General features: G+C 45.6%; 101 protein-coding genes (2 of these 101 only partly in view). 69 read left to right on the forward strand and 32 right to left on the reverse strand.

Translation table 11 applies throughout. The features are described from left to right. Window positions 1–614, reverse strand: partial view of an S-(hydroxymethyl)glutathione dehydrogenase/class III alcohol dehydrogenase gene (locus tag BZA03_RS05655; protein ID WP_014950490.1) — the 5' portion only. It extends 544 nt beyond the left edge of the window; the window shows 614 of its 1,158 coding nt (coding positions 1–614); its start codon is at window positions 612–614; the stop codon falls past the left edge of the window. Window positions 615–803: 189 nt separating this feature from the next. On the opposite strand from BZA03_RS05655, the gene BZA03_RS05660 reads away from it, so the two are divergent. From BZA03_RS05660 to ung, 5 genes are all read left to right on the forward strand, one after another. Beyond that, window positions 804–1,682, forward strand: coding sequence for a LysR substrate-binding domain-containing protein (locus BZA03_RS05660; RefSeq protein WP_110288208.1), 879 nt, complete (start codon window positions 804–806; stop codon window positions 1,680–1,682). Between the two features lie 293 nt (window positions 1,683–1,975). Further along, window positions 1,976–4,441 (forward strand): bifunctional aspartate kinase/homoserine dehydrogenase I, encoded by a 2,466-nt coding sequence (gene thrA, locus BZA03_RS05665; RefSeq protein WP_110288209.1) that lies wholly within the window; start codon window positions 1,976–1,978, stop codon window positions 4,439–4,441. Between the two features lie 170 nt (window positions 4,442–4,611). Next, window positions 4,612–5,556, forward strand: a complete 945-nt coding sequence (gene thrB / locus BZA03_RS05670; protein ID WP_110288210.1) for a homoserine kinase — start codon at window positions 4,612–4,614, stop codon at window positions 5,554–5,556. Window positions 5,557–5,674: 118 nt separating this feature from the next. Beyond that, entirely contained in the window at window positions 5,675–6,958 is a 1,284-nt protein-coding gene (gene thrC, locus BZA03_RS05675; RefSeq protein WP_110288211.1) for a threonine synthase, read from the forward strand. Next, window positions 6,958–7,629 (forward strand): uracil-DNA glycosylase, encoded by a 672-nt coding sequence (gene ung / locus BZA03_RS05680; protein WP_110288212.1) that lies wholly within the window; start codon window positions 6,958–6,960, stop codon window positions 7,627–7,629. The genes thrC and ung overlap by 1 nt, the downstream gene beginning before the upstream one ends. A gap of 253 nt (window positions 7,630–7,882) precedes the next feature. Here ung and BZA03_RS05685 read toward each other — a convergent pair whose 3' ends face one another. The 3 genes from BZA03_RS05685 to tal all read right to left on the reverse strand — a co-directional run bounded on the left by BZA03_RS05685 (window position 7,883) and on the right by tal (window position 11,045). Beyond that, a complete protein-coding gene (locus tag BZA03_RS05685; protein WP_012519516.1) occupies window positions 7,883–8,059 on the reverse strand; it encodes a DUF3545 family protein in 177 nt (58 codons plus the stop codon). 362 nt (window positions 8,060–8,421) lie between these two features. Next, on the reverse strand, window positions 8,422–10,071 hold the full coding sequence (pgi, locus tag BZA03_RS05690; RefSeq protein ID WP_110288213.1) for a glucose-6-phosphate isomerase: 1,650 nt from the start codon (window positions 10,069–10,071) through the stop codon (window positions 8,422–8,424). Window positions 10,072–10,085: 14 nt separating this feature from the next. Further along, complete coding sequence (gene tal / locus BZA03_RS05695) at window positions 10,086–11,045, reverse strand: transaldolase (RefSeq protein ID WP_039226298.1); 960 nt, start codon at window positions 11,043–11,045, stop codon at window positions 10,086–10,088. Between the two features lie 403 nt (window positions 11,046–11,448). Between tal and BZA03_RS20340 the strand changes: the two genes are divergently transcribed. The 3 genes from BZA03_RS20340 to BZA03_RS05710 are packed head-to-tail and all read left to right on the forward strand — an operon-like array spanning window position 11,449 to window position 12,863. Further along, window positions 11,449–11,673 carry a hypothetical protein gene (locus tag BZA03_RS20340; protein WP_139308981.1) on the forward strand — a complete coding sequence of 75 codons (225 nt, stop codon included), beginning with the start codon at window positions 11,449–11,451 and terminating at the stop codon, window positions 11,671–11,673. 15 nt (window positions 11,674–11,688) lie between these two features. Continuing rightward, window positions 11,689–12,465, forward strand: a complete 777-nt coding sequence (gene yaaA / locus BZA03_RS05705) for a peroxide stress protein YaaA (RefSeq protein ID WP_110288214.1) — start codon at window positions 11,689–11,691, stop codon at window positions 12,463–12,465. A gap of 44 nt (window positions 12,466–12,509) precedes the next feature. Further along, window positions 12,510–12,863 (forward strand): RNA-binding protein, encoded by a 354-nt coding sequence (locus BZA03_RS05710; protein ID WP_110288215.1) that lies wholly within the window; start codon window positions 12,510–12,512, stop codon window positions 12,861–12,863. Window positions 12,864–12,923: 60 nt separating this feature from the next. Here the strand turns inward: BZA03_RS05710 and BZA03_RS05715 are convergent, their stop codons facing one another. Further along, the gene (locus BZA03_RS05715; protein WP_075176879.1) at window positions 12,924–14,183 is read right to left on the reverse strand and encodes an MFS transporter; all 1,260 of its coding nucleotides are present in this window, start codon (window positions 14,181–14,183) and stop codon (window positions 12,924–12,926) included. A 663-nt stretch (window positions 14,184–14,846) separates the two neighbouring features. Between BZA03_RS05715 and BZA03_RS05720 the strand changes: the two genes are divergently transcribed. Genes BZA03_RS05720 through BZA03_RS05730 form a run of 3 tightly spaced genes read left to right on the forward strand, consistent with a single transcriptional unit; the run spans window position 14,847 to window position 16,388 of the window. Further along, the gene (locus BZA03_RS05720; protein WP_080589203.1) at window positions 14,847–15,338 is read left to right on the forward strand and encodes a helix-turn-helix domain-containing protein; all 492 of its coding nucleotides are present in this window, start codon (window positions 14,847–14,849) and stop codon (window positions 15,336–15,338) included. Beyond that, window positions 15,335–16,057, forward strand: a complete 723-nt coding sequence (locus BZA03_RS05725; protein WP_014950477.1) for an AzlC family ABC transporter permease — start codon at window positions 15,335–15,337, stop codon at window positions 16,055–16,057. The genes BZA03_RS05720 and BZA03_RS05725 overlap by 4 nt, the downstream gene beginning before the upstream one ends. After that, entirely contained in the window at window positions 16,047–16,388 is a 342-nt protein-coding gene (locus BZA03_RS05730) for an AzlD domain-containing protein (protein WP_110288216.1), read from the forward strand. Before BZA03_RS05725 ends, BZA03_RS05730 begins: the two co-directional genes overlap by 11 nt. A 28-nt stretch (window positions 16,389–16,416) precedes the next feature. On the opposite strand, the gene msrA is transcribed toward BZA03_RS05730, so the two are convergent. After that, a complete protein-coding gene (msrA, locus tag BZA03_RS05735) occupies window positions 16,417–17,028 on the reverse strand; it encodes a peptide-methionine (S)-S-oxide reductase MsrA (RefSeq protein WP_069944791.1) in 612 nt (203 codons plus the stop codon). Between the two features lie 430 nt (window positions 17,029–17,458). Here msrA and BZA03_RS05740 point away from each other — a divergent pair, with 430 nt between their 5' ends. Continuing rightward, window positions 17,459–17,929 (forward strand): OsmC family protein, encoded by a 471-nt coding sequence (locus BZA03_RS05740; protein WP_110288217.1) that lies wholly within the window; start codon window positions 17,459–17,461, stop codon window positions 17,927–17,929. 120 nt (window positions 17,930–18,049) lie between these two features. Here BZA03_RS05740 and sodC read toward each other — a convergent pair whose 3' ends face one another. Continuing rightward, window positions 18,050–18,595, reverse strand: coding sequence for a superoxide dismutase family protein (gene sodC / locus BZA03_RS05745; protein ID WP_110288218.1), 546 nt, complete (start codon window positions 18,593–18,595; stop codon window positions 18,050–18,052). 419 nt (window positions 18,596–19,014) lie between these two features. On the opposite strand from sodC, the gene BZA03_RS05750 reads away from it, so the two are divergent. From BZA03_RS05750 to BZA03_RS05765, 4 genes are all read left to right on the forward strand, one after another. Then, on the forward strand, window positions 19,015–19,656 hold the full coding sequence (locus BZA03_RS05750) for a glutathione S-transferase family protein (protein ID WP_110288219.1): 642 nt from the start codon (window positions 19,015–19,017) through the stop codon (window positions 19,654–19,656). Between the two features lie 234 nt (window positions 19,657–19,890). Beyond that, complete coding sequence (locus BZA03_RS05755) at window positions 19,891–21,735, forward strand: DUF885 family protein (RefSeq protein WP_039232067.1); 1,845 nt, start codon at window positions 19,891–19,893, stop codon at window positions 21,733–21,735. 209 nt (window positions 21,736–21,944) lie between these two features. Next, the gene (locus BZA03_RS05760; RefSeq protein WP_014950470.1) at window positions 21,945–22,280 is read left to right on the forward strand and encodes a VOC family protein; all 336 of its coding nucleotides are present in this window, start codon (window positions 21,945–21,947) and stop codon (window positions 22,278–22,280) included. A gap of 97 nt (window positions 22,281–22,377) precedes the next feature. Next, on the forward strand, window positions 22,378–23,538 hold the full coding sequence (locus BZA03_RS05765; protein ID WP_110288220.1) for a tetratricopeptide repeat protein: 1,161 nt from the start codon (window positions 22,378–22,380) through the stop codon (window positions 23,536–23,538). Window positions 23,539–23,568: 30 nt separating this feature from the next. On the opposite strand, the gene BZA03_RS05770 is transcribed toward BZA03_RS05765, so the two are convergent. From BZA03_RS05770 to BZA03_RS05790, 5 genes are all read right to left on the reverse strand, one after another. Further along, window positions 23,569–25,659: an NADPH-dependent 2,4-dienoyl-CoA reductase gene (locus BZA03_RS05770; protein WP_110288221.1), complete on the reverse strand. Its 2,091-nt coding sequence runs from the start codon at window positions 25,657–25,659 to the stop codon at window positions 23,569–23,571. Between the two features lie 331 nt (window positions 25,660–25,990). Further along, complete coding sequence (locus BZA03_RS05775) at window positions 25,991–26,464, reverse strand: DUF4426 domain-containing protein (RefSeq protein ID WP_039227913.1); 474 nt, start codon at window positions 26,462–26,464, stop codon at window positions 25,991–25,993. A 96-nt stretch (window positions 26,465–26,560) separates the two neighbouring features. Then, the gene (locus BZA03_RS05780; protein ID WP_110288222.1) at window positions 26,561–27,097 is read right to left on the reverse strand and encodes a YggT family protein; all 537 of its coding nucleotides are present in this window, start codon (window positions 27,095–27,097) and stop codon (window positions 26,561–26,563) included. Window positions 27,098–27,117: 20 nt separating this feature from the next. Then, a complete protein-coding gene (proC, locus tag BZA03_RS05785; protein WP_110288223.1) occupies window positions 27,118–27,939 on the reverse strand; it encodes a pyrroline-5-carboxylate reductase in 822 nt (273 codons plus the stop codon). A gap of 70 nt (window positions 27,940–28,009) precedes the next feature. Next, entirely contained in the window at window positions 28,010–28,696 is a 687-nt protein-coding gene (locus tag BZA03_RS05790) for a YggS family pyridoxal phosphate-dependent enzyme (protein WP_039227916.1), read from the reverse strand. A gap of 27 nt (window positions 28,697–28,723) precedes the next feature. On the opposite strand from BZA03_RS05790, the gene BZA03_RS05795 reads away from it, so the two are divergent. The 3 genes from BZA03_RS05795 (at window position 28,724) to BZA03_RS05805 (ending at window position 31,349) form a co-directional block, all read left to right on the forward strand. Further along, complete coding sequence (locus BZA03_RS05795; RefSeq protein WP_014950464.1) at window positions 28,724–29,767, forward strand: type IV pilus twitching motility protein PilT; 1,044 nt, start codon at window positions 28,724–28,726, stop codon at window positions 29,765–29,767. A gap of 8 nt (window positions 29,768–29,775) precedes the next feature. Beyond that, window positions 29,776–30,888: a PilT/PilU family type 4a pilus ATPase gene (locus BZA03_RS05800; protein WP_014977241.1), complete on the forward strand. Its 1,113-nt coding sequence runs from the start codon at window positions 29,776–29,778 to the stop codon at window positions 30,886–30,888. A 140-nt stretch (window positions 30,889–31,028) separates the two neighbouring features. Further along, the gene (locus BZA03_RS05805) at window positions 31,029–31,349 is read left to right on the forward strand and encodes a DUF2007 domain-containing protein (RefSeq protein WP_110288224.1); all 321 of its coding nucleotides are present in this window, start codon (window positions 31,029–31,031) and stop codon (window positions 31,347–31,349) included. A gap of 43 nt (window positions 31,350–31,392) precedes the next feature. Here BZA03_RS05805 and ruvX read toward each other — a convergent pair whose 3' ends face one another. The 4 genes from ruvX to BZA03_RS05825 form a co-directional block, all read right to left on the reverse strand. Next, a complete protein-coding gene (ruvX, locus tag BZA03_RS05810) occupies window positions 31,393–31,824 on the reverse strand; it encodes a Holliday junction resolvase RuvX (protein ID WP_014980071.1) in 432 nt (143 codons plus the stop codon). Beyond that, window positions 31,817–32,383: a YqgE/AlgH family protein gene (locus BZA03_RS05815; protein WP_014950460.1), complete on the reverse strand. Its 567-nt coding sequence runs from the start codon at window positions 32,381–32,383 to the stop codon at window positions 31,817–31,819. The genes ruvX and BZA03_RS05815 overlap by 8 nt, the downstream gene beginning before the upstream one ends. A gap of 128 nt (window positions 32,384–32,511) precedes the next feature. After that, the gene (gene gshB, locus BZA03_RS05820) at window positions 32,512–33,465 is read right to left on the reverse strand and encodes a glutathione synthase (RefSeq protein WP_110288225.1); all 954 of its coding nucleotides are present in this window, start codon (window positions 33,463–33,465) and stop codon (window positions 32,512–32,514) included. 138 nt (window positions 33,466–33,603) lie between these two features. Further along, window positions 33,604–34,332: a 16S rRNA (uracil(1498)-N(3))-methyltransferase gene (locus tag BZA03_RS05825; protein ID WP_110288226.1), complete on the reverse strand. Its 729-nt coding sequence runs from the start codon at window positions 34,330–34,332 to the stop codon at window positions 33,604–33,606. Between the two features lie 908 nt (window positions 34,333–35,240). Here BZA03_RS05825 and BZA03_RS05830 point away from each other — a divergent pair. Continuing rightward, a complete protein-coding gene (locus tag BZA03_RS05830; protein ID WP_014950457.1) occupies window positions 35,241–36,083 on the forward strand; it encodes a mechanosensitive ion channel family protein in 843 nt (280 codons plus the stop codon). A 143-nt stretch (window positions 36,084–36,226) separates the two neighbouring features. Here the strand turns inward: BZA03_RS05830 and BZA03_RS05835 are convergent, their stop codons facing one another. Next, window positions 36,227–37,024, reverse strand: coding sequence for a M48 family metallopeptidase (locus tag BZA03_RS05835; protein WP_110288227.1), 798 nt, complete (start codon window positions 37,022–37,024; stop codon window positions 36,227–36,229). Between the two features lie 501 nt (window positions 37,025–37,525). On the opposite strand from BZA03_RS05835, the gene BZA03_RS05840 reads away from it, so the two are divergent. The 4 genes from BZA03_RS05840 (at window position 37,526) to prsR (ending at window position 44,516) form a co-directional block, all read left to right on the forward strand. Then, window positions 37,526–39,328 carry a choice-of-anchor I family protein gene (locus BZA03_RS05840; protein WP_110288228.1) on the forward strand — a complete coding sequence of 601 codons (1,803 nt, stop codon included), beginning with the start codon at window positions 37,526–37,528 and terminating at the stop codon, window positions 39,326–39,328. Window positions 39,329–39,735: 407 nt separating this feature from the next. Further along, the gene (locus BZA03_RS05845; protein WP_014977238.1) at window positions 39,736–40,860 is read left to right on the forward strand and encodes a beta-ketoacyl-ACP synthase III; all 1,125 of its coding nucleotides are present in this window, start codon (window positions 39,736–39,738) and stop codon (window positions 40,858–40,860) included. A 146-nt stretch (window positions 40,861–41,006) separates the two neighbouring features. After that, window positions 41,007–43,079, forward strand: coding sequence for an XrtA/PEP-CTERM system histidine kinase PrsK (gene prsK, locus BZA03_RS05850; protein ID WP_110288229.1), 2,073 nt, complete (start codon window positions 41,007–41,009; stop codon window positions 43,077–43,079). A gap of 75 nt (window positions 43,080–43,154) precedes the next feature. Then, the gene (prsR, locus tag BZA03_RS05855; RefSeq protein WP_014950451.1) at window positions 43,155–44,516 is read left to right on the forward strand and encodes a PEP-CTERM-box response regulator transcription factor; all 1,362 of its coding nucleotides are present in this window, start codon (window positions 43,155–43,157) and stop codon (window positions 44,514–44,516) included. Between the two features lie 93 nt (window positions 44,517–44,609). On the opposite strand, the gene BZA03_RS05860 is transcribed toward prsR, so the two are convergent. The 4 genes from BZA03_RS05860 to BZA03_RS05875 all read right to left on the reverse strand — a co-directional run bounded on the left by BZA03_RS05860 (window position 44,610) and on the right by BZA03_RS05875 (window position 48,185). Then, entirely contained in the window at window positions 44,610–44,927 is a 318-nt protein-coding gene (locus BZA03_RS05860; protein ID WP_039227925.1) for a hypothetical protein, read from the reverse strand. 18 nt (window positions 44,928–44,945) lie between these two features. Then, a complete protein-coding gene (locus BZA03_RS05865; RefSeq protein WP_110288230.1) occupies window positions 44,946–47,078 on the reverse strand; it encodes a GGDEF domain-containing protein in 2,133 nt (710 codons plus the stop codon). Window positions 47,079–47,206: 128 nt separating this feature from the next. Further along, window positions 47,207–47,530: a hypothetical protein gene (locus BZA03_RS05870; protein WP_014950448.1), complete on the reverse strand. Its 324-nt coding sequence runs from the start codon at window positions 47,528–47,530 to the stop codon at window positions 47,207–47,209. Beyond that, a complete protein-coding gene (locus BZA03_RS05875) occupies window positions 47,490–48,185 on the reverse strand; it encodes an AAA family ATPase (protein ID WP_014950447.1) in 696 nt (231 codons plus the stop codon). The genes BZA03_RS05870 and BZA03_RS05875 overlap by 41 nt, the downstream gene beginning before the upstream one ends. A 225-nt stretch (window positions 48,186–48,410) precedes the next feature. On the opposite strand from BZA03_RS05875, the gene BZA03_RS05880 reads away from it, so the two are divergent. From BZA03_RS05880 to BZA03_RS05905, 6 genes are all read left to right on the forward strand, one after another. Continuing rightward, window positions 48,411–49,151, forward strand: a complete 741-nt coding sequence (locus tag BZA03_RS05880) for a glutathione peroxidase (protein WP_014950446.1) — start codon at window positions 48,411–48,413, stop codon at window positions 49,149–49,151. A gap of 84 nt (window positions 49,152–49,235) precedes the next feature. Beyond that, window positions 49,236–50,324 (forward strand): carboxylesterase, encoded by a 1,089-nt coding sequence (locus BZA03_RS05885; RefSeq protein ID WP_181417281.1) that lies wholly within the window; start codon window positions 49,236–49,238, stop codon window positions 50,322–50,324. A 226-nt stretch (window positions 50,325–50,550) separates the two neighbouring features. Then, on the forward strand, window positions 50,551–51,021 hold the full coding sequence (locus BZA03_RS05890) for a hypothetical protein (protein WP_258364601.1): 471 nt from the start codon (window positions 50,551–50,553) through the stop codon (window positions 51,019–51,021). A 188-nt stretch (window positions 51,022–51,209) separates the two neighbouring features. Further along, window positions 51,210–52,619, forward strand: a complete 1,410-nt coding sequence (locus BZA03_RS05895; RefSeq protein ID WP_110288232.1) for a TolC family protein — start codon at window positions 51,210–51,212, stop codon at window positions 52,617–52,619. Between the two features lie 5 nt (window positions 52,620–52,624). Then, window positions 52,625–54,349: an efflux RND transporter periplasmic adaptor subunit gene (locus tag BZA03_RS05900; protein ID WP_110288233.1), complete on the forward strand. Its 1,725-nt coding sequence runs from the start codon at window positions 52,625–52,627 to the stop codon at window positions 54,347–54,349. After that, complete coding sequence (locus BZA03_RS05905; protein ID WP_110288234.1) at window positions 54,342–57,599, forward strand: efflux RND transporter permease subunit; 3,258 nt, start codon at window positions 54,342–54,344, stop codon at window positions 57,597–57,599. Before BZA03_RS05900 ends, BZA03_RS05905 begins: the two co-directional genes overlap by 8 nt. An 85-nt stretch (window positions 57,600–57,684) precedes the next feature. On the opposite strand, the gene BZA03_RS05910 is transcribed toward BZA03_RS05905, so the two are convergent. Next, window positions 57,685–58,935, reverse strand: a complete 1,251-nt coding sequence (locus BZA03_RS05910) for a dipeptidase (RefSeq protein ID WP_181417279.1) — start codon at window positions 58,933–58,935, stop codon at window positions 57,685–57,687. Between the two features lie 370 nt (window positions 58,936–59,305). Here BZA03_RS05910 and BZA03_RS05915 point away from each other — a divergent pair, with 370 nt between their 5' ends. The 32 genes from BZA03_RS05915 (at window position 59,306) to BZA03_RS06070 (ending at window position 96,455) form a co-directional block, all read left to right on the forward strand. Further along, window positions 59,306–60,067, forward strand: coding sequence for a SapC family protein (locus tag BZA03_RS05915; protein ID WP_075176893.1), 762 nt, complete (start codon window positions 59,306–59,308; stop codon window positions 60,065–60,067). Between the two features lie 158 nt (window positions 60,068–60,225). Further along, complete coding sequence (locus BZA03_RS05920) at window positions 60,226–61,050, forward strand: putative porin (RefSeq protein ID WP_110288235.1); 825 nt, start codon at window positions 60,226–60,228, stop codon at window positions 61,048–61,050. Between the two features lie 491 nt (window positions 61,051–61,541). After that, window positions 61,542–62,000 (forward strand): division/cell wall cluster transcriptional repressor MraZ, encoded by a 459-nt coding sequence (gene mraZ / locus BZA03_RS05925; protein WP_012519465.1) that lies wholly within the window; start codon window positions 61,542–61,544, stop codon window positions 61,998–62,000. Then, a complete protein-coding gene (rsmH, locus tag BZA03_RS05930) occupies window positions 61,997–62,938 on the forward strand; it encodes a 16S rRNA (cytosine(1402)-N(4))-methyltransferase RsmH (protein ID WP_014950437.1) in 942 nt (313 codons plus the stop codon). Before mraZ ends, rsmH begins: the two co-directional genes overlap by 4 nt. Further along, window positions 62,935–63,270, forward strand: coding sequence for a cell division protein FtsL (gene ftsL / locus BZA03_RS05935; protein WP_110288236.1), 336 nt, complete (start codon window positions 62,935–62,937; stop codon window positions 63,268–63,270). The genes rsmH and ftsL overlap by 4 nt, the downstream gene beginning before the upstream one ends. Then, window positions 63,267–65,042 (forward strand): peptidoglycan glycosyltransferase FtsI, encoded by a 1,776-nt coding sequence (locus tag BZA03_RS05940; protein ID WP_014977227.1) that lies wholly within the window; start codon window positions 63,267–63,269, stop codon window positions 65,040–65,042. The genes ftsL and BZA03_RS05940 overlap by 4 nt, the downstream gene beginning before the upstream one ends. Then, complete coding sequence (locus BZA03_RS05945) at window positions 65,032–66,597, forward strand: UDP-N-acetylmuramoyl-L-alanyl-D-glutamate--2,6-diaminopimelate ligase (protein WP_110288237.1); 1,566 nt, start codon at window positions 65,032–65,034, stop codon at window positions 66,595–66,597. The genes BZA03_RS05940 and BZA03_RS05945 overlap by 11 nt, the downstream gene beginning before the upstream one ends. Beyond that, a complete protein-coding gene (gene murF / locus BZA03_RS05950) occupies window positions 66,594–68,003 on the forward strand; it encodes a UDP-N-acetylmuramoyl-tripeptide--D-alanyl-D-alanine ligase (protein WP_110288238.1) in 1,410 nt (469 codons plus the stop codon). Before BZA03_RS05945 ends, murF begins: the two co-directional genes overlap by 4 nt. Further along, a complete protein-coding gene (mraY, locus tag BZA03_RS05955) occupies window positions 67,997–69,079 on the forward strand; it encodes a phospho-N-acetylmuramoyl-pentapeptide-transferase (RefSeq protein ID WP_014950432.1) in 1,083 nt (360 codons plus the stop codon). The genes murF and mraY overlap by 7 nt, the downstream gene beginning before the upstream one ends. Window positions 69,080–69,100: 21 nt before the next feature. Continuing rightward, window positions 69,101–70,633, forward strand: coding sequence for a UDP-N-acetylmuramoyl-L-alanine--D-glutamate ligase (gene murD, locus BZA03_RS05960; protein ID WP_110288239.1), 1,533 nt, complete (start codon window positions 69,101–69,103; stop codon window positions 70,631–70,633). Then, a complete protein-coding gene (gene ftsW / locus BZA03_RS05965) occupies window positions 70,630–72,054 on the forward strand; it encodes a cell division protein FtsW (protein ID WP_075176897.1) in 1,425 nt (474 codons plus the stop codon). Before murD ends, ftsW begins: the two co-directional genes overlap by 4 nt. Beyond that, window positions 72,047–73,165 (forward strand): undecaprenyldiphospho-muramoylpentapeptide beta-N-acetylglucosaminyltransferase, encoded by a 1,119-nt coding sequence (gene murG, locus BZA03_RS05970; RefSeq protein ID WP_075176898.1) that lies wholly within the window; start codon window positions 72,047–72,049, stop codon window positions 73,163–73,165. The genes ftsW and murG overlap by 8 nt, the downstream gene beginning before the upstream one ends. Continuing rightward, a complete protein-coding gene (gene murC / locus BZA03_RS05975) occupies window positions 73,165–74,610 on the forward strand; it encodes a UDP-N-acetylmuramate--L-alanine ligase (RefSeq protein ID WP_110288240.1) in 1,446 nt (481 codons plus the stop codon). Before murG ends, murC begins: the two co-directional genes overlap by 1 nt. A 1-nt stretch (window position 74,611) precedes the next feature. Further along, entirely contained in the window at window positions 74,612–75,595 is a 984-nt protein-coding gene (locus BZA03_RS05980; RefSeq protein WP_014950427.1) for a D-alanine--D-alanine ligase, read from the forward strand. Between the two features lie 2 nt (window positions 75,596–75,597). After that, window positions 75,598–76,368 (forward strand): cell division protein FtsQ/DivIB, encoded by a 771-nt coding sequence (locus BZA03_RS05985; protein WP_014977223.1) that lies wholly within the window; start codon window positions 75,598–75,600, stop codon window positions 76,366–76,368. Between the two features lie 7 nt (window positions 76,369–76,375). Continuing rightward, on the forward strand, window positions 76,376–77,605 hold the full coding sequence (gene ftsA / locus BZA03_RS05990) for a cell division protein FtsA (protein WP_014980043.1): 1,230 nt from the start codon (window positions 76,376–76,378) through the stop codon (window positions 77,603–77,605). A 108-nt stretch (window positions 77,606–77,713) separates the two neighbouring features. Beyond that, entirely contained in the window at window positions 77,714–78,880 is a 1,167-nt protein-coding gene (ftsZ, locus tag BZA03_RS05995; protein ID WP_014980042.1) for a cell division protein FtsZ, read from the forward strand. A gap of 214 nt (window positions 78,881–79,094) precedes the next feature. Further along, complete coding sequence (gene lpxC / locus BZA03_RS06000) at window positions 79,095–80,006, forward strand: UDP-3-O-acyl-N-acetylglucosamine deacetylase (RefSeq protein WP_014980041.1); 912 nt, start codon at window positions 79,095–79,097, stop codon at window positions 80,004–80,006. A gap of 208 nt (window positions 80,007–80,214) precedes the next feature. Further along, a complete protein-coding gene (locus BZA03_RS06005; protein ID WP_014950422.1) occupies window positions 80,215–81,093 on the forward strand; it encodes a M23 family metallopeptidase in 879 nt (292 codons plus the stop codon). A gap of 181 nt (window positions 81,094–81,274) precedes the next feature. After that, window positions 81,275–83,983: a preprotein translocase subunit SecA gene (gene secA, locus BZA03_RS06010; protein WP_014980040.1), complete on the forward strand. Its 2,709-nt coding sequence runs from the start codon at window positions 81,275–81,277 to the stop codon at window positions 83,981–83,983. Next, window positions 83,983–84,363, forward strand: a complete 381-nt coding sequence (mutT, locus tag BZA03_RS06015) for an 8-oxo-dGTP diphosphatase MutT (RefSeq protein ID WP_069944760.1) — start codon at window positions 83,983–83,985, stop codon at window positions 84,361–84,363. The genes secA and mutT overlap by 1 nt, the downstream gene beginning before the upstream one ends. Window positions 84,364–84,737: 374 nt before the next feature. Then, window positions 84,738–86,645, forward strand: a complete 1,908-nt coding sequence (locus tag BZA03_RS06020; RefSeq protein ID WP_039227964.1) for a methyl-accepting chemotaxis protein — start codon at window positions 84,738–84,740, stop codon at window positions 86,643–86,645. A 36-nt stretch (window positions 86,646–86,681) separates the two neighbouring features. Next, window positions 86,682–88,229 carry a chemotaxis protein CheW gene (locus BZA03_RS06025; RefSeq protein ID WP_110288241.1) on the forward strand — a complete coding sequence of 516 codons (1,548 nt, stop codon included), beginning with the start codon at window positions 86,682–86,684 and terminating at the stop codon, window positions 88,227–88,229. Window positions 88,230–88,248: 19 nt separating this feature from the next. After that, window positions 88,249–89,286, forward strand: a complete 1,038-nt coding sequence (gene cheB, locus BZA03_RS06030) for a chemotaxis protein CheB (RefSeq protein WP_039232149.1) — start codon at window positions 88,249–88,251, stop codon at window positions 89,284–89,286. A gap of 14 nt (window positions 89,287–89,300) precedes the next feature. Further along, window positions 89,301–89,942, forward strand: coding sequence for a HEAT repeat domain-containing protein (locus BZA03_RS06035; protein WP_014950416.1), 642 nt, complete (start codon window positions 89,301–89,303; stop codon window positions 89,940–89,942). Then, a complete protein-coding gene (locus BZA03_RS06040) occupies window positions 89,935–90,789 on the forward strand; it encodes a protein-glutamate O-methyltransferase CheR (RefSeq protein ID WP_039227968.1) in 855 nt (284 codons plus the stop codon). Before BZA03_RS06035 ends, BZA03_RS06040 begins: the two co-directional genes overlap by 8 nt. A 1-nt stretch (window position 90,790) precedes the next feature. Then, complete coding sequence (locus tag BZA03_RS06045) at window positions 90,791–91,165, forward strand: response regulator (protein WP_110288242.1); 375 nt, start codon at window positions 90,791–90,793, stop codon at window positions 91,163–91,165. Continuing rightward, complete coding sequence (locus tag BZA03_RS06050; RefSeq protein ID WP_110288243.1) at window positions 91,162–93,792, forward strand: chemotaxis protein CheA; 2,631 nt, start codon at window positions 91,162–91,164, stop codon at window positions 93,790–93,792. Before BZA03_RS06045 ends, BZA03_RS06050 begins: the two co-directional genes overlap by 4 nt. After that, window positions 93,783–94,040, forward strand: coding sequence for a hypothetical protein (locus BZA03_RS06055; RefSeq protein ID WP_110288244.1), 258 nt, complete (start codon window positions 93,783–93,785; stop codon window positions 94,038–94,040). The genes BZA03_RS06050 and BZA03_RS06055 overlap by 10 nt, the downstream gene beginning before the upstream one ends. Next, window positions 94,037–94,771, forward strand: a complete 735-nt coding sequence (locus tag BZA03_RS06060; RefSeq protein ID WP_101565582.1) for a ParA family protein — start codon at window positions 94,037–94,039, stop codon at window positions 94,769–94,771. The genes BZA03_RS06055 and BZA03_RS06060 overlap by 4 nt, the downstream gene beginning before the upstream one ends. 16 nt (window positions 94,772–94,787) lie before the next feature. Then, window positions 94,788–95,156, forward strand: coding sequence for a response regulator (locus BZA03_RS06065; protein ID WP_014950410.1), 369 nt, complete (start codon window positions 94,788–94,790; stop codon window positions 95,154–95,156). 9 nt (window positions 95,157–95,165) lie between these two features. Continuing rightward, a complete protein-coding gene (locus BZA03_RS06070; RefSeq protein WP_039227980.1) occupies window positions 95,166–96,455 on the forward strand; it encodes a methyl-accepting chemotaxis protein in 1,290 nt (429 codons plus the stop codon). Between the two features lie 87 nt (window positions 96,456–96,542). On the opposite strand, the gene BZA03_RS06075 is transcribed toward BZA03_RS06070, so the two are convergent. The 9 genes from BZA03_RS06075 to BZA03_RS06115 all read right to left on the reverse strand — a co-directional run bounded on the left by BZA03_RS06075 (window position 96,543) and on the right by BZA03_RS06115 (window position 104,260). Next, the gene (locus BZA03_RS06075) at window positions 96,543–97,415 is read right to left on the reverse strand and encodes an aspartoacylase (RefSeq protein WP_110288245.1); all 873 of its coding nucleotides are present in this window, start codon (window positions 97,413–97,415) and stop codon (window positions 96,543–96,545) included. A 219-nt stretch (window positions 97,416–97,634) separates the two neighbouring features. Continuing rightward, window positions 97,635–97,862: a DNA gyrase inhibitor YacG gene (gene yacG / locus BZA03_RS06080; protein ID WP_014950407.1), complete on the reverse strand. Its 228-nt coding sequence runs from the start codon at window positions 97,860–97,862 to the stop codon at window positions 97,635–97,637. 133 nt (window positions 97,863–97,995) lie between these two features. Then, on the reverse strand, window positions 97,996–98,748 hold the full coding sequence (gene zapD / locus BZA03_RS06085; RefSeq protein ID WP_039227984.1) for a cell division protein ZapD: 753 nt from the start codon (window positions 98,746–98,748) through the stop codon (window positions 97,996–97,998). A gap of 243 nt (window positions 98,749–98,991) precedes the next feature. Continuing rightward, a complete protein-coding gene (gene coaE, locus BZA03_RS06090; protein WP_110288246.1) occupies window positions 98,992–99,603 on the reverse strand; it encodes a dephospho-CoA kinase in 612 nt (203 codons plus the stop codon). A gap of 18 nt (window positions 99,604–99,621) precedes the next feature. Beyond that, window positions 99,622–100,515, reverse strand: a complete 894-nt coding sequence (locus BZA03_RS06095; protein ID WP_110288247.1) for an A24 family peptidase — start codon at window positions 100,513–100,515, stop codon at window positions 99,622–99,624. Window positions 100,516–100,567: 52 nt separating this feature from the next. Beyond that, complete coding sequence (locus BZA03_RS06100; protein WP_110288355.1) at window positions 100,568–101,776, reverse strand: type II secretion system F family protein; 1,209 nt, start codon at window positions 101,774–101,776, stop codon at window positions 100,568–100,570. Between the two features lie 80 nt (window positions 101,777–101,856). Then, the gene (locus BZA03_RS06105) at window positions 101,857–102,285 is read right to left on the reverse strand and encodes a prepilin-type N-terminal cleavage/methylation domain-containing protein (RefSeq protein ID WP_061486397.1); all 429 of its coding nucleotides are present in this window, start codon (window positions 102,283–102,285) and stop codon (window positions 101,857–101,859) included. 569 nt (window positions 102,286–102,854) lie between these two features. Then, window positions 102,855–103,709: a carboxylating nicotinate-nucleotide diphosphorylase gene (gene nadC, locus BZA03_RS06110; protein ID WP_039232174.1), complete on the reverse strand. Its 855-nt coding sequence runs from the start codon at window positions 103,707–103,709 to the stop codon at window positions 102,855–102,857. 32 nt (window positions 103,710–103,741) lie between these two features. After that, complete coding sequence (locus tag BZA03_RS06115; RefSeq protein WP_014977216.1) at window positions 103,742–104,260, reverse strand: TIGR02281 family clan AA aspartic protease; 519 nt, start codon at window positions 104,258–104,260, stop codon at window positions 103,742–103,744. Window positions 104,261–104,443: 183 nt separating this feature from the next. On the opposite strand from BZA03_RS06115, the gene ampD reads away from it, so the two are divergent. From ampD to lpdA, 6 genes are all read left to right on the forward strand, one after another. Then, window positions 104,444–104,983 (forward strand): 1,6-anhydro-N-acetylmuramyl-L-alanine amidase AmpD, encoded by a 540-nt coding sequence (gene ampD, locus BZA03_RS06120; protein WP_110288248.1) that lies wholly within the window; start codon window positions 104,444–104,446, stop codon window positions 104,981–104,983. A 42-nt stretch (window positions 104,984–105,025) separates the two neighbouring features. Further along, a complete protein-coding gene (gene ampE / locus BZA03_RS06125) occupies window positions 105,026–105,928 on the forward strand; it encodes a beta-lactamase regulator AmpE (protein WP_110288249.1) in 903 nt (300 codons plus the stop codon). Window positions 105,929–106,293: 365 nt separating this feature from the next. Continuing rightward, window positions 106,294–107,040, forward strand: coding sequence for a pyruvate dehydrogenase complex transcriptional repressor PdhR (gene pdhR / locus BZA03_RS06130; protein ID WP_014950397.1), 747 nt, complete (start codon window positions 106,294–106,296; stop codon window positions 107,038–107,040). Window positions 107,041–107,251: 211 nt separating this feature from the next. Further along, entirely contained in the window at window positions 107,252–109,927 is a 2,676-nt protein-coding gene (gene aceE / locus BZA03_RS06135) for a pyruvate dehydrogenase (acetyl-transferring), homodimeric type (protein ID WP_039232184.1), read from the forward strand. A gap of 21 nt (window positions 109,928–109,948) precedes the next feature. Further along, on the forward strand, window positions 109,949–111,970 hold the full coding sequence (aceF, locus tag BZA03_RS06140) for a pyruvate dehydrogenase complex dihydrolipoyllysine-residue acetyltransferase (RefSeq protein ID WP_110288250.1): 2,022 nt from the start codon (window positions 109,949–109,951) through the stop codon (window positions 111,968–111,970). 132 nt (window positions 111,971–112,102) lie between these two features. Further along, a complete protein-coding gene (gene lpdA / locus BZA03_RS06145; protein WP_014950394.1) occupies window positions 112,103–113,524 on the forward strand; it encodes a dihydrolipoyl dehydrogenase in 1,422 nt (473 codons plus the stop codon). Between the two features lie 156 nt (window positions 113,525–113,680). Here lpdA and BZA03_RS06150 read toward each other — a convergent pair whose 3' ends face one another. Beyond that, window positions 113,681–114,763, reverse strand: coding sequence for a LysR family transcriptional regulator (locus tag BZA03_RS06150; protein WP_014950393.1), 1,083 nt, complete (start codon window positions 114,761–114,763; stop codon window positions 113,681–113,683). A 404-nt stretch (window positions 114,764–115,167) separates the two neighbouring features. On the opposite strand from BZA03_RS06150, the gene BZA03_RS06155 reads away from it, so the two are divergent. After that, window positions 115,168–115,343 carry the 5' end (the start) of an efflux RND transporter periplasmic adaptor subunit gene (locus BZA03_RS06155; protein WP_014950392.1) on the forward strand. 1,102 nt of this gene lie beyond the right edge of the window, so only the first 176 of its 1,278 coding nucleotides appear in the window; it begins with the start codon at window positions 115,168–115,170; its stop codon lies beyond the right edge, outside the window.

A 115,343-nucleotide genomic window follows, 5' to 3' on the forward strand; every position in this document is an offset into this window, starting at 1 on the left:
GCAACCGTGTCGCCTTCTTGTACTTTCGCCGTTTTAAGCACGGCGCCCATACCGGTTGTCACACCACAGCCAAGTAAGCATACTTCTTCTAACGGGGCCGTTTTGTTTACTTTTGCTAGCGATATTTCTGGTAAAACCGTGTACTCAGAAAACGTTGAGCAGCCCATGTAATGATAAATTGGCTCACCATCTTTAGAGAAGCGGCTTGTGCCGTCTGGCATTAAGCCTTTACCTTGTGTTTCGCGCACCGCTTGGCAAAGGTTAGTTTTGCCTGATTTACAGAACTTACATTCGCCACATTCTGCGGTGTAAAGAGGAATAACGTGATCGCCAACTTCTACGCTGGTTACACCTTCACCGACCATTTCAACAATACCACCACCTTCGTGGCCTAGAATTGAAGGGAATACGCCTTCAGGATCATCACCGGACAGCGTAAATGCATCAGTGTGGCATACGCCAGTTGCAACGATGCGTACAAGTACCTCGCCTTTCTTAGGAAGCTCTACGTCAACTTCTTCCATCTTTAACGGCTCACCCGGGCCCCAAGCCACCGCAGCTTTTGACTTGATGTGAGTTTGACCTTCTTGCAATGAATCTTTAAACGATGTCATGTAATGACTCCTTAATCATAAATATTTGATGATGTTTTATAGGCCAAAGTATAGGAGACGGATTACTAATGATAAATACGGTTTGAGTAAATCACTATTTCATATTTGTAATAATTAATTTGGACAAATAAAATGTACTTAAATAAATCAGCGCTGTGATGAACAACGCTAAACTAGCGAGTGGCGATAATGAAATATCTAGAAGGTATAGCCGAGTTTTGTGCCGTAGCTGACGTTGGCAATTTTACCGGGGCTGCAAATAAGCTCGATACGTCAGTGGCGCAGATAAGCCGTAAAGTCGCATCACTTGAAAAGCAGCTAGGCGTAAAATTATTACAGCGTACAACGCGCAGCGTATCGCTTACTGAAGCGGGTACGCAGTATTTTCAGCAGGCAATGCCCGCGTTAAAGGCGCTCGAAGATGCCCAGCTAGCGGTGAGCGCACTGCAAGCATCGCCGCAAGGGCTAATTAAACTTACCGCTCCCGTAGCGTTTGGCGAAGCATTCATAGCGCCATTGCTCAATACCTTTATGCAAAAGTACGCTGGCATTAGTGTGCAGTGTACGTTCTCCAATGAAAAACTCGATATTGTGGAGCTTGGTCTCGATCTCGCTATTCGTATTGGCAAATTAGAAGATTCGACACTTGTTGCTAAAAAGCTGGCTACACGTCATTTGTTTGTATGCGGTAGCAAAGACTATTTTTCTCAACACTCGATGCCAAAATCTCTACAAGAGCTTAAGGAACATACTTTGTTGGTAGGCTCCCAACCCAACTGGAGGTTCGTTGTAAATAAAGAAGTGCAAACGTTGCCAGTGCAAGGACGTGTGCGATACAACAGTGGCAACGCACTCTGTAGCGCTGCTTTGGCTGGATTGGGGCTTACCCAGCTACCTGGGTTTTATGTGCGTGAAGCATTGGCACGTGGCGAATTGGTAGAGGTATTACCAGAATATAAAGACAAGCAAGAAGCTATTTGGGCAGTATTTCCTTCCAATAGAAATGTTGCGCCAAAGATTCGTTTACTGGTTGATTTCCTTGCCCAAAATATCATGGATGATCGCTAGGAAAACAAACAAAGTAAGCCTTGTGTGCCTTAATAAGCAATATTCCGTGTAGAGTGTTGCACTTTTTGCAACACAGTGTAGTGAAAACTGCGGTTGACATATAGACGTCTATACGGCAAATTGCTTGTATGAAAAAGATTCTACTTACTCGCACCACCATTATGTTAATTACCACCTTAAAAAGGGCGGTCGCTGACTAGTGCAAGTAAGCAAAAGACAACGAAAGCCCGCCTAACACAGAGCGGGCTTTTTTTTACACACGTTTTAGCATGCGTAACCTTAAGGAGCAGCATATGAAAGTCTTAAAGTTTGGGGGTTCTTCTCTAGCCGATGCACCGCGATACATGCGCGTTATGGAGATTAGCACGGCGACCCACCAAACCGACGGTGCTGCGGTTGTACTCTCTGCCCCAAAGGGGGTAACGAACGCGCTTTCACTACTATGTGAACAAGCAGCCGCGGGTGAAGATTTCCAGCCGTTATTCAATAAGTTGAACGACACGGTTACCGGCATCGCCAACAACCTTAACGAAGAACTCGACGGGTTTGCACATGCAAGCGTGGTAGAATTCATTAATAGTCACCTTTCAGTATTAAAACAGCACCTTGAAGGTATAAAGCTGCTTGGTGTTGCACCTGATAATGTTGCTGCCGGTATTCTAAGTATTGGTGAGTACATCTCGGTGACGCTTTTTAGCGCTATGCTATCTGCTAAAGGTATCGCTAATCGCGTTATTGATCCGGTTAAGTATGTGCTGGCCGAAGGCGATTACCTAGACAGCATTGCCGATGTGTCGCTTAGTAAAGCGCGCTTTTCAGATGTGCCTACTGACGGCAGTGAATTTCTTGTCATGCCGGGGTTTGTAGCTGCTAACGAAGCGGGCGAGAAAGTCACGCTTGGGCGTAACGGCTCAGACTATTCAGCGGCCATTTTAGCGGCGTGTATAGACGCAAACTGCTGTGAAATTTGGACAGACGTAGACGGTGTTTATAACGCTGACCCGAATCAAGTTGAAGGGGCAGTGCTGTTAGACAAGCTTACCTATCAAGAAGCGATGGAGCTGTCTTATTTCGGTGCCAAGGTACTTCATCCGAAAACTATCGGTCCTATTGCCCAACACCACATCCCTTGTTTGATCAGAAACACACTAAACCCAGCTGCGCCAGGTACGCTAATCAGCAATGAAAAAAGCGAGGTGTGGACGTCAGTTAAAGGTATTTCACAGCTTGATAACGTCACCATGTTTAACGTTGCAGGCCCTGGCCTTAAAGGCATGGTAGGTATGGCAAGTCGTGTGTTTGAGGTGATGTCGAACGCCAATATTTCAATAAGCCTTATTACCCAGTCTTCGTCAGAATACTCAATCAGTTTCTGTATCCAAAGTAAAGACGCCAGCCGAGCGTTAACGCTTCTTGAAGATGCGTTCGCGCTAGAGCTTCAAAATCAATTGCTAGACCCCATTGAAGTGCGTCATGACCTAGCCATTGTTACTTTGGTTGGTGACGGTATGCGTCAAACCAAAGGCTTGGCAGCGCGTTTCTTTAACTCGCTTGCCCAAGCGCGGGTAAACAACGTTGCTATTGCTCAGGGCTCTTCAGAACGCTCTATTTCAACGGTAATTGAAAGCAAGCGTGCTAAGAAAGCGGTAAAGGTTATTCACCAGAATTTTTTCTCTGACCGCCATACCATTGACGTATTCCTAGTAGGGTGTGGCAATGTGGGAACCGAACTGCTAGGTCAAATTGAAAAACAACAGCCTGCATTGTTAAAACGCAATGTTCAGCTGAGAGTTTATGGCATTGCAAATAGCCGGAAACTGCTGTTAAACAGTCAAGGGATTGATTTAAGCGGTGACTGGAAAGCGGCACTTGAATCGGCAAGCGAAGGATTAAGCGTAGAACGCCTGCATCAGTTCGCTAATGACAATAGTCTGGTAAACCCGGTGATTGTTGACTGTACTAGTCACGAAGCGATTGCAGAGCAATATGTAGATATGATGGAAAGCGGTTTTCACGTGGTAACGCCAAATAAAAAGGCGAATACGAGCGCTATGTCTTACTACCGCAAGCTTCGCAAGACCGCGCAATCGACAAATCGTCAGTACCTTTACGAAACCACTGTCGGCGCAGGGCTACCGGTTATTGATAACTTGCAAAAGCTATTCAGCGCCGGCGACACCTTACACCGCTTTGAAGGAATTCTATCGGGCAGTTTGTCTTATGTATTTGGCAAACTTGAAGAGGGCATGAGCCTGTCGCAAGCGACACAAACAGCCAAAGACAACGGTTTCACAGAGCCTGATCCGCGCGATGACTTAAGCGGCATGGACGTAGCGCGCAAGCTGCTTATCATGGCTCGTGAAGCTGATTTAGCGTTAGAACTATCTGACATTGAAATTGAGTCTGTACTGCCAAAAGGTTTTGCCGAAGATTGTTCAATTGACGAGTTTATGCAGCAGCTGCCAGAGTTAGATGCGTCGTTTGGTGAAAAGGTTGAAGCGGCTAAAGCAGAAGGTAAAGTACTTCGTTATATCGGCAGCATTGAAGACGGAAAATGCAAAGTAAGCATTCAGGCTGTACCGGCAAGTAACCCTCTTTCGCAGGTAAAAGACGGTGAAAACGCGCTGGCGATTAACAGTGACTACTATAGCCCAATCCCTTATGTAATTAGAGGATATGGAGCAGGTGGTACGGTAACAGCAGCAGGGGTGTTTGCTGACATTCTGCGTACTATGCCGTGGAAGCAAATGGCGCACTAAGGGCTAAATAACGCTTAGCTTGCTTAGCGTAGATAGGCGGCTAAAGTAAGATATTCGAAGGTGTGACTTAGGCCAGTAATGTTGTGGCATCGATTTAAAGCGCTAATTTATTGAGCTAATTTGAAGCGCTAATATAAAGAGCACGCCACAAGCGAAGTAAGAGTAATAATATGAAAGCATTCACGGCCTTCGCGCCGGCATCAATTGGAAATGTGAGCTTAGGCTTTGACGTACTGGGCGCAGCGCTTGCGCCCGTTGATGGCACTAAGCTAGGTGATGAAGTTGAAATAAAGGCGGCTGAGTCATTTTCACTAGAAACGGTGGGGCCCTTTGCTCACAAACTCCCGGGCGATGCAGACAGTAATATTGTAACCAAGTGCTATCACTATTTCTGTGAGCAAATGGAAAAGGCTGGAAAAACAACCTCTCCTGTTGCGCTTACGCTTCATAAAAACCTTCCAATAGGCAGCGGGTTGGGTTCAAGCGCAAGCTCTATTGTGGCAGCGTTTGCAGCGTTAAATGCTTACTTCGACACTCCGTTCGATGAAGATACTCTGCTTATAATGATGGGCGAATTAGAAGGCCAAATAAGCGGTAGTATTCACTATGATAATGTTGCTCCCTGTTACTTGGGTGGTATGACGTTAATGACAGGTAGCGATGCGCCGGTCACACTGTCGTTGCCGTTAAACGACGAATGGTACTATGCCGTCTGTTTTTCAGGCATTAGCGTATCAACGGCGGCTGCTCGCGATATTTTGCCTAAACAGGTGGAAATGGCGAAGGCACTAACCTTTGGTCGACAGCTAGGTGTGTTTGTACATGCCTTACATGTAGGTAACTTTGATTTGGCAGCATCGGTAATGAACGATGTTATAGCCGAACCTTACAGAAAATCGCTACTGCCTGGCTTTGATGACGCTCGTGCGTTTAGTGAGCAAGCGGGTGCGCTCGCTTTTGGTATTTCTGGCTCGGGACCTACGGTTTTTGCCGTGTGTCCAAGTAAAGCTCAGGCGGAAAAAGTCGCCGCCTATTTAACAGAGAACTATATTCAAAATGAAGATGGCTTTAGCCATGTGTGCCAAATACCAAGCCAAGGCACCATTGTTTCTTAAGGTACATAGCTTTTTAAGGTACATAGTTTCTTAAAGGCAAATGATTTCCTAAAAGCACAATAATTTTTTAAAAGATTAAAAGGGCAGAGTACTTGCCCACATAAAAAGGTAACAGCAAGTGGAATTGGTAAATTTAAAAGATTCATCGGACACAGCAAATTTTGCTGAAGCCGTTAAGCGGGGCTTAGGTAAAAACCAAGGGCTTTATTTTCCAGAGCATATTCCTACCCTAGACAATATTGACGAATTGTTGGAAAAGCCATTTGTAGAGCGCAGCATTGAAGTACTTCGCGCGCTAATTGGCGATGAGCTGAATAATGGCGAGCTAGAAGAAATTGTTCAATCGGCTTTTGCTTTTGGTGCACCAGTCGAGCAAGTTAATGATAACGTATACTGCTTAGAGCTTTTCCACGGGCCAACGCTTGCGTTTAAAGACTTTGGCGGCCGTTTTATGGCGCAAACCCTGTCGCGTATTAGTGAAGGGAAGCCGGTAACTATTTTAACTGCGACCTCAGGTGATACTGGCGCGGCTGTAGCTCATGCATTCCACGGTATTGACAACATCAACGTGGTTATCTTATTTCCTAAAGGCAAAATCAGCGCGCTACAGGAAAAGCTATTCACTACGCTAGGCGGTAACATTCATACCGTTGCTGTTGAGTCAGACTTTGACGCATGCCAATCACTCGTAAAAACCGCGTTTGACGACCCTGATGTACGTGAAGGCCTTCACCTGAACTCAGCAAACTCAATCAACATCAGCCGTTTACTAGCGCAGGTTTGCTATTACTTTGAAGCAGTAAGTCAGTTGCCAAAAGAGAAACGAGACCAACTCGTTATTTCAGTACCTAGTGGTAACTTTGGTAACCTTACGGCTGGCATGATTGCTAAATCGTTAGGTTTACCTATAAAGCGTTTTATCGCAGCAACTAACTTAAACGACACGGTACCTCGATACCTTAAAACCGGCGAGTGGGAACCTAAGGCGACGGTTGCGACCATGTCTAACGCAATGGATGTGAGTCAGCCTAATAACTGGCCGCGAATAGAGGCGCTTATTGAGCGTGGCTATATCGACAAAGCGTGTCTTAAAGGTGAGATGGTTGACGAAGAATATACGCAGCTTGCTATGCGTCAATTAGCGCAACAAGGCTATACCAGCGAGCCACATGCCGCGATTGCCTATCGCGCAGTAAGTCATGACTTAGAAGACGGCGAAATTGGTTTGTTCTTAGGAACAGCGCACCCGGCTAAGTTCAGAGAAACCGTTGAAAACGTGCTAGGTAATCCAATCAGCTTACCGAAAGCGTTGGCCGATGTAGCAGGCGAAGACAGCTTAGCGGTAGACTTGCCAGCGTCTTACGATGCACTTAAGCAGCATATGATGGATTTGCTTAAGTAATGACACCCTCGGCTACAACATGGCAAAGCGCGCTGGGTGATGAAAAGCAAAAAGACTATTTTGTTACGTTGCTTGAGCGCGTGAAGCACGCTCGTGAAGCGGGAAGCGTTATCTACCCGCCTCAGTCTGACGTATTCAATGCGCTTAAATACACGCCGCTAGACGAAGTAAAAGTCGTGATCTTAGGTCAAGATCCGTACCACGGTCCTAATCAAGCCCATGGACTTTGTTTTTCAGTAAAAGCTGGCGTTAAAACACCGCCATCGCTTAAAAATATGTACAAAGAGCTGTTGTCTGACATTGATGGTTTCACCGAGCCTAATCACGGCACGCTGACGTCGTGGGCGGAGCAGGGCGTATTGCTACTTAATACTGTATTGACCGTTGAGCAGAGCAAAGCACATAGCCACGCGAAATGGGGATGGGAAACCTTCACCGATAAGGTTATTGATGTGGTCAATGAGCACTGCCAAAACGTTGTGTTTCTTCTGTGGGGAAGCCATGCGCAAAAGAAAGGTAAGCACATTAACCGTGAAAAACACCACGTTTTACATGCGCCTCATCCGTCGCCACTCTCAGCACACAGAGGCTTTTTAGGTTGCAAACACTTCAGCCAAACAAACGAATACCTTATTGCTAAGGGCAAAGAACCCATTAATTGGCAGGTATAGTACTGGCACAAATAGCAGCTAGCCACACAGCAAGTGTGGTTGCCTTATTCAGGGCCTATCAATGACTCACTAGATAAATGCCTAAATAGCTATGAGACGTGTTATGCGGTCTGGCCGCAATTAGGCACAGAGCATATTCCTTAGCTAATACGCTATTACATAGAGCCAGCGAAGAGACACCATGCTTGCAAGTGAAGCATTTACAGCACGCTAGAAAGTAAAAAGGCCGCCTGTGTAACAGGCGGCCTTCGTTTTATCTTTCCAGTGTCTCTAGCTCGTACTCGAAACCACAGTCGAGTTCGGCCAGTTCTTTTTCTAATTTGTAGCGATCTTGTAGCGCTTCGATTTCTCTCCACTTACGTTTTTTGCTTTTGGTTTTTGCTGGGCTTGCTTCGATGTCTAACATGGCAAATAGATCTGATTTATCCACTGGGATCTCCTTTTTATACCACTACAACTAATACAGAGTTTTTGTTTTTAATTCCCTCTGTACAATTTTGTATCACAGCCGCCACTAAAATAAAATAGTTTAATTTACCTTTTATTAACAAATTGTGACGATATGATGACAACGGTAAGGAAATGTCCAGTGTGTTTAAAGCGTGAACAATAACTGTATGTAATTGATCCTATTTGTTTTGTTAGTAATCAATTGTACAGTGTTACGGATATCAAAAATGTCTGTCGTATTGTTGATGAAAACCGCAACAAAAAACGGCTAGCTTCCGAAAAAGCTAGCCGTTCAGTTTGTTATTTGCACCAATTGGGTGATTTTAAATCACCTCGCATTCCTTATTTTGGTGCATTCGCTGCTCTGAATTTGGCAATCAATTGTTGTGTTGAAGCGTCGAAATTATCTTTGTCTGCCTCGCCTTGAATGCCTGCAAGTACTTGGTTTCCTAGTACTTTACCTAACTCAACGCCCCATTGGTCGAATGAGTTAAGGTTCCAGATAACACCCTGAACGAATACCTTATGTTCATACATTGCAACCAGCGCGCCAAGTGTTTTAGGCGTAAGGCTATCAAACAAGAAAGTATTGCTAGGCTTGTTGCCAGGCATGGTTTTATGAGCGGCCAAGCGTTTGCGTTCAGCGTCGTCTAGGCCTTTACCGTCAAGGTCTGCATAACACTCTTCAAAGGTTTTACCCTGCATTAGTGCCTGGGTTTGACCAAAACAGTTAGACGCAAGCATAGCGTGATGCGTGTCGTCCTGGTTAGGAACGTTAAGTGGCAACATGAAGTCTGCTGGGATAACGCCAGAACCTTGGTGAATAAGCTGATGGAAGCTATGCTGGCCGTTTGTACCTTCACTGCCCCAAATAATTGGGCCAGTAGGGTAATCTACGTGCTCACCTTCTTGCGTCACTTCTTTACCATTACTTTCCATATCTAACTGCTGTACGTAAGCTGGTAAGCCGCGAAGATAGTGATAGTAAGGTAATAAAACGTGTGATTGCGCGTCGAAGAAGTTTCTGTACCACACACCTAACAGTGCAAGTAGAACAGGCATGTTTTCTTCTAGCGGTGCGGTTGTGAAATGGGTGTCCATGTCAAACGCACCTTCAAGTAAGCCTTTGAAGTTTTCAAACCCAAGGGCTAGCGAGATAGGCAGGCCAATAGCAGACCACAGTGAGTAACGACCGCCTACCCAATCCCACATAGGGAAAATATTGTCGGCGCTAATACCAAACTCGGTGGCTGCTTTAACGTTTGAAGACACGGCTACAAAGTGTTTAGCAATATCTTCTTGTGTACCGCCAGACTTTAAGAACCAGTCTTTAGCCGTAAGTGTATTTTGAAGCGTCTCTTGGGTAGAGAACGACTTTGATGACATGACCACCAAAGTTTCTTCAAAATCTACGCTAGATAGCACATCGTGAATGTGGCAACCATCAACGTTGGCAACAAAGTGAACCTTCACAGCATCGACTGTATGCGGCTTAAGTGCCTCGGTCATAATCTTAGGACCAAGGAACGAACCACCAATACCAATTGCCACAATGTGCTTGATAGGCTTGCCGGTATAACCTTTGTGTTCACCGCTGTGAACCGATGCGGTAAACGCTTCAATTTTTGCAAGCGTAGCATGCACTTCAGGCATTACGTCTTCGCCATCTACCAGTACTTTACGGTCTGAGAAATTACGAAGTGCGGTGTGAAGCACAGCGCGACCTTCTGTTGAGTTAATCTGCTCACCAGAAAACATCGCGTTGCGAAGGGTTTCTAGTTTGCAGGCTCGGGCAAGGTCGAAAAGTCCTTTAAGCGCGTCATCATTTACACGGTTTTTCGAGTAATCAAGAAAAATACCGCAGGCTTCAAGCTGCATCTTATCTGCGCGATTTGCATCTTGTGCAAACCAGTCGCGCATGTGCGCTTCTTTTACCGTTGCAGCAAGTTCAGACAGTTTTTTCCATTCAGGAAGAGAAGTTAAAACACTCATTGTTTCAATAGCCCTTACGCGCTTAGTTTTTCGCGAAGCATGGTTTCAAGTTTTTCCTGATCTGCGGCGAAGTTGCGGATGCCTTCAGATAGCTTTTCGGTTGCCATTGCATCTTCGTTCATTGCCCAGCGGAATTCGCTTTCTGTTAAGCGGTCACCTGGTGTTTTTGTAGCGCCATTGTCTTTAAGTTTAACCTCTAGATCGCCAGGCTCGTTTGCCAGTTCTTCTAGCAGTGCTGGGCTAATGGTTAGACGATCACAACCTGCCAACGCTTGAATTTCACCAATGTTACGGAAACTTGCGCCCATCACTACGGTATTGTAGCCGTGGTCTTTGTAGTAGTTATAAATTTTAGTTACAGATACTACGCCTGGATCTTCATCTGGTGCGTAAGACTCAGTACCGGTCGCTTTTTTGTACCAGTCTAAAATGCGCCCTACGAATGGAGAGATAAGATAAACACCGGCCTCTGCACAAGCTTGTGCTTGGGCGAAGCTAAATAGAAGCGTTAAGTTACACTGAATGCCTTTCTTCTCTAGCTCTTCTGCTGCCTGAATACCTTCCCAAGTAGAGGCAATTTTAATAAGAATGCGTGACTTATCGATACCCGCGTCTTCATATAGCTGAACCAAACGTTCCGCTTTTTCGATAGTGGCGGCAGTGTCGAACGATAGGCGTGCGTCTACTTCAGTTGAGATTCGGCCTGGAATAGTTGCAGAGATTTCTTTACCAATGGCTACCGCTAGTTTGTCTGCTGCATCGGTAAGCTGCTGGTCAGCGTCGTTTGACTGAAGTTTTGCCCATGCAACAGCATCATCAATTAGGCTTGCATATTGAGGAAGACCAGCCGCTTTTAAAAGTAGCGACGGGTTAGTTGTGGCATCGACTGGTTGATACTTTTTAATGGCATCGATGTCGCCCGTGTCGGCAACAACGGTAGTGATATCACGTAATGAAGCTAACTGATTGCTCATAATTCTCTCTATTCTTTATCAAAATAAATTTGGACAACTCGCCGGAAAAGCCAGTTGAATAAAACGGTTCGCTTGCGCGTGTGTAGGGTTTCGCGCTTGCTTTCTCTTTACCAGACCTAAATTCTTTAAAAACAGTACTGGTACATGCAGCGCTTTGGTAATTGAGGTACGTTCACGGAGGGTGTATCTCAATTATTGTTTGAATAATTATTTGTAACGCTATTTATATCAAACCCGTGTGACAATTCATACATTCAATAGCGACAAAATGGCTAATCGGATTTCTCTGTTAAGCCAATTTACGTCTTTCTTATGCCATTTTGCTTTTTGAAGCGTATCAGGTGGTACAATACCAGTGTAATACCATTCCGCATAGATCATTACCCACTCAGCGAGAGTTAAAATGCTCGTAATCGCGGCGTGTCACCGCAGGTATAGTGGTTCTACATTAAGGTGGCACAACAAAGAGTACGGGCATTTTAAACTCGCCCTTCGGGAAGGTCTGGCAAGCTTCCTAGCTTCATTCTGGGAATTTGAAAGGGAACAGCCATTCCTGCATTCCCACGCTTTGCTAGGAAACTTGCCAGAGCCTTCTGAGTCGGCAATGATCTATGCGGATTGGTATTAAACCTAAGGAGTCGAAATGTTAGTTGTAGTATCCCCAGCAAAAAATTTAGATTTTGAAAGCGAAATTCCTGTGAGCCAGTTCACTCAGCCTGCCATGCTTGAAGACACTGAACGTTTGATGGAAGTTTGCCGCACCTTATCGCCTGCTGACTTATCATCGCTGATGAAGATAAGCGACAAGTTAGCAACGTTGAACGCCAACCGTTTTGCTGAGTTTTCTACGCCGTTTTCGCCCGATAATGCACGCCAAGCAATGTATGCGTTTAATGGTGATGTGTACACTGGGTTAGATGCTTACTCGCTTGATAGCGGAACGGTCGAATATGCGCAAAAACATCTTCGAATTCTGTCTGGCCTATACGGATTGCTTCGTCCTCTAGACTTAATGCAGGCCTATCGTTTAGAAATGGGCACTAAATTAGCAAACCCTGAAGGTAAAGACCTGTATGCGTTTTGGGATGATCGCATTACTTATATGCTAAATAAGGCATTAGAAGCACAGGGTGACAATGTGTTGATCAACCTTGCTTCGAATGAGTACTTTAAAGCGGTGAAGAAGAAGTCGTTAGACGGCATGATCATTACGCCAACGTTTAAAGACTGCAAGAATGGTCAGTATAAAATTATCAGTTTCTTTGCGAAGAAAGCCCGTGGTTTAATGGCGCGTTATATTCTTGAAAACCGTGTAGAAGACGTAGAAGGTCTGAAAAACTTCGACGTAGATGGCTATGTGTTTAGCGAAGAACAAAGTTCATCAACGGAACTTGTGTTTCTGCGTAACCAGGAAAGTTAATAACACCCGTTCATCCATAATCACCTTAAAAGTAGGACATAAATTTGAGCATATTAGTTCGCAATTTACCTAAAACATTTACTCAGGAGAATCTTGAAGACTTGTTTTTCGAGTTTGGCACCATGGCGTCATGCGACTTGGTGATGGATGAGGCTTCTGGCTTATCGAAAGGCTTTGGTTTCGTAGAAATGAGCACGCAAGAAGAAACCGATAAAGCCATTGAAAAACTTAACGCCAAAGTTATCGACGGTAAGAAAATTCGTGTTAAGTGGTCAAATCAAGAGAAGAAGCAGGCTGAAGCGATAGCTAGTACGCCAGCGCCCAAAAGAGACATTCCCGAAGATGTATGGGGAAGTGCTTCTCGCAATAACTCTGATCTTGAAAACGACGCCGAGTAATACCGAGGGAATATAATTGACAAGCGCTGACAACGAAGGTTGTCAGCGCTCAACCTTCATTTAACCAGATACGGTTGCTGTTTGTACTTGAGTATTGCGAGCAGTCATAACAATGGCCAGCCACACCAGTACACCACCACCGGCAAGCGCTAGGCCTACCCAACCCGTTGATGTATAGCCATAACCCGCTGACAGTGTCATTCCTGCCAACCAAGGGCCAAGTGCATTAGCGGTGTTAAAAGCCGCATGGTTCATGGCGCCGGCTAAAGTCTGAGCCTCGCCAGCGACGTCCATAAGCCTTGTTTGCAGCGGCACCACCATGCCACCACCGATACCAATGAAAAACAGTGATGCTGCCATTAAGTATGGATTCCCCATCGACGCAGCGTAAGCTGCAGCTGATAGGCCCAGTAAAACCTGAAACGTAATCGCTGACGTCAGTAGCCTGCCTTCAGAATAGCGGCCTGCAATAATATTACCCAAGGTTACGCCTATGCCATAGATAAGCAATGTAGCCGAGATTCCCCACTCAGGTGAAGAGGTTGTATTGAGGTAAGAGGCGCTGAAATAAGAATAAACTGAGAACATACCACCAAAGCCAATCGCGCCCATAAGTAGTACCAGCAGCACGTCTTTGTTTTTCAGAGCTTTAAGCTCGGTTAGCGGTTTGGCATCTGGATTAGGGCCGCGGTACGGTGCGGTTTTCCAAACCATTAATGCAGTAATTAACGCAAAGGCTGAAATAATAAAGAAGCCAGTTCGCCATCCGAACATTTGCCCAATACCGCTAATTGATGGCACACCAATAATATTGGCAATAGCCAAGCCTAAAATGACGTTACTGACCGCTTGCGCCCGTTTATTCTTACCGGCAATGTCTGCAGCAAAGAGCATGGCAATGCCGAAGTAAGCGCCATGAGGTAGGCCAGCAATAAAGCGCGCTATGTTCATTGTCCATTCTGACCACGCTAGTGCTGTTAGCAAGTTTCCGCCAGCATAAAATACCATCATGGAAATAAGCATTGTGCGTCTTGCAAGCCTAGAAAAAAAGATAGTGATAAGCGGCGCGCCCACTACAACACCAATGGCATAAGCACTAATTGCGTGACCGGCGACATTTTCAGTAATGCCAAAATCTTCTGCAAAGTAAGGTAATAAACCCATTGCCGCAAATTCACTGCAACCAATCACAAAGGTTCCGAAAGCCAGCCAAAAGGTTATAGTGGCCAGTGAGTATTCACCCAACGCTGAGTGCTGCTCTGAATAGGCCTGCTTTGAAGAGGCTTGGTCAGAAAGAATCTTGTCAGTTTGATTCGTCATAAACGTCCTTTTGTTCATTGAGTTCAATCACGTACTTAGTGGCTGTTTTAGCGAGGGTCTGTTGAGCTTTGCTGTGCATTTTTACAATGTCTGTGTGTCATCAAAGATAAAAGACGCTCAGCAGACTAGCGCTTTGATGAAACGCAAAAACCGGCTCAACGGAATGTTTGCCGGCTCTCTTCGAATAGTCGCCCTTATCATAGATAATATTTAGCAACCGTCGGTAATATTTAGCAATGATCAACAGCCCACAGGTTCGTGCTTTTCGTATTCGTTTAATGCAAGAGATCGTAGCATCGCTCAGATAGCAAGTAACGGTAACTGATAAGGTTTCTTAATCAATTCAGCGATTTAAATGTAGTGCTTTTGTTAATAAATTACGTCGGACCTTTTGCGTTAGAAAGTCGAATGGGCGTTTATAAAAAGCGAAGGTGACTGTTTTCTGTGCACAAATATTGGTTACCTTTTAGTTCATCCCTTTGTCATCTTTTAACATTTGTCACGTTTTCCAGTTGTGGCGTGAGCACAACGCCGTATCCATACCCCCATTTAAAACAAACTTCTTGACTTTGAGGTGTTCTATATATAGAACGTTCTTTAAATGGAACGACATTAAGTTGGTAAGGTGTGAATCAATCAACGCTCAACATCCTCGGAAGGCATTTGCAGAAACTCAGGCAAGACAAAGGTGTCTCGCTGTCGCAATTGGCAGCAGGGGCAGGTATCGCTAAATCTAACCTTTCAAGATTGGAGCAGGGCAACGGCAACCCGACGCTAGACACCATTTGGCGGTTGGCTAAACAACTAGACGTTCCGTTCGGTCAGCTAGTTCAGCCTCTTAGCGCAAGCGTTGGAGAAAAGGGCGTAGAAGTTCGTTTAATTGAGCAAGGACAAGGTATCCCGAACGTTGATGCTTATTGGATGTCGGTTGCACCCAATACTTTTCGAGAGGCAGAAGCTCACGCCACAGGAACAGAAGAAACGATTACCGTTGTTAGCGGCTCTCTAGAAGCTGGGAATAGTGGAAATACTCAATGGCTGCATCCGGGTCAAAGTTTAGCATTTAACGCTGATTTGCCCCACGTATACAAAACGGGAGACGAGTGGGCGACATGTCTTATCACAATCGTTTATCACAAAGAGGCAAAGGAATGAGCCAACTTTCATCAAAAAGTGGACTTAAGCAAGGGGTTATTGACGGGTTACCTTTGTTAGGTGGCTATATTCCGGTAGCCATTTCATTTGGCGTGATCGCAGTTCAAGCCGGTTTTTCTACGCTGGAAGCCACGCTAATTTCCATATTCATTTACGCAGGCGCGTCGCAGTTTCTTTTGGTAGCCATGGTGGCATCAGGTGCGCCACTTTGGCTAGCGGTTTGTATGACGTTATTAGTTAATGTACGTCATGTGGTTTATGCGCCCAACTTGGTGCCTTATTTACCGCAAAGTAAAGCTTGGCCCTATTTAATGCACGGCCTTACTGACCAGATTTTTGCGCTAGCCCATACTCGCTTGCCGCTAATGGACGATGCTAAAAAGGTAGATTGGTTTAAAGGTGTATCGATGGTGGCGTGGCTTAGTTGGATCGTAGGGACAGCGCTTGGCGGTATCGCAGGGGACTCCCTTACCCAACAATGGCCAATATTAGACAGCGTGATGCCCTTTGCTTTACCTGCACTTTTCCTTGTGCTACTCGCGCCTAAATTCTCAAGTAAACTGTGGAGCGCTACCTTGCTCGTTACAATGACGGCGGCTCTCTTTTTGGCTCTCAGCGCCTTTAAAAACGCTGCAATTCCACTGGCAGCACTATGCGGTGCGATAACCTTTTATCTTCTTACCTCGCACGTTGAAAGGAAGCAATCTCATGCACGTTGATATCTGGATAGCTATTATTGTAGCGGCCATCGGGACATATGCATTGCGCGTAGGCCCGTTGCTGTGGACTCAGCGTCACTTTAATAAACACAAGGCCAATAACACTGAGGCGCGTTTACCTACGTGGCTGAGCGTGTTAGGTCCGTTGATGATTGCCGCTATGCTAGGAGCGTCACTTATTCCAAAAGCACCGTCAGCGGCGAGTTGGATTGCAACCGCAATAGGCACTGTTGTCACTGTGCTTGTTTGGCGCAAATTCAAAAGCTTAGGGCTGCCAGTGTTTTGCGGCGTGCTTACTTTTGGTGTGGCTTTTGGTATCGCTTTGGTTTAGCGTTGGGCGTAGATGTTAAGTTGCTGGGCTAAGACTTATTCTTCCCCAAGGCTTTCTCGCCCCAAATTTCTTCCAAGCGCTGGTCACGCCCACAGTTCCATCGGTAGAACTTATAGCGAACGGGACTTTTTTTATAAAAATCTTGATGGCCAATTTCGTCGCCTTTTATCGGATAAAAGGTAGAAGCATCGAGTATGGGCGTTACCACCTTTTTATTGGGAAATTGGGCTACCACGTCAGCTTTTGTTTTTTCTGCTATAGCACGCTCTTTATCGTTTGCTACAAAGATGGCGCTTAAGTAACTGGGTCCCTTATCACAAAACTGACCTCGGTCATCGAAAGGGTCAATGTTCACCCAAAAATGATCGAGAATATCATTATAAGAAAGCATATCGCCGTCGTAGGTGATCTTTACCGCCTCAAAGTGTCCCTTGTGGTTGCCATTATAAGTCGGATTTGGCGCGCTTCCGCCAGTGAACCCCGACACCACATCAGTAACCCCGTCCAGCTTTTCAAAATCAGACTCCATGCACCAAAAGCAGCCCCCAGCTAGTATGGCCTCGTCGGCACTTGTTGATGGCGTAAAAACCGAAGCGCTTAACGCTGTGCTAATTAAAACTGCAGAAAGTGTTAATTTCATCACTCACCTTTTATGTGTTGGTTTAACGTTGAAGCGACCTTCGCGTTTAATTCTTCAGGCCCCAGTTTGCGAAGATATACGGTTAACAAATAAAGAACGGTTTAAGCTGAAATTAATTTCATCGCGGTGCAGCGAGTTAATTCCATTTTTGTTTTACAAGCGTACATTTTTTCTAAGCGCACATTGCGAAGCTTGAGGCTTTGCGCGAAAGCATAGGTACTGAAAAAGACTAAAAGGATGTAAGTAAAATTTTCATCTAACTCTGTAGTCTTCTTTCAAAAAGGAAACTGTCTCTGGTTCCACCATTTACAAGGCGGCGCTGTAAAGCCCCTATGACAAGGGATAGAGCGATTTCTCATGATCGGCAGAGCACTTGCATCTTATCCAACTACATGAAAATCAGTTTAGTTAAAATGAAAGGAAAGATGATATGTCGATAGTCAAATCAGGTAGTGCAGTTTACAAACCGCTAGGTAAAAAGGGAAAGGGGAGCATTTCTACACAAACCGGTGCTTTATCGAACCAGCCTTATGGTTTTAACACGCGGTTTGAAGATGGAAAGGGAACCAACCCCGAGGAATTAATTGGTGCGGCGCATGCGAGTTGCTTCACCATGGCACTTTCTTTTGCGCTTTCAGATGCGGGATACAATGACGGCGAGTTAAATACCACTGCAAAAATCAGTTTAGAGAAAAACGATGACGGCTTTGAAATAACTCAATCGGCACTAAGCTTAGATGCTGAGGTTGAAGGGATTACCGAAGATGAGTTTGAGAAAATTGCACAGGAAGCAAAAGAAAATTGCCCTGTATCTCAACTTCTTAATGCCAACATCACATTGGAATACCGATTGAATATCGAATATGAGATAAAGGCTAATACTACCCTTATCGAAAGATAGGACTCGCTTTGTTAGACAAGACCAGGCAAGTTATTTTTATCAAGTGAAGTATAAAAAAGCGGCTTTAGAAGCCGCTTTTTTGTATAAGATGTTGATTGCATGACATGAGGTGGCGTTAGTTTATTTCCCAATTACGCCACATGCTACGCGGTCACCACCGCCACCTAACTTTTTAGGTGAATCAGAGTAATTGTCGCCACCTGCGTGAATCATTAAGGCGCGGCCTTCAATATCATCTAACTCAAGCTCTGGTGCAAAGATAGGCTGGGTTGCGTTTCCATTTTCATCAACATAAAGCACGGGCAGATCGCCCTCGTGACCCTTTTCAGACCAAGGAACACGGTGTTTACCGGTATCTTCTGGATCGAAATGGCCGCCCGCTGCGCCGCCCAACACTTTTTTTCCATCTGTCACTGCTGGTGAACAATCACCATTTTGATGAACATGAAAACCATGAATGCCCGGGGTTAACCCTGACAGATTTGGCGTAAATACTACACCGTCATCATCATAACTGCTCACCACTACTGAGCCCATGCTCATCCCTGTTTCCAGGTTATTCATTATCACTTCTTTTCCATCACTATCATGATGACCTGCGAAACTGCTCGCACTTAACATTAATGTCAGTGAACCTGCTAAGGTAGATAGTAAACGTTTCTTCATCGTGTTCTCCTTCACTCAATTATTAACGAATTTGTTAAAAGCATTGAAGTGAGATGAGCATAAAGTGAACCATTGTGGCGCATAACTTAGGGATACTACGCAAGACTAGGAATACTAGGGCGTTGAAGCGACAACCGAGTTGTGTGTTAGCGCATAGCTACTGGCATTTACGGAAATCATTATATTGGTTACGTGAAAAAGTTACCGACCATTACCTTATCTTTTTGGCTTTTCCTTATTATTTTCACTCTTTTTGAAGGTAGCCTCTTTATATAGTCTTTGGATATGGAGCCTCTCCATAAGTAGGCGGTACTGTCATACAGAAGTTACAGTGTTAAAACTCAGTAACAATATGGCAGTAGCACTTTTTTCCTATTCGACTTACAGTTAGCTCACATTACATAAGCAAGGGCATAGGTATGTATACACTTTACGGATATCCGAAAACCCGCTCGGTTCGCGTGGCATGGGCACTGGAAGAGCTAGGTTTACCTTTTGAGTACAGCTTAGTTGACTTAAAACAAGGGCAACACCTGTCAGAAGAATTTAAAGCCATCAGTCCTGCCTCTAAAATCCCAGCGCTTTCGACGCCAGAAGGTACCTTGACGGAATCGGCGGCTATCGTCACTTTTTTAGCTGAACGTCACGGCATGCATGAATTCATTCCAGAGCCTGGTAGCTTCGAGCGAGCCAAATATGAAGAAATGATGTTGTTTCTCACCAATGAGTTAGAGCAACCGATTTGGAATTTGGCAAAGCACACCTTTGCATTACCTAAAGAGCAAAGACTTGAACAAATGCGTGATGTAGCGGTGTGGGAGTTTAAGCGCGTGTTGCCCGTATTTTCTTCTATGCTGGGCGATAAAGAATTTGTATGCGGCACCATGTTTACCATGGCTGACATAATAGCAGGTCATATTTTGGCGTGGGCAAAAGGCAGCAAGCTAGATATCACGCTAGACGGTAAAACAGACAATGTAGCCGCGTACGCACAACGTGTATTAGGCCGTGATGCGTATGAGAGGGCGTGGCGAAAAGAGATGGCTCATTTGCCTGAATAAATGGTGCAGCCCGAAAAACCTTACATGAATAGATACCGTGTGAACCTGTGACTTATTAAGTAAACGCTGAATTGTATTGTATCGGCGGTATGCCTGATATCGGCGTCAGGTACGCATTATTAGGGTTAAATGCGCTTATCACGCGGTATATAGAATCAAGAAAACACATAACGACAGCGCTTTTTTTTGCGAAATATACGCAAAAACAGAGAAGAAATAACAAGGGAACAAAAAATGAAAGCATTCAAAACACTACTTGTAAGTAGTGCAGTAACCATGGCACTGGGCCTTAGCTCAGCAGTGGCACATGAACACGGCAACGCAAATGTGCAGAGTTCATCAAAAAGTACTTCAGTGTCAAAAGAAGCGTCTGAGCACGAAAAACTTTTTGCGTTATTTGCAGCCGCTGACCAGCGTGATATTGAGCTAAACCCAATCATGGCCATTTTTCGCGGCGACATGCGTTACGCAGACAGAATGGGCGACTTCTTAACAGACTCTCACGCTTTAGCGGGAAAAACAGCTACATTGCTAAACTTGTCAGAGCTTAAACAAATTGACCGCAGTAAGTTAAGCGACACCGATAAACTCGCCTACGACGTATTTAAATACAACGAAGAGCGCTCGCTAAAAATGTCTACCGACGAGATTGAAGCGCTAACGGAAGTGCGTCCTGTTAATCACTTCAGTGGGTTCCATACCTTCTACCCGACCTTCGCGAGCGGAAAGGGCGCAGCGCCATTTAAAACAGTAGAAGATTACGAAAATAACTTATCTCGCCATAAGGATTACATTGCTATTTCTGACCGCGCTATCGGAAAGTTCCGCGAGGGCATGGAAAGCGGTGTTCTTGAAACTAAGCTGACAATCGATCGCGTGATCAAGCAGTTCGATACTCAGCTGGCTATCCCAATTAAAGAGTCACAGTTTTGGGGGCCAATTACTATGTTCCCAGAAAGTTTCTCTGACGAAGAAAAAGCCCGTTTAACCGCTGACTACGAGAAAGCGACGCAAGAAATTTACGATGCAACCACGCGTATGCGCGACTTCCTTCGCGATGAGTATTTGCCTGTTGCCCGTGAAAGCATTGGCCTTAGCGATATGAAAGGTGGTGCAAAGCTTTATCAATTGATGGTGGAAGGTTCAACCACACTGCCAATGACCCCTGATGAACTGCATAACCTTGGTTTAAAAGAAGTTAAGCGTATCAAAAATGACATGCTTGAAATTAAGGACGAAGTGAAGTTTGAAGGGACATTAAACGAATTCTTCGACTATGTACGTACCGATCCTAAGTTCAAGCCTGAAAGCCGTGAAGCGCTAACACAGAGCTATTACGATATTGGCCGTGAAGTTGATGAGAAAATTGATCAGTACTTTTCACTGTTGCCGAAGTCTGAGTTAGAAATCAAACCCTACGACCCTGCTATCGAGCAATTCAGTGCGGGTGGATCATATCAGCCGGGCACGCCAGACGGCTCTCGTCCAGGTACTTTCTACTTTAATGCCTACGATTTGCCTAGCCGCTTAACCACCGGCAACGTTACCTTGTATCTACACGAAGGCGCTCCAGGTCACCATTTCCAAGTGAGTCTAGCGCAAGAAAATGAAGCGCTACCTTCATTCATGCGCTTTAGCTTCCTTCCCGCTTTCGGTGAAGGTTGGGCGCTATATTCAGAAACGCTAGGGTATGAAATGGGGTTCTTTGACGATCCATGGAATCGTTATGGCACGCTTCAAGATGAGCAGTTGCGCGCCATGCGTTTGGTGGTAGACACAGGTATTCACGCGAAAGGTTGGACCCGAGAACAAGCCATCGATTTTATGCTTGATAACTCAGGCATGACCCGCACAGAAGTTGTGGCTGAGGTAGAGCGTTATATTGCTATCCCATCACAAGCGTTATCTTACAAAGTGGGTGCACTTAAAATTCAAGAATTGCGCGCGCGCGCAGAGAAGGCATTAGGTGATGATTTCGACATCCGTGAGTTCCACGCGCAAGTGTTAAACACGGGCGGCATTCCACTTGCTATTCTTGAGCAGAAAATAGATCGCTGGATCGCTAGTCAAAAAAGTTAAGGAATAATATTTTTATTTAAACTTTTTACAGTGCAATCAGCGTTAGGTTAAGAGCAGTCAAAAGCCGATATTTGACGTAAAGCCAGTAATATTCAGTATTACTGGCTTTTTTCTTTTTGCGACTAATGGCAGTGATATTGTTCAAAAGCTTCACTAGAGTATTAATTGGTATAAGTGAACAATGGTTACGAAATTTAAGGGAGAATAAAGTGGAGTTAGGGCTATTTTCGTTAAGTTTAACGGTTAAAGACATCAGCAAGTCGAAGACGTTTTATGAGGCCTTGGGCTTTGAAGCCATGCCTTCATGCGGCTCGGTGGAAGATAAATGGTTAATGATGAAAAATGGCACCACCATGATTGGGTTATTCGAAGGGATGTTTGAAGATAACATTATGACCTTCAACCCAAGTGATGTTAGGGCACTTCAGGCAAATCTAGTTGAACAAGGCATCGCTTTAGACGTGCCTGTGAAAGGCGATAGCGGCCCCGGGCATCTAATTGTTAAAGACCCGGACGGCAACGCTATCATGTTCGATCAGTTTTAATATAAAGAAGCGCTTCTAATCGCGATTTGTGGGCTAACTTGTAATACACTTTTTGAACAATTACTCTTAAATTAAGGGAAAGTCAGAAAGGGAAAGCATGTTGAAAACAAAACTGTTATTTCTAGCTATGGCATTGATGGCTAATGTGGCGTGCCAGAGCACTAAAAGCAGTGATGCCCAGAGTAAGGGTGAGTTAACACCTTACAATTGGCAGATTAGCGAATTCGCATTAATCGATGTGGAAGAACCCGGTGCGCTCTTTGCGTTATCTGAGCAGCAAAAGCAGCACTTTCTTTCTTATTATAATTCTCCCGCAAAAGCACACATATCATCTAATTTTCGCCTCGCTTATTATTTGGATAACTTAGTCTCGAACTTCAGTTACGCTGGCGATACGCTAAAAGCACAAGATGTTTTAAACAAACGTTACGGAAACTGTATGTCGCTTGCATTGCTTACTACAGCGCTTGCCAAAGTCGTTAACTTAGATGTGGTTTATCAACAGGTCCATACTCCACCACTGTATCGGCGGTTTGGAAACACTCTCACTACGTCAACACATGTTCGAAGCATTATTTTAGGGCCTGAACCCGAAAAAACAGGCGATAGTATTGTTTTTCGGGGGAGAGCGGTGATTGATTATTTTCCATCAAGCCGTAACGACCGGGGAGTTTATATCTCCGAGGCTGACTTTATCTCAATGTATTACCAAAATATGTCTGCTGAAGTGATGAGCGACAACCCTGATTTAGCCTACAGTTATTTGTATCGCGCAATGGAGTTAAACACAGCGAATGCATCTACGCTAAATTCTCTCGCGGTACTCTACCGTTCAAACGGCTACGAAGAAGAAGCTAGGAAACTTTACGAATTTGCAATTGAAAACCATATCCAATCGGTCCATACGTTATCAAATTTTGCTGTGCTACTTAAGAAAATAGGCGACGTAGAAACCTTATCACGAATTGGGGATATGTATTTAAAAACAGACGATGACAACCCCTACCGATGGATAGATTTGGGGAATGCATTTTTAGCGAAAGGTAAGCTTTCAGAGGCAGAAATGTTTTTCAACAAGGCCATCGCGACAGGACCTTATTTAGGCGAGAGTTACTCGGCTATGGCTAAAACTTACTTTTTAAAGGGCGAGGTGATCAAAGCTGAAAGTATGATGGAAAAAGCGCTCTCTCTTTCGCTGCCTTCGCAGAACAGAGCGCTTTACACCGCCAAGCTACAGGCTATTCAAAATAGCCAATAACGAACGGGTTTCTTGGTGCTGGCCGCGCGCTTAAATTCGCGCTGCCAGTTCAGCGCCTTGACGGATAGCGCGTTTAGCATCAAGTTCAGCCGCTACATCAGCACCGCCGATAATGTGCACGGTAAATCCTGCCTCTTCTAGAGGTTGTTGCAGAGGCTTAAACGGCTCCTGGCCAGCACATACAATGACGTTGTCGACCGGCAGTACTTTAGGCGTGTCGTTAATCAGCACGTGCAGACCTTCATCGTCCACCTTCTCGTAGCTCACGCCATTTATCATTTGAACATTGTGGTGTTTCAACGATTGCCTATGGATCCAGCCCGTTGTTTTGCCTAGCCCTTTGCCCACTTTAGAGGTTTTACGTTGTAGTAAATACACTTCGCGATCAGACGGCTCTATGACTTTTTCTTTTAGTGCGCCAGGAGCAGAATAATCTTTATCTATACCCCAGTGCGCCAGCCACTTCTCTTTGTCTTTGGCTAAATGTTCGTGTTCTACTAGGAATTCCGCTACATCAAAACCAATGCCGCCAGCGCCAACAATAGCTACTTTCTTGCCTACTGGCTTGTGGTCGCGCAATACGTCTAAATAACTCATCACTTTAGGATGGTCGTGCCCTTCAATTGTAAGCGTACGAGGATTAATACCGGTGGCTAGCACCACTTCATCAAACCTCTCATCGGCAAGGCTTTCTGCGTTAATCTCGGTGTTAAGGTGAACCGTAACGCCCACGCGAGCTAACTGATTGTCAAAGTAGCGTAGGGTTTCGTAAAACTCTTCTTTACCCGGCACTTGCTTGGCGTAATTAAATTGACCGCCAATTTCACTGGCTCTATCAAATAGATGTACCTCGTGACCGCGCTCTGCGGCATACATGGAAAACGCCAAACCCGCAGGCCCTGCACCTACTACCGCTAGTTTTTTCTTATTTTGAGTAGGGGGAAAGGTAAGTTCGGTCTCGTAGCACGCTTGTGGGTTTACCAAGCAACTTGCACGCTTTTGTTCGAATGCATGGTCTAGGCAAGCCTGGTTACAGGCAATACACGTATTGATTAGCTTAGACTCATTGCGCATGGCCTTCGCTACAAAATGTGCGTCAGCCAAGAAAGGTCGCGCCATCGATACCATATCAGCATGGCCTTGTGCGAGCACCGATTCTGCAACTTCAGGCGTATTGATACGGTTAGTGGTAATGAGAGGGATAGACACCTCTTTTTTCATGCGTTCGGTTATCCAGGTAAACGCCGCGCGAGGTACGGATGTGGAGATAGTGGGTACCCTTGCTTCGTGCCATCCTATGCCGGTATTAATTAGCGTAGCGCCTGCTTTTTCGATTTCTTTGGCTAAATATACAACCTCGTCCCACTTAGCGCCGCCTTCAACTAAGTCCAGCATAGACAGGCGATAAATAATGATGAAGTTAGTGCCCACTTTCTCGCGCACACCTTTTACTATCTCAATCGCTAGGCGAGCGCGGTTTTCTAAGCTACCACCCCATTCATCATTTCTGTGGTTGGTGCGCTCACAGAAAAACTGATTTATGAGGTAGCCTTCAGAACCCATAATTTCCACGCCGTCATAGCCCGCCTTTTGAGCTAGGCTAGCGCATTTTACGTAGTCTTTAATTGTGCTTCTTACGCCGCGAGAGGATAATTCGCGGGGCTTAAAAGGGGTAATGGGCGACTTCATCGGTGAAGCCGAAACAGCAAGTGGATGATAACCGTAACGGCCTGAATGCAAAATTTGCATGCAAATTTTGCCATCTTCTTTATGCACAGCATCAGTAATGACACGGTGTTTTTTCGCGTGGCGAGAGCGGGTCATTCTGCCAGCGAAGGGCGCTACCCAACCTGAAATGTTCGGGCTAATACCACCTGTTACGATTAGCCCTGCACCGCCTTTTGCTCGCTCAGCGTAAAACGCAGCAAGTTTGTCAAAACCGCCTTTTTCTTCTTCCAGGCCTAAATGCATTGAACCCATAAGGGTGCGGTTGCGAAGTGTGGTAAAGCCCAAATCTAAAGGAGCTAACAGGTTAGGGAAGTAAGGTGAGAGTTGTTCCGAATTGTTGGCAGACTGCGGTGTAGCTGTCTGAGATACGGTCTGAGACGAGGGCGTATTCATAATTGTTCTCTTTTTATTTGCTATGAAGGCAGTTAGTGCATGTCGCTCTTTGCTGCGGCGCAGTGCTCATCTGTCTTTCATGACTTAAGTGCTAATGGTTACACATAATCCGACCACACTAACTTGCCCGACCAGTTGCTTTGATTATTTACCACCACATTCAATTGGTAAAGTGCAGTTACCCTATTTTTAACATAATAAAAAAGCGAGATACCGGGCTAACGGATATCTCGCTTCGTTAATCAGTGCTTTTCATCACAAGCATGAGTGCGTTACAGGTGAGCGCTTACTTACGATGTTGGCATTATTAAAGCAGTGCTCGCCTTATAAATTACTCGTCAACGTACATTTTTTGCTGAAACTTCAGCGTTTGTTTGCTGCTACCTTTTTGAACGTCAATCTCAAACCTAAAGGTTTCCTGATCGCGAAATGGCAGCACGGCAAGGTAATAGATAGCATCACCTTCTTCCACCTTTTTGAAAGTCAGCTTACGCGAGTTACCTAACAGATTCTTAGCCGTACCTGTGACATCTGCCCGTTGCGCTTCACCGGAAACTTTGTCTAACACCGAAATGTTAACCAACGCATTAAACTTACTTCTCACAATGCCGTAGCTAGCCGCCACTTCAGGTGTGAGAAATGGCGTACTCACCACCATATAGTGAACATCCCATTCACCAAGCGTTTGCTTCTGCTCGGCAAATGCGGAAACGCTTAAGCATGACATAGCCATCACAAGAAGTGCGACGTAAGCTTTTTTGATTTGATTTATTCTACCCATGATAGAAACTACCTCTGCCTTCATCTTATTTTCAATTCTTACCCATTACAGCTTGTTTTGCTCTATGAACCAAACTGCAAGACCAATACTTTCCCTAACAGTGTCTTGAACTGACATTAGTTACATAGGGAAAGTGTCTTGGATCAGAAGCTGTAAAAACTGTAATGCAATGATGGCAATAAGCACTGATAAATCTAAACCGCCTAATGGTGGGATGACTTTACGTATTGGCGCTAAAAACGGCTCGGTTAGCTGATACAGTACATAGTCAACCGGAGACTGACCTTGTGACACCCAGCTTAAAATAGCGCGTAGCAGCAGCACCCAGAACATTAATGACAGGGTTTCTTTTATCACGCCAACCACTGACAAAATCGCAATGCCGACTGGGTTTAGACTACCGCCAAACATTAACCCTAGGGTTATTAGCTTAAGCGCGCATACCGCTACCGCTAACACAAAAGTAGCGGTGTCGAACCTGCCGATTGACGGAATAATACGGCGCAACGGCCCCACGATAGGGTGGGTTGCTTTTACTACAAATTGACTGAGTGGATTATAAAAATCTGCCTGAACCATTTGTAACCAAAGGCGCAGGATAACCACCATCAAATAAAGGCTAAATAAGGTATCAACCAAAAATACCGTTGCGTTCATGTTGTGTTTTTCCTAAAACGTTATAGCTGTTTTGCCATTTCTTCAGCACGTGCTACGGCGGCGCGCATCGACTTGCTGACAATATCTTTTAAACCTTCATTAATGAAAGTGTTAACGGCTTCTGCGGTAGTGCCGCCCTTAGACGTAACTTGGGCACGAAGCTCGCTTAATTCAAGGTCTGGGTTGTTACAAACCATTTCGGCTGCGCCTAACATTGCTTGTTGAACCATTAAGCGAGATTGCGCTTTGTCAAAGCCCATGTTCATGGCTTCTTCCTGCATATTTTGTAAGAACAAGAAGAAATAAGCTGGGCTGCTGCCCGCTGCGGCGATAACACCGTTAATACCCTCTTCTTTATCTACCCAAACGGTTTCGCCAACGCTGTTCATTACATCGTCAACGTATTGCCTGTCTGACTCAGAAACCGTGTCGTCGGCATACATCCCAGACATGCCTTTGCCTAACAAGCTCGGGGTGTTTGGCATAATACGAACAACAGGGTATTCACCACCTAGCATTTCTTGCAATCTGGCTACCGGCAGCCCAGCTGCAATGCTCATAAACAACTTGCCCGAAAGGTCATTGTTTTTCTGAAGCTCGCCGCACATTTCGCCCATTATTTGTGGTTTTACCGCAAGCACTATGGCATCAGCGAATTGGCAGGCTTCATCGTTAGATTGTGTGGTGTGAATACCAAACTCGGCCTTCAGGCCGTCTAACTTTGGTGTGGAAGGGTTTGCCGCAAGGATGTTTTCTTTTGCGTACCCAGATTTGATAAGCCCACTGATGATGCTGCGGCTCATGTTACCCGCGCCAATAAATGCTAATTTTTTCTGTTGCATGTAAATCCTATTTGTTGGTTGCGTTTAAGTCTGTGTAGCGAGGCGAAGCGTTATCCGTTGGGTTAGCGCGCTAGTTTCGCTTACCGAAAATAGCGGTACCGATGCGCACCATAGTCGACCCGTGTTGAATCGCTTCTGTCATATCACTACTCATTCCTACGGATAGGGTATCAAAATTGCTCAATGATGTATGGTAGTGGTCGAATAATTCTTTTAGCTTAGACAGTGTGGCGCGCTGTTGTTCTTCACTAGGATCTGCTTTGGGAATGGCCATTAGTCCACGCAAGGTCAGGTGCTTTTGAGAGTTAATAAACTCCACTAGCGCATCTAATTCACTTAGGGCTACCCCTGACTTACTCTCTTCGTCATCAATATTAACCTGAATGCACACGTTTAACGGCGGCATTGAGTCAGGTCGCTGTTCGTTTAAGCGACGAGCAATTTTTTCTCTATCTACAGACTGAACCCAATCAAAATGTTCGGCGACTACCTTGGTTTTATTCGACTGAATTGGGCCAATCATGTGCCACTCTATATCGCTTAAGTGAGAAAGTTCCTGAACCTTTTCAACACCTTCCTGCACGTAATTTTCGCCGAACATACGTTGTCCGGCTTCATACGCTTCCATGATATCTGATACGGGTTTTGTTTTGCTAACCGCTAGCAATTTAACGGAATTTGGTGGACGATGTGCACTGGTAGCGGCTTGGTCTATTCCTTTTCGTGCGGAATCTAGTCTTTCTGCTATTGTTTGCATTATTCACCTTGTTTTGGAGAAGTGGTTGTGGATATTACCGAACTTTTGGCTTTCAGTGTTAAGAATAACGCCTCAGATTTACACTTATCAGCGGGCCTACCACCAATAATTCGTGTTGATGGCGAAATGCGTAAACTGAACGTGCCAGCCCTCGATCACAAGCAAGTACATGGTCTCGTTTATGAGATTATGAATGACATGCAGCGCAAAGAATACGAAGAAAACCTGGAAACCGATTTCTCTTTCGAAGTGAATGGCTTGTCGCGCTTTCGTGTTAACGCGTTTGTGCAAAACCGAGGCGCCGCGGCAGTATTACGTACTATCCCCAGTAAAGTATTAACCTTAGACGACCTTGGCGCGCCTGAAATTTTCAAGGAAATTATAAATCAGCCTACTGGCATTGTACTTGTGACAGGTGCCACCGGCTCGGGTAAAAGTACCACGCTTGCGGCCATGGTCGACCATATCAACACCCACAAGCGTGAACATATTCTTACCATTGAAGACCCTATCGAATTCGTGCACGACAACAAGCTTAGCTTGGTAAACCAGCGGGAAGTACACCGCGATACGCACTCGTTTAATAACGCACTGCGCTCGGCGCTTCGTGAAGACCCAGACGTAATTCTAGTCGGTGAGCTACGTGACTTAGAAACCATACGCCTTGCCATTTCAGCTGCCGAAACCGGCCATTTAGTATTCGGCACTCTTCACACCAACTCTGCACCAAAAACCATTGACCGTATTATCGATGTTTTCCCGGCAGAAGAAAAAGCCATGGTGCGTTCTATGTTGTCGGAATCATTGCGTGCGGTTATTTCACAGACACTGCTTAAGAAAGTAGGCGGGGGCCGAGTTGCGGCTCATGAAATCATGGTGGGGATCCCCGCTATTCGTAACCTTATTCGAGAAGATAAAGTGCCGCAAATGTACTCGGTTATTCAAACGGGTCAGGCTCACGGTATGCAAACTATGGATCAGTGTCTTCAGCGCTTAGTGGCGATGGGGGTTATCACCAAACAAGACGCCGCAGCAAAGTCAGTTGATAAACAGTCGATGAACAGTTTCTAGAGGCCAATATGTTAGATTCACTACTACAAAAAATGGTCGATACCAACGCATCGGATTTATTCGTAACGGCGGGGTTTCCGGTAAGTGCCAAAATTAACGGCAAACTTACGCCAGTGACGGAAAGCGCGACCTCGGAAGAGGCATCGCTGGCGCTGGTTCACGAAGCGATGACTGAAAAACAGCAGAATGAGTTTCACACGACCAAAGAATGTAATTTCGCCATAGTACGAGAGGGCATTGGTCGTTTCCGCTGCTCTGCATTTTGGCAGCGTGACCAAGCGGGCATGGTGATTCGCCGCATCGTTACTCAAATTCCTAAAGCTGATGATTTGGGTCTGCCGCGAGTATTAAAAGAAATTATTATGGCTAAACGCGGTCTTGTTCTATTTGTAGGTGGAACAGGCACGGGTAAGTCCACGTCACTGGCTGCGCTTATTGGGCATAGAAATGAAAATTCGCACGGGCATATACTGACTATTGAAGACCCCATTGAATTTGTGCACGAGCATAAAAACTGTGTTATTACCCAGCGCGAGGTGGGCATAGATACTCAGTCTTTCGACGACGCCCTTAAAAGTTCGCTACGTCAGGCGCCTGATGTCATTCTTATTGGTGAAATTCGTTCAATGGAAACCATGGAATATGCCATGTCGTTTGCTGATACCGGGCATTTGTGTGTGGCTACGCTGCACGCTAACAACGCGAACCAAGCTATTGAACGTATTATGCATTTAGCGCCGAAAGATCAGCACGATAAGTTGCGCTTTGACTTAAGCTTAAACATCCGCGCCATTGTTGCGCAGCAACTAGTACCTACGCCAGACGGCAAGGGTAGGGTTGCGGCAATAGAAATACTGCTTAATTCGCCGCTAGTGCGCGACCTAATACAGCGCAATGAAATAGGCGCGTTAAAAGAAGCAATGAAAAAAGGCAAAGAGCAGGGCATGCAGAGCTTTGATATGGCGCTGTATGATTTGTACAAAGCGGGTAAGATTGATATGGACCAAGCGCTGCACCACGCCGACTCGCCTAATGACCTGCGCTTAATGATCAAGCTTGATACCAGCGACGGTTCTAGCTTAGGTACACTGTCAAATGTATCTATTGATATGGATGACTAATTGCTTTCGCTTTATGCTGAAATCCCTTTAGGGGGAGCTGCATTTGAAACGCTTACTGAAATAAAGCAGTAGAGAGACACGTTTTTCTCGCATGATGAGCAGCCCACGGGCTGCTTTTGTGTTTAACAAGAGGGTAGCCATTGAAAAAACTCTTCACTTCACAAGACGCTTTTGAACTTCAAGCGGTTCGCAGCGAGCTTGACGCTTTATCTATTCCTTATATGGTAAAAAATGAGTTCGCCAGTGGCGCAATCGGAGAGCTGCCTTGGCAAGATTCTCAGCAGGAAGTGTGGCTTGTTGACGATAGCTGGTATGCAAGAGCGTCGAAAGTTATTGAGCCCTTCATTCAGAAATCAAACGATAAGGCAGTATCTAGTGAAGACTGGATTTGTGGTGAGTGCAGTGAACAAAACGGCGCCGCTTTTGATGTATGCTGGCAGTGTGGGGCAGAAAAGAAATAGCAGCAAGAGCCAGCAGCATACAAAGGTCAACAGGCCCTAACAATTATTCGTACTGACTCTCGCTCCAGCTAGCGAATATTACACAGGCCGACACACTATCAACCTTATCTTTAGTCAGTTTTTTATAGCCACCTAACTCAAACAGCATGGCTTTAGCGTCTGTGGTAGTCAGTCGCTCATCACAGGTGTCAACGGCCACTTTAAAACGCCCATGTAGACGGTTTGCAAATTTGCGGGCGCGTTGAGTCATCTCCTGCTCAGTACCATCCATATTAAGCGGTAAACCCACCACCACGATATGCGGTTGCCATTCTTCGTAAAGCTTTTCTATTAACGTCCAGTCAGGAATACCGTCTCGTGCCTTCAGCGCTGCAAGAGGGGAAGCCGTACCGGTAATTTCCTGACCTACCGCCACGCCAATGCTTTTGGTACCAAAATCAAACGCAAGTACCGTACGATTTCCTATATCAGGCATGTCCCGCTCCCGGTGCTAGCTGCCATACATCCACACCGAGTTTATTTACTGTTGCTTGCCATTTCTTGTGCATAGGCGTGTTAAACAGAATTTCTTCGTCAGCTTCGATAGTGAGCCATGCGTTTTCCTGCATTTCCTTCTCAAGCTGACCGGCTGTCCAGCCCGCGTACCCCAAAGCAATCAAAACGTCTTCAGGGCCTTCATCATTGGCGATAGCAGTCAAAATGTCCTTGGAGGTGGTCACCATAACCCCTGGTGCAAGCTTTAAGCTAGATGCCCACTCTCTTTGCGACGAGTGCAGCACAAATCCTCGCTCTTGGCTTACAGGACCGCCAGCCAGCACGATTTGTTCTGCTTTGTCGTCAGACACAGTGAGTTCTTTGTCAGTCTGTTCAAGAAGCTGCTTCACGTTCATGGTGGAGGGTTGATTTACTACAATACCCATAGCACCTTCAGCGTTGTGTTCACAAATATAAATGAGTGAGCGAGAAAAATACGGATCGTCCAAACTAGGCATCGCGACCAGAAAATGATTTTGTAGGCTTTTTAATTCCGTCATAGTTTGTCTTTTATCTACTATCTTTTGCTCTGTGAGGGCCTTTACACTATTGAAGCTAAAGGCGCTCTATCCACTCATATTTGCTTTTTACGATACGAATTGCACTGTGTTACCAATACAACCTTACTTTATTTACTGGCTAAGCGCTTTTCAATGGCGTCAAACAGCGCACCCATTATATTAACATCGTAAGCTGCTTCTATTTCTCTTACGCAAGTTGGGCTAGTAATGTTTATTTCAGTAATTTTGCTGCCAATAACATCAAGTCCTACAAATAAAATGTTATTTTCCTTGAGCGTTGGCGCGATGGCTTCGGCTAGGGCGCGGTCAGAATCTGAGATTGGCTGAGGGCGTCCTGTACCGCCAGCGGCTAGGTTACCTCTGGTTTCCCCTTTTGTAGGCAGTCGCGCTAAGCAATACGGCATGACTTCACCATCAACGATGAGTACGCGCTTATCGCCGTCTTTAATCTCTGGAAGGTACTCTTGTACCATCATGTAGCGCGTGCCTAACTTGGTTAGGGTTTCAATAATAACGCCTAAGTTATTGCCATCAGGCTTCACTCTAAAGATAGACGCGCCACCCATACCGTCTAAAGGTTTGCAAATAATGTCTTGGTGCTTGGCGTGAAACTCACGGATAAGCGCTTGGTTGTTCGTGACTAAGGTATTGGGAATGTGTTCTGGGAAGTACGACGTAAACAGCTTCTCGTTGTAGTCGCGAAGCGCTTGAGGGTTATTTACAACTAGCGCTCCCGCGTCCTGCGCAAGCGACAGCATCTGAGTCGCATACAAAAACTCGCTGTCAAAGGGTGGATCTTTGCGCATGAGTAACACATCAATGTCGCCTAAATGCAAGGTCGACTCGTCTTCAATGGTGTAGAAATCTGTAGCTTGATCCTTGACCGATACGGTTTTACCTAAACCCATAGGCTTACCATTGTCTAAATACAGGTCTTTTAATTCAAAATATACAACCTTTGCACCGCGGCGCTGAGCTTCAAGCATCATCGCAAAGCTTGTATCTTTATGTGGCTTAATGCTCGCGATGGGGTCCATAATTACGCCAACGGTATATTGCATAATGTTTTCACCTTGAATGTTGATAAAATGCCGGCTCAGATGGCCCGGCTGATTGTAAACTTATATGGGGGCACACCTGAATTCTTCAAGTTACTGAGCTAGCACTATGCTGGTTCTAGAGCTGCTTAAAATACTGACTTAGAAGTCGCCGTGCTGAGCTTGAAGAATACTTAGGCTTGTAATCGCTGCTGTCTCGGTGCGCAAAATACGTGGGCCCAAACTTACCGACTGATAGCCGTTTTCGTTTGCCTTATGAATTTCTGTTTCAGATAACCCACCTTCAGGGCCAATAAGCAAACGAAAGCCTTGAACATTATAAGGTTGTCTTGCCAAACTTTGTTCAGCGCCCGGTGCGAGAACTAATCTTGTGGTATTGGTTGAAGACGACAACCATTGATTAAGACTAACCGGGGCGTTGAGCGCGGGAATAATGTTGCGACCGCTTTGTTCACAGGCGCCAATTATAATCTTCTGCCATTGCTGAATTTTCTTTTCCCAGCGCGACTCGTCGAGTTTAACCGTACAGCGTTCAGTGATCACGGGCGTTATTTCTGATACGCCAAGTTCCACGCTTTTTTGTAGCACGGTATCCATTCTATCGCCTTTAGATACCCCTTGACCTAAGTGCAAATGAAGCGGGGATTCTTTCGCTAGCGATAAACAAGCGTCGGCTTCAACCGTCACTTTTTTTCTTTGAACGCTAATAATTTGCGCACTGTATTCATTGCCGTCGCCATTAAAAAGCACAATAGGGCGATTGGGCTTTATGCGCAGTACCGTCGCGATGTGATGACCGGCGTCTTCAGTTAACTCAAACTCTTGTTCTAACGGGATTGGATTGGGGTAATAAACTCTTGGTATACGCATAGCAAATCAGATGTGTAGTTTTAACGCGTATAATACGTGTGTGGATACAGGTTGCAATGCTGTCGACAACATCGCGTAAGTAAATATGCAAAAACTTACGCAAACGACAGCATGCTGCCTATTTAAGAATCACATGACTCACTCTCTAGGCCGCGGAAGGCGAAGAGTTTTTCGAAGTAGATTTCAACACGTTGGATGAAGACTTCGATTGGGCTGCTGGGCGGTAGTCCGCTCTTGCGTACTTAGTATGTTTTCCTTTATCGGTGCGCAGCGAATATAAAAATAAACACAAAACCACCGAAAACAGGGTTATGAGAAGCAACATGCGTTAATCCTTTACGTGACATAGTTTGCTAAAGCTCCTTCATGAAGTTGCTCAACACACACTGATGAGGCGTTGTGAACAGTCAACTTTCATGAGACTTTAGTCTAAAACTTTGAGGCTAAAAAATCATCAAAAAAAATGTCTTATAACTCGGTAACTTCCAAAAAATGGAAAAGAAACACAAAGCGCATTTAAGCTTCGTGATGAAGGATGCGCTTGTTGAGTGACAAGCGTGTGACAAGTGAAGAAAATACGTTCATTTTTTGTTTTTTCATTCTAGCGCCTATGTGCCACCTATACGGCATAGAAACTTGTCGATTTAGAGCTACTAGACCGTCAAACACCCGCCTTGCTTAGATGGTCAACAAACCGCTGCAAAAATGTACAAAAAAGGACAGTGGATCCTAAAGTAAAACAAGTGAATTTCCTCTACTTTTGTATAATGCTAACGCTTTTAAATACCCATGTAGCTTAGACTTTAGAGCAAATTTACTGTGTTTGAGCCCATATTATATTGGTCTTAAATCAAATAGCTGCTACCGTATTTGAGCAATTATCAACTAACCATGACAAGGACCATATTATGGAAGAAAAACTTTCGCTTTTTTCTGCAAGCGATGTTGAAAGGTACATAAACGATTACGCCATCCCGTGGGGGATTAACATTCTGATGGCAATCGCGATTTATGTAATAGGTAGGATCGTAGTTGGATTCATTTTATCTGTATTTAGACGCCTAATGGCCAAGTCTAAATACGACAACATGCTAGTGGACTTCTTGGAAGCTATCCTTAGCGCCATTCTAATGCTGTTTGTTATTGTCGCTTCGCTTGATCAGCTAGGCGTAGATACAACGTCATTAGTTGCTATATTAGGTGCTGCTGGTTTAGCTATTGGTTTGTCATTGCAAGACTCGCTTAAGAACTTTGCAGCTGGCGTAATGCTTCTGGTTTTCAAACCATTTAAAGCGGGTGATTTTGTCGAAGCTGCAGGTACTGCTGGTTCTATTGTTAAGATTGGTATTTTCACCACAACAATGAACACACCAGACAATAAAGAAATTATTGTTCCTAATGGCAACATCTACGGTGGCAACATCACTAACTATTCAGCAAGAGACACGCGTCGTGTAGACATGGTTGTTGGTATTGGTTACGACGCTGACCTTCTTAAAGCGAAAAGAATTCTTGAAGAAATGGTGGCGGCTGATGAGCGTATTCTTGCAGAGCCAGCGCCTAAAATTGCAGTATCTGAACTGGCCGACAGCAGCGTAAACTTTATTGTTCGTCCATGGGTGAATTCTGCCGATTTCTGGGGTGTTAAATTCGACTTCACTGAAAACGTTAAACTGCGTTTTGATGAAGAGGGTATTTCAATTCCATTCCCACAAATGGATGTACATCTTCACAAAGCAGACAGCGAATAATTTCGTTGGTTTCAGACAAAAAACGCTGCATTTCGCAGCGTTTTTTTTACCTAAGATTAAGTGCGACGTAACACGCCGCGATTACGAACATTTTAACTCTCGATGAGCGGGTAATGACCTATGCGAAATGGTATTACTTACTTTTAGCGACAGTTCGGGCGGTAAGCAGTAGCTTGATAGTCTGCATAGGCGTTAGGCATGTTCGCTTGTAAATTATCAATTCTGGTTTGAGGTGCTGGGTGAGTCGACAAAAGTTCCATTGGGCGGTTGCCGCCGCTTGCTGCGTCCATGTTTTGCCACAAGTTTACAGATTGTCTTGGGTCAAACCCAGACTTCGCCATTAGCTGAAGACCAATGACATCGGCTTCAGATTCATGAGTTCGGCTAAAAGGAAGTTGGACACCGACTTGAACACCTAATCCGATCGCAGCCATGATGGGACCCGACTGGGGCACTTCATTCGCGGATAAAACTTGGCCTACCGCCTGACTGCCCATGTTTATCAATGTTGACTGCGACATTCTCTCATTGCCATGCTCTGCAATAACATGACCTACTTCATGGCCAATGACAGCAGCAAGTTGATGCTGGTTTTCTGCAACGTTAAGCAAGCCTGTATAGACACCAATTTTTCCACCGGGTAGTGCAAATGCGTTAACTTGTTCATCGTCGAATACAACGACTTCCCATTGACCATTGAATACCGTGGCTGGTACTTGAGCAGTGATGGCATTTGCAACGCATTCTACGTAAGAATTTTGAACCGCTTTATTCGAAATTTTTAATTCTTCTTTCATGCCCGTGAATGCCTGATCACCCATTTGCGCGAGCTGAGTTTCAGAATAGAGCAACACTTGATTTCTACCCGTAGGAGATGTTGCACAGGCTGTTAAAGTAAGCGCTGCGGCAATAACTGCCGAAGCTGTGAATTTCAATTTCATGGTTAATCCTTTTTTATCACTGAATGTTCTCGCTTCGCTCACTTTTGCGCGCTAAAGCACTATCCCATTCAGTTTATACGTCTATTTGGCAATATTAGTATCAGATAGTGCTTATAAATAAAACTATACCTTTGAAAAAGCGAAGCGTGTTCCGCTGTTAAGCTAAACCGTTTTTCCTTACACGCATTAGGATATTTGAAATATATGCTTACAATTGCATGAACGAAGTGTGATTACTTTGAGCCTACTGCTCCGTGCTGTCCATATTTAAAGCGGCGTGTGTGCCATCATTGTTATAGAAAAGTTACGCGCTTTTGCCTATTTAATATTTGTGTCATAAACTGATTCTAATTTATACATAGAAGTTACATAAAATTTCTGGTGTACTAAGGTTAGGGATCCCTGTTTTCTTCCTTCGCTTTGCGAGAACAAGGTGGAAAAATCCTTGGGTTTCTCGAGCCTCATAACGTACGACAAAAATACAAATAAAAAGGAAATCAAATGGCAGTGCGTAATAAGTTTAAATACGGGTTACTTGCATTTTTAGTATCAGCGGCGCTCACGGGATGTGGCCTTGATGGTGACGACGGTGCGCAGGGCGAAACAGGAGCTCAAGGACCTCAGGGTGAACAAGGTGACCCAGGGACAGACGGAAGTGATGGTACCGATGCGTCAATCGGCATTGCAATGGATATCGTTGGTCGTGCTTTCTTAGGCAATCAAACGGCCGCAGAAATTGTTCAGTACCACGCTGAGACCAATACGATTTACGCGACAAACGGCGAGACGAATACAATAGCAGTTATTGATGCCTCTAGCGTAAACACGGCTACAATGGCTGATCCGATAAACACCACTACGCTAACGCTTACCACTATCGCACTGCCTGCCGATATAAATGGTGTGACTTTAGGTAGCTTAACAAGCATTGCGGTTAGCGGTGACCTTATGGCTGTTGCTGTACCTGCAGACGTTAAAACTGATAACGGTTATGTGTTGTTCTACAACGGGCTAGACAGTTCTGCTCCAGCCTTTTTGGATTCCGTCGAGGTTGGTGCACTACCGGATATGGTCACTTTTACGCCGGATGGTGGCAAAGTGTTGGTAGCGAACGAGGGTGAGCCTTCTGATGACTACACCATTGACCCTGAAGGTTCTGTTAGCGTCATAAATATTCTTGCAAGTGGTGAGCCAGAAGAAACGGGGACGACCGTTGGCTTTACTGCTCTAAACGGTACTGAAGCAGACTTGATGGCGCAGGGAATGATGTTTCCTAACCCAGCAGGACGCACGATTAACGGCACAGCTATTACCTCAACGGTAGCGAAAGATCTGGAACCAGAATACATCACCGCTACTAACGACGTTGCATACGTTAGTCTTCAGGAAAACAATGGCCTTGCGATTATTGACTTGGAAGAGTTAACGGTAGATGTCGTCGGCCTAGGAACTAAGTCTTGGGCTGGACTTAATATTGATATCCAAGAAAATGATGCGGTGAGTTTTGGTCAGTACACAGGTATTTATGGTGTATACCAGCCTGATACCATTGCTAATTTTACGTGGAAGGATGCGACTTTCATTCTTACCGCTAACGAAGGCGATGCCCGTGAGTACTTCTTTGACGCTGCTGATGAGGCGGCATGTACTGCTGCTGGTGGTGTTGATTTTGACGAAGATGATGGCTGTCTAGCTTATACAGACGAAGTTAAAGTAGAAGATCTTACCGCTGCCGCCAACTCTGAATTAGCTATGCTACAGGCGACAGGTGAAGCGGACGACTTACGTGTAACTTCAGCTATGGGTGATGCTGACGGAAACGGTGAGTACGATGCAGCGTACGCTTACGGTGCACGTTCATTCACAATCTGGGATCAAAACGGTTTAGTGGTTTATGACTCGGGTGATGATTTTGAACGTATTTCAGCGTCGGTTCATGGGGCGCAGTTCAACAATGGTGACGATGAAAATGCAAGCGACTCGCGCTCAGAGAATAAAGGTCCAGAGCCAGAAGCGTTAACCGTGGGTCAAGTTGGCGATCGCACTTACGCGTTTATCGGCACAGAGCGCATGGGCGGTATTTTCGTATACGACGTTACTAACCCTTATGACGTTCAATTTGCAGAATATGTAATTAACCGTGACCTAACCGAAGGTTTGACAAGCGATGATGTCATTGGTGACCTAGCGCCAGAAAGCCTGGTTTTTGTTAGCGCTGAAGACAGCCCAAGTGGTGTGCCTCTTCTTGTAGTAGGCAACGAAGTTAGCGGCACAGTAACAGTGTGGCAAATCAACCAGCTGTAAGCTCCCGTATTGATTACATGAAACCCCGCTTTGAAGCGGGGTTTTTTATTGGTAGCTTGCCAGACCTTCCCGAAGGCCGAGTTTAAAGTGTTCTTACTCTTTGTTGTGTCACCTTGATGTAGAGCCACTATACCTGCGAAAACACGCCACGATTACGAACATTTTAAGTCTCGCTGAGTGGGTAATTATCTATGCGGGCTGGTATTAAACGGAGGAATAGAGCTTTCCTTGCGTTCGCAATGGTTACACCGTTTAAGGATTAAGGTAAGCTATAACCCATAAAACGCAGTCGTATTTTTTAAGGTAAATACGATTAGGCTCAATTGCACTGGTATAGATGCGTTTAGGACACAGAGTAACGCAATGCTCAATACCGCCATAGTGCTATCAAATAATAGAGAATGCCTATGTCTCAGCAAGTTGTGATTAGTGGTGTGGGTGTATGGCACCCTAAAGACAGTATAACTAACGAAGAGCTCGTAGATAGCTACAATGCTTACGTAGATGCGTTTAACGAAGAAAATAAAGCGCAAATCGAATCAGGTGATGTAGCAGCAATGCCTTATTCAAGTGCAGAGTTCATCGAAAAAGCATCAGGAATTAAAAGTCGCTACATCTATCAAAAAGAGGGTGCGCTAGACATCACTCGAATGAAGCCTAAGATTGCCCCTCGAGCAGATGACGAACTTTCTCACCAAGCCGAAATTGCCGTCGAAGCGGCCAAGTTAGCTCTGGCATCCGCCAATGTTACGGCCGATGAAATTGATGCTGTGATTGTGTCGTGTGCATACACCCAGCGTGCTTATCCTGCGATTGCAATTGAAGTACAAGAAGCTCTTAATATTGAAGGGTTTGGTTTCGATATGCTAGTTGCTTGTTCTGCAGCAACGTTCGGTATGCATCGCGCCTATGAAATGCTGAGCGCGAAAAATGCGACTCGCGTGTTGGTTATTAACCCTGAGTTGGTCTCACCGCAAATTAACTACGCTGATCGCGACAGTCACTTTATTTTTGGCGATGTGGCTACGGCGACGGTGCTTGAGCTTGCTGAAACCGCCAAAAGTGAGCACGTATACGACGTGCTAAGCACCAAGGCATTGACGAAATTCTCAAACAATATTCGTTCTAATTTTGGCTACATGACACGTGCCGAAGACGTTGATCCGTATGGACCTGATAAGCTGTTCCATCAAGCGGGTCGCAAAGTTTTCAAGGAAGTGTGTCCATTGGCAGCAGCGCATATTGAAGCGCATTTAGCGAGTCACGACATTACGCCAGAAGGCGTCAAGCGTTGGTGGCTTCACCAAGCTAATATCAATATGAACACCTTGATTTGCAAACGCCTGTTAGGTCGCGATGCTGACCGTACCGAAGCGCCAATTGTGTTGGACGAGTATGCCAACACGGCTTCTGCGGGTTCTGTGATTGCGTTTGGTTTAAACCATGAAGACCTGGTTGCCGGTGACGTGGGAGTACTTTGCTCTTTCGGTGCAGGGTATTCAATTGGCTCACTAGTGATCCGTAAACGATAGTTTTTATCATAGCGCGGGCGATGCCTGCGCACCGTACCTAGCTGAAAACGTTATGTGCTGTATATCGAAGGTTTCAGGGACGTTGCATCAATGCGCCTCCCTGTATTTCATCTCCTAAATAATGATAATAAAGGTGAGATAAAAGGATGATTTCAGATGTAGGCTATGGGTTAAATAGTCTGGCGCACTTAGCCCTTTTATTGCTGTTGTTAACGGTACGCAAACCCGGCGTAGCCAAGCATTTATTGGTATTGGCGACCGCAGCCACCTTTTTATGGTCTACAACCTTAATCACTTCGCTATTTGGACCTATCTCGCTAAGCTGGTTACTCAGCGCTGACGTGCTTAAGCAGCTCGCATGGTTACTCTTTTTGGCTGGCTGTATACAGACCAGCTTTAGTAATATCTTCGACGTTCTAAAACGACCTGTAACGTTAATTATTATTGCCCCCGCACTAGCAGCATTGCTAGCCCCTTATCTATTGGTAGTAAATCCCGCGTGGAGCTTTCTTGTACTGATCGTGCTGTCATTAGAAGTGCTTGTTCTTCTGGAAGTTGTATATCGACAGGCGGGGCGTGAGCAGTGGGCGTTTAAACCAATCATTATTTATCTGGGAGCAACCAACCTGTTTGAGTTCGTTACTTATGCAAACGCTACCATGGTAAACCAGGTTGAAATTGGCTACATAGCGGCACGAGGCTATATTTACTTCTTGTTAATGCCCTTACTCGTCATATCGATTCGACGAATTCATCACTGGGGCATTGATATCTTTATCTCGCGGGACGTGGTATTGCACAGCTCTCTACTCTTAGTGGCGGGCGGTTATCTTTTTGTGATGGCTGTTGTCGGCTACGCCATAAATTATATGGGAGGCAACTGGGGAGCGACGGTTCAAATCATATTGGTTGTGATGTCATTCGCATTGCTCGCCACGGTATTCTTGTCCAACGGCTTTCGCACTAAGATAAAAGTATTTATCACTAAACATTTCTTTGCGAATCAGTTCGACTACCGCGTTGAATGGGTGAAATTAACGCAGTGGTTAACACGTGCAGGGGATACCTCATCAGATGTTTACCACGCTGGCCTAACAGGAATGCTTAACGCCATTCAATATGAGTCAGGTCTGCTGTTTAAAGTAACGCAGAATGGCTATGAATGCGTGGCTAAGGCATCACCTATTACAAACACTGCGTCAACAGATAACAATGAATCGTCAACTGATTCGAGAGAAAACAACGCTACCTGTACAACGTTGGAAACGCTTGCAAGTTACAGCGACAAAAATGGCTGGATCATTGATACGGACGCCTACCTCGTCAAACCATTCGATTACGAGGGGTTAAAGCTAGATAGAGATGCACTAAAAGCATGGGGCTACCAACTCTTCGTACCTTTCTTAAAAGAGGGAAAACTGTGGGGATTTGCTGTTCTCGCGTCAGGAGACAATGAAAAAATCACTTTAAATTGGGAAGTGAAAGACTATCTAACCGCCGTATCTGAGCAAGTAGGCACGTACATGCAGCACCACGAGGCGGCTCAAGTGGTAGCAGAAAACGCCCAATTTGCGGCATTCAATCGAATGTCTGCGTTCGTTTTACATGACTTGAAAAATGTACTAGCTCAAGTCGACCTTATTCTTGCCAATGCTCAACAGCATAAACATAACCCTGAATTTATCGAAGACACCTTCGAAACCTTGGAGCATACTAAGGCAAGAATGGAAAAAATGCTCAAGCAGCTGACTGATAAGAAGGCCGTTGAAGAAGGTGTAAACTCAGAATTTTTGATTTCGGAGCTGGCCAAAGATGTGGTCAACAACCGCTGTTCAGGTTTACGTCCGCTACCAACAGTTCATGTGCTAAAAGAAACGGCCGTGACGGTTGATAAGGATAAGGTGGCAAACGTGCTTTATCACCTAATCAGCAACGCTCAGCAGGCAACCGCAGATGACGGAGAAGTCGACGTGGTGATTACTGGAAATTCTGACAACAAAACGCAGTTAGTTTTGATAGAAGATACAGGGTCAGGTATGGATAAAGCGTTTATTGAAGAGCGACTATTCAAGCCATTTGATACCACGAAAGGCAATGCTGGTATGGGGATTGGTGCATATGATGCAAAAACATATATCGAGTCTATCGGTGGCAAACTAACTGTTCAAAGTGAACCTGGACGCGGTAGCTGTTTTACGCTGTATTTTCCGATAGGATAGGGTGTATAACTAAAAAGTGGATATCATCAAATCCACTCCCTTTCGATGGATGAAGTAGAATAATAGGATGATGAAATGACCGATACCATTTTGGTAGTAGATGATGATTTAGGTATCCAAAAGCAACTTAAATGGAGTCTTACCGATTACAACGTTGTTTTTGCGGACGATCACACATCTGCCATAGCCCAGCTCCGTCGTTTTGAACCTAAGGTTGTTACCCTAGATTTAGGGCTTCCGCCAGATCCAGCGAATGCGTCGGAAGGTTTACGTATTCTTCACGATATCATTGCGCTAGCGCCTAGAACCAAAGTTATCGTTGTTACAGGTAATAACGATAAACAACACGCATTAAAAGCAATCGATTTTGGGGCATACGATTTTTATCAGAAGCCTATCGATTCAGATACCATCAAATTATTGGTGCACCGTGCGCTTAACCTGTCTAAGTTAGAGCATGAGAATAGCATTCTTGCCCGCACCCGTTCTGGCATGTCCAGAATAGTGGGTAACAGCGAAGCTATTCAAAAAGTGGTACGTCGCGCTGAGAAAATTGCCAATACCGACATAAGCACTCTGTTACTTGGTGAAAGTGGCACAGGTAAAGAAGTTTTCGCGCGCAGTATTCACGAACACAGCCCTAGAAAAGACAAACCTTTTGTTGCTATTAACTGTGCGTCTATCCCAGAGAACTTACTAGAAAGTGAGTTGTTCGGTTACGAAAAAGGGGCGTTTACTGGCGCGAACAAAACCACCGTCGGCAAGATAGAAACAGCACAAGGCGGAACACTGTTTTTAGATGAGATTGGTGATATGCCCATTGGCCTGCAAGCTAAGATGCTTCGGTTTTTGCAGGAGCGCGTGATCGAGCGCGTTGGTGGGCGCAATGAAATTCCCGTTGATATACGCGTAATTTGTGCAACGCACCGCGATTTACAGGCTATGGTGGCGCAAGAAACATTCAGGGAAGATTTATATTACCGTGTGGGGGAAATGCCGATCATGATCCCTCCTTTACGTGAACGAGACCAAGACATTATTTTACTTGCACGTACGTTCTTGAATATTTATCGCGAAGAATTCAAAGCTAAAGCGAAGAGCTTTTCAGAAACTGCAGTTAACGCCATGCTAGCCCATAAGTGGCCGGGCAACATTCGAGAAATGCAAAACAAGCTAAAGTCGGCGGTTATTATGGCTGAAGGTACGGTAATTCAACCTGACGATTTAGGCTTGATGCCTGTAGATGCCCATGATGAGCCTGAAACATTGAATCTGCGTGAAGTGCGAGAAATTGCTGAAAGTCGAGCTATTCGCAGGGCCTATCAAAAAGCAGATAAGAATATGTCGAAAACGGCAGAATTACTTGGCGTCACTCGTCCCACGTTGTATTCGCTCATTGATAAATACCATATGGAAGACATCAAAAATAGCGACTAGGGTAGACATGACTACCAAACAGGAGAGAAATGTACTTCTCACCTGTTGATATCTGGGCGAACTCGCAGTTCGCCTTTATCCTTGTGTACCCACTTAAAATACAAACTGGCAGTGAGACTCTGCTAAGACGTCATGACCGCTGAAGGTCACCTCAACCGACACTTGGTTAGAGCCACGCTCAACAAAGATAACGCTCCCACAAATGTTACACACGTGGTGGGTTTCGTCATTAGCCTCGTGTAGTTCCGCTAGCGCTGACGGTGCACAGTCAATAACCAGCTGCTCTTTTTCAATTGTAACGCGCAGTTCACTGGTATCTGAATGGCTTAGCGTTTCGTCATCGGCGTCAAGCTCTCCGATATGATCAATTTCATATTGAATTGCTTGGCAGCTGCAGCTTCCTCTGTACATATCTCTATTCCTCTACTGCTAATTCTCGAGGGTCTCCGGCCATTTGATACTTGCCACGTTGTTGAACGATGTGGCAATTCTCGAACCAGGAAAATTAAACTTCGTATCTAGTGGAGTGGGGTATTCCCTTGGAGTTTTAAGCGTTTCGATTACGCCAACCCATCCATTTCTCCCTGATAACTTAGTGGCATACAGCGCGTAATCGATAACAGCGAATGTACGTTTCCACGCGGTATCAAAGTCTTCCTCTCTATCTGGAGGAAGCAGCGAAAAGCCAATGCTACTAGTAATATTGATTGGTTTTTCTAAGCCGATATCAAAAGGGGTGCTTGCGACCATTTCTCGGCAGCGCTCGGCAACCTCAGGGAGCTCTTCACGAGTGGATTGGCGACAAACCACAAGAAACTCCTCGCCTCCCCATCGAATAATTAAATCCGTTTGTCTGAACACCTCTTTGAGGACATTGGCAAACGCTGATAGCACTTTATCGCCGGCAATATGCCCATAGTCGTCGTTGATGCGCTTGAAGTGGTCGATATCAATAAGTAAGCAAAGTAAGTCTTGTTTCGTCTTTCCTGTACTGGGGCTTTGTTTTGCCGAGAACTGGCTGCGCCTTATTTCACCGGGAAGCTGCGATTCGAGGTAGTGCCTATTGTACAAACCCGTTAACGGATCGCGCAGGCTTACCTCTTCTAGCGTTTTATAGGCTCTTTCCAGTTCTTGATTTTTTTCTTGAAGATTGAGTGTTTGCTGTCGTACTTCTCGGCGCAAAATAATCGTTTGCTGACGTTGTTTGTAGCGGCTCCACACTAAAAACGTCAAGAGTAACGCTGCTAATGATATGCTCCAAAAAAGAGTCGTCTGCAGGTTTTCTCGCTCAGCTTGCGCTAACGCCAGCTGCTTGGATTCTTCCAGTTTCTCCAACGTCCTAGATTGCCTCACAAGCTCAATCTCAGCCTGCAGGCCTTCAATGGCAGACTTGTTTTCTGAATCAAGTAGTACTTCACGCAGCTGCTGCATAACAGATTGAATATCTAAGGCTTTTTTGAATTCGCCTAGTGATACAAAGGCGCTTAGCTGTAACGAAAGAAAACTAAGCTGTCCTCTAAGGTCTCTATTTTTTCTCGCGTCAATGGTACCCGTGCGGGCCTCTTCCAAGGCTAATTCGAAACTCTGCTCTTTCATATAGGCTTGCGCTAAAGCGAGTCTGCCTTCTTTGACCAGTTTTGCCTGACCCGATGAATCGGCAAATTGCATGGCTTCTTGCAATAACTCTCGCCCTTTAGCCGTATCGCCGTTTTCAACCAATGCTCTTCCCAATAGCATTTTTGCTTCGGCTATGGCCCCTACATCAGAGGTGGATAGCAGGAGTTCAAGACCTTCGTTAATTGCTCTTATCGCTTGGTCTACAGAGCCTGTTTTGAGAGACAGGGCACCAATACGAGTTTTGATTACACCAAGTAATCGGGTCTCCTGTGTTTCCTCGATACTGTCGAAAGCGTCTTGGTAGTAGGTATGAGCCAACGTAGCTTGGTTGAGCAAACTGTATATCTCACCGATGCGCAGCAACGTAACACTCATTTCATTGGCCATGTTTTTTTCACGAAAATAACGTAGCGCTTGCTTTAACGGCTCCAAAGCGGTTTCAATTTCGCCTTGTTCTTGTTGAATTATGCCTAGCTCAAGGTTCAATTTAGCCTTAAGTAATTCATTACGCTCAATTTGAGCAATAGACATAGCGCGACGCACATAAGTCAGTGCAATGGCATAATTTGAGAGGTGTCTTTCTGAGGTGGCTAGTTGTAATAGCGTTGACGCCATTTTGTTTAATTCACCATCTGTGGTGTAGCGCTCTAAGGCGGCATTAAAAATGGCTTTTGACACCTCAAAACGCGATGCGTTTTGAAGTAAGAGTCCGAGAGCAGAAAATGTATCAGCAGACATTTGTTGCTGTTGTAGCGCTTGCTCTAAAAGCAACAGTGCCTTGCTATCGGCGTCAGTATATTGCTTGGCATTTAAAAGGTTCTCGACATCAGCAATCTCGGTATTGAAAAGCTCGAACGCTTCTACCGGTTTAACCTGTGCGCCATGCACAGCAATTAGCAGGGCACACACCAGCACGCGCACTGTGCTAAATCCTTCACGGCCCATTCGATTGTATCTCCTATACGCTGTCAGAACATGCTGTCGGTGAGTATCCCAGTAGGCTAACGCCAAGGCAACATTATTATTGTGAAGGATAAAACGAATGAAATACGTATTTGGATTTATACTTTAGTCTAATTTATGCTGTTATTTTCAATCCACTCTCGAATCAGTGCAGACTTGGCTTTACCTGTCTTTTGGGCAATGTTTGCAAGTTTTTCAATACATTGCGGTGTTAACGTAAAGGTAGCATGTCGCATACCTTCTGATTTTGCAGGCTTTCTTATCGGCACGACGCGGTCTGTACGAACGTCTTTTAAATCGTTTTTTGCCGCCGATGGTTGCTTTTTATCCACTTTACCTTGGGCATAAAGCAGCGCATCGTCGATAAAATCTTCTACAGTTCGTAGATTGGGCTTAGCTAACGGCTTCGACTTTTTGAGGTTGAGTAAACTCATAAGCATCCTCCACTTTGCCAGCTAGTAGCTCTTCAAACAAGGTTCTTATTTCTGTGGCCGCTTTACCTTCTGGTTCACTCTCAATAACTGACTGCCCTGACTCTTCTGAATCGTCATACATGTTTCTACTAAAAGTAACAGAGTTAAGGACGGGAATACCAAATGAGCGACACACTTCTTTTGCCTCTAGAATACGGTTTGCCAGGCTAGGTAGAGAAGGGCACTGTGTGATAACGAACGCGGCGTTCATTTTCGGGTTAACCATTTTACAGGTAGATAAAATATCTTCCATGTGAGGTACCGTTTTGAGATCGCGACGTTTGGGTCTAAGTGGAATCAGTATATGGTCAGCAACCGCCATTGACGAGCGAAGCGCTAGGTTATCTTGTCCACCACAGTCTATTACAACGTAATCGTAATACTGACGCAGGCTAAGTAATTCGTTACGTATTTTACCGTATAACTGAACACAGTTAATTTCAGCGAGACGAGGGTTAGCTTTACGCTCTTGGATCCAGTCTGAGGTCGTTCGCTGCGGGTCACAGTCGACCATTAACACCTTGGCACCTTTTTCAGTGCGAAGATACACTGCAATGTTTTGCGCCAGGCAGCTCTTTCCGCTACCGCCTTTTTCTCCACCAACCAAAATAATCATGGTGATAACCCTCGAATATCGCTTATGTTAAAATACTGAGCGTTACGGTGAGTCGTGAATGGTGTCACGACCGTACCTAACCTCCACTCAAAGCATAGGCAGGCTATCAGCTAGGTTCAGCATCAAAATCGATATTAACGAATGTAAGACAATACCTATTGATTTGTGCAAAAACTCATTCTAGTCTTCTTACTTTATAATTGAGATTACCGATAAGAGGTTGTTATGTCAGAAAGTCGCTTCACTTCCAAAGAAGGCCAAAAAGTACCTAGCGTTTCATTTCCGTGCAGAGAGGGTGAGACGTGGGTAACGAAAACGACAGATGAATTATTTTCTGGCAAAAATGTTGTGGTCTTCTCACTTCCAGGTGCTTTTACACCAACCTGTTCTTCTACCCACTTGCCTCGCTATAACGCTTTAGCGAAAAAGTTTGCGAAACACGGCATTGATGAGATTGTTTGTGTATCGGTAAACGATACTTTCGTTATGAATGCATGGGCCGCAGATCAAGAAGCCGCTAACATAACCGTTATTCCCGACGGTAACGGAGAATTTACCGATGGCATGGGTATGCTAGTCGATAAAGCGGATTTGGGTTTCGGCAAAAGAAGTTGGCGTTACTCGATGCTAGTGAAAGATGGCGTGGTAGACAAAATGTTTATTGAACCTGATGTAGCTGGCGACCCGTTTGAGGTGTCGGATGCAGATACCATGCTGGCTTACATTGCGCCAGAGGAGCAAACTAACGCACCTGTTTCTATTATCACAAAACCGGGTTGTCCTTTCTGTGCTAAAGCGAAAAAACTGCTTGATGAAAAAGGCTACGAGTACGAAGAAATCGTGTTGGGCAAAGATGCATCACTAACCAGCTTAACGGCGATTAGCGGTCGTGAAACTGTGCCGCAGGTCTTTATCGGTGGTAAACATATCGGTGGTTCTGACGATCTAGAGGTTTACTTTAGCTAACGTAATATACGTATTAATCGTCACAAGAAACGGGAGCATGGTAAACTGCTCCCGTTTTTTATTAATTATCCGTAGCGGAGAATAATAGTGTCATCGAAGTTTTTTGTAAAAATGCTCATAGGTATTGTTGCGCTTTTAGGTGTAAATATGGCTATAGCCGCAAATTTATCTATACCCGATACGAGCGAAATGAAAAGCAGAAGTTTTTCAGACCTTCAAAATCAGTTCAAAGCATTTTACGAAAAAGAGTGGGGCCAAACCCAGCCGTGTAGAGAAACGGCACTCAATCGTTTTTCGGTATGCAGCAACGTATTGCGCAATGAAGGCAATTCGCCTTTCATGCTGACCAACAAATCAAGCAGCAAGGTGGCAGTGCTTATCCACGGCTTAAGCGACTCACCTTTCTTCATGCGTGAAATCGCCAACATCTTATTTGAACAGGGTTTTACTGTGGTCGTGCCGCTTTTGCCTGGGCATGGTAAACGAGATGCCGATGATGACATGTCTGACTGGGATTTAGCTGAGCGCTGGCAGGAGCATGTTGATGAAGTCATTAAATTGGCTGATAGCATGGGTGATACTTTGCTTGTAGGTGGCTTCTCTACAGGTGGTGCGCTGGCGGTTGAACATTATCAGGATAGTGCAGGAAACGAAGTAAATAATATTGATGGTCTTATGCTATTTTCTGGCGCGCTGGCGCTGTCTGATAATGCTGAAAGTATGTCTCGAATTTGGGGCATTAAACTTTTAGCCAGAATTATTGATGGAACCTATCAAACTCATGGCCCCAACCCTTATAAGTATCCAAATGTGGCAGGTTTAGCAGGGTTGGAATTGATGGATTTAATAAACATCATTCGGGACAAAGTCGAGGAAGGACAGCAAATTGAAGTGCCGCTATTTGCCGCTCATTCTCAAGCTGATGTAACCACGCCAATTCGCGGCATAGAGCAGTTAATGGACGCAAGTAAAGGTCCGAATACCTTTTTCGTTATCGATGAATCGTACGGGTTGTGCCATGCAGATTTAGTTGTGAATACAAGCTTGCTCAATAAAATGAATTTCAACGCAAGCATGGTTAATCAGCAAGAAGAGTGTGCGGTACCTAAAGCAAACCCGCTATTTTCAACCATGGGCCTTATGTTGCGAGATTACCTGTCTCAGTTTGAATAAGTTACTGGGGCCTGTTGACCTCTGGTGTATAACAAAGGTCAACAGGCCCTAGCTTAGCGACATTAACGGCTAGCTTTACTGCTTGGTTACATCACGCTATTATTTCGTTGCACAATAGACAGCAATATTTTGAGTACAGTATTTGAGAAAGTTTCGGATTGGTTTAACGCGCAAACGGTATAGGTCGGCGAATGCAAGTTCGTTTATCCTTACACTGTTCTTAATGATGGCCCTCGTGTCGTCAGGTAGCGCTGTATCTATCGAACATTCATACGAACATGCCCATTCAATGTCGGTGATGACACCGCAGTCGGATGCTGCTCATGCTAACCATCAGGTTCGAATGCCTGAGTCTGCTAATACACATTGTCAGCACCAGGAATTGTCATCACAACATGCGGATTTAAGTGCTAAAAACAGCAAGAGCAAACCCGCTCGGTTCGACGGCGTCCAAGTTAGCGATGCAGGCGTGAAAAGCGTGAAAGCATCGCAGGTGAGCGACATGCCTTGCTGCAAAGATGAATGTAATTGCCCAGCCGATCACTGTTTTAATCTTAGCGCGAGTGCGCTTATTCAGCCCACCGTTGAAACCGAAATATCGGTAGCCAGAATGGCTGCCACTGCACCTATACTGGGGCAGCGCTCATCTCCTCACTTCGGGCAGTTTCGCCCACCTAAGACACTTTTCACAGCATAGATCTATCTCGCGGATTTATTTCGCAGCAGAGACGTTTTTATGTCACGACGTCGTCTAGTCATTTTGAGATGTCTCTAATCTTTTATCTATGTAACGCGTGGTAAGCCTTTTTGCTAATCCCCTTTGTCGAATTTAGCGAAGAGCAGGGCAACGTCAACACGCCTTACACCTGAAAAGTGATGTTATACATGAGCAACTATTCGGTACCCAAAAAAGTGAACGAAAGCGCTAACAGACCTTGTAAAGTAAGCGCTTTGTTCGCCTTAATTTTTGTGCTTTCTTCTTTTTTGATGGCTAATAAGCCTGTTGTCGCGCAGACCCTAAGCCTGGAACAAGCGCTGCAGTTAGCTATTCAATACGACCCTTTGCTTAAAGGGAATGCGCATCGAAAGGATCGCTTTAATGCAGAAGCTGAAGCGTCATCATATTGGGCAAATCCTCAGGTTTCAGCTTCTGTACAAAACTTGCCTACCGACGGCTTCGCATTTGACCAAGAGCCTATGACGCAATTTAAAGTTGGTTTGAAGCAGCAGTTACCGCGAGGCGATGAAAACCTCTACAGCCAGCAAAAGTATCAGGTTATGGCTGATCAAATGTCGGTAGAGAGCCAAGCGAGAAAGGCGTGGCTTAAACGTGAGGTTACCCTTACCTGGTTAGATTGGGTCTATGCAACACGTCGCATTGGATTATTGGACAAAGAGAAATCATTGCTTACACAGCTACTCGATTTTACTGACTCCAGATACAGCCAAGGCGTTGGTGCAGCGGCGCAACAAGACATACTGCAAGTGCGCTTGGCATTGTTGTCACTAGACGACAAATATGTGCAGGCCTACCAGCAAAAAAATGAAGCGAGATCGGCACTTTCAAAATGGTTTGGTGCGCCGCTAGATGACTCTGTAAGCGCACCGCTGGCTCAATCAACGCCTTCTTATCCAACGCGTATCGAGCTCGATGCTATCTTAAACGACAGCAACCTCAGCCTTTCTTCGTTCTTAACGGTTATTGAGAACAGTGAGCCTTTTTCAATACTACAGCATCATCCTGAGGCTATGCTGCTTCAAATTCAGACCCAGATAGAAGCGCAAAATGTGAACATAGCGCGAGAGCAAACTAAGTCTCAGTGGGCATTTGAAGCAAGTTATGGATACAGACAAGATGCGCAAAATGGCGCAAGCCGAGCTGATTTTGTGTCATTGGGTGTTCAAGTAGACCTTCCGTTTTTCAATAAATCTCGTCAAGACGCTTCAATAGCCGCAGCGGCTTCCAAAATGAGTGCGTCTGAAACGGACTTCCGCTTGAAAGTGAACGAGCTTGCCGCGAATGCAGAGGTGCTTAAATCACGCTTGTCAGCGCTAAGTGAGCGCAAAGCGCTTTATGAAACGGCGTTAATTGGAGAAACACAGCAACTTTCTGAAGCTGAGCTAACAGCTTACACCACAGACACAGGTGATATCGGTGATGTTGTCAATGCCAACCTCAAGCAAGTACAAGTGCAGGATGATTTACTCAAAATCGACATCGAGCGCGCCAGAACACTGGCGTCACTTGCTTACTTGTACCTGCCCACTCACGCCCATTTTTCGAATAAAGAGTAGTTAATATGACATCTTCAACTCACCCTGCGCCAGATACAAAGAGCACGCTAATAAAAGGTTTGCTAGTAGGTCTGCTATTTGGCGGCCTGATAGCGTTCGGCTTGGCCTCACTATTGTTGTCTGATTCATCAAAACACGGAAATAGTGAAAGTGCCCACAGCGGAGTCAGTGCCCACAGCGATAAAAGTGCCCACAGCGACGAAACTGATAATAAAGCCCCTTTATATTGGGTAGCGCCTATGGATGACAGCTATCGCCGTGACAAACCGGGAAAGTCACCGATGGGAATGGACTTGGTGCCGGTATACGCCAATGACGACGTAACATCTGCGAAAAGTAATGAGCGTACGCCTGGTACCGTAATGATTCCGCCAAATGTACAGCACAATATAGGTGTTAAAGTCGCGCCCGTTACCATTGGAGCACTTCAACAGACCGTAACGGCGGTGGGTAACGTTGCCTACGATGAAGATAGTATTGTGCACATCCACCCTAGAGTATCAGGTTGGGTCGACAGGCTTTTCATTAAATCCCAAGGTGAGCAAGTTGAAAAAGAACAGGCACTTTATACCCTATACTCGCCAGAATTAGTTAGCGCACAAGAAGAATACGTTTTAGCCCTTAAGCGAGGAGACGCACGTTTAATTGATGGCGCAGCCGAGCGCCTAAGAACTCTGGGGCTATCAAAGAGCGTTATTGAAGCATTGCAAAAAACTAGACGAGTAACACAAACCGTCACATTTAACGCGCCGCAAAGCGGTGTGGTAGAAGCGCTGAATATCAGGGAAGGATTTTACGTTCAGCCCGGGACAACCTTGATGAGCATCGCACAGCTAGATACGGTGTGGGTGATTGCTGAGGTACCTGAAAAATACGCGCAAATCATAGCGCCTCATAATAGCGCTGTGGTTACCCTCGACGAAATGGACCATGCTAAATGGGAAAGCCACGTAGAGTATATTTATCCGTCTTTGTCAGAAACAACCCGAACCTTGAAAGTGCGCATACCGCTGAACAATAACAACCACATGTTAAAGCCCAATATGTTTACCCACGTTGGAATAAAGCCTACTCAACGCAAGGCGGCATTACTGGTTCCTCGCAGTGCCGTTATTCGCACGGCTGAGGGCGCAAAAGTGGTACTCAGTGATGGCGATGGCAACTTTAAGTCGGTACGCGTAACACTGGGGCAAAGCGATAGTACACATTTTGAAGTCGTTGAAGGCTTGCTGCCAGAGGATGATGTTGTGGTATCAGCACAATTTTTGATTGATTCAGAGTCGTCGAAAAGCAGTGACTTTGAGCGAATGAAAGCGCCCGATCACCAGGCCACGACAACAGGTACTATTGAGGCAATTGAATTGCCAGCTGACACCGAAACGAATGGCGCTGCGAATAACGCAAAGTTAGTAATCGCTCGCGGGCCGATTGAAAAATGGGGGCGGGGACCTGCGACAATGTCATTTGCGGTATCAAAGCATATTGACTTATCTCAGTTTAGTGAAGGTGACAACATCATGTTCACCTTTGTGACTGGCGAAGAATTCACGGTTATTGATATGCGAAAGCGTAGTGAAAATGCGGTGGACAAGGGCATGGTGCATGACTCAGGTCACAGCAATCATAAACATGATGCAGGCAACCTGAAGGGCGATGAAAACCAAAGCGATGCTCACAAGTCGGCAGAACAAAAATCGATAAATCATAAGGAGCATATGCACCATGATTGAATCGGTAATTCGCTGGTCGGTAAACAATAGAATACTGGTATTGCTGAGCGCTATTATGCTCAGTATTGCTGGTGTCTGGGCGGTGAAAAACACCCCCGTCGATGCTATCCCTGATTTATCTGATGTCCAAGTTATAGTGAAAGTAAACTATCCCGGTCAGTCGCCGCAAGTGGTGGAAGATCAGGTGACGTTTCCACTCACCTCTGCGCTAATGTCAGTGCCTGGCGCACAGACGGTGCGAGGGTATTCATTCTTCGGCGATGCCTACGTATATATTATCTTTGATGACGATACAGACATGTACTGGGCTCGAAGCCGCGTTCTGGAATACTTAAGCCAGGCGTCTTCGCAACTTCCAGAAGGCGTGACACCCCAGCTAGGTCCAGATGCGACAGGGGTAGGTTGGGTTTACATTTATGCGTTGGAGAACGATGCTAGTCAGCCAAATGCGCTAGATGCTGGTGAGTTAAGGGCGTTGCAAGACTGGTTCTTGAAGTTTGAGCTTCAGTCAGTTGAAGGCGTATCTGAAGTGGCGTCTGTTGGAGGGATGGTTAAACAATACCAAGTTATTGTCGACCCTGAAAAATTACGTGCCTACAACATTCAGCCATCCATGATAGACATTGCCCTTAAACGGGGTAACCGTGCGTCAGGCGCTTCGGTTATTGAAATGGCCGAGGCAGAGTACATGGTTAGCGCGCAAAGCTACATTCAGGGCATTGAGGACATACTGGCGTTGCCCACAGGTGTTATCAAGGACGGCGTTAGCATAACGATTAACGATGTAGCACAAGTGGTAGAAAGCCCGTTGATGCGCCGCGGTATTGCTGAACTAAACGGGAATGGCGAAACCGTGGGTGGCATTATAGTGATGCGCTATGGCGAAAACGCAAAAGCCACTATCAATGCGGTCAAAGCTAAGCTGGATTCATTAAAAGCGAGCTTGCCGAAAGGTGTGAATATCGTCCCCGTTTACGACCGCTCCACCCTTATTGATAAGTCCGTCGATACCCTCACCGATAAGCTAGTTGAGGAATTGCTGGTTGTTGGTTTGGTATGCGCTATCTTCTTGTTTCACATACGTTCATCTATGGTTGCGCTAATCAGTTTGCCTATTGGTATTCTCGCCGCGTTTATCGTAATGAAGCTGCAGGGACTTAATGCCAACATCATGTCTTTAGGTGGCATTGCTATCGCTATTGGTGCAATGGTGGATGGCGCTATTGTTGTGGTTGAAAATTTACACAAGCACATTCATCAGCATGCTGTTTCATCAAGTCAGGGAGCCTCAGCAAGTCAAAGGGCTTCAGCAAGTCAGGTTGGGTCAGGGAGCGCCCAGTCGCGAACATCTATACCAACCTTTGCGCCAACATCTGCAAAGCTTTCGGCAGCCAAACGTTGGGAACTGGTGATAAAGTCGACCACAGAAGTTGGCCCAGCTTTATTCTTTGCGCTCCTAATTATAACCGTATCCTTTATTCCTGTTTTTGCATTAGAAGCACAAGAAGGGCGTCTTTTTGCGCCTCTTGCCTTTACCAAAACCTATGCTATGGCAGCAGCTGCGGCGCTGGCAATTACTTTAGTTCCTGTGCTGGCGGGTTATTTCGTACGCGGAAAAATACGATCTGAAGCCCAGAACCCGGTAAATCGAGCTTTAGAACGTGTGTATCAGCCATTGCTAACGCGGCTGCTTAACTACCCACTGCTCACCTTGGCGGGGGCATTTTGCTTATTGCTTTCCATGTACTGGCCGTTAAGCCAACTAGGTAGCGAATTTATGCCCGAACTGGACGAAGGCGATTTGATGTATATGCCTACTACCTACCCGGGTATTTCAGTGGGTAAAGCCAGAGAGCTTTTACAGCAGACGGACAAGCTTATTGCAACCTTACCCGAGGTTGAAACGGTATTCGGGAAAATTGGACGCGCAGATACGGCCACAGACCCTGCACCATTGACGATGATTGAAACCTTCATTCAGCTTAAACCGAAAGCCCAGTGGAGGGCGGGCATGACCACTGAAAAGCTCAAAGAAGAGCTTAACGCTCTGGTGCAATTTCCTGGGCTGACCAATGCGTGGGTAATGCCAATTAAAACCCGTATCGACATGTTGGCAACCGGGATAAAAACCCCTGTTGGGATCAAGATTGCGGGGCCTGACCTTGCGGGCATTGAAGCCATCGGAAAGGATATAGAGACACTGCTTAAAGACCTGCCCAACACAGCATCAGTTTACGCTGAGCGGGTGGTAGGTGGCCGTTATGTTTATATCGATATCGACAGGCACTTGGCGGCGCGTTATGGCATGACCATAGACGATGTTCACAGTATTGTAGGCTCGGCAGTGGGCGGCAAAGTGGTTACGCAGTCAGTGGAAGGGCGTGAGCGTTTTCCTATTGCCATGCGTTTTTTACAGCACTACCGCGATACGCCTGAATCTTTAGCATCCATGCCTTTCGTCACGCCAAGCGATGTTCACATTACCCTTGGCGATGTGGCGACCGTGCGTATTGACGACGGGCCGGCGGGGATTAAAAGCGAAAATGCCCGATTAAATGGATGGGTATACATTGATATCTCGTCAGACTCGGCCACAGGTATTGACTTAGGGGGCTATGTAGATAGCGCGAAACGCCATTTGTCAGAGCACCTTGATTTACCCACTGGATACTCCATCACGTGGGCGGGGCAGTTTGCTTATCTTGAGCGCGCGAAAGCAAAACTGTCGCTGGTTATACCGCTAACGATAGCCATTATCTGCCTTTTGCTTTATCTGGCATTTAAACGCCTTCGCGATGTGGCACTCATACTTGCTACCTTACCGTTGGCGCTGGTGGGCAGTGTATGGTTGCTTTACCTTCTTAACTTCAATCTGTCGGTGGCGGTAGGTGTTGGGTTTATTGCCTTAGCAGGTGTAGCGGTAGAGATAGGCGTTATCATGCTGGTCTATCTAAACCAATATGTATCAGAAGCACTCACTAGCCACGCAACAGAAAATGGCAACAATAAAAAAGATGAGCTTGTGAAAAAGGCTATTGTCCATGCCGCCTCGGCAAGACTTCGCCCAGTTATGATGACATCGCTTTCTATTATTGTTGGCTTGTTGCCTGTGCTTTATGCCACTGGAACTGGTAGTGAGGTGATGCAGCGCATTGCGGCGCCTATGGTAGGTGGTATGGCGAGTGCACTGGTATTAACGCTGTTGGTATTGCCAAGCGCGTTTTACTTAATTGTGTCACGCAAAAAATAATAGAGTTGAAAGTGTAGTAGAGTAGATAAAGCAAGGGGAAGCGATAACACGCTTCCCTACGCTTTATTTTTAAAGCATTGCGCGATTAGTGCGCTGCCGCCTGATCTTTCGCATAACCTTCCGCATGCTCTTTCGCATATTCCTCAACTTGTTGCCATACGTGCAAAAGGTTTCCGCTCAATATCTTTTCAATGTCGCTACGGCTATATCCTCTATCCAACAATCCTTGTACTAGGTTTGGAAAACTCGCCACGTCTTTAAGGCCAATAGGTAATGAGTCACCTACACCGTCATAGTCTGAACCAATGCCTACATGATCAACGCCAATCAGTTTTACCACGTGATCGATATGGTCAAGCACTTCATCAAGGGTTGAATAAGGGTATGGCACTTCTTTGCGATAATCCTCTTCAAAGTTCTCTAGCTTAGGGCTGTCTTCGCCTTCTTTTTCAACCAAGGCTTTGCGCGCTGCAGTAAGGCCACTACGCCACTTGCCAGCTTCTTTAGATACAAAACTAGAACCAAAGTTAATCATAATCACACCGCCATTTTCGCCGAGTTTTTTGATCATCTCGTCGTCCATGTTGCGCTCAAAACCGGGGGTAAAGCGGCGCAGTGAAGAATGTGATGCTATGACCGGCACCTTTGTTAACTCAATAACCTGATAAAAGGCGTCGTCAGACACATGGGAAATATCTAGCATGATGCCAATGTTGTTCATCTCGCCCACTAAAGTTTTGCCAAACGGGCTAAGGCCTTTCCATTTTCTACGCAGGTCATACGAAGAGTCAGAAATGTGGTTGGCTTGACTATGAGCGAGGGTAATGTAGCGAATGCCCCGCTCGTAAAAAGCCGATAGATTCGCCAAATCACCTTGAATAGGAGAACCATTTTCCATGCCCATTGGCAGTGAAATTAACCCTTTTTCAAACTGGGCTTTTACGTCAGAAGGGCTTTTAGCAATGGCAAATTTATCAGGTGCGCGGGCAACAATGGCTTCTACTGAATCGATGAGCTCATGGGCAAGCTGCGTAGATTCTGGAGAGTTGTCTAAACTAGCAGGCACGTAAATACTCATAAAAGGGGCGTTCAAACCACCAGATACTGCACGAGGGTAGTCGAAGTCGCCGTCCTGCGTGGCTTTAGTGACATCAACCCACTTTTCCTTTACGCGATAAGGAACGTCAATGTGACCATCTACTATAATGGTTTCTTTCGCGATGTTGATAGCTTTTTCAGATGCTGAATAAGTAGAAGTCTCAGCAAGTACAGAGTGTGAAGCAAAAAGCGCAGAGATAATTAATGCGCAAGATGAAAGTGGGAAGCGCCCCTTCATAGAAAATCCTTATTTTGTTTATCATCGCTTGGATTAGTAGAGACTAAAGGATAATGCATATCGCGACAATAGGCTTTCATTAGCCGAGCATTTACTACTGATTGTTCTCATTAATCTCTAAATTACCCATAATTGCTCATTTTTAGAGCGCTTGTGCTTGTTTACTTCAAGTTTACATTGCAATAAAAATTTAAAACTTGTTATGGTGAAGACTGCGTGACTTCATTGCGCGAATACGGGATACTCCCAAGCGCTCCGCCAATTATCGATGACTACTATGCATCAGCGCGGCCGACGTAATTTTTTAGTGGCACCCGCTCTTCTCACATAATCAAGCCGGGGCCACAGCTAACAAGTATGAGAAATAAATATGGCTATTAATTTTGTACCGCTAGATAAAGAAAAGCATAAAGACCTAAAGGTTGCGGTAAATACATCTTTCAGCTTTGCGAAAGGTACACACCTTGCAGCAGCATCAATCCGTGAGTTTGCTCAACTAGCAGCCACTATGCCGCTAGTATTTATCGAAGACAATAACACCCAGCGTCACCATGTTGTGACTATGCTTGGTATGGAACAAGGTCAAAACCTTTTCCTAACTGGCGACAGCTGGAAAGGCCCTCACGTGCCAATGAATATTCTTCGCTACCCGTTCGACGTACGTCCAGACGGCGACAAGCTTGGTGTTTTCATTGACGAAAACTCTGATCTTATTTCTGACGAAGGCCAGCCTTTGTTTACTGAAGCCGGTGAAGCCAGTGAATTCCTTGATAGCCGTCAGAAGTTTTTGGCAGACCTTGCGAACAGCGAGATGCTAACTCAGCGTTTTGTTGCTAAAGTTGTGGAATTAGACCTTCTTGACCCAATTCAAATTCGTCTTACTTACCAAGACGGTAAGCAGCGCAACGTTACTGGCATGATGAGCATCAACGAGAAGAAGCTTCTTGAGCTACCTGAAGAGCAGGTGCTTGAACTACATAAGCAAGGCTTCCTAGGCGCTATCTATGCAGTTATGATGTCTGTTGGCCAGCTTAACCGCCTTGTTGAGCTTTCTAATGACACCGCGAACCCAATTCGCAGCATGCAACTTTCAGCAGTAAAAGCTGACGCTGAAGCGGCACCAAACGCTTAATTGCTTCTCAATTCTAAATATTAAAAACCCGCTTAACGGCGGGTTTTTTTGTGTCTTTTGTACTTGTTCAGACTTCGTCATGTTTCGTTCAGAAACCGTTAAGTTTTAATGTCTTATCTTACATCTCGTTCCCAACACATTTTTTAAGGACAAAAGACATGAACACTAACACTAATAAGTTAAAAACTACGCTAACTGTACTATCACTTATCACGGCTTCAGTATTTACAGTCTCAGCAGCCCATGCAGCTACACAAAACGAAGTACAGGTAACTGCTGTCGATTTTGAAGGGTTAGATGACAACCTCTACGGTGCAAGATATGTGCGCTACCTTGAAGAAGTTAGCGGAAACAGCGGCGCTTACCTTATCAACCCTTATCTTCAGCGTGTATCTAGTTTATCTGGTGGTTACGCCAATTTAGATGGTATTGACGTATTTAATTTAGGCAGTACTTTTTACCTAGACGATACGTGGATGCTTGCCATAGAAGGCGCTCACAGTAAATTTGACGACGAATTCGGTGACGAAGATTATACCAATATTGACCTAAAGGTAGGATTTAACTTATCCCGTCAATGGCAAATTGGTGCAGGTGTCATCTATCAGCGTGCCACTTACGACTTTAATAATGGTACGGAAAGTAACAGCGAAAGTGAAAATGAGACTTCACCACTTGTATTTACACGCTATACCACGGTAGGGAATGGGGGAACAGGCTGGGACTTTACCGCTCAGTACGTAGCAGACGATGTTGACGTTTTATCGGGCAGCGCCAGATACTTCTTCACTCCAGGTTTAAGCGTTCAGGGAAGCTATAGCTATACCAATGCACCAGATGGTTTCGATAATGTAAAAACCGCAGGTGTTGCGCTTGATTACTGGGTAAATGAGCAATTTTCAGTGTCAGCTAGCTATGAAACAGATATTGATAGCGATGTAGATAGCGACGTGGCTTCGCTTACCGCATCCTATCGTTTCTAAGTTAGGGCACCTTGATTATCGCTATGCGTTAGCACGCGTTGATGTAAATGCAGTGAGTTAGCACTAGTCGTGTTAACTCACTCGTTTTTTAACGTGCTGATGAGGCGCAGCTGTTTGAATTACGACTCAGCATACGTGCAATACCGCTGAAAACAGCGTTAAACATAATCGTGAGATCTCGCCGCTTATTTACAGTCAAAAACAGCAGTTCATCGATTAATTACACCTTTATTTTTTCTCACCTGAATATTTTTTAATCTTTTTTACACGCCTAATCATACACTTCCTAAAAACACTGTATATCCAAACAGTTTAAACCCAGTGTTTATGCGGCCTTCACGCCTTTTTTCTACTTGACAGTGGGGATCATTGATACCTAAACTGTATCTCAGTGGGTAAATGTGGCGAATTGTGGATCAAATCATCATCACTTTGCAGATTAGTACTCAAAAAACAAGAAAACCAAGAGCAAATAATAAAAGGCTAGGGGAATGTTCCGCGGCGCTAACGCAATCAATCTGGATACAAAAGGCAGACTGGCTATACCGACGAAGTATCGTCAGTCGCTGCTGGATGATTGTCAGGGACAACTGGTCTGCACAGTCGATACACAACAAAGTTGTTTGCTACTTTACCCACTTCCCGAATGGGAAGAGATTGAGCTTAAACTCTCTAAACTTTCAAGCATGATCCCAGCTGAGCGTCGCTTGCAGCGATTGCTACTAGGTTATGCTTCAGAAGGTGAGATGGATAAAAGCGGGCGCATTCTTGTTCCTACTCCACTGCGAAGTTTCGCAAAACTCTCAAAAGAAGTCATGTTAGTTGGTCAGTTAAACAAATTCGAAATTTGGGATGCCGATATTTGGGCACAACAAGTTGAAGCTGATATAGACACCGAACGCAAAGGCGAATTTGAACTTACCGAACGATTACAGGACTTTTCTCTATGACGCAGCCTAGCGAATTTAAACATATTTCAGTATTGCTTGATGAATGCATTGAAGCCCTAGCGATCAAACCGAACGGTATCTACATCGACGCCACTTTCGGCCGTGGGGGGCACTCAGCACATATTTTGGATGCATTGGGCGAACACGGGCGACTCATCGCCTTTGACCGTGACCCGCAAGCAATCAAAGCGGCAGAACGTTTCGCCGATGATAAGCGTTTTAGCATTATCCACTCACCGTTTGGTGATATGGCAGAAGAAATCGAAGCGCTGGGACTAACCGGTAAGATTGACGGTGTGCTTATGGATTTGGGGGTGTCTTCACCTCAGCTAGATGATGCCGAGCGTGGTTTTAGCTTCCTTCGTGACGGCCCGCTGGATATGCGTATGGACACCTCACGTGGACAAAGTGCTGCAGACTGGTTGGCTAACGCCGAAGAACAAGACATTACGCAGGTTATTAAAGAGTTTGGCGAAGAGAAGTTCGGCAAACGCATAGCCCATGCCATTGTAAACACGCGCAAAGAAACACCCATCACGCGCACAGCTCAGCTAGCCAAAATTATCGACGAAGCGGTTCCTGTAAAGGATAAGTTTAAACATCCGGCAACCCGTGCATTCCAAGGTATTCGCATTTATATCAATGCGGAACTTGAGCAACTTCGTGTTGGCCTTAAAGCCGCGACACAGGTGTTGGCGAAAGAAGGACGTCTTGCCGTTATTTCGTTTCACTCTCTTGAAGACCGTTTAGTAAAACGCTTCATTAAGGATCAAAGTAAAGGGAAATCAGTACCGCACAACTTACCGATTACTCAGGCTGAAATAGATGCAGATAAAGTGTTAAAAGCCTTGGGCAAAGCGATAAAACCTTCAGAACAGGAGATTGCGAACAACGTTCGCTCTCGCAGTTCGGTATTACGTGTGGCAGAAAAGTTATGACCAAAGCCGCGCCAGACAAGGCCAGCACTAATTTTAAATTACTGCTAATAATTGTTTCAGATTTGACCCGCAACAAGTTGCGGGTTTTGTTGTATTTAATGGTTATCACAAGTGCCATGGCAGTGACAATAAGCAGTCATCACAACAGACAGCAGGTCATTGCCCTTGAAGACCTTATGCAAGAGAAAGATGAGCTTGATGTCGAGTGGCGTAACCTCGTGCTTGAGCAACGCGCGTTGACCGAGCATAACCGCATAGAAAACCTGGTTGAAAAACAGTTAGAAATGTACCGCCCAACCGCAGACGATGAAGTAGTGGTGAAGTTAAAATGAGTACAACAGCACTTTCTCGCCAACGTAAAAAAACCGGTGCAAAACAAAATGTCACGCCAAGCTTAGTGCACTGGCGCTTTGTCGTTGTGCTTGTTGTTATTATGCTAGTTTTCAGCGTGCTCGCCGCCCGTGCAGCCTATATTCAAGTTATTGAGCCAGACGAGCTAATTCAACAGGGCGACAACCGCACACTAAGAACCCGTGACATGCCAACCTATCGCGGGCTCATTACCGATAGAAATGGTGTTGAGCTGGCGGTGAGTGTGCCTGTTCGGGCCATCTACGCAGACCCTAAGGTTATCCATGAAAACAACGGCTTCGAGGAAGAGCGCCGTTGGGAAGCGCTGGCAGATGTACTGCGCCAAGACGTCAATGAACTCAAAGAAAAAGTGGCAAACCCCAAACGCCGCTTTGTTTACTTGCAGCGTCAGGTGTCGCCTGCCATGGCAGAGTACGTTGATAAACTGGACATTCCAGGCATTTATCTTCGCCGTGAAAGCCGCCGCTACTATCCTACAGGTGAAGTTTCAGCGCAGTTAATCGGCGTAACCGATGTTGATGATACAGGCGTTGAAGGCTTGGAGCGCATGTATAACGAGTGGCTAACGGGCACGCCGGGTTCTCGTAAAATACGCCGCGATGCGAAAGGCCGTCAGGTAGAAATCTTGGAAACAAAGTCTGGCGAAAAAGCCGGCGACCTGCAGCTGACTATTGATCAGCGTATTCAGGCACTTGCTTATAAAGAAATTAAAGAAGCCATGATTTATTACCAATCAAGCTCGGCTTCCGCCATTGTCATCGATGTAAAAAGCGGTGATGTGTTAGCCATGGTGAATGCACCGTCGTTCAATCCGAATGACAGAAGCGATATTTCTGCGCACAGAATGCGTAACAGGGTTATTACCGATGCGTTCGAACCAGGCTCGGCGCTAAAACCGCTGGCCGTCCTTACTGCATTAGAGTTCGGTGAAGTGGAGCCTGAAGACTCAGTAAACACTCATCCAGGATGGATGCGATTAGGCGGCAGCCTAGTAAAAGATTCGCGCAATTACGGCGAGCTAACGCTAGAAGAAATTATTCAGCATTCCTCAAATATGGGGACGTCGAAGCTGGCGCTTTCTGTGCCTAAACAGTTCCTGCTGGATACCTATTACAATATGGGCTTAATGAGCGATACCGGGCTTAATATGGCGGGTGAGAGTAGCGGTATCTTTCATGAGCGCAGCCGCTGGTCTGAATTTGAGCTAGCCACGCTGTCATTTGGATACGGCATTTCGGTTACCACTGCACAGTTGGGGCGTCTTTACGCAACGTTGGCGAACGGCGGTATTAAAACACCGCTTAATGTCATCAAGTCGCCAGAGCAACCTTCATGGCAGGCTCAATCTGAGCGGGTGATCAGCGAAGAAAACGCTAACGCTATTGTTCAAATGATGGAAAGCGTAACCCAGCGTGGCGGCACAGCAACAAAAGCGTCGGTACCAGGTTATCGCGTTGCTGGGAAAACAGGAACAAGCCGAAAAGCGGTGGCCGGCGGGTACGGCGAAGAGTACGTCAACATTTTCGCCGGTATCGCACCTGTGTCTGACCCCAGGCTAGTAACTATTGTATTGATCAACGAACCTGGCGGTGATTTGTATCACGCGGGGGATACCGCTGCACCTGTCTTTTCATCAATTATGGGTGGCGCACTGCACATGTTAAACGTTACGCCCGATGACAAGCAGGTTACATCTAGCCGCTTATTGAAAGGAGGTCAAAGTGGTAGTTAGTGCCTTTATTCAAAGTATAAAAGCTTTATTGGCGAAATTTGGTGTAGACGCCCCAGATATCCGCATTGAAGGTTTAACGCTAGACAGCCGAGAAGTGAATACACGCTTAGCGTTCTTGGCAATTAAGGGCCACGAACGCGATGGTCGAGATTTTATACCCCAGGCAATAAGTTTAGGGGCCCGTGTAATTCTGGCGCAAACTGAAGACAGTAGTGCCCATGGTCAGATGGAAATGCGTGACCACAGCGTCATTATCTCGCTGTATGAATTACCACAAATGCTCTCTGCATTAGCTGCTGCATTTTACGACTACCCTGCTCAGAAAATGACGACGGTAGCAGTGACAGGGACAAACGGAAAAACCTCTACAGTTCAATTGCTTACCCAGCTTAAGGATGCGTTAGGTACACGTAGTGCAAGCATCGGAACTCTAGGGAGCAGTGTGTTTGAAGGCGATGAAACCCAGTGGTCGAACACGCCGGCAGCAAACACTACGCCCGATGCCATACGTATGCAGTATTTGTTGGCAGACTTTGTGCAAAGTGAAGTGCGCCATACGGCCTTCGAAGCAAGTTCTCACGCATTGGTTCAAGGTCGGCTTGGTACAGTAAAAACCGATATCGCTGTTTTCACCAACCTTACTCGAGATCATCTCGATTACCACGGCACCATGGAAGAGTACGGCAAAGCCAAGCGCTTGCTGCTTCAGCAGCCAGGTTTAAAGGCTGTGGTATTAAACGCTAATGATGATGAAAGTAAGAAGTGGGATGGTGCAGCAGATAAGTCGATTACACGCATCTGGACAGGTATAGACGAAAGTGGTCAGGATGGAAGCGGTGAAAGTGAGTACTTGCGAGAGCATAACAATCCTCAAAGTCGCCATTGTTTCGCCACAAATGCTTCTTATCATGCAGGTGGATGTAGCTTTGAACTGGTGAGTTCGTGGGGAAGCGCTGCTATTTCGCTGCCACTATTCGGAAAGTTCAATATCAGTAATGTATTGAGTGCTATAGGTACGTTACTCGCTGAAGGTGAGCGTTTTGATGACGTGGTTAACGCGGTAAATGCAATCACGTCTGTACCCGGGCGAATGGAAGTTTTCCCTGTAACGGGTGCGGCGAACCTAGTGGTGGACTACGCGCATACGCCAGACGCTCTGGAGAAAGTGCTGTTAAGCGCCAAATTCCATACAACGGGCAAAGTGTGGTGTGTGTTTGGCTGCGGCGGGGACAGAGACAAAGGCAAGCGACCGTTAATGGGGCAGGCTGCCGAGGTTGGTGCTGACGCTATTGTGATCACCACAGATAACAGTCGCAGTGAAAGCCCTGAATCTATCGCCGAGGATATCATTGCGGGTTTGAAAAACCGTGAGCTGGCAGTGTCTATTCCCGATCGCGAGCAAGCTATTCGTCATTGCCTTGAGCATGCGCATGAAAGCGACATCATCATCGTGGCCGGAAAAGGCCATGAAGATTACCAAATTATCGGTGACAAAAAGACTAACTATAACGAACGTGCAGTTGTGGCGCGACTGCAACAGGAGTACAGCAAATGATAACAACAACGCTGTCATGGATAGCCGAAAAGGTTAATGGAAAATTATTGAAAGGCGCTGCTGACGTTGAAGTGTCTGCAGTAAGTACCGATACCCGCACCCTAGAAGATGGCGCAGTTTACTTGGCCTTGAAAGGTCCGAATTTTAACGGCCATGATTTTATTTCAACGGCGGAGAAAGCGGGAGCAAGTGCGGTTATTGCCAGTGAAGACGTAGCAACCTCGTTACCTGTCATCATGGTTGAAGATACCAAAGAAGCACTTGGTCTATTAGGTTCGGCAGTAAAAGCTTATGTGGCGCCCAAAACGATTGCGATTACCGGAAGCAGTGGCAAAACCACCGTAAAGGAAATGTGTGCCGCTATTTTGGAGCGAAGAGGCAATGTATTAGCCACAAACGGTAACTTCAATAATGATATCGGTGTGCCGCTAACCCTTCTACGCCTTGAACCTCAGCATGAATATGCAGTGATGGAGTTAGGCGCAAATCACATTGGTGAAATCGCCTATACCACGAACCTTGTTAAGCCGGACGTCGCGACTATCGTAAACGCCGCCGCTTCTCATCTAGAAGGCTTTGGAAGTTTGCTAGGTGTAGCGCGTGCCAAAAGTGAAATTTTTAAAGGCTTAGGCAGTGACGGCGTGGCGGTAGTCAATGTTGATAGCCAGTTTTCTGAATTTTGGCAAGGCAAACTTAAACAGACCAAAACGCTAACGTTTTCGCCCCAGCAGAAAAACGATGCTGATTTTAGAGCAGAAGATATCACTATAGGGCTAGATGGGTGCGCCGCATTCCACTTGGTTTGCCCGCAAGGAGATATGTCTATTCAGCTTACTATTCCTGGCGTTCACAACGTAGGGAATGCCCTTGTCGCTGCGGCATTAACGCTGCAAGTTGGCGCCACACTAGAAAACGTGCGCGACGGCTTACTTGCCATGAAGCAAGTTAGCGGCCGCTTGAATGTAAAGCAGCTTACCGAACAGGTTCGCCTGTTAGATGACACCTACAACGCCAACGTGGCGTCTGTAAATGCGGCAATTGATACGCTAAGTAGCTTTTCAGGTATCCGCGTTCTTGTTCTAGGCGACATGAAAGAGTTGGGTGAAAAAGCGCGTTTTTACCACGAGCAGGTGGGGGAATACGCTAAACAAAAAGGAATTAATTACCTGTATACCATGGGTGTTTTGAGTCAATCAGCCAGTGCTGTGTTTAATGAAAATGGTGGCCATTTCAGCGATGTTGAAAGTTTGTTGGCCGCAATGGAGAGTGATTTGTTAGTGCAGCAGCGCGATATTTCAATTTTAGTTAAAGGTTCACGCAGTTCCAGAATGGAACGTGTGGTAGAGGCGGTAGAGGCCTCTGCGCTGGGAAAGCACGATAGCCGTCGGGAGCGAATAGCATGTTAATTTGGCTAGCCGACTGGCTGACACAATTCGATTCAGGGTTTAACGTATTTTCATACCTTACCCTTCGTGCAATTTTAAGCACGCTGACCGCATTACTTATTGCCATTCTTATTGGCCCTAAGATGATTCGTTATTTGCAGCGTATGCAAATTGGTCAAACTGTACGAGACGATGGCCCGCAAAGCCATTTGTCAAAATCAGGCACACCCACTATGGGCGGGTTACTTATACTCGCAGCAATTGTAGTAAGCGGCCTGCTTTGGGCTGACCTGACTAACCGTTATGTGTTGGTAACCCTTACCGTGGTTGTGGCCTACGGTATTATTGGGTTTGTTGACGACTACAGAAAAGTGATCCGCAAAGATTCGAAGGGGCTTATCGCTCGTTGGAAATATTTCTGGCAATCTGTGGTTGCGTTAGGCGTCGCATTCTATCTATACAGCAGTGCAACAATAAGCGCTGAAACCTCACTACTGGTGCCTTTCTTCAAAGAAGTGTTCCCGCAGTTAGGTGCGTTCTTCATCATTATTACCTACTTTGCCATTGTAGGCACAAGTAACGCGGTAAACCTTACCGATGGATTGGATGGACTTGCCATTGTGCCCACTATATTGGTGGCAGGCGCATTTGCCATTTTCGCCTATGTGACAGGTAATGCGAACTTTGCTGAATACCTGAATATTCCTCATATTCCGCTTACCAGCGAACTGGTGATTGTGTGTACTGCCATGGTCGGTGCAGGCTTAGGCTTTTTATGGTTTAACACGTATCCGGCACAAGTATTTATGGGTGACGTTGGCTCACTAGCGCTAGGCGGCACACTAGGTGTGTTAGCTGTATTAGTGCGCCAAGAACTCGTGTTAATCATCATGGGTGGTGTTTTTGTTATGGAAACCCTGTCGGTCATCCTTCAGGTAGGTTCTTACAAATTGCGTGGCCAGCGTATTTTTCGTATGGCGCCTATTCACCATCACTATGAATTGAAGGGCTGGCCAGAGCCGCGCGTAATAGTGCGTTTTTGGATCATTTCAATCATTTTGGTGTTGGTGGGTCTTGCTACCCTCAAACTTAGATAAGCGCTAAAGAGATAAATCGTAATGTCGTATAACGTACGTGAGCATAGTTATGTAGTCGGTGGCCTAGGTGTTACAGGTCAGGCTTGCGTGCGCTTTTTGTTGCAAAAGCAGGCAAAGGTTAAAGCATTTGATACCCGTGCTAATTTTACTCTAGTTACCGACCCTGATTCTGATATTGATACTGACATGCAAGCGTTTATGGCAGAGAAGGTCACTTGCACTGCTCTAAGCGAAGATTACTTTGATGGTGTAGACACCTTGGTGTTAAGCCCGGGGCTTGCTCTGAATATTGAACAAGTGGCTTTAGCGCAAAAGTGTGGTGTTGAGGTGATCGGCGACGTGGAATTGTTTGCCCGATTAAATGCCTCCACGAGTGATGCTACGCCAGCTAAGCGCGTAGTAGGTATAACCGGCTCTAACGGTAAAACCACGGTTACTTTATTAGTGAACCATCTGCTCAAAAGCTGCGGCGTAAAAAGTATTGAAGCGGGTAACGTAGGTCGCCCTGTGCTTGAAGCGCTTCAAAGTGATGCAGATGTAGTGGTGATGGAGTTATCAAGTTTTCAACTTGAAACAACGTCTAGCTTGGTGCTCGAAGCTGCTACTGTCCTTAATATTTCCGATGATCACCTAGACCGTCACGGTACCCTTGAAGCCTATATCGATGCCAAGCATCGCATTTTTGAAAACGCGAAATCTGCGGTTGTGTGGCGAGACGGTGAGTTTGTAGCACCTTACGAGCAGCTTATTACCGTTGCTAAGGGGATTGCTGCATCAAATGCAGTATCTGATGGCGAATCTAATGCCGCGTCTAATGAAGAGTCGCTAGCGTCAAAAAATATCGTTGAATATGGACTGGGAGAGTCGACCACAGGGTTTGCGATTGCGTCTTTTGACGGTGACGATAGTGCTCGTGACGATGAACAAAGTCTACATATAACGTTTAAAGACGAAAAGCTTATTGCCCTTAGCGATATTCATTTGGCGGGCATGCACAACGTACTAAACATCATGGCTGCATTGGGTATCTGCCTTCAGCTAGGTGTTTCGCCAGCGCTCGCGGTTAAACATCTACACAGTTTTAAAGCTGCGCCACATCGTTGTGTGGAAATAGCCCGTGTAAACGACATCCGATATATCGACGACTCCAAAGCAACCAACATTGGCGCCACTGTAGCTGCCCTTGAAGGGTTAGCCCCGACTATACAAGGGAAGCTCATTCTTATTGCAGGTGGTGACGCTAAAGGCGCTGATATAGCCAGCCTCTCGCCTTATCTAACTAAATATGTATCGCACGTGTTTGCTTTGGGCAAAGATGCACACCTGTTTGAAAAGAGTTTTGCGCATACAACTCGTGTGGCAACGATGAAAGACGCCGTAAAAGCAGCAACAAGACTTGCTGCCCCTGGTGATGTTGTGCTGCTTTCGCCTGCGTGTGCAAGTTTAGATATGTTTAAGAACTATATGCATCGCGGTGACGTGTTTAAACAAGATGTACACGACCTACTTAATCTACACAGTAAGAACGACGACGCTGTGGAGGCCACATCATGATTGCTGCCTCTACCAAACTTAGCGCGTTATTTGCCGCGAAGCATGACGGACAACCTTCGGCAACGCATCCCTATGACGTGACGCTTATCTTAATTGCGCTCGCGCTAATGAGTATTGGCATTATTATCGTCACCTCGGCGTCGATGCCGGTGGCCGATAGGCTGCACGACAACCCCTTCTATTTTGCTATTCGCCACGGTATTTACATTGTTGGGGCGATCGTTGCCGCTATGGTAGTGCTGAATTTGCCCATGCAGTTTTGGCGCATGACCAATCCCTATCTTCTGCTCGCGGCCATCGCGCTATTGCTAGCAGTTCTGGTAGTGGGAAGAACTGTAAACGGGAGTACCCGCTGGTTGGCGATTGGGCCTATAACCATTCAAGCTGCCGAGCCTGCTAAGCTCTTTTTCTTTGCCTATTTGGCTGGTTATCTGGTTCGCCGCTACGAAGAAGTGACCGAAAATCTAAAAGGATTTATTAAACCCCTTGTCGTGTTCTTTGCGTTAGCGATGCTATTACTGTTACAGCCAGACTTAGGTACCGTCGTTGTGATGTTTGCAACCACGATTGGCTTGCTGTTTTTAGCTGGTGCACGACTTTGGCAGTTCTTCGCACTGGTGTTTGCAGGCATATTGGCGGTTGTAGCGCTTATCGTGTTTGAAGAATACCGAATGAAACGGGTTACGTCCTTTTTAGACCCTTGGGCTGATCCGTTTGGCGCTGGTTATCAGCTAACCCAGTCTTTGATGGCCTATGGCCGCGGTAACTGGTTTGGGCAAGGCCTAGGCAATAGTTTGCAAAAACTGGAATTCTTACCCGAAGCACACACTGACTTCGTTATGGCCATCCTAGCGGAAGAGCTAGGTTTCGTTGGTGTGCTTGCCGTACTCGGCCTTATTTTGTGGATGGTGTTGCGTGCACTGAGCATTGGAAATAAGGCACTTGAAAAAGGGCGAGCGTTTGATGGTTACATGGCTTACAGCATAGGCATCTGGTTCAGTTTCCAAACGGCGGTAAATATTGGTGCAAGCGCAGGTATTCTGCCAACAAAAGGGTTAACACTGCCGTTAGTTAGCTACGGCGGCTCGTCACTTATCATCATGTCAGTAGCAGTAGCCATATTACTTCGTATCGATTTTGAATTACGGGTTGATGGCGTACAGGCGATTGGCCGGGGCGACAGCAAATCCGGTAAGAGCAAGGCCCGCCGTAAAAAGCCTATTCCTACAAGCGCGTCGCAAACTAAAGCGTCACAAGCTGAAGGTGAGGCAAGTGTAGAGAGCGGGGCCGATGAAGCGGATTTTTCTACAGCGACGGTTGAAGCTAAACCTAGCGCCAAAACATCAAGTACAGAAGACGAAGGAAAAGCTGGCATTAAAGCTATACTCGCGCGGGTAGCGCAGGAGGCTGATAATGGCTAAGCGTTGCTTAATTATGGCTGGCGGTACAGGCGGGCATGTTTTCCCAGGCCTTGCAGTGGCAAACGCGCTTCGAAAGGAAGGTTGGGACATTCATTGGCTAGGCACCGCCGAGCGGATGGAAGCGCAAGTTGTGCCTAAGCACGACATACCTATTCACTTTATTCCGGTAAAAGGGCTTCGTGGCAAAGGTGTTACGGCACGTCTTCAAGGTGCTGTTGCGTTAGTTAAAAGCTTATTTTCTGCAAGGCGAATTATAAAGCGCCTTCAACCTGATATCGTTGTTGGATTTGGCGGTTACGCTAGCGGCCCTGGTGGGGTTGCTGCAAAGAGCTTAGGTATTCCCGTTATTGTGCATGAACAAAATGCAGCGGCAGGCATGACCAATAAGCTTCTTAGTAAATTCGCAAGTCGCGTGCTTCTGGGCTTTGACGATGCCAAAGAACAATTTTCAGGTGGCGCTACTAAGGTGCATACTGTGGGCAATCCTGTTCGAGATGAAATTTGGCAGGTGAAGCCCAAATCTGTAGACATTGACGCAGACGCTCGTGAAAACACCACAGGGCATAAACGAGGCCTTAATTTACTTGTTGTAGGCGGCAGTTTAGGCGCACAAATTCTCAATGAAACCGTGCCGGAGACTTGCGGGGTGCTAGAAGGTTTATCAATCAAACACCAATGTGGAAAAGGCAACAGTGAAGGTGTCATTAAAGCCTACACGTCGGTGGGCGCAGATATGTCGAAAATCGATGTCAGTGACTTTATTGATGACATGGCCGCAGCTTATGAATGGGCGGACTTTGTTGTCTGTAGAGCCGGTGCGCTTACGGTAAGTGAAGTTGCAGCTGCCGGACGCGCGGCGATTTTCGTACCGCTACCTTTTGCGGTAGACGATCACCAAACAAAAAATGCGCAGTCATTAGTAAAGCAAAATGCGGCATTAATGATCGCTCAATCAGTTTTGAAAGAAAATTTAGGGCAGGCGGTGCGTCAGTGGTTACAACACCCTGAAGGCTGCTTAAAGATGGGTGCTGTAGCGAAAACATGTGCAAGCACTCATGCCACGGAAAATGTAGTAAGCCACGTTAAAAGCGTGGTAGGAGTAGGGGACTAATGGTTTTTAAAACCCCATTTGAAAGCCCGCAAATGCGCAGGGTTAAAAATATATTCTTTATTGGTATCGGCGGTGCCGGTATGGGGGGTATTGCCGAAGTATTACTGAACGAAGGTTATGTTATTGCTGGCTCTGACATTCAAGAAGGGCCAATGACACAGCGGCTAAGCGAATTAGGTGCTGATGTGAAAATAGGCCACCGTGCGGAAAATGTTGAAGGCATGGACGTTATTGTGGTGTCTAGCGCCATCAACGAGCAAAACCCAGAGATTATCGTGGCTCGTGAAAAGCGCATTCCGATTATTCGCCGTGCAGAAATGCTGGCAGAATTGATGCGATTCCGCCACGGTATTGCGGTGGCGGGTACCCACGGCAAAACGACTACAACCAGTTTGATTTCAACGATTTTCGCAGAAGCGGAGTATGATCCTACGTTTGTTATCGGTGGTTTGCTTAACAGCGCTGGTACGAATGCGCGACTAGGCAAAAGCCGTTATCTAATCGCAGAGGCTGACGAGAGCGATGCGTCCTTCCTTCATTTGCAGCCGATGGTTTCTGTGGTGACCAATATTGAAGCCGACCATATGGATACTTATGGTGGCGACTTCTCAAAGGTGAAAGATACCTTTGTTGATTTCTTGTCGAACCTACCCTTTTATGGGCAGGCCATCGTATGCGGTGATGATGCAAATATTCAAGAGATTCGCCCTCGTATAGGCCGAAGTATTCTTACCTACGGTTTTGAATCTCACAATGACTATCGCGCAGAAAATGTTTCACTGTCATTCGGTAAAGCGAATTTTACGGTTATACGCCCAGAACGCGAACCGCTAGATATTACGCTGAACCTCACCGGTAACCACAACGTGCTTAATGCCCTTGCTGCTATCGCTGTAGCAACGGATGAAGGTGTAGATGACGACGCTATCATTCGCGCGCTAGCCAGCTTTGGCGGCATAGGCCGTCGTTTCGAGCAGCTAGGTACGTTTACTACCAGTAAGGGCGAGGTGTGTTTAGTCGATGACTATGGTCACCACCCAACGGAAGTAAGGGCGACTATCGCTGCGGCTCGTGCAAACTGGCCTGATAAGCGCTTGGTTATGGTTTACCAGCCACATCGCTTTACGCGCACCCGCGACCTTTACGAAGACTTTGTTGAGGTACTGTCGAGCGTTGATGCACTGTTGCTTCTGGATGTATATGCTGCCAGTGAACAACCTATTGAAGGTGCTGACAGTAAAGCGTTGTGTCGCTCCATTCGTCAGCGCGGTCAAATAGAGCCTGTGTACGTAGGTGACAAAGACGCCTTACCAGCTATTTTGGCGAATATCATGCAAGATGGCGACATCGTTATGACCCAAGGGGCGGGCAACATCGGACAAATTGCTAAGCTCTTAGCTCGTCACGCGCTAGAGCCGATCACACTTGCAAAGGAAGGGGAATAAGATGTTTACACCTTCAGTAAGTATTCACTCACAGAAAACCCACTCGCCGAACGAGTATGGCAAAGTAGCTGTGCTGCTCGGCGGTGACTCTGCTGAACGGGAAGTATCACTTAATTCGGGCAATGCGGTGTTAAATGCATTGTTACGACAAGGCGTAGATGCGTTTGCGTTTGACCCAGCAGAGCGACCTCTGACCGACCTTATCGATCTCAACGTCGATAGAGCGCTCATTATGCTGCACGGTCGCGGTGGTGAAGATGGCTCTATGCAAGGAGCCCTTCAGTTCCTAAAAATCCCCTACACGGGAAGCCGAGTTTTAGGTTCTGCGCTGGCAATGGACAAAATTCATACTAAGCAAGTGTGGCAAAGTTTAGGCTTACCCACTGCAAAATATGAAATTGCTGATAAAAGGCACTTTGAAGCTGGTAAGTGCAGCGCTATAATGGATAAATTGGGGAATGAAGTCATGGTAAAACCGGCCAGAGAAGGGTCGAGTATTGGCATGGCGAGAGTGACAAGCGCTAAACAGCTCGAAACTGCCATTCAGGACGCCTTTAAATACGATAATCAAGTCCTGTTAGAGCAGTATATAGATGGCCCCGAATTCACTGTTTCTGTATTGCAGGGACAGGCGTTGCCGTCTATTCGCATGTCTACTCCACATACATTCTATGATTATGCGGCGAAATATCAGGATAATACAACAGAATACTATTGCCCAAGCGGCTTGTCTGAAGAGCAAGAAGCGCAGCTAGCAAAGCTAGCATCCCGTGCTTTTGATGCTATTTCTGGCAGCGGCTGGGGTAGAATTGACGTTATGCAGGACAACCAAAGGCAGTTTTATTTGCTAGAGGCGAACACAGTGCCTGGCATGACAGAAAAAAGTTTGGTGCCTAAGGCAGCCAAAGTTGCAGGATTAACTTTTGATGAACTGGTATTAAGTATTCTTTCTACCAGTTTTGATGACGTTGCAAACAAGGCGTAAACGTGGCTGATACCAACACTAATCAAGGTAAGCCCGCTTCTGCAAAGAGCGGCAAAAGTAAAACGGCAGTGTGGGGCGGCGTCGCTTTCTTACTGTTTGTTATTGCTGGATTAGTGTTTGGTGGGCTTAAAGCAAACCAGTATTTGCAGGATGAACAGCAAATGCCGGTACAGGTTATCGATTTTTCTGGTGATTATCAGCACATCGATATTACCAAGCTAGAGCGGTTAATACGCAAGGCGCAGCCTGGAAGCTTTTTCGCGCTTGACGTCAACGAAGTATTTGAGCTTGTTGAAGCGCAGCCTTGGGTTTATCGCGCGTCAGTAAGAAAGAAGTGGCCAAATACGTTAAAAATTTATTTAGTTGAGCAGCAGCCGGTTGCGCAATGGAATGAAGATTTGTTGTTAAACCCTTATGGCGATACGTTTAACGACGAAGGCGTGAAGTTAGACTTACCGCGCCTTTACGGCCCGGGTGGCAGCGAAAAAACCGCCCTTGAAGGCTACAACGCCATGCACGCGTTGATAGCGACGACGGATATGACATTAGACGAGCTGTCCTTAAGCGAGCGATTTGCATGGCAAGTGCAGTTGAAAAACGGCATTAAATTGAATTTAGGACGTCAGGAGTTTATCGATAGGCTACAACGCTTTATTGATGTTTATCCACTTCTGGCGCAACAAGAGAAGGCGGTGAAATACGTCGACCTTCGCTATGACACGGGCGTAGCAGTCGGATGGAAAGACGACAGCGCCACAGATGAAGAGAGTTAAGGAAACCATGTCAAAACCTGCTGAACGCAATTTGATTGTAGGACTAGATATCGGCACCAGCCAAGTAAAAGCTGTTGTGGGTGAATTACTAGAAGATGATCAAATCAGTATTGTTGGCGTGGGCACCCATGCATCGAAAGGCATGGATAAGGGCGGCGTTAACGATTTGAACCTGGTGGTGAAATCGGTCCAGCGTGCAGTAAACGAGATGGAGCTAATGGCAGATTGCCGTGTGTCTTCAGTTTTTATGTCTATCTCGGGACGACACGTTAAGTGCCAAAATGAAAATGGCATGGTACCGATTAACAATCAGGAAGTAACACAAGAAGACGTAGATAACGTTATTCATGCAGCGCGCAGTGTGCCAATTGCAGCGGAACGTCGTCTACTACACGTGTTACCACAAGAATTTACTATTGATGTGCAGGAAGGGATTAAGAACCCTATTGGCATGTCGGGAGTAAGAATGGAAGCGGATGCTCACATTATTACCTGTGCCGACGATATGGCGAAAAACATGGTGAAATGTGTTGAGCGTTGTGAACTTAATGCCGATCAGCTGATCTTTTCAGCGTTGGCATCAAGCTATGCGGTACTGACTGACGACGAGCGCGAGCTTGGCGTGTGTGTGGTTGATATCGGCGGTGGTACTATGGATATGGTTATCTACACCGATGGCGCTATTCGCCACACGGCGGTAATACCGGTTGCGGGTAATCAAATTACCAGCGACATCGCTAAAATATTTAGAACACCTATTAGCAATGCAGAAGAAATTAAGGTGAATTACGCCTGTGCATTGAAGGATATGGTGAGTATGGAAGACAGCATTGAAGTGCCTAGTGTGGGCGGACGCCCAGCTAGAGTGATGTCTCGTCATACGTTAGCTGAGGTGATTGAACCTCGCTATCAAGAGCTTTTTGAGCTGGTACATGATGAAATTCGTGCCAGCGGTCTGGAAGAGCAAATCGCTGCAGGCCTTGTGCTTACAGGCGGTACCGCTAAGATGGAAGGTGCCGTGGAATTTGCCGAAGAACTTTTCCAGATGCCCGTGCGCGTGGGCAAACCCATCAACGTAAAAGGCTTGTCCGAATATGTTGATGACGCTGGATTTGCGACAGTCGTAGGACTGCTGCAATATGGCAAAGTACAATCTGACAATAAGAAGTCCAGTACGCAGAAGACCGGTGAAAGCTTATTTCATCGAGTGCAAAGCTGGTTTAAAGGTGAATTTTAATTTTATTTTGGGGGCGCTATAGCTACGGCATCAAGGCTAGCAGGAAGCAATTAGCCTAAGGGAATGACCTGGCGTAGTGTTTAAAAGACGTACAACCGGAGAGTAAGTATGTTCGAATTAATGGATAGTCACGGCGAAGAAGCCGTAATCAAAGTCATCGGTGTCGGTGGCGGCGGCGGCAATGCCGTTGAGCACATGGTGTCTCAAAGCATTGAAGGCGTAGAATTTATTGCAGTTAACACCGATGCACAGGTGCTTCGCAGCTCAAGTGCAGACGTTACACTTCAAATTGGCTCAAGTGTAACAAAAGGGTTAGGTGCGGGTGCTGATCCGAACATTGGTCGAGAAGCAGCACAAGAAGACAGAGAAACCATTCGTCAGGCGCTAGACGGTGCAGACATGGTTTTCATTACTGCCGGTATGGGCGGTGGTACAGGAACGGGCGCAGCGCCAGAAGTGGCAAAGATTGCTCGCGAAATGGGCATCCTTACGGTAGCGGTAGTTACTAAGCCATTCCCATTTGAAGGTAAAAAACGCACCTCGTTTGCGGAACAGGGCATTGTTGAGTTGTCTAACAACGTTGACTCGCTAATTACCATTCCTAATGAAAAGTTGTTAAAAGTAATGGGGCCAGGCACGCCGCTTCTTCAAGCGTTTAGCGCTGCAAATGACGTATTACGCGGTGCAGTTCAAGGTATTGCTGAACTGATTACCCGTCCTGGTCTAATCAACGTTGACTTCGCAGACGTACGTACCGTTATGTCTGAGATGGGTAAAGCGATGATGGGTAGTGGCGCTGCAAGCGGTCCAGACCGTGCTGAAGAAGCTGCTGAAGCCGCGATTGCCAGCCCGCTTCTTGAAGATATCGATTTGTCAGGCGCGCGCGGTATTCTTGTGAATATCACTGCGGGTCCAGATTTCGCCATCGACGAGTTTGAGACTGTTGGTAACGCCGTTAAAGCGTTTGCCTCAGAGAACGCCACAGTGGTTGTGGGTACAGTGATCGATATGGAAATGACAGACGAGCTTCGCGTAACGGTTGTTGCAACCGGTATTGGCGCAGAGCGCAAGCCTGACATTTCGCTAGTAAGCTCTGAAGGCTCTCGTCTAACACAGCCTGCAAAAGAATACGGTAACACGCAATCAAGTGAACCACGTTCTGCAGTAGGCGGTACAGAGGGCAATCAGGCGCTGAAGGCCGACGACAGTGCACAGCCAGAAAATGATTTGGAATATTTAGATATTCCTGCATTTCTTCGTAAGCAGGCAGACTAATTTAGCTGCCTGAAACGGAAGGGAATTATTTCGCGTTTGTGATGTCTCACCTAGTAAGGTGTATTTACACAACGTGAAAAATTTCGCGTGGATAGGTTGATTAAATACGTATTCTGACAGAGTTAAATCCGTCAGAACGGGTGTTTTTTGACATGTGAGTAATAACTCACTATAATTCGCGCCCGCTTTTTTTAATAGGTAAAAGCTTAAGCAGATGATTAGACAACGTACAATCAAGCAATCGGTACAAGAGACCGGAATTGGGCTTCATAAAGGGGAAAAGGTCACAATGACTCTCCGACCTGCGCCAGCAAACACGGGTATCGTGTTTAGGCGTGTTGACCTTGAACCACATGTTGACATACCCTCGCGTGCGAACGCGGTAGGTAATACCATGCTGTGTACGTGCCTAAATAACGAAGACGGTGTGACTATCCAAACGGTAGAGCACTTAGCGTCTGCGCTTGCAGGTTTAGGTATCGACAATATTATTGTTGAAGTAGACAGTAACGAGCTGCCAATTATGGACGGAAGTGCTAGCCCGTTCGTATTCTTGCTTCAATCTGCCGGTATCGAAGAGCTAAACGCGCCTAAGCAATTTATTCGTATTAAAAAGCCAGTTCGTGTAGAAGATGGCGATAAGTGGGCCGAATTAGTGCCTTATGACGGTTTCCGCGTTGATTTCCAAATTGACTTTGATCATCCTGTGATCAGTCAAACTCGTCAGCATATGGTGATGGATTTTGATTCATGCTCATATGTAAGCGAAGTTAGCCGTGCACGAACTTTTGGTTTTATGCGCGACTTAGAGTACATGAATGCTAACAACCTAGCGTTGGGTGGCAGCATGGAAAACGCAGTAGCGTTGGACGAATTCCGCGTACTCAACCCTGAAGGGTTGCGCTACGACGATGAGTTCTTAAAGCATAAGATTTTGGATGCTATCGGTGACTTATACCTTGGCGGCCATAGTCTAATTGGTGAATTGCGTGCGTACAAAACAGGCCATGGTCTGAATAACAAGCTATTAAATGCAGTACTTGCGCAAAAAGAGTGTTGGGAGTTCGTAACCTATGACTCGCAGGAAACAGCACCAATTCGTTATGCTCAGCCCGCATTAGCGTAAGAATTTTAAAAAGCCGCCTTACGGGCGGCTTTTTTTCGTATGGCAATTACTGAAATAAATGATACAGTAGCCGAATAATTAATATAAATTTCACCCATGTGACATAAAAACGATAGGTCGAAGGTTGTCGCCTTTGGCTAAAAACACATTCATCGTGGTATGAAGTGGTATGAAAGGAGTGGCGTGAAACAGCAATTTTCTTCGTGGTATGAAACTAACAATTACACTCGCTGGTAAAAATAAACGCTATAGGCACAGTATTAGTGTCCGTACGCTTGTGAGCGCAACCGTGCTCTCGTCTATTTTTATGCTAGTGTCGAGCCGTTCAACAGAATCGGTATCAGAAGATATTGCACGAGTTCGTTTGGCACAGACTGAAGTCAACGAACGACAAAAAGACGTTGAAGCGTTAAAACAGCAAACAACGGTCAAATTACAAGCTTTGCTTTCTCACGTCGCAGAGTTATCTGCGCAGGCTACATTGCTGGACGAGAAAGGTAAGCAAATCGCAACAGAATTAGGTATGTCAGCGGCTGACCTGGACGCTTTCGTACCGGTATCGATACCGGATAACCTTCAAGACGATCCCATCCTTCACGAAATAGCCAAACTAGAGCAATCACTCGATTTGAAGTCTCAACAGTTGTCTATGCTTGAAAGTTTGGTCAGGGGTCACCATATCCACGAACAGAGCCAATTATCTGGTCGTCCGATAGAGTCAGGGTGGTTGTCTTCTTATTATGGTATGCGGGCCGACCCGTTTACCGGCGAACCAACTATGCACAAAGGGCTAGATTTCGCTGGTAAGGCAGGGGAAAACGTAGTGGCAACTGCCGCAGGTATTGTGACCTGGGCTGGTGATCGCTACGGCTATGGCCAACTTGTAGAAATTGATCACGGTGATGGTTTTGTTACCCGCTATGGGCATAACGACACCCTTACTGTCTCAATAGGCGACGTGGTAACCAAAGGGGAACCTATCGCTAAAATGGGCAATACGGGGCGCTCAACTGGCGTTCATGTTCACTACGAAGTAATAAGAAACGGAAAACAAGTCGATCCTCTGCCTTTTGTCTACAAAAAGTAGCATAGGTAGCAGCCAGGTAATTCTCGTAGACGGTGCCTTTATTAATTAAAAGTCATCTAAAACGAAGAAGCATAATTTTAGAACATCGCAAAGCACAACGTGGTTACCGTTGTGTTTTATACGTTTAATTTAGCTGTGCACATTGTGCGGCGCCTCGACAAGTAGTGGAATAATAAAGCTAATGTTTTCAAGCATCCTTCGAAAAGTATTCGGTAGTAGAAACGACCGACTATTAAAAAAATTACGCAAAAACGTAGATGCCATCAATGCACTGGAAGCAGAATTTGAAAAGCTTTCCGATGAGGCGCTAAAGGCTAAGACAGACGAATTTAAAGCGCGTATTGAAAAGGGTGAAACCCTTGACGATATTCTTGTAGAAGCCTTCGCTACTGTGCGTGAAGCAAGTAAACGCGTATACGGCATGCGTCACTTCGACGTTCAGATGCTAGGTGGTCAAGTACTTCACCAAGGTAAAATTTCAGAAATGCGCACGGGTGAAGGTAAGACGCTAACTGCTACCTTGCCAACTTACCTTAATGCTTTGTCTGGCAAAGGGGTTCACGTTGTTACTGTGAATGATTACCTTGCTCGTCGTGATGCTGAGTGGAGTAACCAGTTATTTACTTACCTAGGTATGCGTGTGGGCTGTAACGTGCCTGGTATGTCGCCGCAGCAAAAGCGTGAAGCTTATCAAGCTGACGTAACCTATGGTACGAACAACGAATTTGGTTTTGACTACCTTCGTGACAATATGGCATTTAGCCCACAAGACCGCGTACAGCGCCCGCTTAACTATGCGGTAGTGGATGAGGTTGACTCAATTCTTATCGACGAAGCCCGTACACCACTTATTATTTCTGGTCAGGCCGAAGATAGCTCAGAGCTGTATCGCCGCATCAACACCATTATTCCTAAACTTGTTCAGCAAGAAAAAGAGGATGAAGAAGGCCAAGAGGGCGATGGTGACTACACGATTGACCTTAAGGCAAAACAAATTCATCTTACCGAGCGCGGTCAAATTCACGTTGAGGAAATTCTTCAACAAGAGGGCATGCTGCCTGAAGGCGAGTCGCTGTTTGCTGCAGGTAATATTTCCCTGCTTCATCATATTAACGCTGCGCTTCGTGCACACAAGTTGTTTGCTAAAGACGTAGACTACATCGTTAAAGAAGACCAAATCGTTATTGTTGACGAGCATACGGGTCGTACGATGGAAGGCCGTCGCTGGTCTGAAGGTCTGCACCAAGCTGTAGAAGCGAAAGAAGGGGTTCGTATTCAAAACGAAAACCAAACCCTTGCGTCAATTACCTTCCAGAATTACTTCCGCTTGTATAACAAGCTTGCGGGTATGACAGGTACAGCAGATACAGAAGCCTTCGAATTTAACCATATTTACGGCTTAGAAACGGTAGTTATTCCGACAAACCGTCCTATGCAGCGTAAAGATATGGCTGACCTCATCTACCTAACGGCAGAAGAAAAATACGAAGCCATTGTTGAAGACATTAAAGAGTGCGTTAAACGCGGTCAACCTACGCTTGTGGGTACTGTGTCTATCGAGAATTCAGAACTCATTTCTCGCATTCTTAAGAAGTCGAAAATTCCTCATAAAGTGCTTAACGCTAAGTTCCACGAACACGAAGCAGATATCGTCGCTCAGGCTGGTAAGCCAGGCGCGGTTACGATTGCGACTAACATGGCAGGTCGTGGTACCGATATCGTGTTAGGTGGTAACTGGCAGGCAGAAGTAGAGAAGATTGAAAATCCAACTGAAGCGCAAATCGAGAAGATCAAAGCTGAATGGAAAGAAAGCCATGACGCTGTGCTTGCCTCAGGTGGTTTACACATTATTGGTACAGAGCGTCACGAGTCTCGCCGTATTGATAACCAGCTTCGCGGTCGTTCGGGCCGTCAGGGTGACCCGGGTTCAAGCCGTTTTTACCTTTCATTAGACGACGCACTTATGCGTATCTTTGCCTCTGAAAAAATGGGCAACATGATGAAGCGTTTAGGTATGGAGCGTGGTGAAGCCATTGAGCATCCGTGGGTAACTCGCGCCATCGAGAATGCACAGCGCAAAGTAGAAGGTCGTAACTTCGACATTCGTAAGCAGTTGCTTGAATACGATGATGTGGCCAACGACCAGCGTAAAGTCATCTACGAGCAGCGCAATGAGCTTCTTGATGAAGGCGATATTAGCGAGACTATCGCGGCTATTCGTGAAGACGTTATTTCAAGTGTTGTCGATGAGTACATTCCGCCACAGTCTCTTGAAGAAATGTGGGATGTAAGCGGACTTGAAGAGCGCATGCGTGCCGATTTCGCCGTAGACTTGCCAATCAAGACCTGGCTTGAAAATGACGACAAACTTTACGAAGAGAAGCTTCGCGAGCGCATTCTTGGCGAAGTCGTTGATGCTTATAAGCAGAAAGAAGCGGTAGTGGGCGAGCAGGTACTGCGCCAGTTTGAAAAAGCGGTAATGCTTCAAAACCTAGACAGCCATTGGAAAGAGCATTTGGCGGCAATGGATCACCTGCGCCAAGGTATTCATTTACGCGGCTATGCGCAGAAAAATCCTAAGCAAGAATACAAGCGTGAGTCGTTTGCTTTGTTCTCACAAATGTTAGAAGCGCTTAAAGTTGAAGTGATCACTATTCTTGCGCGTGTAAAAGTACAAGCTGAAGAAGACGTGCAAAAAGTAGAAGAACAACGTCGTCAAGCTGACGATGTGCCAAAGAACTTCGAGCACGAAGAAGCGAACGCAACGCCAGAAGAGGCAAGTGACAAAGTACGTACGCAAGTTCGCGAAGGTGCGAAAGTGGGCCGTAATGACCCATGTCCTTGTGGCTCTGGTAAAAAGTATAAGCAGTGTCACGGCAAGCTTAAGTAATGAAAGTAGTACATGTTGCTGTGGGCGTTATCGCCCGCGGCGATGAAATATTCATTACTCTTCGCCCTGACAATGTTCATCAGGGCGGAAAATGGGAATTTCCCGGCGGCAAAGTAGAAGACGGTGAGACCGTTCTACAGGCGCTGAAGCGAGAGCTTGCTGAAGAAATTGGGATTATTGTGAACCGCAGCGAGCCTGTGATTGTGATCACCCATGATTACGGCGACAAGCAAGTTAAACTAGATGTTCATCGCGTGTGTGATTTTACCGGCGAGCCGCACGGCAAAGAAGGCCAACAGTCGCGGTGGGTCAAGGTAACGTCACTAAACGCCTCTGACTTTCCTGAAGCAAACGTTCCCATAATTAACGCTTTACAATAGTTCTGCGTTATCCACCGTACAAAGTGAAGCGGCGTTCAGCCGCTTTTTTCTTATACCTAAGTATAAGTTGCTAATTCCTCGGTAATTTTTTTAAAAATTAATCTCAATCCTCATAAGCGCATTAGACTATTGTACTTTGACAAAGTCGCTAGCATCATCTTTCTAGAACACACGTATATAAGTTTTTGATTTTATATTGATATGTAAAAAAGTGTCATTTATGACATTTGCGCCATTTTGCCGTTGAATTATGTTTCTACGGAAACAACGTACCCCTCTTCATACAAACGTATTTCGTTTAATACATTAATGCGCCCGGTTCTCAACGATATTTGAATAGTGTTTTTACAGCCATTCACATATCGAGGTTACTTATGGCGCTCAAAAAATCTACCGAACAAACAGTCGCACCAGCAGTGCGAGTTGATGCAAAGATGCGTAAAGAAGCGGAAGAGGAGCGCCGCAAAGCAAGAACACTCGCGAGGCAGCAGCAAGCCGCAGAGCGCGTTGCTTCCGCCACGACTGAATTAGCAAGTGGTATAAATCAGGCCTCAAGCGCAACCGATCAGTTATCCACTGCAGTTAACGAAATAGCGGCGGGCGCTGAAGAATCGAGCAGTGCCAGCCAAGAAAGCTTAGCGGCTATCACACAGATTTCAGGTGGCCTTGTTGCACAGCTTGAACTGGCAGGCTCGACAATGGACAAAACCAACGAGCTTCAAACCTATCTTGAACGCGTTGTCGGTGATTTAAGCACCATGATGACCAGCGTTAAAACCGCATCTGAGCATCAATCACGCTCTGTAGTAATGATGAGCGAGTTAGAGCAACAAGCATCAAACATCGGCGAAGCTGTCAAACAAGTGACCCGCATTGCCGATCAGACGAACTTGCTAGCGCTTAACGCTGCTATTGAAGCGGGACGGGCTGGTAAGCACGGAAAGGGATTTGCTGTAGTCGCCGATACGGTTCGCGCGCTCGCAGAAGTGTCAGACAAAAGTGCTGCAGATATAGCTAAGCAGATAGAGCGTATTCAACAGCAATCTAACAGTGTCTCTGATGCCGTTAAATCATCATCGCAAGCGGCGCTTGAGGAGGTGACCAAAGGCCAAGCGGTTACCGAGCAACTTATCACCATAAAATCAGACATGCAGAGCATTGCTGACGGTGCGGGTGAACTACAGGCACAAGTCAAATCGATGGATGCAGCGGCTAAAGAAATTCAAACTGGTTCAGAAGCAATATCGTGTGCTGCCGACGAGCAGTCAACCGCTGCTCAGGAAGTGTCGTCTAATGTTTCTGAGCAGAGCGTGGCCTTGTCTCAAGCTGAACAGGCTGCGCAGTCATTAGAAATAATTACTGAAGAGCTGAAAAACAGTACAGACATTAACAAGAGTGCAGAAGAAGTGGCGTCTTCTGCAGAAGAGTTGTCAGCAACCCTCGAAGAAATCAATCGCTCATCAAGTGAAATAATGACGGCGTTGACTCAAGTGAATAACGGTTCGCAGCAGGCAGCAAGCTCTGTCGACCAAGCCGTCGGAAATATCGACCTGTTAAGAGAAGGTGTTGATAAAGCCTCTGCGCAGTGTGATGTAGCGTTAGAGAAAGGCAATGCTATTACTGGATTACTTAAAGAAAACCGTGCGCTGATTGAGGGAATGGTTAGCGGCATAAATCTGGCCCTTGAAACTAGCAAAGAAAATGTGAGTGCTATCAGTGAGATGGAAGTCATGACGCGCCAAATAGACAAGGTTATCGACACTATTACCACGGTATCAGTGAAAACCAGCATGTTGGCAGTAAACGGCGCAGTAGAAGCGGCGCGAGCAGGTGAGTATGGCAAAGGTTTTGCGGTCGTGTCTGCAGATATTCAAAGCCTAGCAGATGAAGCTGCTGAAAATGTAGAGCAGATAAAAGACCTCATCAAAGCCATTCAAGACCAGACAATGAGCGTAAAAACAGACTTAACTAATGTTGCTGAAAGTGCATCTAGAGAGGTCATGAAAGCGAAGCAAACTACGCAAGATGTCGAGCAAATTGCGACTGATATCGACGAAGTTGTGCAATATAACCAGGCAATGAAAGAGCGGGGTGAAGAAATTGCCGCGGGTGTTACACAGGCCCAGCGGGGACTAGAGCAAATTGCGACGGCAAATGAGCAAGCGAGCAGTAACTGTCAGCAGGCACTTAACGCAGCAGACCAGCAAAGTAAAGGCATGGAAGTGTTGGCCAAGTCCATTGAAGAAATTGCTTCAGTGGCTGACGAAATGCAAAACGGCTAATCCAAAGCGCTTGTGTCTAATAGAGGAGCTTGCCTTATGAGTAACGAAAATACGAATAACGAGACCGCAAACGAAACTGAGCCAATGTCAGGTGGTGAACAACAGTTCGTGTCCTTCATGGTCAACGAGGAGCGTTTCACTTTTCCTATGCTTGCGGTGGGCGAAATCATTCGCGTACCGACTATGGTGTCTGTCCCCCTTGGTCCCGCACAAATGATTGGCTTAGCAAACTTACGTGGGAACGTGTTGCCCGTGTATGACTTAAGCACAATCTTACTTGGAGCGAAGTCACAAGAGAGTGACGTGACCCGCGTAGTTGTAGTGGAGTCTGAGCTTGGTAGCGTAGGATTTCTGGTAGACAGAGTACTGCGCGTCTACAGTGTTAGCAGCGATGCTGTTATCGATAAAACCTCAATGACGGATTCTATCGCCTACGACTATATGCAGGGCATCATTAAACAAAGCGACCAGCCTGTAGAGCAAATCCTTGATGTTTCTGCGCTTGCAAAAGCACAGGCAGTCATCAAGCAAGATGGCAATACTATGCAGCTGTCGGGAATGCAGCATATTGATAACGATGCGCCTGAAGACTCTCAAGAGGACGAGAATTTACAGCAGTTAGTGTGCTTCTCGCTAGAGGAACAAGAGTTCGCATTTCACCTTCAAGATGTAGAAGAAATTGTACGTGTTCCCGCAGAGATATCGCAACTTCCGGATAGTGCACCTTCTGTTTTGGGGCTGGTCAATCTGCGCGGCCGCATCATTCCCATTGTCGACTTGTCGAACTCCATTGGCATGATGCGCACTGAAATTAACGAAGCATCGCGCATTGTAGTAACGCAAAACAGCGAGTTTGGTAGCGTTGGCTTTGTGGTAGCCAAAGTCAGTAATGTGGTGTCTATTTCTGAAGCTGAACTGGAATCTGTTCCTTCGGTATGTAATGACGGCGCGGAATCGGGGCTGCTTGAAGCGGTCTACCGCAGCGATGGCGGCAAACGTCTGGTGTCTATTATCAACCTTTCTAACATCTACAGCCGTGCGCTGATGAGCGCTTTAACCAGTCTTGATGCCGATATTCAGCAGGAGTCTCAAATGAATGATGGCAACGATTTAGCAATTGATGAAGATGACTGCGAGCAATACGTCATCTTTTGGATTAATGGGCAAGAATACGGTGTAAGCATTGACGATACGCAAGAGATTACGCGAGTACCTGAAAAGCTTGAAAGTGTGCCGAGTACGCCAGATTACCTGAAAGGCATTGTTAACCTTCGCGGTACGGTGTTGCCGGTTATCGACTTGCGCAGCCGCTTAGGTATGCCGTGTAGCGAAACGTCAGAACGTCAGCGCATCGTTGTTCTTACTAAAGATAAACAGCGTACCGGGTTCATCGTTGATGGTGTTGCCGAAGTGAAGACCGTCGTTAGACAGACTATTGAAGAAGCGCCTTCTCTTTCTGAGATGCAATCTGAGTTCTTAAACCGCCTGATTAAGCTGAATGATGAAAAACGCATTATTCAAATTATCGAGCCCAAAGTTTTGCTCGATGACAATGCGGTATCTAGAGCTCAAGAGCAATGCTAGCTAGTATTTGAGGTTATTTATGACAGTAAAAGTACTTATCGTCGACGATTCCGCGTTAATGCGAAAGCTGTTCACGCAACTCTTCGAGAAAGAGGGTTTTATTGTTCAAGTAGCACGTAACGGCGAAGAAGCGCTAACTAAAGCTGTAGAGTTCGAGCCAGACTGTATAACACTGGACATTAATATGCCGGTAATGGATGGCATGACGTGTCTGGCGATGCTCAAGAAACTTTATTCTTGTCCTATTATCATGGTGTCTTCGCTCACGCAAAAGGGGGCCACCATTACCCTAGAGGCACTCGCGCTGGGCGCAAGTGACTTTGTGTTAAAAACGGGGGGCACTGTTTCGCGGGATATTTCAGATTTAGAGGCGCCTTTAATAAACAAAATTCACGCCCTAGCCAAAACTGGCAAACCACAGCGCCCTACAATTAAACCGCCCCCAGTCGTGACTCAAAAAGTTGTTCGCCACAAAACGAGCGTACCCTTTGAAGTCGTGCTGGTAGGCGTTTCCACTGGTGGTCCCAAAAAGCTTGAACACCTGGTAGCTAACTTAAGCCCCGCATTTCCGGTTCCTATCGTTATTTCACAGCACATGCCAGCCTCTTTCACCAGTGCGCTGGCTAAGCGCTTGGACGGAATCAGTCCGCTCAACGTGGTTGAGGTGAATGCGAAGATGCCCATAAAGGCTGGCAATGTTTATCTTGCAAAAGGGGATGCTGATCTTGCCTTCTCAAAAATCGGCGGTGAAGTATCAGCGCGCCCTGTGCCATCAAGCCCAAGTTTTCTGTGGCATCCAAGTGTGGATCGTATGGTAGACAGCGCACTTAACTGCTACAAGCCACTTTCTATGCTGTGCGTACAGCTGACCGGAATGGGGTGTGATGGTGTTGCTGCTATGAGCAAAGCGTTTAAAGAAGGTGCGACAACGATCGCAGAGAGTGAGGCGACCTCAGTTGTCTTTGGTATGCCAAAAGAGCTTATTGAAGCGGGTTGCGCTAGCTTCGTACTAGATAGTCCCAAAGTCGCATCTAAATTGAATGCGCTTTGTCGTTAAGAGGAGAAGTAATTATGGGTCTCAAGAAGAAAGTAGAACCTATTGCCGATGTTTCCGATGACTTTGAGGAAAAGCGCGAACACCCTCGAACGAAAGAGCAACTCATTAGCGACCTAAACTCGAGCGACAGTGATGTGCGCCGTTGGGCAGTAAGAGATTTGAGTGGCCAAAAGGATGCGCACGACGCCTTTATATATCGATTGCCACAAGAAGATGACCCAACAGTGATCGAGGCCTTATTTAGCGCGCTCGAGCATGATATGACTCAAAGTCATGCCTCGCAGGTTATTACCATGCTTAAAAGCGAACACGTGCAATTGCGAAATGGGGCTATTGAGCTTATGCAGCAAAACCCTGATATTTTTGCTGCGAATGTCAATTTACTCATGCACGACGAGGACCCTGACACCCGTATTTTCTGCGTAGACATTATAGGTGCGGTTGCTCACATAGATGCAGTGAACTGGCTGCACCAATTCGCTCTAAATGACGACAATGAAAACGTTGTGGGTACTGCACTGGACAAACTGGCTGAAATTGCTGATGTGTCTACTTTGGATATTTTGCAAACTGTTGAAAGCCGATTTCCGAATCATAACTACATTCAGTTTGTTATTTCACTAATTCGTAATCAAGTGAGAAACGCCGATGAATAGTGTAGCACTAGACAAAATAGGTGCTGCCGATTTCGAACGGTTTCGCTCTATGTTTTACCGAAAAACCGGGATCCACTTCGAAGACTCGAAGCGCTATTTTGTAGACAAACGTCTCCATGAACGCATGAAGGCTACAGGTCATACGAGCTTTAAAGGTTACTTCACTTACATGCGATTCCAAGCGTCAGGTGAAGAATTTCAAAACCTCGTGAATTCAATGACTGTCAATGAAACGTATTTCTTTCGCGAAGAATATCAATTTGAAGCGATGACAAGAGAAATAATGGATGAGTTAGACGGTTATCGTCCTGCCGGAGAAGATTTGCGCATTTGGTCAGTACCCTCGAGTACGGGCGAAGAGCCTTACTCAATAGCGATATATCTTATCGAGTATTGGAAAGGGTTGGCGCACAGAGATGTAGAGCTCATCTCTTCTGATATTGACAGCAACGTGCTGGCATCAGCAAAAAAAGGGCTTTATTCCAAGCGCTCTGTTCAGAACATTCCGCTCCCGTTGGTGAAGAAGTATTTCAAAGAAATCAATGGGCAATTCCAGCTTAGTGATGACATACGTGAGTCCGTATCCTTTACGCTCGCGAATATTTTATCCGCAAATAATATGAAGCAGTTTAGGCATTTTGACCTCATTTTTTGCCGAAACTTGCTCATTTATTTTGATGATGAATCGCGTAAGAAGGCGGCGCAGGTACTCTTTGATGCGATGAAACCAGGTGGATACATTTTTTTAGGGCACAGCGAATCTATGAGCCGTATTTCGTCTATGTTTAAAGTACGCAAATTCGGTGATGTGATTGCTTACCAGAAGCCACTTACAGGAGGGGCATAACATGAAAACAGTAATGATTGTTGATGATGCCTCTACGGTAAGAATGTTCCACAAAATGCTGGTGACTTCGCCAGACAGAATTATCGAAGAGGCGGAGAATGGTGTAGAAGCGCTTGAGAAAGCTATAGGTACAAATGTGGACTTGTTTCTTGTTGATGTGAACATGCCAAAGATGGACGGTTATAGGCTATGTAAGGAAATACGGCTCAATGAGGCACTACGTGCGGTCCCCATTATCATGATAAGCACCGAGTCGGCTAATCAAGATGCCGAACGAGCCTATCAATGTGGGGCAAACTATTACATGACGAAGCCTGTGGATGCAGACACGTTGAAGTCAGTAGTAAGTGCAGTGATTGGGGGGGGAAGCCAATGAGTGAATTACTTGATGTGTTTATTGGCGAGTCCCGCGAGAATTTAGAGTCGGCGAGCCAAGAGCTTTTAGAAATTCAGTCGTCGGGCCCAGCTTCTGAGCGTGTGGACAAAATTTTTCGCGACCTGCACACCATTAAAGGTTCTTCTGATTTATTCGATATTAAACCTTTAACTCGCTTGGCTCACGCAGCAGAGGATTTGCTTGATAGTGTAAGGTCTAACGAGGTTACCTACAGCGATGATATAGGCGAATTGTTGCTTGAAGCCTTAGACCAAATTTCAATATGGTTCGACGAGCTCGAAGTAGGTTCTCAGAATGTAGAGCAATGGAAACCAATATCGACACAGCTTAGTGCTCAATTAAGACACTTTATCGACCCGACAGCATCGAGTGACATCGATGAAAGCAGCGCCACCGTTAACAACGAAAGCCCAATAGCTGACCCGAAAACGCTAAGCGAAGAGCACATAGCACTGATTGCCAGTTTTGGTAGAAACGCTGACTTAGATCTACTTTGTAAAGCGACTGGCTCAGACTGCTATTTCATTCACTACACGCCCGACGAAGGCTGCTTCTTTCGCGGAGAAGACCCAATAAATGTCACCGTAGCCTTACCTGGAATAAAGGCGTTTAATATTGAAATGCCCGAATTAGGCGAAGATGCAGATATCTATAACTGTTTTACTTCAATCAAAGCGCTTGGCGTTGCCAGCGAAGCTGAAATTAAACAGCATATGGCGTATTACGAGGGGCAGTACTCTTGCGTTAGTTTTTCCACTCAAGCCTTAAAAGCTGCATGCACCGGTAAAATTCGAAAGTGCGTCGAGACTATCGACGACGAAACCTTAAACAGTGCCCTGAATGACACAGACATAGACCAAGTGCATGCTAGCGCTGGACTACTGCTTGCCTCACTGAACTTTGACGACAGCGAAGATGATAGCGCTAATAGGGCTGTGCTGAGCCTGCTATCTTCAATCGACGATTTGAGTTTTCTTAATAACGAGATTCGAGAGGATGGATGTTCAAGTAAAGACACTAATACGAATACGTCTCCTGAAGTCGGTAATAGTTCGGCAAACGAAGCAGGAGACTCGAAGAGAGATGCGTCTAAGCCAAAAACCTTAGCGTTGCATGAACGAGCGATGCTAACACAACAGCTCACACTACTAAATTCGGATAACTATAAATCTGAGTTCATGTTTCCTTCTATCGCAGGGCTGGTGGGTAATATTCTGGGCGCTGAGTTTGAAAATGAGGACGCGCTGGCGGTTGCCATTAGTAATGCGTTAGATGAGGAAACAATTCAAGCGCAAGCACATGACGAGCAAGTACAACAAACGTCGAATGACGCGACAGCTGAGGCTACACAGCCAGCTAATACACAGTCAGCTAACGCACAAGAAACGACAGAAGACACAGCTGCTCCTGTAAAAGCTGAACGCCAAGCGGTGAAAATGCTCAAGGTCGACCAGTCAAAAATAGATTACTTAATGGACATTGTTGGCGAGCTAACCGTTGCCAAAAATTCTCTGCCTTATCTTGCAAAGCAGGCAGAAGAAGAGGGAGGCAGTAGAAAGCTCAGTAAGCAAATCAAAGCCCATTTTTCCATTGTTAACCGATTAACAGAATCGCTCCAAAGTGCAGTGCTTCAGATTCGTATGGTGCCTGTTTCCCACGTATTTCAACGCTACCCTCGCTTAGTGCGGGATTTAGCCAGAAAGCTCGATAAAAAAATCGAGTTGTGTATGCAGGGAGAAGATACCGAGTTTGACAAAAATTTAATTGAGTCCTTATCTGAACCGCTTATTCACTTGCTAAGAAATAGCATAGATCACGGCATAGAGTCTCCTGCAGAGCGACTTGCAGCAGGAAAACCTGAAGTAGGTCGCATCGACCTCATCGCAACGCCGCTTGATGATAGCGTAATCATAGAGATTCGCGATGATGGTAAAGGCATTGACCCTCAAAAAATAAAACTTTTGGCATTTCAAAAAGGGGTTATCAGCGAAACGCAGCTTGAAAACTTGGATGATAATGAAGCGCTACAATTAATCTTTGCCGCTGGTTTTTCAACGTCTGAGCAAGTGTCAGATTTATCTGGGCGCGGCGTTGGAATGGATGCGGTAAAAACGATGGTTAGTCAGGCCGGCGGCACAATCGAAATGCAAAGCGAAGTGGGAGTAGGAAGTACTTTCAAACTCTTGCTGCCCCAAACCATGTCAGTGAACCGAGTAATGATGTTCGAAGTGAATGATCAAATGTTTGGCGTTGGAATGGATGCCGTCGTTGAGACTGTCAAAGTGCCCACTGCCGATATCCAGCGTATTCGCAACGAACACGTACTGGTTATCCGCGAAAAGCTCATACCTCTTTGTGACTTGCGTGAAGCGTTAGGGTTCGAAGCAGCCGAAGAAAGGGAAGAGCATTCAATTCTTGTGGTATCAACGCCTCAGGGAGAGTTTGGATTAATCATTGATAAGTTTCACGAAGGGATTGACGTCATTCAAAAACCGCTTGAAGGCGTGTTGGCCGGGTACGCTCACTTTTCGGGAACGGCGCTGCTTGGCGACGGGCGTGTGTTATTGATTATCAACGTTCAAGAGGTATTAGCAAAATGCCTATAACCTACAAAAAGAAAGTCGCGGTCATGACCGGGCACTGTGAAATAGAAGAAGCTGAAGCGCTCTTTGCTTGGTTGAATGAAGAGACTTCCCGACAAGTTAATTTAAAAGCCTTAGGTAGCGCACATACCGCTGTGTATCAGGTATTGCTAGCGAAAAAGCCAAAAGTGAGCGTGTGGCCTGAAGCTGATGCACTATATTGGCTGACTGAAATGATCCAAAACAAGCAGAGTAAAGTGTGGTTCGAATGAGAGTGATCACGGTAGCTAATCGCAAAGGCGGTACGGCGAAAACCACTACGGTGGTAAATCTTGCTTATGGCTTCGCACAAGCGAATAAACGGGTCATTGTGTTGGATCTTGATAATCAAGGCCATGTTATGCATGGCTTAAAAGCACTAGGGTGCGTTCAACAAAGCGATATAACTGAACTGCCTCTCAACACCTTCTTTACCTCTATTGTGAAGTGCGCTGACAACATATATGCCACCGATGTTGATACTTGTAATGCGAATACAAATGAAGAAATCACGCTAGATGTATTGCGTAACTGGTGCGACTCGGAAGCGGTAACGAAACATTTCGATATTGTTCTTATTGATACACCGCCAACATTGAGCCCGCAGCTTATGGCTGCGCTATCGGCAGCGACCGACATTATTATTCCAGCAACACCCCTTCCACTGGCAAGTGACGGTGTTCAGAAACTGCTCAATGCCTGCAGAAATGCAATGGCAGAGCGAAAGTTTAGAGCAACCAAACTCACTATTTTACCCGTCATGGTAGAACAAAATCTAAAATTGCACAGACAGGAGTTAAGTAACTGGTACGGGCGCTATGGACGAAGCAAAGTGCTTAATCCCATTAGAAAGAGCATCAAACTCGCCGAGGCATTTGCAGAGAATAAGCCTGTATTTGCCTATGCTCCTAACAGTCGTGGCGCACATGACTATACTGAATTATGTAAACAATTAATTGGCTAACACGAGAGGTAATGCAATGAGCGCAATACACTTAGTAGATGACTCGGCCACCATGTTAATGAGCATGGAAATGTTATTAAAACGAGCGGGCTATACGGTCACAAAATCAGAGAGTGCGGAAGCGGCTATGACAGCCCTTGAATCAATCAGTCCTAAACTAATTATCACAGACTTAAACATGCCAGGTATGAACGGCATAGAGCTTATTAAAACGTTGAAACAGCAGTCTAAGTTCAGGTTCACCCCTATGTTGATGTTAACCACTGAATCACAACAGAGTCGTCGCGAAGAAGCGAAAGCGGCGGGCGCGACAGGTTGGCTTGTTAAGCCTGTTGAGCCAGAGCAGTTATTAGGTGTAGTAAAGCAGTTGGTGCCAACTGCATAAGGTTAGATTATGAAAGTACTTGAAAAAACAAAGCAGTATTATGAGTTGGTACTCGCTGAGAAGTTTAAAGTGCTTAAGGATAAGACGAATAAAGTTCAGGACTCACTTTTACTTTGGAGCGGTTTGGTAGGTGTGTCTATATTGAGCATGGCAATTTCGTTGAATATATCGCCACAGCTATTAAATGGGCAAGCAGGTACCGTTGCCACAATACTGGGTTTCTTGAGTTTTATTACATGGTATTCGCATAGGCAAACAAGCGTATTCAAAGCCAGTCTTAATAAACAGGAGAGTTACTTACAAGAAACCTCTGAGCAACTCAACGAAACACATGCTCAAGTCAGTGAATATGTAGCCATCCTCAAAGGCCAAATGGACGGCATAAGCGCTATCACAGAAGATGCATCGATGGAACTGATGAAGGCGCTGTACGAAATTGAAAGTAGCATTCAAGACAGTATAGATAACGTTGAGTTAGGGCAGAAGAACGCGCTTAGCTGCAAAGAAAAAAGCGCCGATGAGTTTGAGCTAGCTGCAAAGCGCTTATCGAGTATTAAAGCCATGATAAGCACCCAGCGGGAACAGCAAATCGCAGATACAGAAGCGATTCAAGGGGTAATGCGTGAAGTTGAGAACCTCAAAGAACTTACCGAACTGGTTAAAAATATTGCTTCACAAACCAACTTATTAGCGTTAAATGCGGCTATCGAGGCAGCTAGAGCTGGAGAATACGGAAGGGGATTTGCGGTAGTAGCAGAACAAGTACGTATATTGTCTTCCCAGTCTTCAGAAGCGGCTGAAAAAATAGAATCAGGTATAAAGTCCGCTCTTGATGCCGCACACCACCAGGGAGAGAAAATGCTTAATTCAACGCGTGCTAACGACACGTGTGAACTATTGACGGGATTTTCTGAATCGTTAGAAAACATTACGAGCCACTATCGGGTATTAGAAGAACTTAATCCCAAAATGCTGGCATGTTTTTCACAAAGCGCGACGGAAGTGGCGTCTAAAGTGAGTGGTGCAATAGCCAAGATTCAATTCCAAGATATTATTCGCCAGCGCACCGAACACGTGAAGTTAGAGCAAGATGCCATTGTTAGCTTGTTCGGACAATTCTCGTCTTACATCAATAATCGCGAACATTTTGACGAGTCTTTTAATTTAAGCACGAAAGAAATGTTTGAAAAATACGTTATGGAAGATCAGCGTAAAATCCACTTTGACATCAATGAATCTTCACCAGAAGAGAAAAATGAGTTTGAAGAGGCGCGAGAGCCAAAAATAGAACTCTTTTAGCTAAGGGCCCATCAGGGCCCAATAGCCTTTCTGACTGTGCTTTTGTTATTCTTTTGCTGGTAAGTCAAATAACAAGATAACTTACGCTTAAAGCATTATTCGTTCAGCGGTGGCAAATGCCACATCCAGTTTGAAATAAGCGGCTTCATTAATAAAGTGCGGGTAGGTTTCAGTTTCGTTTTCCCACACGATATCTTTGCCGTCAAACGTCCGAAATACAGGTGCCCCAGGTATGAGAGGTTTGAAATCGTTATCTTGCAGTGAATGATGGATCATGGCGGTACGTTTTCCATTAGCATCTAACGGAAAAGACACGTTATCGCCTAAACGAAAAGCTTCACAGGCAGGCAAAGCGTCAGTACTGATTTGCCTTTTATTATACGCGGCACAAAAATCCAATATTGCTTCAGCCATGGTTTGTGTTAGAAGGTAAACATCTTCTCTTAACACGCCCTGTGGCTGCCCACCCACTTCTATCATTACACCTTTCTTACCAGTGGTGCACAGGTAACCATGTTCAAGGTAGGGCTTTTCGTCTTCTACCAAAATGTTGGCTTCTGGCATTTGCTGCTTTACGTATCGCGCCAGCTGAATATGAAATTCATCCGCTTCCAAAATGATAAGCGTAGCACCCATTTCGCTGGTGGTGTTGTGAATATCAATCACAAAATCTGTGTTCGAATCACCCTTAGGCCCTAACTGTTGGTTAAGAGCCTTAGCAAGCTCAGCTTCTTTCGCAGAATTGTTACTCGATAAACGTTCAAAGGTAAACTGACGGTTTAAGTCTTCATCTACGAAACGAACGTTTGCCGCAATGGCCGCTTCATTGGCGATGCTTAACGAAACATTTAGCTCATTAAATCGCGAAGGTAGCCCAAACTGTTGCCAGTTTCGAATAAGCTGAATACCACTGGTTTCATTTCCATGAGTACCACCAACAAGCGCGATAGAATTAAACATTCATGTTCCTTTTTGTATAGGTTGAGGATGAGGAAGGCTGCACAGCGATCTATTGAGTAATATTGTGATGAATTAATACGTTCGCTATTTGCGCATCTACCCACGACTTGGAAATCAAGTAAACCGATACTACACCACTGCGCTTTGTACGAGAATACGTCTTAGTGGAATTTACCTAAATACTGGTGTTTGCCAAATTGTGGGGAAAGACAGCGCGTATTAGTGCTTAAAGAAGTCATCTGATTGCTGTGCTAGCATAGCCTCTATCTCTTCAACATCGATATGCTTGGGCGTTGCGTCTTCTGCAGGCTTGCCGGCTATTTTTCTGTCTTCAGCGGCCCATTCACCTAAATCGATAAGTTGGCATTTTTTACTGCAAAAAGGGCGATATTCGCTTGTTGGTGCCCAAACAACCTGCTTGGCACAAATAGGACATTTCACTTCCATTATTTACTCCAGTGAAATACGTCTAAACGGCGAAGTTTGCGATTTGCTTATACTACCGCAGACGGGAAACAATAAATTAAAGACTCTGGCCTGCTGATCTTTGCGGTACACCACACGTCAGCAGGTCTTAAGTTTAACAGGCAGCTAAACGAAACTGAATACTGCTTTCCACTGCGCCAGATTGGCCCTCTTGAGGAGAAAATAGCATGAAGCGGAGTGCGTAACGGTATTTGTTGCCGCTAAGCGTAGGGTAATACCCTTCATCAACGCTACATTTAACGCGAATTAACTCGTTTTTATCTTCTGCAGCGCCTTGGTAAAAACCGTTGTCAGCAACCACATTGACAAATTGACCTCGTTCGCGAATGAACGACAGGCTAACAGCAATAGCATCATCGAGTAAGGCTAACGTTTCAAGCCATTGCGCTATTTCAGCGAGGCGTTGTTCAAGGGGTTGTTGTAACCAAAAATGAAGATTGGGCAAATCGAAGCTACACGCGCCACCTGGAATGGCAAAGCGCTGCCTGATTGCGCTTAGCAGTTTATCTTCTTTCAAAGCACTACCAAAACGGCGGTCTGTTTTTAGCTTTTGTTTTAGGGTAAGCACGGTTTTTAGCGCTTGTTCTAAGGCGGTGCTGTCAATTTTCGGGTGCTTAGACCAATACACCAAGTTCTTTTCATGGGCTTCGAGGTCTTTGGTAAGATCGGAGCGAAGATCCAGTCTTTCAATGAGATCAAGTAATTCGAAAAGCTGTTCAAAGAACACAAGCTGCAGATGAGTATGTTCTGATTTAGCCGTAATTTTAAGTTGTCCAAGCAGCTGCTCAACACGTAAATAGTTACGTACTTTTTCCTTTAGTGGAAATTCGAAAACAGCGTGACCCATGGAACCCCTTAAAACACATAGACTTAGAGAAATGTCGCTAAAAATTTAGCTGAACAGTGAAAGGCAACAAGCCTAAAGCATCAAAGCGTTTAAGCCAAGTATACTTGTTCGCCAAATCTTTACTTTGACGTTAATTGGTCAAAAAAGTTTCAAAAATCAATCCGTAAGGCTGTAACGCCCTGCTTTTAGGTGGTGAATTTAGTTATTAGGGATGTGTTTTTGCGTTAACTTCGTCTATCAACTTCACGCTTTAGATAGCAAAAGTAAGTGTTCATGCAAGGCCGAAACTTGCGAAGAGAGGGCGTTTAGGCTGGTGCTATTGTCTAATACATGGTCTGCAGCGCTCAGCCGTTCTTTACGGCTAGCTTGTGACGCCATAATACTTTTTATCGTTGCTTCAGAGCTACCATCTCGCTTTAAGGCGCGTTCAAGCTGAAGCACTTCAGGGCAGTCAACCACTACTACGTGGTTACACATTTCAGTAAGCTTGTTTTCAACCAATAGTGGAACAGACAAGATGCAATAGGGGGAAGTCGATTCCATGATTAGCTGTTGCATGCGAGAACGAATAAGCGGGTGGAGAAGGCCGTTCAGCCAGTTTTTTTCATCTGGGTTAGCAAAAACCTTCTCTCGAAGTGCGGCGCGATCAAGGCCACCGTCTTCAAGCAAAATATGCTCGCCAAAATGCTCAGCTATTTGAAGTAACCCTTGTGAGCCCACGGCAACCACATCTCTTGCGACCTCATCGGCATCCACGATGTCTATGCCTAACGACGCAAAAATATCAGTGGCAGCAGATTTACCGCTACCTATCCCGCCAGTAAGGCCTACTACAAAGGGAGTCTGCTTATTCATAATGTCGGCACCTTCTAACTAAAGTACGTAATCAAGATAGGTGGTAATAATGGCATCTTTAAAAAGCAGTGTCAGCCAACCCGCCACTGCGAGATAGGGACCAAAAGGAATTGCCAACGACTTACCTTTGTTTTGAATCACCATTATGAGTATGCCTGCAATTGCACCCACAAACGAAGAGAGCAAAATAATAATGGGCAAACCTTGCCAGCCCGTATAAGCGCCAAGTGCGGCGAGCAGCTTGAAATCGCCATAGCCCATGCCTTCTTTGCCAGTGGCAAGTTTAAATAGCCAATAAACAGACCATAAACTTAAATAACCCGCCGCTGCGCCAATAATAGCGTCGGTGGTGCCTACAAAAATGTGTTGCGTGCTCAACAGTAACCCCAACCACAGTAGAGGCAGTGTCAACTGGTCAGGTAATAGCATCTTATCTAAGTCAATAAACAGCAGAGCAACGAGTATGTAGGTAAACAATACGGCCCATAGTGCTTGCGATGTGACACCAAATTGATAGGCCGCAAACGTACAGGCTAAAGCAGTAAACAATTCAACCAGCGGGTATCGAACTGATATTCCAACTTTGCATTTAGCGCATTTACCTTTAAGGAACAGGTAGCTAATAACAGGAACATTTTCCCATGCGCGAATCTTGTGGCCGCAGCTAGGGCATGTGCTGTCTGGTTTTACAAGGTTAAATACTTCTTCTGACGCTGATGAGTTTTTATCGTGAGGTGTCGGCTCACCCTCGCTAAAATAGCTTTGGTACTCTTGCTGCCAGCTGCGTTCCATCATAATAGGCAAGCGGTAAATCACCACATTCAAGAAACTGCCAACCATTAAGCTTACAAAAAAGACTAGGGAATAGAATACAGCAGGGTAAAGCTGACTAAGCGTAATTATCGCGTCCATGGTATGTGGTTCTTATAATTGTTGATTTTCGTTCTTTTGGTGCTGAGCCACGTTATACCACGTTACCCATCTGGAATATAGGGAGGTACATAGCCACAATTAAGCCGCCGATTACCACGCCAAGTACGGCCATGATCATTGGTTCTAGTAGGCTAGTTAAACCGTCTACCATATCATCTACTTCAGCTTCATATATGGTGGCAATTTTGCTGAGCATTTCATCAACCGCGCCCGACTCCTCACCAATGGCAATCATCTGCGTCACCATGTCAGGGAATACTTGTGTAGCGCGCATTGCAACATGCATTGGCATACCGCCCGCCACTTCTTTACGCATGTATAAAATGGCTTCGCGGTATACTGCGTTGCCCGAAGCACCTGCGGCAGATTCTAGTGCGCCAATAAGCGGCACACCTGCTGCAAAGGTCGTGGCTAAGGTTCGGGTAAATCGCGCAATACTGGCTTTTTTTAGAATTTCTCCGATAACGGGAATTTTTAAAATGTTGCGGTCTACCGTGTCACGTAGCTTCTGGCTTCGCTTATAGGTGCGCATAAACATAAATCCAGCACCACCAATACCTATGGCGATAAAAATACCGTAGTCTTGGACAAACCGTGAAATAGCCAATACGAACTGGGTGAAGGCAGGGAGTTCTGCGCCAAAGCTGCTGAAAATCTCTTCAAACTGCGGCACAACAAATATAAGAAGGATGGTCGTAACAATAAAAGCAACAACCAAAACGGCGATAGGGTAAAACATCGCTTTTTTGATTTTTGATTTTAGTGCTTCGGCCTTTTCTTTGTAGGTTGCAATGCGGTCATAAATGGTTTCAAGTGCGCCCGACTGCTCACCGGTATAAACCAAGTCGCAATATAAATCGTCAAAATATAGGGGGTGTTTTCTAAGGGCCGATGAGAGCGGGTTACCAGATTTAACCTCATCGGTAATTTCGCCTAAAAGTTTCCGCATCGATGGGTTTGCATGTCCCTGAGCAATCATATCCAAGGACTGAATAAGGGTAACCCCAGCGGCAAGCATGGTGGCGATTTGACGAGAAATGACAGAAATGTCGGCTGGTGTGATTTTTTTCGCACCACCGAAGAGCGGTTTGGATAATTTTTTAACTTTATTTGCAGAAATGCCTTGGCGTCGCAACAGGTTTTTAGCTTCTGAAATGGTCGCAGCTGTTATTTCGCCTTTTTTTGATTGCCCATGACGGTCTTTACCCTGCCATGTGAATGTAGATGCTGCTTTTGCCATTTGCATTTGCCTCAAGAAATTATCACTTTAATATCAAAAAAGCCCAGTATCATACTGGGCTTTTCGGATTTCTTTGGTGATTAGCAAAGCGTTGCTGGAACACAAGCTGATGACCATATGATTCGGTTGTTGTCTAAGTTAGGAGTAAGAGTGTATGTGCCCGCTCCAGTTAGACCTAAATCGCCGTGTTGCGTAGCAGTAATTACACCGTTAGCAGTAGCAACGCCAACAACGTCAACACCAGCACCAGCCGCTGAAGCTGCGATATCTGCTGGGATACCATTCGCACCACCATCACACGCCGCGATGTCATTTGTTGAAGCGTAGCAGATTTCTACCGCAGTTTTTGCAGCAGCAGTTGCGTTAGAAACCTCTGTAAACTTCGCTTTTTGCGTGTAGTTTTGGTAAGCAGGAAGTGCGATTGCTGCAAGGATACCGATGATTGCAACAACAATCATTAGTTCGATTAGGGTGAAACCTTTTTGGTTTTTAGTATTCATGTTCATCATGGTTTTTCTCCGGGACGTGTATAACACGTAAAGTTTAAATCTAATTCAAATTGACGTTTATACCCGAGTCGTCCATTTAACGCCCCTGGTACTTGATACTCAGTATAGAATTTTATTTGTTACTGACAAGTATAGGCAAATATACCTATGTCTAGCTTTTTCAGTATGACACGGTTCGCCGCGCCTTGGCAGGCTTTATCACTTGAACTTTCGTATAAAAGTTAATGACTTAAGTGCGTATGTCTATCTATACACAAAAAGCATTATCGAGAAATGACTGAACAGAATGACGAGTAATCGTATTGTAAATTATACATCTACTCGGTGATTTAAAATCACTGTGTAACCTCAACCATTAAGGTCTCAGCATTTAAAGCCACAGTATAGGGAAGTGATAATTGCGATAACGTAAATTTCACTGAAACACTGTATCTTTATAATAAAACACGTGCAACAAAGAAGCCGCGTTATAAAGGTGGAAGTACAAGGGGATAAGCAACACATTCGCTTACCTAATGTTAAATCCACCTTTACAGCTTTTAATTTGGCTCTTTATCTTTCTTGCTCTGCTATGACAAATTAATGCGCAAAGACAAATCAATGGCCTGAACGTGCTTGGTTAAAGCTCCAGATGAAATGTAATCTACGCCTAACTTAGCGAGAGACGCCAGTCGTTCATCAGTAATGTTTCCTGATACTTCCAGTTTACATTGACCTTTGTTGAGCGCTACTGCCTGTTGGATCTGTTCGTTAGAAAAATTATCCAGCATGACAATGTCGGCACCTGCACTAAGGGCTTGTTCAAGCTCGGTTAAGTTCTCTACTTCTACTTCAACAGGCTTGCCCGGCATCATTGTTTTCGCTCGGCTTACGGCTTTCTCTATGTTTCCGCAAGAAAATATGTGATTTTCTTTAATTAAGAATGCATCGAACAAACCCACACGATGGTTTTGACCACCACCACAACGCACCGCGTATTTCTGTGCGTGCCGCAAACCTGGCAACGTTTTGCGGGTATCGAGAATTTTGGTGTTGGAGCCATCTAAATACTTAGCGTAAAAGGCAGTAACAGTGGCGGTTGCTGACAGGGTTTGTAGGAAGTTAAGCGCCGTACGTTCTGCCGTCAATATCGCGCGAGCAGAGCCTTCCAAACTAACCAGCACGGTGTTGGCATCAACTTTGTCACCATCTTTTACATGCCACGTTAGCGACACCGACTCGTCGATTAGTGCAAATGCTTGGTTTGCCCATGCGATTCCACAAACCACGCAAGGCTCTCGCGTAATAATAGTGGCTTTTGCATTAACACTTTCATCTATCAGGTTCGCCGTAATGTCGTTTGCAGCATTTAATTCGCCGCCAAGATCTTCAATAAGCGCGTTCGATACTTGCTCTCGAATCGCTTGCATGTCTGGTGATGTCATCTTCATCGCTATGATCTATGCTATCTGTGTATTTAAAGGGTACGCAATATTAACCATTCTCCGCGCTGAGTAAACTCTAATTGGCGAAGAACACTCATTCCCAGCAATATATGGTCATCTTGCATACCGGGGTTTAAGTTTGCTTTTACATCGCGCACCACGATTTCACCAATGCGCAAAGTTTCAATGGTCGATTCGGCGACTCTTACAACGCCGTTAGCTGTGCTGGCTAACCCTTCTCGACCCGCTTTGAGTTGAAGCTTGTTAGCCAAATGAGCGGGAACGGCCACGTCAGTGGCACCCGTATCAACAAGAAATACGACTTCCTCACCATTAATATAACCTGTTGTCACATAGTGACCTTGGCGATTTTGCTTAAGTCGGACTTCGGTTTGTGAACCAATACGCTCTGATGTTGGTTCGCTATTTGGGTTAATTTGTTTTTCTAAAAGATCTGAGAAAATAAAAACCAGTAGACCAAAACCGCAAATCCAAGCAAGCGCAACCATCCATTTACCCGTTGACGCTGTCGGGTCTTGTTGTTCATTCATGCTTCTACCTTTCTTATAATAGTGGTGCACCGCTTTTCGTATCGCTAAATACTCGGCGTAATTTCTTAGGCAAAGGGCTAACGTGCTGATTAGCTTATTAGAATGCAATGTATAACCCTATACACTTATATCCATATACAATGTAGGCTATAACGCAGAAAATCAATTATCGAAGCAAATACTATGGTGCTTTATAACGAAGCAAAGTACACAGCAAGTCCGCATTATGATGCTCGTCCTGACAGCACAGACGTTAGCCTGTTAGTGATACACAATATTTCACTACCTCCTTCACAGTTTGGTACGCCGGGCATTCGCCAATTGTTTACCGGAACCCTTAATCCTGATGAACATCCTTTTTATAGAGAAATTGCTGGGCTACGGGTCTCTGCTCATTGTGTAATTTATCGAACGGGTGAAATAGAACAATTTGTACCTTTTGAGCAGCGGGCATGGCACGCGGGCCTGTCTTCATTTCAAGGCCGCAGCCGCTGTAACGACTATGCTATAGGTATTGAACTTGAAGGCACTGATACGTTGCCTTACACCGATGCACAGTACCAAGCCCTTGGCGAACTCACTGATTTTATTACGAGATACTATCCTCGGATCACTTTAGGGCGTATCGTAGGCCATAATGATATAGCACCAGGGCGAAAAACTGACCCTGGTGCAGCTTTCGATTGGGCAAGATATAGAATGCGCGTTGCTGGGTTTAAATAATTTAATTAATCCGCACTGCAGAAAAAAGGAAACTCAATACCTATGATGTTAATGAGCTTGCTATTAGTACTCAGCCTCGAGCGGTTGATAACAAAAACACCTAATTGGCATATTGAAAAGTATGCCGCTCAATATCGTGCTTTTCTTCAAGATAAAGGGTTGATTAAGTTTCAAGAAGGAAATGAAGATGAGGAGGGGACTAAAAAGGTCTCATCCACAGCACTTTATTTCTTTCTTTTACTTCCCGCTGTAGTGCTGGGAGCAATTGAATACTGGGTACTTGGCGCATTTCTTACGTTTATAGAGCAAAGCATAATTTTGTTCATCTGTATTGGCTGCCCTGCATTGCGAGCCGTCTACAAGAGTTTTTTGAATGCTGCTGACCGAGGTGACCTTCAGGCGTGCAGTATGTACACCGACCAATTAGGGCATTGTGCAAGTCAATCAGACAGTGACGGAAGTGCGGGTACAGAAGGCAAAACTTTTGGCCAACACCTTACCTGGCTTAACTATCAACACTATGCCGCTGTGATGCTGTGGTTTATTGCTTTTGGTGCACCTGGCGCGCTGTTTTATAGCTTGAGTCGAAGCACAACCGAGGCATTGTGTGATGCAAATCACCCTTTAAAAGCCGCTGCGGGAAGATTAATGTTTGCGCTCGATTATATTCCTGTTCGCGTTACCGCTTTTGGCATGTTGATGATGGGACACTTCTCACGAGCGTTGCCTGAGTGGATTAAGTATGCACTTCAGTTCGATGTACCTGCATACGATGTGCTTACACAAATTTCTTCGAAAGCCGAGATTCTAACGCCTGATGAACAGCAGTTGCAGGCTGAAAATGCAGCAATAGAACCGAAGGTGCTTGTAAAGTTAGCAAAACGTAATGTTATTTTTCTTCTTGTAATAACATCAGCACTCACGCTTGTAGGCAGTCTTGCATAGTCATTATTTTTAACATTTACTAGCCCACTTGGCTTAGAAGGGCGTTTGGTCTATTTATTAATTGTATGTAGATCAGGCGCTTTGCCCCTATTACTGCATTCTCCCTTCCTCATCAGACCAGTTTGCGGTTACTGATTTTTCTTAACAAATTCAACAATAAAGCTTAACACCCAGCAAAAGGTAAATGCTTTGCTATGCTTGTGAGTATTTACCTCGAAATCGATCTGCCTTAAACTAGATAGGTAAAATGGTATTACCAATTGTGTTTGTGATTAAATATTCCACGATTATTTTTTACATTCACCGCTCTTATAACGTCGCTATTGTTATAGAGCAAGGCTTAAATAGAAGGATACGTAGCGCGCATGCGGCAGCAGCGAAAAAAACTCTCTGATGTGATTACCGAGCAACTCGAGTCAATGATACTCGACGGTACGTTATTGGCTGGTCAGAAATTACCGCCAGAGAGAGAGCTTGCGCTTGAATTTGATGTATCGCGCCCTTCGCTTAGGGAAGCCATTGGTAATTTACAGGCACGTGGGTTGGTAGAACGTAAGCAAGGCGGCGGTACGTTTGTTAATCGCAACCTTAATTCTGCCATGACAGACCCCCTAATGGACTTAGTTAGCCAGCGTCCTGAAACTCAATTTGATTTGCTTGAATTTCGTCATGCGCTTGAAGGGATGGCGGCGTACTATGCGGCACTTCGTGGTCAACCTGAAGATTACAACGCATTGAAGCAAGCGCTGAACGACGTACCTACGCCTAAAGCGCACGAAAGCAAGCGTGCCCAAGCTGAGGCGCTAGGACAGTTTTATATCATTATGGCAAGAGCATCACACAATATGGTGTTGTTGCACGTAATGAGCACCATGCAAAGCATGCTGGTGGACAATATTGAACGAAACTTTGACATGCTGGCAGCGCACCCTGAAGCGGTGGAAGACATTGCTAAGCAGCGTCGTGAAATTGTAGAAGCCATTGCTTCTCGCGACCCTGAAGCTGCGCGTCAGGCATGTAATACGCATTTGGCGTTTATTGAAAAAACGCTATTAACCATTAATCAACGCGATACCCGCGTACAGCGCGCATTGCGACGATTAGAGATTTAGTTACTAGTCTGACTTTTCATAAGATAAGGGCTAGATAGCTATTCATTCGCAGAGGCCGGTCAGGTTTTTCCTGTGCCACTGCAAAAGCAGGTGAGCCAGATTGGGTCACTGTGAGTACAACGTAATTTAGTTTTCCTTCTTTTAGCGCCTTTAAGAGTAGAGGCAATGCTAAGGGAGGATTTTCTATATAAGCAAAAAATAGGATGGCACCATGTCTGATATGATGCACCAAGATGTAGATCCTCAAGAAACTAAAGAGTGGATTGATGCGCTTGAGTCGGTTTTAGAAGAGGAAGGCGTAGAACGCGCCCACTATTTACTCGAAAAACTTATTGATAAAGCTCGTCGCAGCGGAGCGCATCTACCGTATGACGCAACTACTGCCTACATCAATACTATCCCAGCAGCGCAAGAGCCAAAAATGCCTGGTGACTTGACCATCGAAGCGCGCATCCGTGCGGCGATTCGTTGGAACGCATTGATGATTGTATTGCGTGCATCTAAGAAAGACCTAGAGCTTGGTGGTCACATTGGTAGCTTCGCATCATCGGCTATGCTTTACGATGTTGGCTTTAACCACTTCTTCAAAGCGCCTAACGAAAATCAAGGCGGCGACTTTATTTTCGCCCAGGGCCATATTTCTCCAGGTATTTATGCGCGCTCATATATGGAAGGCAACTTAACTGAAGAACAGTTAAACAACTTCCGTCAAGAGTGTGCTGGCGATGGTCTGTCGTCTTACCCACACCCTCACTTGATGAAAGACTACTGGCAGTTCCCAACCGTATCTATGGGTCTTGGTCCACTTCAAGCTATCTACACAGCGCGCTTCCTTAAGTACCTAACTAACCGTGGTATTAAAGACTGTTCAGGTCAGCGTGTTTACTGCTACATGGGTGACGGTGAGTGTGATGAGCCAGAGAGCTTGGGTGCAATTGGTCTTGCTTCTCGTGAAGGCCTAGACAACCTAACGTTTGTTATCAACTGTAACCTTCAGCGTCTAGACGGCCCGGTACGTGGTAACGGCAAAATTATCCAAGAACTTGAAGGTACGTTCCGCGGCGCTGGCTGGGAAGTAGTGAAAGTTATTTGGGGTAGCTACTGGGATGAGCTATTAGCTCGTGATAAATCTGGCAAGCTAATTCAGCTTATGGGTGAAACAGTAGACGGTGAATACCAGAACTGTAAAGCCAAAGGCGGCAAGTACACCCGTGAAAACTTCTTCAACAAGTATCCTGAAACAGCGGCACTTGTTGCGAACATGTCTGACGACGACATCTGGCGCTTGAACCGTGGTGGTCACGATCCAGTTAAAGTATTCGCGGCTTACCAAAAAGCCATTGATACGAAAGGTCGTCCAACGGTAATCCTTGCTAAAACGGTTAAAGGTTTCGGTCTAGGTGCATCAGGCGAAGCACAAAACGTAGCGCACAACGTTAAGAAAATGGACGTTGATTCAATCAAAGCGTTCCGCGATCGTTTCAATATTCCTGTAGCAGACGAGAAAATTGCTGACCTGCCATACTTCAAGTTCGACGAAGACAGCGAAGAAATGAAGTACCTTCGCGAGCGTCGTGAAGCTCTAGGCGGTTACTTGCCTTCTCGCCGTGAACAGGCTGAAGAACAGCTTGAAATTCCTGAGCTAAGTGCATTCGACGCCATCTTAAAAGGTTCAGGTGACCGTCAAGTATCGTCAACCATGACGTTTGTACGTGTACTTAACGCGCTATTGAAAGATAAGAAAATTGGTAAGCGTATTGTGCCAATTATTCCTGATGAAGCCCGTACATTCGGTATGGAAGGCTTATTCCGTCAGGTAGGTATTTACGCTAATGAAGGCCAGAAATACGTACCTCAAGATGCCGACCAAGTCGCTTACTATCGCGAAGATAAGAAAGGTCAGGTATTACAAGAAGGTATTAACGAGCTAGGTGCAATGGCATCGTGGGTTGCGTCGGGTACGTCTTACTCAACGTGTAACGCTACCACTATTCCGTTCTACATCTACTACTCGATGTTTGGTTTCCAACGTGTTGGTGACTTGGCGTGGGCAGCAGGCGATAGCCAAGCACGTGGTTTCCTTTTAGGCGCAACTGCGGGTAGAACCACACTTAACGGTGAAGGTCTACAGCACCAAGACGGCCACTCACATGTGCAAGCGAACCTAATTCCTAACTGTATTACTTACGACCCAACGTATGGCTACGAAGTCGCAGTTATCGTTCAAGACGGTCTACGTCGCATGTACGGTAATAACGAGAATATTTTCTATTACCTAACATTGATGAACGAAAACTATCAACACCCAGAAATGCCTGAAGGCGATGATATTGCTGAGCAAATCATCAAAGGCATTTACAAGCTAGAGCGCGTTGAAAATGACAAGTCTAAGCTGAATGTTCAGTTGATGGGCTCAGGCACTATCTTGAACGAAGTACGTAAAGCGGCACAGATTCTTTGTGACGACTACAACGTATCTTCTGACGTTTACTCAGTGACCTCGTTCAACGAGCTAGCGCGTGAAGGTCAAGACGTAGCACGCTGGAACATGCTAAACCCAGAAGCTGAGCAAAAAGTACCTTACATTGGTCAGGTAATTACGAAAGACGCAGGTCCTGCGATTTCTGCCACTGACTATGTGAAGAACTACTCAGACCAAGTACGTGCGTTCATCGAAACTGAATACCGTTGCCTAGGTACAGACGGTTTCGGTCGAAGCGATAGCCGTGAAAACTTGCGTACTCACTTTGAAGTTAATGCGTCATACATTGTGGTGGCATCACTTTACGAATTGGCTCAGCGCGGTGACGTTGAGAAGAAAGTGGTAGCAGAAGCCATTAAGCGTTTTGAAATTAACGCTGAAAAACTTAACCCACTTTACGCGTAAGCCAGATAAGGTATTTTACATATGTCAGATATTCAAAAGATTATCGTACCCGACGTAGGCGGTGACGAAGTTGAAGTTATCGAGCTATGTGTTGCCGTAGGCGACAACATTGAGGCTGATGAAGGCGTTGTTACTGTTGAAAGTGACAAGGCGTCAATGGACATCCCAGCACCGTTTGAAGGTGAGATTGTTAGCCTGTCTGTATCAGTAGGCGATAAAATCAAAGAAGGCGATGTGATTGGTGAAATGAAAGTTGCCAATGGTGACAGTGCCGATGAAGGCGCGTCTGAAGAAAACGCTTCAGATGAATCTTCTAAAGAAGATGCACCTAAGCAAGAAGCACCAAAAGACGAAAGCAAGTCAGAAGCAGCGCCAGCTGCGTCTGGCAGCAGCGAAGTGATTGAAGTTGCAGTTCCGGATATCGGTTCTGACGACGAAGTAGACGTAATCGACGTATTGGTCTCAGTGGGCGACACCATCGAAAAAGAAGATGGGCTAATTACTCTTGAAACCGATAAAGCAACCATGGATGTTCCTTCAACACACGCAGGTACGGTGAAAGAAGTATTCATCAGTACTGGTGATAAAGTGAAAGAAGGCACAGTTGTTATTAAGCTTGAAGTAGCGGGTTCAGGCTCGTCTTCAAGTGAATCGGCGTCTAGCGATGCTTCTTCTGAAGCATCTGCACCGGCTGCGCAGGAAAGTTCAAAGCAAGAATCAGCGCCAGCGGCGTCTGCCGGTAGCGAGACTATCGAAGTTGCTGTACCAGACATTGGTGAAGACGGTGAAGTTGACGTTATCGATGTACTTGTATCGGTTGGCGACACCGTTGAAAAAGAAGACGGTCTTATCACGCTAGAAACTGATAAAGCGACCATGGATGTGCCTTCAACACATGCAGGTACGATCAAAGAAGTCTTTATCAAAGCGGGCGACAAAGTTAAGCAAGGCACCTTGGTTGTTAAGCTTGAGACCAGCGGTGGTTCGTCTTCAAGTGCAGCTGAAAAGCCTGCTGAAGCGCCTAAGCAAGAAGAGACTCAACAAGCGTCACAGCAGGAAGCCTCGCAAGGTCGCTCTCCTGTGCCTCCAGCGCCAGAAGCCAAGAATACAGGTAAAGCACATGCTTCTCCTTCGGTTCGCCGTATTGCTCGTGAGTTTGGTGTAGACCTTACTCAAGTTAACGGCTCTGGTCCTAAAAACCGTATCTTGAAAGAAGACGTTCAAGCCTATGTGAAAGCTGAGCTTGCGAAACCTCGCACAGCAGCAGCTTCAGGCAGTGCGCCTGTGGGCGACAACGTACTTCAAATCGTTCCGGTTAAGCCTGTTGATCACAGCAAGTTTGGCGAGATTGAAGAACAAAAGCTTTCTCGAATTCAAAAGATCTCTGGACCGTTCTTACACCGTAACTGGGCGACTATCCCGCACGTTACGCAGTTCGACGAAGCAGATATCACTGAAGTTGAAGAATTCCGTAAAGAGCAAAACGCTCACCACGCGAAAATTAAGTCTGGTCTTAAGATCACACCACTAGTATTCGTTATGAAAGCGGTAGCGAAAGCGCTTGAGAAATACGAAGTATTCAACTCATCACTGTCTGACGACGGCGAGAGCTTAATCATTAAGAAGTTTATCAACATTGGTATTGCGGTTGAAACACCGGGAGGCCTTGTTGTGCCTGTTATTCGTGACGTGAATAAGAAAGGTATTGAGCAGCTGTCTCAAGAGCTTATTGAAACATCTAAGAAAGCCCGTGAAGGCAAGCTTAAAGCGGCTGACATGCAGGGTGGAACGTTCACTATCTCTAGTCTAGGTGGTATTGGTGGCACGGCGTTTACGCCTATTGTAAATGCACCAGAAGTCGCCATATTAGGTGTGTCTAAGTCTGAGATGAAGCCTAAGTGGAATGGTAAAGAGTTTGAGCCGCGCTTAATGGTGCCGCTAAGCCTGTCATACGACCACCGAGTCATCGATGGTGCGGTAGGTGCAAGATTCTCTACTGAGGTTGCTGCAAACCTAACTGACTTACGCAGAATCATACTTTAAATAAAAGGTCGAAAAAGTTTACAATATCAGTAACATTTTCGACGATTTTATAAGCCCATTTGGTGGCATTTAGGTTATGCTATTACACAAAAGTAATAGCATGACCCTACAAGAACAGGATTGAGGTTCACAATGAGCGAAATTAAAACGCAATTGGTGGTACTGGGCGGCGGCCCTGGCGGTTATTCAGCAGCATTCCGTGCGGCTGACTTAGGTATTGAAACAGTTATCGTAGACTCACGCGACACGCTTGGTGGTGTTTGTCTTAACGTTGGCTGTATCCCTTCAAAAGCCCTTCTTCACGTTGCTAAAGTGATGAAAGAAGCGAAGCACCTTGCTAGTCACGGTGTATCGTTTGGCGAGCCTACCATCGATTTAGATAAAATCCGCGAATACAAAGACGGCGTTGTTAAGCAATTGACAAATGGCCTTAGCGGTATGTCTAAAATGCGTAAAACCAAGCATGTACAAGGCTTCGGTAAATTTACAGGCGCAAACACCCTAGAAGTAAAAAATGGTGACGACGTTACTACTATTACTTTCGAAAAAGCGATTATCGCTGCGGGTTCTGAGCCAGTAAGCCTACCGTTCATCCCAGAAGATGATCGTGTAATCGACTCAACTGGCGCACTGGAAATGAAAGACATTCCAGAGAAAATGCTAGTACTAGGCGGTGGTATCATCGGTCTAGAAATGGGTACTGTGTACGAAGCACTTGGCTCGAACATTGATGTAGTTGAATTCTTAGATCAGCTAATTCCAGCCGCTGACAAAGACATCATGAAAGTGTTCATGAAAGACTACAAAGACAAGTTTAACATCATGCTTGAAACCAAAGTGACTGCGGTTGAAGCAAAAGACGATGGCTTGTACGTAACATTTGAAGGTAAGAACGCACCTGCTGAGCCAGTGCGCTACGACAAAGTACTTGTTGCTGTTGGTCGTAAGCCAAACGGTAAGCTAGTTGGCGCAGATGCAGCTGGCGTAAACGTTGACGAGCGTGGCTTCATCAACGTTGATAAGCAAATGCGTACTAACGTTGACCACATCTTCGCAATCGGTGACCTTGTAGGTCAGCCAATGCTTGCGCACAAAGCGGTTCACGAAGGTCACGTTGCTGCAGAAGTTATTGCTGGACAGAAGCATTACTTCGACCCACGTGCTATTCCTTCAGTAGCGTACACTGAGCCAGAAGTTGCTTGGGTTGGTCTAACTGAAAAAGAAGCGAAAGAGCAGGGCGTAAGCTATGAAACAGCAACGTTCCCATGGGCTGCTTCAGGCCGTGCAATTGCATCTGATGCAACTAACGGTATGACTAAGATGATTTTCGAAAAAGAAACGGGCCGCGTAATCGGTGGTGCTATGGTAGGTACCAACGCGGGCGAAATGCTTGGCGAAATCGGCCTAGCTATTGAGATGGGTGCTGACGCTGAAGACGTAGCATTGACTATCCACGCTCACCCAACGCTTAACGAATCAATTGGTCTTGCGTCTGAAATCTTCGAAGGAAGTATTACTGACCTGCCAAACCCGAAAGCAAAGAAAAAGAAGTAAATTAGCTTCTTTGTTCGAACTACGAAAAAACCGCTCTTTGAGCGGTTTTTTTATTAGGGCTTTGAATGATTTAGAACCACTTTACCTGCGATAGCACAACGCAATGACGAACATGTTAAGTCTCGCCGAGTGTGTAGTTATCTAAGCAGGCTAGTGTTAAGCTGTTTCTTTTCCAACCGCTACGGTGTCGCGTTCTTCGTCCATTTCATCGTTGCTGGGCGTTTTCAAATGCGCTGGCGTGAATTCTTCACAGTCCATATTGCGCTGGTCCATAAAGCGCTTAACCGTTTCGGCGCAATAGGCTTTTCTACAGCATTGAGAGAGCAGCATTTCATGACGTTGTACACGTTCGCGAATAAATCTAACTACGAGTCCTCTAAGCCACTGTAAGCCCGCGTCTTGATCCTGACGTTTGTGCCACATCACAGACAGCGGAGAGCTGACAATTTCTATTGGCGTTTCAAATACTGCCAATTCGCCTGAGAAAATCTCTTTTTCCATTACCAAAGACGGTGCTACACAAATAAGGTTGCTCTCTTTTAGTAACGGTGTAGCGTTATAAAACTGGTTTACTGACATTGCCACGCGGCGTTTAAGGCCTAAATTCGCTAGTACCTGATCTGTAGGGCCAGTCACATCGCCTGTAACAGAAACCAGAAGATGATCAGCCGCGACAAAGTCTTCTAAGGTCAATTGAGATTTTGCTAATGGATGATCGGGGCGCATTACCACAACCCAGCTTGGGTCGAGAACATGTTCGGCACGAATAACAGAGCCAGGCTCCTGATATTTAGAGAAAGTGAGCTCTGCTTCAGCATCTTTGAGTATTTTATCGGTTTCCATGTCGTAATTAGGAATGGCATGGATGTTAATACCAGGCGCTTCATTCTCAATAACTTTGCGTAGCGGCCCCCACACCATAGAAACGATGCTGTCAGTTGCAGCTATACGAAAAGTACGCTTAGCCGTTGCAGGGTTAAAGTCAGTTGGGTTAACGGCGACTTCGAGCTCGCCTAAAGGGCCCTGAATCTGACTCCATAAATTTTTAGCAAATGAGGTAGGTTGAATACCGCGGCCGTCTTTAACGAACAGTTCATCTTTCCAAGCTGTGCGCATACGAGAAAGTGCGTTAGATACCGCAGGTTGCGTCATCGACAGCCTGTCAGCTGCGCGGGTAATTGCACCCTCGGTCATGATGGCATCAAAAATCATCAATAAATTTAAATCATGTGGACGCATGGTTGTCTCCGGTGTCTATTGCGGACAATCTACTTTCATCTATTGAACAATGAAAAAAGCTGCCGTTTACTTCGTTTTTGGCTATGTAATTTAACTGACATAGTTTAGTTATAGGTTATAGCTAAAAGCATTTATTTTCCAAATGAATGCGACGAGCGACACTGGTACACTGTATCGCTGTAACCGTTGATTTCCCTAAGCTCTCGCTTTTTATACGGTTATTCTCATTTTCTCTGCGAAACCACTCTTCTAAATCTTTAAAAGCGGTTGTCTCTGTCAGCCCGATCTTCAATATATAACATCATGTGATGTGTTGCATATAAAAAGATAATTATTTTTATTGTTGGTGGCGATGCATAATGCACAGCATCAAACTTTAGTTTAATTTTTAAGAGAATCTTGCAATGAAAACTTTTACCCGTTTATTGGCAATAGTAAGCCTAACTGCGCTTGTCGCTGCATGCGGTGGTGACGAGCAGGATCCAAGTCAATCAATGAGCGCTGGCGCAAATGCTGGTGTTCCTGTTGATGTGGCAACGGTAGTGTCTCAGCGTTTAACCGAGTGGGATAATTTTACAGG

Origin of the sequence: Alteromonas sp. I10 (assembly GCF_003201515.1) — a bacterium.
Lineage (GTDB): Bacteria > Pseudomonadota > Gammaproteobacteria > Enterobacterales > Alteromonadaceae > Alteromonas > Alteromonas macleodii.

Coding starts and splice junctions, on each gene's coding strand:
- murC (WP_110288240.1), top strand. CDS start 73,165: ATGGTTTTTAAAACCCCATTTGAAAGCCCGCAAATGCGCAGGGTTAAA.
- prsK (WP_110288229.1), top strand. CDS start 41,007: ATGATTTCAGATGTAGGCTATGGGTTAAATAGTCTGGCGCACTTAGCC.
- mraZ (WP_012519465.1), top strand. CDS start 61,542: ATGTTCCGCGGCGCTAACGCAATCAATCTGGATACAAAAGGCAGACTG.
- BZA03_RS05910 (WP_181417279.1), bottom strand. CDS start 58,935: ATGAAGGGGCGCTTCCCACTTTCATCTTGCGCATTAATTATCTCTGCG.
- coaE (WP_110288246.1), bottom strand. CDS start 99,603: ATGAATAAGCAGACTCCCTTTGTAGTAGGCCTTACTGGCGGGATAGGT.
- BZA03_RS05980 (WP_014950427.1), top strand. CDS start 74,612: ATGTTTACACCTTCAGTAAGTATTCACTCACAGAAAACCCACTCGCCG.
- ftsZ (WP_014980042.1), top strand. CDS start 77,714: ATGTTCGAATTAATGGATAGTCACGGCGAAGAAGCCGTAATCAAAGTC.
- BZA03_RS05800 (WP_014977241.1), top strand. CDS start 29,776: ATGTTAGATTCACTACTACAAAAAATGGTCGATACCAACGCATCGGAT.
- proC (WP_110288223.1), bottom strand. CDS start 27,939: ATGCAACAGAAAAAATTAGCATTTATTGGCGCGGGTAACATGAGCCGC.
- BZA03_RS06025 (WP_110288241.1), top strand. CDS start 86,682: ATGAGTAACGAAAATACGAATAACGAGACCGCAAACGAAACTGAGCCA.
- mutT (WP_069944760.1), top strand. CDS start 83,983: ATGAAAGTAGTACATGTTGCTGTGGGCGTTATCGCCCGCGGCGATGAA.
- lpxC (WP_014980041.1), top strand. CDS start 79,095: ATGATTAGACAACGTACAATCAAGCAATCGGTACAAGAGACCGGAATT.
- BZA03_RS06095 (WP_110288247.1), bottom strand. CDS start 100,515: ATGGACGCGATAATTACGCTTAGTCAGCTTTACCCTGCTGTATTCTAT.
- pgi (WP_110288213.1), bottom strand. CDS start 10,071: ATGAGTGTTTTAACTTCTCTTCCTGAATGGAAAAAACTGTCTGAACTT.
- BZA03_RS05815 (WP_014950460.1), bottom strand. CDS start 32,383: ATGACGGAATTAAAAAGCCTACAAAATCATTTTCTGGTCGCGATGCCT.
- BZA03_RS05915 (WP_075176893.1), top strand. CDS start 59,306: ATGGCTATTAATTTTGTACCGCTAGATAAAGAAAAGCATAAAGACCTA.
- prsR (WP_014950451.1), top strand. CDS start 43,155: ATGACCGATACCATTTTGGTAGTAGATGATGATTTAGGTATCCAAAAG.
- BZA03_RS05770 (WP_110288221.1), bottom strand. CDS start 25,659: ATGAATACGCCCTCGTCTCAGACCGTATCTCAGACAGCTACACCGCAG.
- lpdA (WP_014950394.1), top strand. CDS start 112,103: ATGAGCGAAATTAAAACGCAATTGGTGGTACTGGGCGGCGGCCCTGGC.
- BZA03_RS05900 (WP_110288233.1), top strand. CDS start 52,625: ATGACATCTTCAACTCACCCTGCGCCAGATACAAAGAGCACGCTAATA.
- pdhR (WP_014950397.1), top strand. CDS start 106,294: ATGCGGCAGCAGCGAAAAAAACTCTCTGATGTGATTACCGAGCAACTC.
- BZA03_RS05740 (WP_110288217.1), top strand. CDS start 17,459: ATGTCGATAGTCAAATCAGGTAGTGCAGTTTACAAACCGCTAGGTAAA.
- BZA03_RS05875 (WP_014950447.1), bottom strand. CDS start 48,185: ATGATTATTTTGGTTGGTGGAGAAAAAGGCGGTAGCGGAAAGAGCTGC.
- BZA03_RS06050 (WP_110288243.1), top strand. CDS start 91,162: ATGAGTGAATTACTTGATGTGTTTATTGGCGAGTCCCGCGAGAATTTA.
- BZA03_RS05835 (WP_110288227.1), bottom strand. CDS start 37,024: ATGAAATTGAAATTCACAGCTTCGGCAGTTATTGCCGCAGCGCTTACT.
- BZA03_RS06005 (WP_014950422.1), top strand. CDS start 80,215: ATGAAACTAACAATTACACTCGCTGGTAAAAATAAACGCTATAGGCAC.
- BZA03_RS06020 (WP_039227964.1), top strand. CDS start 84,738: ATGGCGCTCAAAAAATCTACCGAACAAACAGTCGCACCAGCAGTGCGA.
- aceF (WP_110288250.1), top strand. CDS start 109,949: ATGTCAGATATTCAAAAGATTATCGTACCCGACGTAGGCGGTGACGAA.
- BZA03_RS05750 (WP_110288219.1), top strand. CDS start 19,015: ATGTATACACTTTACGGATATCCGAAAACCCGCTCGGTTCGCGTGGCA.
- BZA03_RS05730 (WP_110288216.1), top strand. CDS start 16,047: ATGCACGTTGATATCTGGATAGCTATTATTGTAGCGGCCATCGGGACA.
- BZA03_RS05865 (WP_110288230.1), bottom strand. CDS start 47,078: ATGGGCCGTGAAGGATTTAGCACAGTGCGCGTGCTGGTGTGTGCCCTG.
- BZA03_RS05920 (WP_110288235.1), top strand. CDS start 60,226: ATGAACACTAACACTAATAAGTTAAAAACTACGCTAACTGTACTATCA.
- BZA03_RS05825 (WP_110288226.1), bottom strand. CDS start 34,332: ATGCGTATACCAAGAGTTTATTACCCCAATCCAATCCCGTTAGAACAA.
- BZA03_RS06035 (WP_014950416.1), top strand. CDS start 89,301: ATGGGTCTCAAGAAGAAAGTAGAACCTATTGCCGATGTTTCCGATGAC.
- yacG (WP_014950407.1), bottom strand. CDS start 97,862: ATGGAAGTGAAATGTCCTATTTGTGCCAAGCAGGTTGTTTGGGCACCA.
- gshB (WP_110288225.1), bottom strand. CDS start 33,465: ATGCAATATACCGTTGGCGTAATTATGGACCCCATCGCGAGCATTAAG.
- BZA03_RS05860 (WP_039227925.1), bottom strand. CDS start 44,927: ATGTACAGAGGAAGCTGCAGCTGCCAAGCAATTCAATATGAAATTGAT.
- tal (WP_039226298.1), bottom strand. CDS start 11,045: ATGAGCAATCAGTTAGCTTCATTACGTGATATCACTACCGTTGTTGCC.
- BZA03_RS05830 (WP_014950457.1), top strand. CDS start 35,241: ATGGAAGAAAAACTTTCGCTTTTTTCTGCAAGCGATGTTGAAAGGTAC.
- ampD (WP_110288248.1), top strand. CDS start 104,444: ATGGTGCTTTATAACGAAGCAAAGTACACAGCAAGTCCGCATTATGAT.
- nadC (WP_039232174.1), bottom strand. CDS start 103,709: ATGACATCACCAGACATGCAAGCGATTCGAGAGCAAGTATCGAACGCG.
- BZA03_RS20340 (WP_139308981.1), top strand. CDS start 11,449: ATGCTCGTAATCGCGGCGTGTCACCGCAGGTATAGTGGTTCTACATTA.
- sodC (WP_110288218.1), bottom strand. CDS start 18,595: ATGAAGAAACGTTTACTATCTACCTTAGCAGGTTCACTGACATTAATG.
- BZA03_RS06055 (WP_110288244.1), top strand. CDS start 93,783: ATGCCTATAACCTACAAAAAGAAAGTCGCGGTCATGACCGGGCACTGT.
- BZA03_RS05895 (WP_110288232.1), top strand. CDS start 51,210: ATGAGCAACTATTCGGTACCCAAAAAAGTGAACGAAAGCGCTAACAGA.
- murF (WP_110288238.1), top strand. CDS start 66,594: ATGATAACAACAACGCTGTCATGGATAGCCGAAAAGGTTAATGGAAAA.
- ftsL (WP_110288236.1), top strand. CDS start 62,935: ATGACCAAAGCCGCGCCAGACAAGGCCAGCACTAATTTTAAATTACTG.
- BZA03_RS06115 (WP_014977216.1), bottom strand. CDS start 104,260: ATGAATGAACAACAAGACCCGACAGCGTCAACGGGTAAATGGATGGTT.
- msrA (WP_069944791.1), bottom strand. CDS start 17,028: ATGAAATTAACACTTTCTGCAGTTTTAATTAGCACAGCGTTAAGCGCT.
- BZA03_RS05765 (WP_110288220.1), top strand. CDS start 22,378: ATGTTGAAAACAAAACTGTTATTTCTAGCTATGGCATTGATGGCTAAT.
- ampE (WP_110288249.1), top strand. CDS start 105,026: ATGATGTTAATGAGCTTGCTATTAGTACTCAGCCTCGAGCGGTTGATA.
- BZA03_RS05660 (WP_110288208.1), top strand. CDS start 804: ATGAAATATCTAGAAGGTATAGCCGAGTTTTGTGCCGTAGCTGACGTT.
- BZA03_RS05890 (WP_258364601.1), top strand. CDS start 50,551: ATGGCCCTCGTGTCGTCAGGTAGCGCTGTATCTATCGAACATTCATAC.
- thrB (WP_110288210.1), top strand. CDS start 4,612: ATGAAAGCATTCACGGCCTTCGCGCCGGCATCAATTGGAAATGTGAGC.
- mraY (WP_014950432.1), top strand. CDS start 67,997: ATGTTAATTTGGCTAGCCGACTGGCTGACACAATTCGATTCAGGGTTT.
- ruvX (WP_014980071.1), bottom strand. CDS start 31,824: ATGCCTGATATAGGAAATCGTACGGTACTTGCGTTTGATTTTGGTACC.
- cheB (WP_039232149.1), top strand. CDS start 88,249: ATGACAGTAAAAGTACTTATCGTCGACGATTCCGCGTTAATGCGAAAG.
- BZA03_RS06075 (WP_110288245.1), bottom strand. CDS start 97,415: ATGTTTAATTCTATCGCGCTTGTTGGTGGTACTCATGGAAATGAAACC.
- BZA03_RS06070 (WP_039227980.1), top strand. CDS start 95,166: ATGAAAGTACTTGAAAAAACAAAGCAGTATTATGAGTTGGTACTCGCT.
- BZA03_RS06040 (WP_039227968.1), top strand. CDS start 89,935: ATGAATAGTGTAGCACTAGACAAAATAGGTGCTGCCGATTTCGAACGG.
- BZA03_RS05840 (WP_110288228.1), top strand. CDS start 37,526: ATGGCAGTGCGTAATAAGTTTAAATACGGGTTACTTGCATTTTTAGTA.
- BZA03_RS05780 (WP_110288222.1), bottom strand. CDS start 27,097: ATGAACGCAACGGTATTTTTGGTTGATACCTTATTTAGCCTTTATTTG.
- BZA03_RS06105 (WP_061486397.1), bottom strand. CDS start 102,285: ATGATGAACATGAATACTAAAAACCAAAAAGGTTTCACCCTAATCGAA.
- BZA03_RS05790 (WP_039227916.1), bottom strand. CDS start 28,696: ATGCAAACAATAGCAGAAAGACTAGATTCCGCACGAAAAGGAATAGAC.
- BZA03_RS06065 (WP_014950410.1), top strand. CDS start 94,788: ATGAGCGCAATACACTTAGTAGATGACTCGGCCACCATGTTAATGAGC.
- BZA03_RS05775 (WP_039227913.1), bottom strand. CDS start 26,464: ATGAAGGCAGAGGTAGTTTCTATCATGGGTAGAATAAATCAAATCAAA.
- secA (WP_014980040.1), top strand. CDS start 81,275: ATGTTTTCAAGCATCCTTCGAAAAGTATTCGGTAGTAGAAACGACCGA.
- BZA03_RS06100 (WP_110288355.1), bottom strand. CDS start 101,776: ATGGCAAAAGCAGCATCTACATTCACATGGCAGGGTAAAGACCGTCAT.
- zapD (WP_039227984.1), bottom strand. CDS start 98,748: ATGGGTCACGCTGTTTTCGAATTTCCACTAAAGGAAAAAGTACGTAAC.
- ftsW (WP_075176897.1), top strand. CDS start 70,630: ATGATTGCTGCCTCTACCAAACTTAGCGCGTTATTTGCCGCGAAGCAT.
- BZA03_RS05725 (WP_014950477.1), top strand. CDS start 15,335: ATGAGCCAACTTTCATCAAAAAGTGGACTTAAGCAAGGGGTTATTGAC.
- yaaA (WP_110288214.1), top strand. CDS start 11,689: ATGTTAGTTGTAGTATCCCCAGCAAAAAATTTAGATTTTGAAAGCGAA.
- murD (WP_110288239.1), top strand. CDS start 69,101: ATGTCGTATAACGTACGTGAGCATAGTTATGTAGTCGGTGGCCTAGGT.
- BZA03_RS06150 (WP_014950393.1), bottom strand. CDS start 114,763: ATGCGTCCACATGATTTAAATTTATTGATGATTTTTGATGCCATCATG.
- BZA03_RS05845 (WP_014977238.1), top strand. CDS start 39,736: ATGTCTCAGCAAGTTGTGATTAGTGGTGTGGGTGTATGGCACCCTAAA.
- ftsA (WP_014980043.1), top strand. CDS start 76,376: ATGTCAAAACCTGCTGAACGCAATTTGATTGTAGGACTAGATATCGGC.
- BZA03_RS05755 (WP_039232067.1), top strand. CDS start 19,891: ATGAAAGCATTCAAAACACTACTTGTAAGTAGTGCAGTAACCATGGCA.
- aceE (WP_039232184.1), top strand. CDS start 107,252: ATGTCTGATATGATGCACCAAGATGTAGATCCTCAAGAAACTAAAGAG.
- ung (WP_110288212.1), top strand. CDS start 6,958: ATGACACCCTCGGCTACAACATGGCAAAGCGCGCTGGGTGATGAAAAG.
- rsmH (WP_014950437.1), top strand. CDS start 61,997: ATGACGCAGCCTAGCGAATTTAAACATATTTCAGTATTGCTTGATGAA.
- BZA03_RS06060 (WP_101565582.1), top strand. CDS start 94,037: ATGAGAGTGATCACGGTAGCTAATCGCAAAGGCGGTACGGCGAAAACC.
- BZA03_RS05870 (WP_014950448.1), bottom strand. CDS start 47,530: ATGAGTTTACTCAACCTCAAAAAGTCGAAGCCGTTAGCTAAGCCCAAT.
- BZA03_RS05880 (WP_014950446.1), top strand. CDS start 48,411: ATGTCAGAAAGTCGCTTCACTTCCAAAGAAGGCCAAAAAGTACCTAGC.
- BZA03_RS05905 (WP_110288234.1), top strand. CDS start 54,342: ATGATTGAATCGGTAATTCGCTGGTCGGTAAACAATAGAATACTGGTA.
- BZA03_RS05715 (WP_075176879.1), bottom strand. CDS start 14,183: ATGACGAATCAAACTGACAAGATTCTTTCTGACCAAGCCTCTTCAAAG.
- BZA03_RS06045 (WP_110288242.1), top strand. CDS start 90,791: ATGAAAACAGTAATGATTGTTGATGATGCCTCTACGGTAAGAATGTTC.
- thrA (WP_110288209.1), top strand. CDS start 1,976: ATGAAAGTCTTAAAGTTTGGGGGTTCTTCTCTAGCCGATGCACCGCGA.
- BZA03_RS05940 (WP_014977227.1), top strand. CDS start 63,267: ATGAGTACAACAGCACTTTCTCGCCAACGTAAAAAAACCGGTGCAAAA.
- murG (WP_075176898.1), top strand. CDS start 72,047: ATGGCTAAGCGTTGCTTAATTATGGCTGGCGGTACAGGCGGGCATGTT.